This is a genomic window from Amycolatopsis sp. NPDC021455, from assembly GCF_040640995.1.
In the GTDB taxonomy this organism is placed as follows: domain Bacteria; phylum Actinomycetota; class Actinomycetes; order Mycobacteriales; family Pseudonocardiaceae; genus Amycolatopsis.
The window spans coordinates 229,928-342,929 of the sequence record NZ_JBFACT010000005.1; the positions used below are offsets into that span (position 1 = coordinate 229,928).

At 70.9% G+C, this 113,002-nt stretch carries 110 protein-coding genes and 1 tRNA gene (1 of these 111 only partly in view); 64 read left to right on the top strand and 47 right to left on the bottom strand.

The genetic code is table 11. The features are described 5' to 3' along the window. Nucleotides 1-156: 156 nt before the first annotated feature. The 5 genes from AB0G28_RS10465 to AB0G28_RS10485 all read right to left on the bottom strand — a co-directional run bounded on the left by AB0G28_RS10465 (nt 157) and on the right by AB0G28_RS10485 (nt 7,269). Nucleotides 157-744 carry a hypothetical protein gene (locus tag AB0G28_RS10465; RefSeq protein ID WP_361085889.1) on the bottom strand — a complete coding sequence of 196 codons (588 nt, stop codon included), beginning with the start codon at nt 742-744 and terminating at the stop codon, nt 157-159. A 1,743-nt stretch (nt 745-2,487) separates the two neighbouring features. After that, nucleotides 2,488-3,171: a hypothetical protein gene (locus AB0G28_RS10470; protein WP_361085892.1), complete on the bottom strand. Its 684-nt coding sequence runs from the start codon at nt 3,169-3,171 to the stop codon at nt 2,488-2,490. Continuing rightward, nucleotides 3,171-5,117 carry an ATP-binding protein gene (locus AB0G28_RS10475; protein WP_361085895.1) on the bottom strand — a complete coding sequence of 649 codons (1,947 nt, stop codon included), beginning with the start codon at nt 5,115-5,117 and terminating at the stop codon, nt 3,171-3,173. The genes AB0G28_RS10470 and AB0G28_RS10475 overlap by 1 nt, the downstream gene beginning before the upstream one ends. Nucleotides 5,118-5,277: 160 nt before the next feature. Then, nucleotides 5,278-6,756, bottom strand: coding sequence for a helix-turn-helix transcriptional regulator (locus tag AB0G28_RS10480; protein ID WP_361085898.1), 1,479 nt, complete (start codon nt 6,754-6,756; stop codon nt 5,278-5,280). 186 nt (nt 6,757-6,942) lie between these two features. Next, on the bottom strand, nt 6,943-7,269 hold the full coding sequence (locus AB0G28_RS10485) for a GntR family transcriptional regulator (protein WP_310976736.1): 327 nt from the start codon (nt 7,267-7,269) through the stop codon (nt 6,943-6,945). A gap of 119 nt (nt 7,270-7,388) precedes the next feature. Between AB0G28_RS10485 and AB0G28_RS10490 the strand changes: the two genes are divergently transcribed. The 11 genes from AB0G28_RS10490 (at nt 7,389) to AB0G28_RS10540 (ending at nt 16,430) form a co-directional block, all read left to right on the top strand. Continuing rightward, a complete protein-coding gene (locus AB0G28_RS10490; protein ID WP_361085901.1) occupies nt 7,389-7,682 on the top strand; it encodes a hypothetical protein in 294 nt (97 codons plus the stop codon). 161 nt (nt 7,683-7,843) lie between these two features. Next, on the top strand, nt 7,844-8,041 hold the full coding sequence (locus AB0G28_RS10495) for a hypothetical protein (RefSeq protein ID WP_361085904.1): 198 nt from the start codon (nt 7,844-7,846) through the stop codon (nt 8,039-8,041). Between the two features lies 1 nt (nt 8,042). Then, nucleotides 8,043-8,360, top strand: coding sequence for a hypothetical protein (locus AB0G28_RS10500; protein ID WP_361085907.1), 318 nt, complete (start codon nt 8,043-8,045; stop codon nt 8,358-8,360). Then, a complete protein-coding gene (locus tag AB0G28_RS10505) occupies nt 8,360-8,563 on the top strand; it encodes a hypothetical protein (RefSeq protein ID WP_361085910.1) in 204 nt (67 codons plus the stop codon). The genes AB0G28_RS10500 and AB0G28_RS10505 overlap by 1 nt, the downstream gene beginning before the upstream one ends. Further along, complete coding sequence (locus AB0G28_RS10510) at nt 8,563-9,468, top strand: hypothetical protein (RefSeq protein WP_361085913.1); 906 nt, start codon at nt 8,563-8,565, stop codon at nt 9,466-9,468. The genes AB0G28_RS10505 and AB0G28_RS10510 overlap by 1 nt, the downstream gene beginning before the upstream one ends. Nucleotides 9,469-9,533: 65 nt before the next feature. Beyond that, nucleotides 9,534-11,735 carry an FtsK/SpoIIIE domain-containing protein gene (locus AB0G28_RS10515; protein WP_361085916.1) on the top strand — a complete coding sequence of 734 codons (2,202 nt, stop codon included), beginning with the start codon at nt 9,534-9,536 and terminating at the stop codon, nt 11,733-11,735. Between the two features lie 235 nt (nt 11,736-11,970). Next, nucleotides 11,971-12,330 (top strand): hypothetical protein, encoded by a 360-nt coding sequence (locus AB0G28_RS10520; RefSeq protein ID WP_361085918.1) that lies wholly within the window; start codon nt 11,971-11,973, stop codon nt 12,328-12,330. Then, a complete protein-coding gene (locus AB0G28_RS10525; RefSeq protein WP_361085921.1) occupies nt 12,327-13,367 on the top strand; it encodes a DNA cytosine methyltransferase in 1,041 nt (346 codons plus the stop codon). The genes AB0G28_RS10520 and AB0G28_RS10525 overlap by 4 nt, the downstream gene beginning before the upstream one ends. Then, a complete protein-coding gene (locus tag AB0G28_RS10530; RefSeq protein WP_361085924.1) occupies nt 13,367-14,536 on the top strand; it encodes a DUF3631 domain-containing protein in 1,170 nt (389 codons plus the stop codon). Before AB0G28_RS10525 ends, AB0G28_RS10530 begins: the two co-directional genes overlap by 1 nt. Before the next feature lie 320 nt (nt 14,537-14,856). Further along, on the top strand, nt 14,857-15,045 hold the full coding sequence (locus tag AB0G28_RS10535; RefSeq protein ID WP_361085927.1) for a helix-turn-helix domain-containing protein: 189 nt from the start codon (nt 14,857-14,859) through the stop codon (nt 15,043-15,045). Further along, the gene (locus tag AB0G28_RS10540; protein WP_361085930.1) at nt 15,045-16,430 is read left to right on the top strand and encodes an integrase; all 1,386 of its coding nucleotides are present in this window, start codon (nt 15,045-15,047) and stop codon (nt 16,428-16,430) included. The genes AB0G28_RS10535 and AB0G28_RS10540 overlap by 1 nt, the downstream gene beginning before the upstream one ends. A 138-nt stretch (nt 16,431-16,568) precedes the next feature. Here the strand turns inward: AB0G28_RS10540 and AB0G28_RS10545 are convergent, their stop codons facing one another. Next, nucleotides 16,569-17,369: a hypothetical protein gene (locus AB0G28_RS10545; RefSeq protein WP_361085933.1), complete on the bottom strand. Its 801-nt coding sequence runs from the start codon at nt 17,367-17,369 to the stop codon at nt 16,569-16,571. 603 nt (nt 17,370-17,972) lie between these two features. Then, nucleotides 17,973-18,046: transfer RNA gene (locus AB0G28_RS10550), tRNA-Leu, on the bottom strand. Between the two features lie 182 nt (nt 18,047-18,228). Here AB0G28_RS10550 and AB0G28_RS10555 point away from each other — a divergent pair. The 10 genes from AB0G28_RS10555 (at nt 18,229) to AB0G28_RS10600 (ending at nt 27,818) form a co-directional block, all read left to right on the top strand. Next, complete coding sequence (locus AB0G28_RS10555) at nt 18,229-18,843, top strand: response regulator (RefSeq protein ID WP_020646628.1); 615 nt, start codon at nt 18,229-18,231, stop codon at nt 18,841-18,843. 413 nt (nt 18,844-19,256) lie between these two features. Next, complete coding sequence (locus tag AB0G28_RS10560; protein ID WP_361086279.1) at nt 19,257-20,438, top strand: branched-chain amino acid ABC transporter substrate-binding protein; 1,182 nt, start codon at nt 19,257-19,259, stop codon at nt 20,436-20,438. A gap of 94 nt (nt 20,439-20,532) precedes the next feature. Continuing rightward, entirely contained in the window at nt 20,533-21,543 is a 1,011-nt protein-coding gene (locus AB0G28_RS10565) for a branched-chain amino acid ABC transporter permease (RefSeq protein ID WP_361086283.1), read from the top strand. Further along, complete coding sequence (locus AB0G28_RS10570; RefSeq protein ID WP_361085937.1) at nt 21,540-22,685, top strand: branched-chain amino acid ABC transporter permease; 1,146 nt, start codon at nt 21,540-21,542, stop codon at nt 22,683-22,685. Before AB0G28_RS10565 ends, AB0G28_RS10570 begins: the two co-directional genes overlap by 4 nt. Continuing rightward, nucleotides 22,682-23,608, top strand: coding sequence for an ABC transporter ATP-binding protein (locus AB0G28_RS10575; protein ID WP_361085939.1), 927 nt, complete (start codon nt 22,682-22,684; stop codon nt 23,606-23,608). The genes AB0G28_RS10570 and AB0G28_RS10575 overlap by 4 nt, the downstream gene beginning before the upstream one ends. Next, on the top strand, nt 23,595-24,308 hold the full coding sequence (locus AB0G28_RS10580) for an ABC transporter ATP-binding protein (RefSeq protein WP_361085942.1): 714 nt from the start codon (nt 23,595-23,597) through the stop codon (nt 24,306-24,308). The genes AB0G28_RS10575 and AB0G28_RS10580 overlap by 14 nt, the downstream gene beginning before the upstream one ends. A gap of 105 nt (nt 24,309-24,413) precedes the next feature. Beyond that, nucleotides 24,414-24,944: a MauE/DoxX family redox-associated membrane protein gene (locus AB0G28_RS10585; RefSeq protein WP_361085945.1), complete on the top strand. Its 531-nt coding sequence runs from the start codon at nt 24,414-24,416 to the stop codon at nt 24,942-24,944. Nucleotides 24,945-24,955: 11 nt separating this feature from the next. Continuing rightward, nucleotides 24,956-25,519: a TlpA disulfide reductase family protein gene (locus tag AB0G28_RS10590; RefSeq protein ID WP_361085948.1), complete on the top strand. Its 564-nt coding sequence runs from the start codon at nt 24,956-24,958 to the stop codon at nt 25,517-25,519. A gap of 8 nt (nt 25,520-25,527) precedes the next feature. Next, on the top strand, nt 25,528-27,375 hold the full coding sequence (locus tag AB0G28_RS10595) for an ABC transporter ATP-binding protein (protein WP_361085951.1): 1,848 nt from the start codon (nt 25,528-25,530) through the stop codon (nt 27,373-27,375). Further along, nucleotides 27,372-27,818, top strand: coding sequence for a S26 family signal peptidase (locus AB0G28_RS10600; RefSeq protein WP_361085954.1), 447 nt, complete (start codon nt 27,372-27,374; stop codon nt 27,816-27,818). The genes AB0G28_RS10595 and AB0G28_RS10600 overlap by 4 nt, the downstream gene beginning before the upstream one ends. Here AB0G28_RS10600 and AB0G28_RS10605 read toward each other — a convergent pair. After that, complete coding sequence (locus tag AB0G28_RS10605; protein WP_361085957.1) at nt 27,797-28,045, bottom strand: hypothetical protein; 249 nt, start codon at nt 28,043-28,045, stop codon at nt 27,797-27,799. The genes AB0G28_RS10600 and AB0G28_RS10605 overlap by 22 nt on opposite strands. 183 nt (nt 28,046-28,228) lie before the next feature. Between AB0G28_RS10605 and AB0G28_RS10610 the strand changes: the two genes are divergently transcribed. After that, a complete protein-coding gene (locus tag AB0G28_RS10610; protein WP_361085960.1) occupies nt 28,229-29,023 on the top strand; it encodes an AfsR/SARP family transcriptional regulator in 795 nt (264 codons plus the stop codon). A gap of 95 nt (nt 29,024-29,118) precedes the next feature. Beyond that, nucleotides 29,119-29,880 (top strand): prolyl oligopeptidase family serine peptidase, encoded by a 762-nt coding sequence (locus AB0G28_RS10615; RefSeq protein ID WP_361085963.1) that lies wholly within the window; start codon nt 29,119-29,121, stop codon nt 29,878-29,880. Here AB0G28_RS10615 and AB0G28_RS10620 read toward each other — a convergent pair. Together AB0G28_RS10620 and AB0G28_RS10625 are read right to left on the bottom strand one after the other, a co-directional pair. Beyond that, nucleotides 29,846-30,817, bottom strand: a complete 972-nt coding sequence (locus tag AB0G28_RS10620) for a LysR family transcriptional regulator (RefSeq protein ID WP_361085966.1) — start codon at nt 30,815-30,817, stop codon at nt 29,846-29,848. The two genes, AB0G28_RS10615 and AB0G28_RS10620, sit on opposite strands and share 35 nt — an antisense overlap. Before the next feature lie 5 nt (nt 30,818-30,822). Next, nucleotides 30,823-31,263 (bottom strand): hotdog fold thioesterase, encoded by a 441-nt coding sequence (locus tag AB0G28_RS10625; protein ID WP_361085969.1) that lies wholly within the window; start codon nt 31,261-31,263, stop codon nt 30,823-30,825. A 62-nt stretch (nt 31,264-31,325) separates the two neighbouring features. Here AB0G28_RS10625 and polA point away from each other — a divergent pair, with 62 nt between their 5' ends. Together polA and AB0G28_RS10635 are read left to right on the top strand one after the other, a co-directional pair. Continuing rightward, nucleotides 31,326-34,067 carry a DNA polymerase I gene (polA, locus tag AB0G28_RS10630; protein ID WP_361085972.1) on the top strand — a complete coding sequence of 914 codons (2,742 nt, stop codon included), beginning with the start codon at nt 31,326-31,328 and terminating at the stop codon, nt 34,065-34,067. A gap of 218 nt (nt 34,068-34,285) precedes the next feature. Then, complete coding sequence (locus AB0G28_RS10635; RefSeq protein ID WP_361085975.1) at nt 34,286-35,887, top strand: serine protease; 1,602 nt, start codon at nt 34,286-34,288, stop codon at nt 35,885-35,887. 598 nt (nt 35,888-36,485) lie between these two features. Here AB0G28_RS10635 and AB0G28_RS10640 read toward each other — a convergent pair. Continuing rightward, complete coding sequence (locus AB0G28_RS10640) at nt 36,486-37,415, bottom strand: NADP-dependent oxidoreductase (RefSeq protein WP_361085979.1); 930 nt, start codon at nt 37,413-37,415, stop codon at nt 36,486-36,488. A gap of 91 nt (nt 37,416-37,506) precedes the next feature. Between AB0G28_RS10640 and AB0G28_RS10645 the strand changes: the two genes are divergently transcribed. After that, nucleotides 37,507-38,238 (top strand): helix-turn-helix transcriptional regulator, encoded by a 732-nt coding sequence (locus AB0G28_RS10645; protein WP_361085982.1) that lies wholly within the window; start codon nt 37,507-37,509, stop codon nt 38,236-38,238. Here AB0G28_RS10645 and AB0G28_RS10650 read toward each other — a convergent pair. The 6 genes from AB0G28_RS10650 to AB0G28_RS10675 form a co-directional block, all read right to left on the bottom strand. Further along, nucleotides 38,235-38,807: a TetR/AcrR family transcriptional regulator gene (locus AB0G28_RS10650; RefSeq protein WP_361085985.1), complete on the bottom strand. Its 573-nt coding sequence runs from the start codon at nt 38,805-38,807 to the stop codon at nt 38,235-38,237. The genes AB0G28_RS10645 and AB0G28_RS10650 overlap by 4 nt on opposite strands. Next, nucleotides 38,804-40,702: a YhgE/Pip domain-containing protein gene (locus AB0G28_RS10655; RefSeq protein ID WP_361085988.1), complete on the bottom strand. Its 1,899-nt coding sequence runs from the start codon at nt 40,700-40,702 to the stop codon at nt 38,804-38,806. Before AB0G28_RS10655 ends, AB0G28_RS10650 begins: the two co-directional genes overlap by 4 nt. Then, complete coding sequence (locus tag AB0G28_RS10660; protein WP_361085991.1) at nt 40,699-41,400, bottom strand: ABC transporter ATP-binding protein; 702 nt, start codon at nt 41,398-41,400, stop codon at nt 40,699-40,701. The genes AB0G28_RS10655 and AB0G28_RS10660 overlap by 4 nt, the downstream gene beginning before the upstream one ends. A 123-nt stretch (nt 41,401-41,523) precedes the next feature. Next, on the bottom strand, nt 41,524-42,444 hold the full coding sequence (locus tag AB0G28_RS10665) for a GNAT family N-acetyltransferase (protein ID WP_361085994.1): 921 nt from the start codon (nt 42,442-42,444) through the stop codon (nt 41,524-41,526). 24 nt (nt 42,445-42,468) lie between these two features. Beyond that, nucleotides 42,469-43,380 carry a GNAT family N-acetyltransferase gene (locus tag AB0G28_RS10670; protein ID WP_361085997.1) on the bottom strand — a complete coding sequence of 304 codons (912 nt, stop codon included), beginning with the start codon at nt 43,378-43,380 and terminating at the stop codon, nt 42,469-42,471. Further along, on the bottom strand, nt 43,377-44,228 hold the full coding sequence (locus tag AB0G28_RS10675; RefSeq protein ID WP_361086286.1) for a class I SAM-dependent methyltransferase: 852 nt from the start codon (nt 44,226-44,228) through the stop codon (nt 43,377-43,379). The genes AB0G28_RS10670 and AB0G28_RS10675 overlap by 4 nt, the downstream gene beginning before the upstream one ends. A gap of 331 nt (nt 44,229-44,559) precedes the next feature. On the opposite strand from AB0G28_RS10675, the gene rpsA reads away from it, so the two are divergent. Next, complete coding sequence (rpsA, locus tag AB0G28_RS10680; RefSeq protein WP_003098851.1) at nt 44,560-46,059, top strand: 30S ribosomal protein S1; 1,500 nt, start codon at nt 44,560-44,562, stop codon at nt 46,057-46,059. A 67-nt stretch (nt 46,060-46,126) separates the two neighbouring features. Here the strand turns inward: rpsA and AB0G28_RS10685 are convergent, their stop codons facing one another. After that, a complete protein-coding gene (locus tag AB0G28_RS10685; RefSeq protein WP_361086000.1) occupies nt 46,127-46,762 on the bottom strand; it encodes a TetR/AcrR family transcriptional regulator in 636 nt (211 codons plus the stop codon). A 138-nt stretch (nt 46,763-46,900) separates the two neighbouring features. Here AB0G28_RS10685 and AB0G28_RS10690 point away from each other — a divergent pair, with 138 nt between their 5' ends. After that, a complete protein-coding gene (locus AB0G28_RS10690) occupies nt 46,901-47,347 on the top strand; it encodes an OsmC family protein (RefSeq protein WP_361086003.1) in 447 nt (148 codons plus the stop codon). A 135-nt stretch (nt 47,348-47,482) separates the two neighbouring features. On the opposite strand, the gene AB0G28_RS10695 is transcribed toward AB0G28_RS10690, so the two are convergent. Then, nucleotides 47,483-47,731 (bottom strand): hypothetical protein, encoded by a 249-nt coding sequence (locus tag AB0G28_RS10695; RefSeq protein ID WP_361086006.1) that lies wholly within the window; start codon nt 47,729-47,731, stop codon nt 47,483-47,485. Between the two features lie 177 nt (nt 47,732-47,908). Here AB0G28_RS10695 and coaE point away from each other — a divergent pair, with 177 nt between their 5' ends. Then, nucleotides 47,909-49,093 carry a dephospho-CoA kinase gene (gene coaE / locus AB0G28_RS10700; RefSeq protein ID WP_361086009.1) on the top strand — a complete coding sequence of 395 codons (1,185 nt, stop codon included), beginning with the start codon at nt 47,909-47,911 and terminating at the stop codon, nt 49,091-49,093. On the opposite strand, the gene AB0G28_RS10705 is transcribed toward coaE, so the two are convergent. After that, nucleotides 49,090-50,598 carry a glycosyltransferase family 39 protein gene (locus AB0G28_RS10705; protein WP_361086012.1) on the bottom strand — a complete coding sequence of 503 codons (1,509 nt, stop codon included), beginning with the start codon at nt 50,596-50,598 and terminating at the stop codon, nt 49,090-49,092. The two genes, coaE and AB0G28_RS10705, sit on opposite strands and share 4 nt — an antisense overlap. A 161-nt stretch (nt 50,599-50,759) precedes the next feature. On the opposite strand from AB0G28_RS10705, the gene AB0G28_RS10710 reads away from it, so the two are divergent. From AB0G28_RS10710 to AB0G28_RS10725, 4 genes are all read left to right on the top strand, one after another. Then, nucleotides 50,760-51,629, top strand: coding sequence for a class II glutamine amidotransferase (locus AB0G28_RS10710; protein WP_361086015.1), 870 nt, complete (start codon nt 50,760-50,762; stop codon nt 51,627-51,629). A 79-nt stretch (nt 51,630-51,708) separates the two neighbouring features. Then, the gene (locus tag AB0G28_RS10715) at nt 51,709-52,464 is read left to right on the top strand and encodes an isocitrate lyase/phosphoenolpyruvate mutase family protein (RefSeq protein ID WP_361086018.1); all 756 of its coding nucleotides are present in this window, start codon (nt 51,709-51,711) and stop codon (nt 52,462-52,464) included. Continuing rightward, nucleotides 52,461-53,036, top strand: a complete 576-nt coding sequence (locus tag AB0G28_RS10720) for a maleylpyruvate isomerase family mycothiol-dependent enzyme (RefSeq protein ID WP_361086021.1) — start codon at nt 52,461-52,463, stop codon at nt 53,034-53,036. The genes AB0G28_RS10715 and AB0G28_RS10720 overlap by 4 nt, the downstream gene beginning before the upstream one ends. A gap of 37 nt (nt 53,037-53,073) precedes the next feature. Next, nucleotides 53,074-54,060 carry an RNA polymerase subunit sigma-70 gene (locus tag AB0G28_RS10725; protein ID WP_361086024.1) on the top strand — a complete coding sequence of 329 codons (987 nt, stop codon included), beginning with the start codon at nt 53,074-53,076 and terminating at the stop codon, nt 54,058-54,060. Here the strand turns inward: AB0G28_RS10725 and AB0G28_RS10730 are convergent. Continuing rightward, nucleotides 54,041-55,492, bottom strand: coding sequence for a hypothetical protein (locus AB0G28_RS10730; protein ID WP_361086026.1), 1,452 nt, complete (start codon nt 55,490-55,492; stop codon nt 54,041-54,043). The genes AB0G28_RS10725 and AB0G28_RS10730 overlap by 20 nt on opposite strands. A 238-nt stretch (nt 55,493-55,730) precedes the next feature. Here AB0G28_RS10730 and AB0G28_RS10735 point away from each other — a divergent pair, with 238 nt between their 5' ends. Both AB0G28_RS10735 and AB0G28_RS10740 read left to right on the top strand, forming a co-directional pair. Further along, on the top strand, nt 55,731-56,552 hold the full coding sequence (locus AB0G28_RS10735) for a hypothetical protein (protein ID WP_361086028.1): 822 nt from the start codon (nt 55,731-55,733) through the stop codon (nt 56,550-56,552). Nucleotides 56,553-56,708: 156 nt separating this feature from the next. Continuing rightward, complete coding sequence (locus AB0G28_RS10740) at nt 56,709-57,479, top strand: sugar phosphate isomerase/epimerase family protein (RefSeq protein ID WP_361086031.1); 771 nt, start codon at nt 56,709-56,711, stop codon at nt 57,477-57,479. 37 nt (nt 57,480-57,516) lie between these two features. Here the strand turns inward: AB0G28_RS10740 and AB0G28_RS10745 are convergent, their stop codons facing one another. Continuing rightward, nucleotides 57,517-58,188, bottom strand: coding sequence for a lytic polysaccharide monooxygenase (locus tag AB0G28_RS10745; protein WP_361086034.1), 672 nt, complete (start codon nt 58,186-58,188; stop codon nt 57,517-57,519). Between the two features lie 376 nt (nt 58,189-58,564). Here AB0G28_RS10745 and AB0G28_RS10750 point away from each other — a divergent pair, with 376 nt between their 5' ends. Together AB0G28_RS10750 and AB0G28_RS10755 are read left to right on the top strand one after the other, a co-directional pair. Then, entirely contained in the window at nt 58,565-58,879 is a 315-nt protein-coding gene (locus AB0G28_RS10750; RefSeq protein ID WP_361086037.1) for a hypothetical protein, read from the top strand. A gap of 233 nt (nt 58,880-59,112) precedes the next feature. Further along, nucleotides 59,113-59,301, top strand: a complete 189-nt coding sequence (locus tag AB0G28_RS10755; protein ID WP_361086040.1) for a hypothetical protein — start codon at nt 59,113-59,115, stop codon at nt 59,299-59,301. Between the two features lie 16 nt (nt 59,302-59,317). Here the strand turns inward: AB0G28_RS10755 and AB0G28_RS10760 are convergent, their stop codons facing one another. The 4 genes from AB0G28_RS10760 to AB0G28_RS10775 form a co-directional block, all read right to left on the bottom strand. Then, complete coding sequence (locus tag AB0G28_RS10760) at nt 59,318-60,109, bottom strand: MBL fold metallo-hydrolase (RefSeq protein WP_361086043.1); 792 nt, start codon at nt 60,107-60,109, stop codon at nt 59,318-59,320. A 65-nt stretch (nt 60,110-60,174) separates the two neighbouring features. Next, nucleotides 60,175-60,777 carry a DUF3618 domain-containing protein gene (locus AB0G28_RS10765; protein WP_361086045.1) on the bottom strand — a complete coding sequence of 201 codons (603 nt, stop codon included), beginning with the start codon at nt 60,775-60,777 and terminating at the stop codon, nt 60,175-60,177. Next, nucleotides 60,774-61,190 carry a phage holin family protein gene (locus tag AB0G28_RS10770; RefSeq protein ID WP_361086048.1) on the bottom strand — a complete coding sequence of 139 codons (417 nt, stop codon included), beginning with the start codon at nt 61,188-61,190 and terminating at the stop codon, nt 60,774-60,776. The genes AB0G28_RS10765 and AB0G28_RS10770 overlap by 4 nt, the downstream gene beginning before the upstream one ends. Beyond that, nucleotides 61,190-62,002, bottom strand: coding sequence for a hypothetical protein (locus tag AB0G28_RS10775; RefSeq protein WP_361086051.1), 813 nt, complete (start codon nt 62,000-62,002; stop codon nt 61,190-61,192). Before AB0G28_RS10775 ends, AB0G28_RS10770 begins: the two co-directional genes overlap by 1 nt. Nucleotides 62,003-62,158: 156 nt before the next feature. Here AB0G28_RS10775 and AB0G28_RS10780 point away from each other — a divergent pair, with 156 nt between their 5' ends. From AB0G28_RS10780 to AB0G28_RS10800, 5 genes are all read left to right on the top strand, one after another. Continuing rightward, entirely contained in the window at nt 62,159-62,533 is a 375-nt protein-coding gene (locus tag AB0G28_RS10780; RefSeq protein ID WP_361086054.1) for an STAS domain-containing protein, read from the top strand. A gap of 40 nt (nt 62,534-62,573) precedes the next feature. Then, on the top strand, nt 62,574-63,383 hold the full coding sequence (locus AB0G28_RS10785) for a nucleotidyltransferase family protein (RefSeq protein ID WP_361086057.1): 810 nt from the start codon (nt 62,574-62,576) through the stop codon (nt 63,381-63,383). Then, nucleotides 63,380-64,111: a metallophosphoesterase gene (locus tag AB0G28_RS10790; protein ID WP_361086059.1), complete on the top strand. Its 732-nt coding sequence runs from the start codon at nt 63,380-63,382 to the stop codon at nt 64,109-64,111. Before AB0G28_RS10785 ends, AB0G28_RS10790 begins: the two co-directional genes overlap by 4 nt. A 45-nt stretch (nt 64,112-64,156) precedes the next feature. After that, nucleotides 64,157-64,972, top strand: a complete 816-nt coding sequence (locus AB0G28_RS10795) for an alpha/beta hydrolase (RefSeq protein ID WP_361086061.1) — start codon at nt 64,157-64,159, stop codon at nt 64,970-64,972. Between the two features lie 70 nt (nt 64,973-65,042). Continuing rightward, the gene (locus AB0G28_RS10800; RefSeq protein ID WP_361086063.1) at nt 65,043-66,005 is read left to right on the top strand and encodes a zinc-binding dehydrogenase; all 963 of its coding nucleotides are present in this window, start codon (nt 65,043-65,045) and stop codon (nt 66,003-66,005) included. Between the two features lie 6 nt (nt 66,006-66,011). Here AB0G28_RS10800 and AB0G28_RS10805 read toward each other — a convergent pair whose 3' ends face one another. Continuing rightward, nucleotides 66,012-66,833 carry a hypothetical protein gene (locus AB0G28_RS10805; RefSeq protein WP_361086066.1) on the bottom strand — a complete coding sequence of 274 codons (822 nt, stop codon included), beginning with the start codon at nt 66,831-66,833 and terminating at the stop codon, nt 66,012-66,014. 168 nt (nt 66,834-67,001) lie between these two features. Here AB0G28_RS10805 and AB0G28_RS10810 point away from each other — a divergent pair, with 168 nt between their 5' ends. Together AB0G28_RS10810 and AB0G28_RS10815 are read left to right on the top strand one after the other, a co-directional pair. Then, entirely contained in the window at nt 67,002-67,754 is a 753-nt protein-coding gene (locus tag AB0G28_RS10810) for an SDR family oxidoreductase (RefSeq protein ID WP_361086069.1), read from the top strand. Beyond that, entirely contained in the window at nt 67,751-68,521 is a 771-nt protein-coding gene (locus AB0G28_RS10815; protein ID WP_361086072.1) for an SDR family oxidoreductase, read from the top strand. The genes AB0G28_RS10810 and AB0G28_RS10815 overlap by 4 nt, the downstream gene beginning before the upstream one ends. 3 nt (nt 68,522-68,524) lie before the next feature. Here AB0G28_RS10815 and AB0G28_RS10820 read toward each other — a convergent pair whose 3' ends face one another. Then, on the bottom strand, nt 68,525-69,040 hold the full coding sequence (locus tag AB0G28_RS10820; protein ID WP_361086075.1) for a dihydrofolate reductase family protein: 516 nt from the start codon (nt 69,038-69,040) through the stop codon (nt 68,525-68,527). A gap of 250 nt (nt 69,041-69,290) precedes the next feature. Here AB0G28_RS10820 and AB0G28_RS10825 point away from each other — a divergent pair, with 250 nt between their 5' ends. Then, complete coding sequence (locus tag AB0G28_RS10825) at nt 69,291-71,945, top strand: lectin (RefSeq protein WP_361086077.1); 2,655 nt, start codon at nt 69,291-69,293, stop codon at nt 71,943-71,945. A gap of 15 nt (nt 71,946-71,960) precedes the next feature. Here AB0G28_RS10825 and AB0G28_RS10830 read toward each other — a convergent pair whose 3' ends face one another. Next, entirely contained in the window at nt 71,961-72,764 is an 804-nt protein-coding gene (locus AB0G28_RS10830; RefSeq protein ID WP_361086080.1) for an enoyl-CoA hydratase-related protein, read from the bottom strand. Nucleotides 72,765-72,908: 144 nt separating this feature from the next. Here AB0G28_RS10830 and AB0G28_RS10835 point away from each other — a divergent pair, with 144 nt between their 5' ends. Then, complete coding sequence (locus AB0G28_RS10835) at nt 72,909-75,998, top strand: glycoside hydrolase family 2 TIM barrel-domain containing protein (protein ID WP_361086083.1); 3,090 nt, start codon at nt 72,909-72,911, stop codon at nt 75,996-75,998. Between the two features lie 45 nt (nt 75,999-76,043). Here the strand turns inward: AB0G28_RS10835 and AB0G28_RS10840 are convergent, their stop codons facing one another. Next, nucleotides 76,044-76,910: a hypothetical protein gene (locus AB0G28_RS10840; RefSeq protein WP_361086085.1), complete on the bottom strand. Its 867-nt coding sequence runs from the start codon at nt 76,908-76,910 to the stop codon at nt 76,044-76,046. A 343-nt stretch (nt 76,911-77,253) separates the two neighbouring features. Between AB0G28_RS10840 and AB0G28_RS10845 the strand changes: the two genes are divergently transcribed. Genes AB0G28_RS10845 through AB0G28_RS10855 form a run of 3 tightly spaced genes read left to right on the top strand, consistent with a single transcriptional unit; the run spans nt 77,254 to nt 80,527 of the window. After that, a complete protein-coding gene (locus AB0G28_RS10845) occupies nt 77,254-78,906 on the top strand; it encodes an AMP-binding protein (RefSeq protein WP_361086088.1) in 1,653 nt (550 codons plus the stop codon). Continuing rightward, complete coding sequence (locus AB0G28_RS10850) at nt 78,906-79,886, top strand: phosphotriesterase-related protein (protein WP_361086091.1); 981 nt, start codon at nt 78,906-78,908, stop codon at nt 79,884-79,886. Before AB0G28_RS10845 ends, AB0G28_RS10850 begins: the two co-directional genes overlap by 1 nt. 14 nt (nt 79,887-79,900) lie before the next feature. Next, the gene (locus AB0G28_RS10855) at nt 79,901-80,527 is read left to right on the top strand and encodes a TetR/AcrR family transcriptional regulator (protein WP_361086093.1); all 627 of its coding nucleotides are present in this window, start codon (nt 79,901-79,903) and stop codon (nt 80,525-80,527) included. Nucleotides 80,528-80,793: 266 nt separating this feature from the next. Here the strand turns inward: AB0G28_RS10855 and AB0G28_RS10860 are convergent, their stop codons facing one another. From AB0G28_RS10860 to fabG, 7 genes are all read right to left on the bottom strand, one after another. Then, nucleotides 80,794-81,681, bottom strand: a complete 888-nt coding sequence (locus tag AB0G28_RS10860; protein ID WP_361086096.1) for an alpha/beta hydrolase — start codon at nt 81,679-81,681, stop codon at nt 80,794-80,796. A 345-nt stretch (nt 81,682-82,026) separates the two neighbouring features. Continuing rightward, nucleotides 82,027-83,121 carry an acyl-CoA dehydrogenase family protein gene (locus AB0G28_RS10865; RefSeq protein ID WP_361086099.1) on the bottom strand — a complete coding sequence of 365 codons (1,095 nt, stop codon included), beginning with the start codon at nt 83,119-83,121 and terminating at the stop codon, nt 82,027-82,029. Next, the gene (locus AB0G28_RS10870) at nt 83,118-84,302 is read right to left on the bottom strand and encodes an acyl-CoA dehydrogenase family protein (RefSeq protein WP_361086101.1); all 1,185 of its coding nucleotides are present in this window, start codon (nt 84,300-84,302) and stop codon (nt 83,118-83,120) included. Before AB0G28_RS10870 ends, AB0G28_RS10865 begins: the two co-directional genes overlap by 4 nt. Beyond that, nucleotides 84,299-85,522, bottom strand: coding sequence for an acyl-CoA dehydrogenase family protein (locus AB0G28_RS10875; protein ID WP_361086104.1), 1,224 nt, complete (start codon nt 85,520-85,522; stop codon nt 84,299-84,301). The genes AB0G28_RS10870 and AB0G28_RS10875 overlap by 4 nt, the downstream gene beginning before the upstream one ends. Next, nucleotides 85,523-86,539 carry a phosphotransferase family protein gene (locus tag AB0G28_RS10880; protein WP_361086107.1) on the bottom strand — a complete coding sequence of 339 codons (1,017 nt, stop codon included), beginning with the start codon at nt 86,537-86,539 and terminating at the stop codon, nt 85,523-85,525. 110 nt (nt 86,540-86,649) lie between these two features. Beyond that, nucleotides 86,650-87,102, bottom strand: a complete 453-nt coding sequence (locus tag AB0G28_RS10885) for a MaoC family dehydratase (RefSeq protein WP_361086110.1) — start codon at nt 87,100-87,102, stop codon at nt 86,650-86,652. A 5-nt stretch (nt 87,103-87,107) separates the two neighbouring features. Then, nucleotides 87,108-87,869, bottom strand: coding sequence for a 3-oxoacyl-ACP reductase FabG (gene fabG, locus AB0G28_RS10890; RefSeq protein WP_361086113.1), 762 nt, complete (start codon nt 87,867-87,869; stop codon nt 87,108-87,110). A 347-nt stretch (nt 87,870-88,216) separates the two neighbouring features. Between fabG and AB0G28_RS10895 the strand changes: the two genes are divergently transcribed. Continuing rightward, the gene (locus AB0G28_RS10895; protein WP_361086115.1) at nt 88,217-88,663 is read left to right on the top strand and encodes a hypothetical protein; all 447 of its coding nucleotides are present in this window, start codon (nt 88,217-88,219) and stop codon (nt 88,661-88,663) included. Nucleotides 88,664-88,690: 27 nt separating this feature from the next. Here the strand turns inward: AB0G28_RS10895 and AB0G28_RS10900 are convergent, their stop codons facing one another. Next, complete coding sequence (locus AB0G28_RS10900) at nt 88,691-89,734, bottom strand: RICIN domain-containing protein (RefSeq protein ID WP_361086118.1); 1,044 nt, start codon at nt 89,732-89,734, stop codon at nt 88,691-88,693. A gap of 157 nt (nt 89,735-89,891) precedes the next feature. On the opposite strand from AB0G28_RS10900, the gene AB0G28_RS10905 reads away from it, so the two are divergent. Beyond that, a complete protein-coding gene (locus AB0G28_RS10905; RefSeq protein ID WP_361086121.1) occupies nt 89,892-91,829 on the top strand; it encodes a BTAD domain-containing putative transcriptional regulator in 1,938 nt (645 codons plus the stop codon). Between the two features lie 163 nt (nt 91,830-91,992). Here the strand turns inward: AB0G28_RS10905 and AB0G28_RS10910 are convergent, their stop codons facing one another. Then, complete coding sequence (locus AB0G28_RS10910) at nt 91,993-92,439, bottom strand: hypothetical protein (protein WP_361086124.1); 447 nt, start codon at nt 92,437-92,439, stop codon at nt 91,993-91,995. 75 nt (nt 92,440-92,514) lie between these two features. Continuing rightward, complete coding sequence (gene ligA, locus AB0G28_RS10915) at nt 92,515-94,506, bottom strand: NAD-dependent DNA ligase LigA (protein ID WP_361086127.1); 1,992 nt, start codon at nt 94,504-94,506, stop codon at nt 92,515-92,517. An 82-nt stretch (nt 94,507-94,588) separates the two neighbouring features. Here ligA and AB0G28_RS10920 point away from each other — a divergent pair, with 82 nt between their 5' ends. From AB0G28_RS10920 to AB0G28_RS10935, 4 genes are all read left to right on the top strand, one after another. Next, nucleotides 94,589-95,428 (top strand): LLM class F420-dependent oxidoreductase, encoded by an 840-nt coding sequence (locus AB0G28_RS10920; RefSeq protein WP_361086130.1) that lies wholly within the window; start codon nt 94,589-94,591, stop codon nt 95,426-95,428. 602 nt (nt 95,429-96,030) lie between these two features. Beyond that, nucleotides 96,031-96,522, top strand: a complete 492-nt coding sequence (locus AB0G28_RS10925; RefSeq protein ID WP_361086133.1) for a roadblock/LC7 domain-containing protein — start codon at nt 96,031-96,033, stop codon at nt 96,520-96,522. 45 nt (nt 96,523-96,567) lie between these two features. Further along, a complete protein-coding gene (locus AB0G28_RS10930) occupies nt 96,568-96,933 on the top strand; it encodes a hypothetical protein (protein WP_361086289.1) in 366 nt (121 codons plus the stop codon). Between the two features lie 20 nt (nt 96,934-96,953). Continuing rightward, nucleotides 96,954-97,622 (top strand): hypothetical protein, encoded by a 669-nt coding sequence (locus tag AB0G28_RS10935; protein ID WP_361086136.1) that lies wholly within the window; start codon nt 96,954-96,956, stop codon nt 97,620-97,622. Between the two features lie 6 nt (nt 97,623-97,628). Here AB0G28_RS10935 and AB0G28_RS10940 read toward each other — a convergent pair whose 3' ends face one another. Further along, the gene (locus tag AB0G28_RS10940; RefSeq protein ID WP_361086292.1) at nt 97,629-98,201 is read right to left on the bottom strand and encodes a helix-turn-helix domain-containing protein; all 573 of its coding nucleotides are present in this window, start codon (nt 98,199-98,201) and stop codon (nt 97,629-97,631) included. 81 nt (nt 98,202-98,282) lie between these two features. On the opposite strand from AB0G28_RS10940, the gene AB0G28_RS10945 reads away from it, so the two are divergent. Then, a complete protein-coding gene (locus AB0G28_RS10945) occupies nt 98,283-98,609 on the top strand; it encodes a rhodanese-like domain-containing protein (RefSeq protein WP_361086139.1) in 327 nt (108 codons plus the stop codon). Nucleotides 98,610-98,653: 44 nt separating this feature from the next. Here AB0G28_RS10945 and AB0G28_RS10950 read toward each other — a convergent pair whose 3' ends face one another. Next, nucleotides 98,654-99,796, bottom strand: a complete 1,143-nt coding sequence (locus AB0G28_RS10950; RefSeq protein WP_361086141.1) for an epoxide hydrolase family protein — start codon at nt 99,794-99,796, stop codon at nt 98,654-98,656. Between the two features lie 63 nt (nt 99,797-99,859). Here AB0G28_RS10950 and AB0G28_RS10955 point away from each other — a divergent pair, with 63 nt between their 5' ends. From AB0G28_RS10955 to AB0G28_RS10980, 6 genes are all read left to right on the top strand, one after another. Next, nucleotides 99,860-100,810 (top strand): YafY family protein, encoded by a 951-nt coding sequence (locus AB0G28_RS10955; RefSeq protein WP_361086143.1) that lies wholly within the window; start codon nt 99,860-99,862, stop codon nt 100,808-100,810. Between the two features lie 168 nt (nt 100,811-100,978). Beyond that, nucleotides 100,979-101,440, top strand: a complete 462-nt coding sequence (locus AB0G28_RS10960) for a DUF6292 family protein (protein ID WP_361086146.1) — start codon at nt 100,979-100,981, stop codon at nt 101,438-101,440. 172 nt (nt 101,441-101,612) lie between these two features. Continuing rightward, on the top strand, nt 101,613-103,157 hold the full coding sequence (locus AB0G28_RS10965) for an alpha-L-arabinofuranosidase B (protein ID WP_361086149.1): 1,545 nt from the start codon (nt 101,613-101,615) through the stop codon (nt 103,155-103,157). Between the two features lie 154 nt (nt 103,158-103,311). Beyond that, nucleotides 103,312-104,277 (top strand): arabinan endo-1,5-alpha-L-arabinosidase, encoded by a 966-nt coding sequence (locus AB0G28_RS10970; protein ID WP_361086152.1) that lies wholly within the window; start codon nt 103,312-103,314, stop codon nt 104,275-104,277. 30 nt (nt 104,278-104,307) lie between these two features. Beyond that, entirely contained in the window at nt 104,308-105,546 is a 1,239-nt protein-coding gene (locus AB0G28_RS10975; protein WP_361086154.1) for a GDSL-type esterase/lipase family protein, read from the top strand. A gap of 64 nt (nt 105,547-105,610) precedes the next feature. After that, nucleotides 105,611-106,297 carry a protein phosphatase 2C domain-containing protein gene (locus AB0G28_RS10980; protein WP_361086157.1) on the top strand — a complete coding sequence of 229 codons (687 nt, stop codon included), beginning with the start codon at nt 105,611-105,613 and terminating at the stop codon, nt 106,295-106,297. Nucleotides 106,298-106,490: 193 nt separating this feature from the next. Here the strand turns inward: AB0G28_RS10980 and AB0G28_RS10985 are convergent, their stop codons facing one another. The 4 genes from AB0G28_RS10985 to AB0G28_RS11000 all read right to left on the bottom strand — a co-directional run bounded on the left by AB0G28_RS10985 (nt 106,491) and on the right by AB0G28_RS11000 (nt 109,074). After that, nucleotides 106,491-107,018, bottom strand: coding sequence for a hypothetical protein (locus tag AB0G28_RS10985; RefSeq protein WP_361086160.1), 528 nt, complete (start codon nt 107,016-107,018; stop codon nt 106,491-106,493). Between the two features lie 9 nt (nt 107,019-107,027). Next, the gene (locus AB0G28_RS10990) at nt 107,028-107,597 is read right to left on the bottom strand and encodes a DedA family protein (protein ID WP_361086295.1); all 570 of its coding nucleotides are present in this window, start codon (nt 107,595-107,597) and stop codon (nt 107,028-107,030) included. Between the two features lie 125 nt (nt 107,598-107,722). Continuing rightward, nucleotides 107,723-108,118 (bottom strand): bacteriophage spanin2 family protein, encoded by a 396-nt coding sequence (locus AB0G28_RS10995; protein WP_361086163.1) that lies wholly within the window; start codon nt 108,116-108,118, stop codon nt 107,723-107,725. A 29-nt stretch (nt 108,119-108,147) separates the two neighbouring features. Continuing rightward, complete coding sequence (locus AB0G28_RS11000) at nt 108,148-109,074, bottom strand: TerC family protein (protein WP_361086165.1); 927 nt, start codon at nt 109,072-109,074, stop codon at nt 108,148-108,150. 201 nt (nt 109,075-109,275) lie between these two features. Here AB0G28_RS11000 and AB0G28_RS11005 point away from each other — a divergent pair, with 201 nt between their 5' ends. Continuing rightward, nucleotides 109,276-109,593: a winged helix-turn-helix domain-containing protein gene (locus AB0G28_RS11005; RefSeq protein WP_361086168.1), complete on the top strand. Its 318-nt coding sequence runs from the start codon at nt 109,276-109,278 to the stop codon at nt 109,591-109,593. Nucleotides 109,594-109,725: 132 nt separating this feature from the next. Here the strand turns inward: AB0G28_RS11005 and AB0G28_RS11010 are convergent, their stop codons facing one another. After that, nucleotides 109,726-112,353 (bottom strand): helix-turn-helix transcriptional regulator, encoded by a 2,628-nt coding sequence (locus AB0G28_RS11010; protein WP_361086170.1) that lies wholly within the window; start codon nt 112,351-112,353, stop codon nt 109,726-109,728. A gap of 451 nt (nt 112,354-112,804) precedes the next feature. On the opposite strand from AB0G28_RS11010, the gene AB0G28_RS11015 reads away from it, so the two are divergent. After that, nucleotides 112,805-113,002 carry the 5' portion of a LuxR C-terminal-related transcriptional regulator gene (locus tag AB0G28_RS11015; protein WP_361086173.1) on the top strand. The gene runs 2,409 nt beyond the window's last position, so only the first 198 of its 2,607 coding nucleotides appear in the window; it begins with the start codon at nt 112,805-112,807; its stop codon lies off the right edge, out of view.

Here is a 113,002-nt window from a genome sequence, read left to right on the forward strand (position 1 = left end):
CGGAAGGCCGGCGGGTGGTGGTCGCCAGCGGGGCGACCGACACGGAGTCGATGTTCGGGGCTCGCGGCCATCGAGGAGAGCTGGTGAGCCAGGGCGACGGCTTCACCGAGCTCGGCCTCGAGCAGCTGGCCTCAGCGGCCGGGATGAGGCGGTCGCCTACGCCACGTTGTGCGCCCGGTTGTGAAGACCTTCAACGAAACCCCTTGACGACAAGGCCGGAAGCCCAGCGCACACCGTCTCGGCCTCGCGTCGAACTCCGCGCTGATCATCGTGTCCGTGGCGATTCTTGCAGGCCGCGTCCGACAGCGGGGTCACGTCGGCCGACTCGGACGTGCCCAGCGGTGCCCACAGCTGCGGCCGGTCCACGATCGGCACCACCAGGACCTTGTCGGGCCCGTGGTCATCCCGGGCAACCTCGACGTAGCCCCCGGCCTCCGGCGCCGTCACGAAGGTGACCGTGTAGTCCGGCCGGTACAGCGTGAGGTAGTGCCGGATCGCTCCGTCCGGTGCGCGGTCGTGCCGCCGCCTGATCGCGGCCACGACCCGCTTGGTCGCGGGGGCCGGCTCGACGTGCACCTCAAGCGGCGACTCGATCGTCACCGGCGGGTACTCGGCCTCGCCGGGGCGCGGGTTCGCGCCGACGATGGCGTAGGCGCTCTTCATGACCATCGCGGTGACGTGCGCCTGTTGGTAGCCCGCGTCGAGGTCGTTGTACTGGGCGATGTGGTCGAGCGTCTGATCCACCTCGGGCTGGCCGCTGAGCCGGAAGCCTTGGAGATCGATGCGCTCTTCAGGGCGTCGACGACCAGGCGCGGCCAGTTGATGGCGACCTGACGTACCCGCTCGTCGAGCGTCGCTTGCAGCTCCGGGTGCATGTATGACAGCCGCTGGCGACCCTCGTAGTACTCCAGGAGTCGCCACAGCTCTGGCAGCCGTCGCTGGAAGGCCGGAAGGATCGACTTGTCACCGCAGGACGCGCTCGTCGCGACCTGGTCGCCACACTGGAATCGTGCTATGCAGCTACTTGAAGTAGTCGAGAAGAAGCAGGAAATGTTACGCGAGAGACATGGCCAAGCTCAAGGCTCGCTAACGAAGCAAGATCGCAAGATCGCCAATGAGGGACTGCGAAGGTCAGAGACGTCGATTACGGCTCTCGAGGCACGAATCCGCGCAGTGCGGCAGAGTGATGAAGCCGGCGAGCGTCAGAGTTTATTGAGAGGGTCAGTCGCGTGCGCGTACAACGCGAACAGAACCGTAAGGCGGTGGAGTTGGCTTACGGCCCAGTCGATGCGATGGACGAGGAAGTATTGCAAATCAATGGGAGAGGCAGAAAAGATTGTCAAGTCTCCTCCTTGTGACAGCCCCACGATGGACGAAATATCGTTGAATCTCCCACTGCGATCCTGGGGGGCTCTTAGTCGCTCACCGCACCGCCATCCGGCTGGGAACGTGCGTGCTTCTGTGCCAGCTCACGCCACCGGGTGATCGCCATCGCTGCTGTCGGGACGGCATCGATGCGCTTGCCGACGGCTTGGCGGTCGTGCTTATCGGGCCGCAGCCGGTCCGCGTCGCCGGCCGGATGACGTACCTCGACGGCGTCGTTGTCGACAGCACTGACTTGCGGACGAGCCGAGTCGACGGTCCAGCGACGGGGACCAGTTCCTTCTCCAGGGCCCCGATGCTCGCGCCGCTCGCGGGCAATTCGAACCTAGGGTCGTTCGCTGCCCTGGCCCCTTCTTCCTCTGCCACCACTTCACCGTCCCTGCTTCCGGTCATTGCTTTCACCCTGAAGCTCCGGCAACTGGGCTCACTGACCAACGAAGTCTTCCACTGCAGCCAGTTTCACTCGTTCGGACTAGCGCTCGTCGGCAGGGTCTTTCGCAACGTACGTCGTCTGGTAGGTCAACAAGGCCGCGGGCGGAAGCAGCCCTCCCGGGCTTCAGCGACCTTGCCGTCGTCGGGTTTCGTTCCACTCGGCCGAACCTCTCCGGCGGGTGTCCAGGTGACGATGGAAAGCTCGGGGGCCGCAGCGGGTAGCCGCGTTCTCTCAGGCGTGTGGCAACGCACCGGGATAAGTACGGTCAGCCCTCAGCCCGGGCGACTACCGGCTCCCGGGTCAGGGAACGGCCGGCGAACTACCGGCTCTCCGGGGCCTCGGATCCGCCAAAAAGTAGACCGCGAATAGACCGCGACTGGCCGCCAGTCACCGGTTTCAGCCGTACACAACCGGACATCCCGGACTGGATCGCCGCTTCAAGCAAGCCCGCCCAGAGACCTGTTTTCGCAGGTCAGAGGTGGTGCCCCCGGTGAGATTCGAACTCACACTGGACGGGTTTTGAACGGATCTTGAAAGCGCGGGCGGAGCTGCAAGAACCTTGCCCCAGAGCCGCACTGGGGTGCCTCAGGGGGGCGGAACCTCGGGTAGCTGCATCACGTTGTCGCCGGGGCATGGCGCGATCAGGTTGGTTGCTCGTGTCGGATGGTTGTTCAGTATCCGTAGGTCTCACGATAGTCGTCGCTCATCTGGTACACAGGAGGGCCAAACGATAATGCGTCATCTAGAACTGCTCTGGCCAAGCTGAGCATCTCTCGTGCCGAAGGTGCCTCAATCACGAGGAGTTCGGGACGAGAGGGATCGATGTTGAAGCCGCAATGGTGGTCAGCTACGAGTGGCGCCACGCGGTCGGCATGCCGTCGATCGGTCGCGACGTAGACGACCGGGTTGCTGGACCAGGCCATTTGACCGACATGTCCCCGGCAACTTGCCGCAGTGAGAAATCCGGCGGCGGTAAGTGCGGATACGATGCCGGCGACGCCTATTTCGAGTCCGTCTAGCGGATGGGGATCGTCTTCGTCGTTGATCTCGGTGGATACGAGGCTTGCCCTCCCTGCATCTAATAGGTGGTCGAGCCGCTCGGGGTCATTTTCCTCTATCGCAGCTGAAATCAAGTCATACTCTTCAACTGTCTGAGCGATCGAGTCAATAAAATTGACAAGTCGCTCGTCTTCGGTCAAAGCAACGGACGCCTCCTGGGGATTGATGTCGTAGATCAGCCACGTATCTCGGAAGTAGCCAATGCCTTCCTCTGTGACATCATCATCGGAGGGTATCCAGTAACGCGTCGCCGAAGGAAGGGCGGGGGTCAAATCGAGCGACGCCACCGGGATCATCAGCTGTCGCCTCCGATCGAGTCAAGGATTTCTTGAATTCTGCCAACTTTCTCGTCGTTGTTGAGGTACTCCCGGTAGGAGTCTCTCGCGTTCGTGAGTAGCTCATCATACTTCAGAACTCGTGCGTTGATGGCGGAAAACATTCTCTGGGACTCCATCTTCTCTTCGGCAGTTGCCCAGTCCTTCAGGTCTTTCCCGACAATGCATATGCATTCTACGGGCTCTTCGATGTTGTTGTCGCGGAGGTACTTCTTTAGTGCACGAGAGTATTTTTGTATCTGTGATATCAAGGACGGCGAGTCTGTGCGAACAGAATGCTTCTTAAGTTCAACGATGACGTGGGCGCCGGTTATCCGCTTGTAGCGAATGTCGATTCGGGTATTCCGCTCCTCTTCAGGAAGCTTGTCGATTATCTGTTTGAACGAATTGGCTACTCGCTCTTCCATAACTCGATCTGTCGCGCGTTCCCAAGATGGATCGAGTAGCCACAGGTGCTCGAATATGTGCTCCTGAAGCACCTTCTCCAATGCATCTTCCTGTACGTATTGGTCTAGCTTTTCGATGACCTTCAGGCGCTGCTTGACTATTCGATGATAAAGGACTGATTCGAGATCCTCGATTTCGTCAAAGACCTTTCCTATCACCTGTATCTCGTTGGCGTTCAGTCCATCTAGCGCGTCGAGGTTATCCTTATGGCGCATGACTTCGAATGCAAGCACGGCGTGTGCGAAAAGCTCTTCTCGTTCATTCTTATTGTCGACAGTTAACTGGTTAATTTTTCCGAAGAGTCTTTCCGCTTTCTTCTTTGAATCACGTCCGAGAGTTCCGAACCACTCCTTAATCTTTTCGTTTTCAAGTGCCGCCTTCGTTCCCTCTTTGTTGCGCAGGTCTGACCATTCGCTTCCGATCTTTCGAATCTCGGCACGCAGCCAGTCGATTACACCTCTGTATCGAGGGTCGTCTTCGATTATTCCTTGACGGCTACTAGTTGCAATGTCTTCTTCGTCATTATTGTCGAGGAAATCAGCGCGAACTTCGCCGAATAGGTATGACCTAAAAAAGCTCGACTCGCTGACTTCTTTCAGTAGATCTTCATGTGCGACTTTGCCTCGGACGACGAGTGTGATCTTCGCGAGATTGTCTTCCCCGTCTGGATCCTTCAGGCTTGTGGGACTGTCTGCTGCGGCAATCCATCCGGTTATCGGCCCCCAGGAAGTCTCGCCAGCAGGCAAGAGCTTTGCCGAGTCGAGGTTCTTGCAGCGTTGCTTAATCTCAAGGCTGTCATTATTGTGTCCGTATGCCCAGAGGAATTGGACCTTATGGAAGTAGTCACGGTCTTCGGCTCTGACCTCGATGCCGCCTACAAAAACCTGAAATTGGTGGCGACTTCCGATGATTGAGAATCGTCGAGCCAGCCTTTTTCGAAGACCTGACACTAGATTTGTAGTGCGTTTCTTCAGGCGATTGAGAACTATCCGAGTGCCGCTTTCTAGGTCGCGGGGGAAGTCCTTCAATGGCGTTGGGTAGTAAACGCCTCCTCCCGCATCCTCCCCGATCATCTTGCGGATATCGGCGAGATCCATTCGGAATGCGCTTCGGTTTCCGTATTTAATGGTGTAGACCTCAACTACCTCGGCTACGGAGAATAGTGAGAGCTTGCCGATTCCTTTTCGGCCCATTACTGGTCGACCAAACCTGGGCGTCAGAGCGCCACCGTCGTCGCGACGCCTGTAGCCTACTCGGAGGAACCGATCGTTGACTTCATCGGCGTCCATGCCAGCGCCATCATCGCTGATTACGATTTGTTCGCTAGTTTGATCTACGGTAATATCCACGCGTGTTGCGTCGGCATCATAAGAATTCGCTACAACTTCGGATAGAACGGCGGATACGTTGCTATAAAGATTGATTCCGAGGTGATTGAGGACGTTTAGGCTGAGCGTCATTCTGAAGGGATGGTCTGCGGGAAGAGGTTGGTCATTCACTGCTTCTCGTATCCTCCTCGGATCGGTTCATGTCATCTATCATCGTGCATGGTGACGTCATGTTATCGAGACCGGGTTTTGTGTTAGCCGCTGCGTCAGGGCATCAAGTGTCCCCGAGGCATCAAGTGTCCCCGAGGAGGTTCTTGCGGAATTTCCAAGCTTTGTCGAGGATGCAGGCTCCGGGTGATGCCATAGGTTCTTTCGTTAATAGTCTCGTGACGTTCTTCTCAGTGAACGGTACGCCGTCCGAGACCGAAGACGATTCGACTGCTGCGACCAGAGTGCCCTCGGCGTTCACGTCGACGGCATCGCCAAAAAGATCGTCAAAGACGTCATCGTCCATTACGACGACTGTCAGGATCGTGGCGGTGAGGGTAAGAGTGTCCAGCCCGATGCCGAGGCAGTATGCGGTAACGCGGCCCTTCTCTCGTGCAGCCTGCAAATCTCGGTAGAGCGACCAGTTTTCATAGTCGAGCGGCTCGCCCTGGCTGCCGTCGCGCTCCGGCTCGCCGAGGATCTCCTCGGAGTACTCCCGGACCATGCTGCGCCACAGGTCGAAGTCGTTCTCCTTGTCCCACGCCGCCACCGAAGACGGCTGAAACTCCCCAGCTGGGATGAGGCCATAGATGCCGGCGGCCGTTGCCACCTTGGCCGGGTCGCGCCAGTGCAGGAGGAACGTCGCCTTGCCGGTGTCGCGCTGGCGGCGGAGCGTAAGCGTCTCGATGGCGGGCATGACCGGTCGCCGCTCCAGGTCGAACGGGTCGCCGATCAGGCCGCGCAACGGAAGTTCGGCCCAGTCCGCGCGGGGAACCTTCCGGTTCGGGAACTGCGCGACAGCCAGCTCGTGCGCGATGGCCTCCGACAAGTCGAGCTTGTCGAAGTACGTCGCCAGGCCGAACGTCATCCGCTCGTTCGACGGCGACAGGTCGACGTCCAGGAGGCGATAGCTCGTGCGGTTCTCGAACAGTGCCGGCGGGTCCAGGTACTTGATCGCCGACGTGTACCGCTCGAAGCGTCGGCCGGGCGCGCGGAGCGGCAATGCCTTGTCCGCCTCGGGCTCGGTGCCGGTGACCGTGATCGGGACTCGGTGATCCGACCACTCAAGCTTGATGTCCTCCAGGCGCACCGGCGCCGGCGGCATCCACTCGCGCCGGGCGATCAGCGGAGCCTTTCCGATGCGCGCTTCCGGCCGGTAGAGCGACGCGGCCGCCTCGGCGAGTTCGCGCCGGCGGCTGTTCAGCTCGCGCCGCATCCGGCGCCACTCCTCCTGGCTCACCGCGACCGGGTCGACCTCGTTCACCAGCGCCGACGTCGAAGGGGGAGCGACGGGCTGAAGCAGCTCCTTGGACAGGCCGAGCCTCGAGGGCGAGATGCCGAGCTGGTTGGCGACTCGCAGCAGCGTGTCCAGATCCCGGACCTGCCGCTGACCAGTCTCGATCTTCGAGATATACGACTGGTCCATGTTGAGGATCTGAGCCAAGTCGGCCTGGTTGAGCCCGTTCGTCTTCCGATACTCCTTCAAGACCTCGGCAAGCAGCCCGGTGTTCAGTTCGAGCTCGGTTGTCGACCTCGGCGAGAGCCACGGCTGGTCTGCTTCCACTGGCGGCAAGTCCCTTCGTTTCGATCTTCTTCGGCTGCGATCGGGCTGACTGGATGGTGTTTGACCTGCGGTTATGCCTGGCTGTCATGCGGGAGCGTCGTTAGGACTGTCCGGCCTTGGACTGTGGTGGCGCTCACGGGCGAAGCTATTCCCATGATCACGGAACACGGGCCGAACGGCCGAACATCACGACCGCTTCTCAAGCTCCTCTACCCGGCGCCGGAGATCGGCAACCTCGGCTCGGAGCGCGGCGACGTCGTCGGCGGGGGCGCTCTCGTCCGGGAGGCTCCGGACGAACGTGCCTCGCCCGGCGGCGGACTCGAGTACGCCGGCGTGCTGAAGCTCTCGGATGGCGTTGTGGACGGTGAGTTCGGCGACGTTGTACGTCGCCGACAGCGCTTTGAGGGACGGGATCTTCTCCCCGAGCGCGAACTCGCCGGCCCGGATGCGTCGGACCAGGTCATCCCGGATCTGTGCGCCTAGCGGCTGTGCTCCCTGCTGATCGATAGGCATCTGGCCAGGGTACGCAGAAAACCAACATCACCCTAATGCGCCACACGTGCGAGCTTGACTTACCTAAGCGCTATAGGGTGCACTAAGGCGCAATAAGGTACTCGATCGGAAGGTTCCTCATGAAGTCCGCGAACATCACCAACCGCGTCGTCCGGACCGCCGCTGACAGTGTTTCCGCTGTTCAGGGGTACTGCCCGGATGACCTGGACGAGTCCGCCATTGACGCGCTGATCGCCGAAGTCGACCAGGAGTTGACCGGCGCGACGGCCGTGGCGGAGACCCGCACCCGGCACGCGTTCACCGACGCGCAGCACGCCCACCGCACTCGTCGGCGCGTCAGCCGCGCGGCGCTGCGGGTGCTGCCGTTCCGGCTCGACACGGCCGCGTCGGCGGAGAGCGGGGAGGCCGCATGACGGTCCGGCTCGGTATCCCCGTCGCATTTGGTCCCGACACGGCGGCTCATCCCGCCAAGAACGTGCACGCCGCGTCGGGTCTCCCGATCAACCACCACGCAGGTAGCTACTCGGAGAGGTCTCTCATGGTAGGCACCCTCACTCCTCGCGCAATCGAGCGTTTGGCGATCCGCCGATACACCGACCAGACCGGCCAGTCGTGGGCCAAGGCCCCGGCCGCCACGCGCCGGGCGTGGCTCGCCGAAACCGAGCCGGCCATCCGCGCTGAACACGGCGTCGCGCTGGACGCGGTGTGGGACGGCGGGGACTGGCAGGCACCCGGTCAGGTCGGCCTCTTCGACGTGCCGGAGGTGGCCTGAGATGTCCGCGCAGGTGCTGATGGTCCTCGGCGGTCTCGCGCTGGTCGGCGTGTTCGCCGTGTGGCGCTCCGGCCGCAAGTCCGCGATCCGCGCCCGGACGGGCGTTCGCGAGATCACTCGGATGACCGGCAACACGATCCGCCTGGTCCTGGCCACGGCGATCATCGCGTTCGTTCAGTGGTTCGTGATCGTGAAGATCCAGAACACCACCGCTACCTGGATCGCGCTGGTCGTCCCGGCGCTGCTGGCCGCCGCCACGATCGTGCGGCTGATGGCCATCACCGAAATCGTCCACACCACCCGTGGGGGTCGTCGCTGATGTTCGGCAAGAAGAAGACCGAGGACGAAGCCGCCTCCTGCGCGGTGGTCCACCTGATGCTCTCCAGCGTGAAGCCCAGCGTCCGGCAGGAAGTGCTCTCAACGCTGACCGACGACCAGCGCCGCCAGGTCCTCAACGCGGAACTCGAAGGCCGCGCGGACCAGTGGGAACGCAAGAACGGCACGGAATGGGGGGAGAGTTGATGAGCACGGAAACCCTGGCTCCGCAGGACGCGAAGCACCAGCCGCTCACGGGGGCAGACAAGCTCGCTCAGGACGCTGCCACCGCCGCGCAGGTCCGGCGGCTGGCCAACCACCCGGACGTGGTGGCGCTGCGGGTGGAGAAGGTCCGCACGCAGATCGACGCGGTGATCTGGCTCGGGATCTTCCTCGGCCTGGCGTTCACGATGGTCAACGTCCAGTCCTTCGCCGCCGCCGGGGCGGCCACCTGGTCCGCCGGGTGGCTGGCCGGATGGCTGCTGGACCCCATGGTGTCGCTCGTGCTCGTGGCGGTGCTGCGGGCGGAGCAGGTGACCGCCCGGTATCAGGTCGAGACCGGGGCGTGGGCGCACCGCACGAAGTGGTTCGCGTTCCTGGCCACCTACGTCATGAACACCTGGAAGTCCTGGACTCACTTGGACGTGGCCGGGGTGGTGCTGCACTCGGTGCCGCCGGTGCTGGTGTTCCTCGCGGCGGAGACCGCGCCGGTGCTGCGGGACAAGCTCACCGAAGCCGTCATGGCCGCCGCCGGCACCGCGTTCACGGGAGAGCAGCCCGCCACCGCTTCGGCCGCCGCGCCCGCTGCTCCATTGGAGGACAGCGCGGGGGAGACGCCCGCTCCGGTCGTCCGGCCGCGTCGCCGTCCGGCTCGCAAGCCGGCCGCGAAGCCGGCTCGGAAGCTGCGCGGGGACTACCTGGCCGACGCCCGCGCCGCGTGGGCTCCGGGTATCGAGATCACCCCGGCCTGGGTCCGGTCCGTGTGTCCGGAGATCTCGCGCGGAACCAGCAAGAACGTCGCTGACGACCTGATCGCCGAAACCGCCCGCCCGGCCGCCTTGCCGGTGCCTGCCGACCAGTCCGTGACCGTCGATGTGGAGGAGGCCGCCTGATGTCCGCCACCGCCGACCACACGCCTGAGTCCGTGAACGGACCCGACTCCGAAGGGCCTCTCTCCGTGAACAGCACCCCCGACCCGTCCACGAACACCCCGGCCGAGACGCCCGTGAACGCCGCCGTGAACACCGACCCGGCCGCCACCGACACCGCCACGATGCGGGCCGGGAACGTCGTCCCGATCCGCCCGGACACCGCCCGCACGCCGGAGGAGATCCCGGAGCAGGACCGGCCCGCCGCCGACGACACCGAGCCTGGCACGGTCGTCCGGCTGGTCGACCCGCCGGCGACCAAGGCGACGTGGTGGGAGACCGTCTCCGACGCCACCGCCCGCCCGCTGGTCGCCAAATGGCTCACCTCAGCGGAGGAGTTCAAGGCACGGGCACGGTTCCTGGTCCGCTACGCCGCCCACACCTTCGCCTTCCACGCCCTGCGGGTGCCGGTGTACATCCCGGCCGCGCTGCTGCGCGCCCCGGGCGCGCTGTGCCGGCTGACCGCCCGGGTCGGGCGGTGGGTGTTCGACGCGGAGTCCAAGCCGGTGCGCATGAACGCCCGCGACCGCAACGACGCGGACGTGTACATGAAGCTGCGCGAGGCCCGCAACGAGACCGTACGCCGCCGCTCCGCCCCGGTCATGGTCGCCGTCCTGGTACTGCTGGCCACCGCGTACCTGTGCCTGACGTTCGTGCCGCCGTTGTGGAACTGGACGGCCCTGGCGGCCACCCTCACCGCCGTGGGCTGGTGGGGCGCCCCGGCGGACAAGCCGGTCGCCAGCCGCGCCGTGGACTCGGTCAAGACGCCCAAGCTGACGTCGTCGATGATTGAGGACGCGCTCTGCTCTCTCGGCATCGGTGGTCTGAACCAGGCCTACGCCAAGGGCAAGCGGATCGAGTTCCCGAACCCGATCGCCCGCGACGGCGACGGCTGGCGCGCCGACGTCGACCTACCGTTGGGCGTGACGGCCGGGGACATCATCGCCAAGCGCGACGAGCTGTCCTCCGCGCTGCGTCGCCAGATCGGGTGCGTGTGGCCCGAGGGTGACGCGAAGGTCCACGAAGGACGGTTGGTGCTGTGGGTCGGGGACATCGACATGTCCAAGGCCAAGCAGAAGCCGTGGCCGCTGGCCAAGCCGGGCGCGACGGTCGACCTGTTCAAGGCCCAGCCGTTCGGCACCGACCAGCGCGGCCGCTGGGTGCCCATCACGCTGATGTTCGCCTCGATGGTGATCGGCGCGGTCCCGCGCATGGGCAAGACGGTCACGCTGCGGGAACTGCTGCTGATCGCCGCCCTGGACCCGCGCGCGGTGCTCTACGCCTACGACCTCAAAGGCACCGGCGACCTCTCACCCCTGAGCCAGTGCGCGCACGGCTACGGCGTCGGGGATGACCCCGAGGACATCGAACGCATGGTGGTGGAGATGCGGGAGCTGCGCGAGGAGATGCGCCGACGCACCAAGGTGATCCGCAACCTGCCGGAATCGGTCTGCCCGGACAACAAGGTCACCCCGGAACTGGCCGCGCGCAAGGACTTGCGGCTCGCGCCGATCGTGGTCGGAGTCGACGAGTGCCAGGTGTGGTTCGAGCACCCCGAGCACGGCGAGGAGCTGGAGGAGATCTGCACCGACCTGGTCAAGCGCGGACCGGCCTTGGGGATCACGCTGATCCTGGCCACGCAGCGCCCGGACGCGAAGTCGCTGCCCACCGGCATCTCCGCGAACGCCATCCTGCGGTTCTGCCTCAAGGTGATGGGGCAGCAGGCCAACGACATGGTTCTCGGCACCAGCCAGTACAAGTCCGGTGTCCGGGCCACGATGTTCGCCCGCTCCGACCGGGGCATCGGCTACCTCGCCGGCGAGGGAGACGACGCGCAGATCGTGCGCAGCGTCTACAAGGACGCCACCGACGCCAAGAAGATCGCCGCCGGTGCCCGCGCCCGTCGGGAAGCGCTGGGCAACATCACCGGCTACGCCGCCGGTGAGGCCGTCGACGTCGAGGCCGCGCGGCTGGACCCGCTGGCCGACACCATCGCGGTGTTCGCCCGGAGCGAGGACAAGCTGTGGTCCGACGCCATCGTGACCCGCTTGGCAGCGCTGCGGCCCGGCCAGTACCGGGGGTGGACCGCGCAGAACCTCGCCACCGCGCTCAAGCCCTACGGCGTCAAGCCCAAGCAGGTGTGGAGCACCGACCCCGACACCGGCAAGGCAGCCAACCGCAACGGCTACACCCGCGACGCCCTCACCACCGCCAAGAACAACCGAGCGTAACCAATCTCGGAGGCTAGGGGCGGTGCGCGTCCTAGACCGGACCGCCCCTAGACCTAGACCCCTCCTCTAGACGCCCGCAGCAGTCGTGACCAGCGCACTAGCGCCCTAGACCCCTCTCGCTCCGACCTGCGGAAACACCCGGAAAACCCAGGCTAGCGCCATCGCCACCCGGCCCTAGCCCTGGCTGAACACGCCCACACATCGTCACCCCATGTGACCGACGTGAGGACCCGCCTTGACCACGCACACCACCGCCGCCGGCCCGGCCACCCGGGTCACCATCCCCTTCACCGAGTACCGCGCACTCACCCTCGACGCCGCCGCCTGGCGGCTACTGACCACAAGCCCGCACGTCGCCGAACTCCTCGCCGAATGGATCGAGTGGGACCGCCGCCGCACCGCCCGCGAGACCTCGAACGCCGTCTCCGCCGCCGCTGACTGGCGCGCGGTGGCCGGTGGCCCGACCTACGCCGAACTCGAACGCCGCCGCGCCGTCGCCACCCGGCCCGCCCTCACGCCGCACCAGATCCGCGCACAGGCTGCCGCGTCCTGGGCGCGGGTCGATGCCTGGATCGCTACCCGGGAGGCGGCATGACCACAGTGGACGAAGCCGTGACGATAGGGTCGCTGTTCTCCGGCTACGGCGGGCTCTGCGAACTCGCCGCCACGCCGCTGCTCGGTGGCCAGGTGGTGTGGCACTGCGACGTCGACCCCGGCGCGGCCAAGGTGCTCGCCCACCACTGGCCGGACACCCCCAACCTCGGTGACATCACCAAGGCCGACTTCTCGACCGTGCCGCCCGTGCAGGTGCTCACCGGCGGGTTCCCCTGCACCGACGTGTCCGCCGCCGGACGGCAGGCCGGCATTCGGCCCGGCACCCGCTCCGGGCTGTGGTCGGTGATGCGCCACGCCACCGCCATGCTCCGCCCCGAACTCGTGCTCATCGAGAACGTGAGAGGACTTCTGCATGCCCCGGCCCATAGCGACGTGGAACCCTGCCCGTGGTGTCTGGGAAACGACCGTGGTGTCGCTGCTCTGCGGGCACTCGGAGCCGTACTTGGCGACCTGGCCGAGCTCGGGTACGACGCGGCATGGTGTGGCCTGCCCGCTTCCGCCGTGGGAGCTCCGCATGCCCGCTACCGCATCTTCATCGCTGCTGCCGACACCCGACGCCACCCACGGTCGCAAGACCACCCGGACCTCGGTGTTGCTGCCGGGAGTCGTCGAGCGGTTGTTGCCGACGCCGACGGTGTCCGACACCAACGGACCGGGCACGAGCCGCGACGGTGGCCTGGACCTGCGGACCGCAGTCACCCTGCTGCCCACGAGTGGGGCGAGTATGGACCCGCCATCCGCCAGTGGGAGCGCGTGACCGGACAGGCCGCGCCGGCGCCGACCGTTACCGGACGGCGCGGCAACGCCGTCCTCAACCCGGCCCTGCCGGAATGGATGATGGGCCTCCCATCGGGCCACATCACCGCCGTGCCCGGCCTGTCCCGCGCGGACATGCTCCGCCTCGCCGGCAACGGCGTGGTCCCCCGGCAAGCCACGGCCGCATTCGGCTACCTGCTGCCCCTGCTCGGTGTCACCACCTCCGCCCGCGACGTCCGGGCACAACGAGAGGCCGCCTGATGACCACGCACGACACCGCCACGTCCACACCGGACGGCGCCGTCCTGCTCGACTCGCTGCGCGCCGCGCTCACCCGGTACGTGGCCCTGCCCAACCCGGAGACCGCCGACGCCATCGCCCTGTGGATCGCCGCCACTCACGGGCAACCGGCGTGGGCGCACGCCCCGCGGCTGGTGATCCGCGCCCCGGAGAAGCGCTGCGGGAAGTCCCGGCTGCTCGACATCGTGGAAGCCACCTGCCACAACCCGTTCATCACGGTCAACAGCTCCCCGGCGGCTGTCTACCGGTCCATTTCGGAGGACCCGCCCACCCTGCTCGTCGACGAAGCGGACACCATCTTCGGGCCCAAGGCGGAGGGGAACGAGGACCTGCGCGGGCTGCTCAACGCCGGGCACCAGCGCAACCGGCCGGCCAAGCGCTACGACGCCTCGACCAACCGCGTCGAGTCGATCCCCACGTTCGCCATGGCCGCGCTCGCCGGGATCGGCGCGATGCCCGACACCATCGAGGACCGCGCCGTCATCGCCCGGATGCGCCGCCGCGCGCCCGGCGAAACCGTCGCCCCCTACCGGCACCGCCGCGACCGGCCCGCCCTGCGCGCCCTCGCCGACGACCTGCGCGCCTGGCTGCGCGCCGACCTTGCGGCCTTGGAAGCCGCCGAACCGGAGATGCCTGTGGAAGACCGCGCCGCCGACACCTGGGAACCGCTCGTCATCGTCGCCGACCACGCCGGCGGCGACTGGTCCACTCGCTCTCGTGCCGCTGTCGTCGCCCTCACCGCCGCCGCTGACGAGGACAACGACGGCTCCGAACGCGTCCGGCTGCTGACCGACTGCCACGCCGCGTTCGGCGCGTCACCGGAGCTGCCGACCGCCGAACTGCTTGCCCGGCTCAACGGAGACCCGGAGGCGCCGTGGTGCGGCTACGGGCCGACTGGGCTCACGCCCGCGAAGCTCGCGAAGATGCTGCGGGAGTATGGCATCCGCTCTGGCAACATCCGTCCCGACAACGGCCCGCAGGCCAAGGGCTACACCCGCGCCGACTTCACCGACTCGTGGGCGCGCTACTGCCCCGAGCTGCCGGCCGAACCGCCGCTGGCGGGCATCAGCCGGGACGGCAGTGACGCGACGGTCGCAACCGTCTCGTTGCGGCTCGCACGGCCCGCCTGACACCGGCCGGAGGGGTGGCCGTCCCAGCCGTCCCAAGCGTCCCTGCCCAGCTCAGCTCGGGGACGGCTACCCCACCTGGGACGGCTCCACCCGTCCCACGCGCCCGCCGGCTGTGACAGCTCGAATCCGCCCGCAACCCGTCCCCCGGGACGACTCCGGCCGTCCCACAAAAACAGCCGTCCCAGGCCTGACCTGCGACGGGACGGCTGGGACGGCTGGGACGGCAACCCCCTTCAACACCGACAACCGACCGAATCAGACCCGAGGAGAGCCCATGCGCATCACCGCCACCCGCACCGCGACCGAAGGGCTCACCACCGATGGCTACGCCACGCCAGCACCTCACCATCGCTGAACTTTGCGACGAACTCGCCGTAGCTCGCTCGACCTTCTACGAGTGGCGCGCCAAGAAGCGCGCGCCCCGCTGCATCAAGCTCCCGAACGGGGAGATCCGCATCCGCCGGGTCGATCTTGAGGCCTGGCTCGACAACTGCGAGGAGGCCGCCTGATGGACACCACCTACGACGTCAAGATCTGGAAGATCGAGACACGCGTGAGGAAGACGAAGACGAACTACCGCGTCGTGTGGTTCGTCGCCGGCGCGCGGTTCAGCGACCTCTTCGACACGTTCGCGCTCGCGGACAGCTTCCGCTCGGACCTGGTCGCTGCGTCGCGCCGTGGCGAGGCATTCGACCGCACGCAGGGTTTGCCGGTCTCCAAGCTTCGTCAGGAGAACGAAATGCCGTGGTTCGACTTCGCGTGCAAGTACGTCGACATGAAGTGGCCACGGGCAGCCGGGAAGTCGCGGGCGGGGAACGCTGACGCGCTCGCCAGCGTGACGCCGGCGTTGCTCGCGACCACCCGGGGAGCGCCGGACAGCAAGACGCTCCGCCGCGCGCTTACCGGGTGGGCGTTCAACACCAAACGGCGCGACGACGCGAAACCGCCGGAAGTGGAGCGGGCGTTGAAGTGGCTGGCTTCGAATACCGCGCCAGTATCCCGACTCAACGACAAGGCCGTTCTTCGGGAAGTGCTGGAGGTGATGTCGCTCAAGCTCGATGGCAAGCAGGCCGCCGCGAAGACCGTCAACCGCAAGCGCGCCGTTCTGTTCAACGCGCTGGAGTACGCCCACGAACTGAAGCTGTTGACCGCAAATCGACTTTCCGAGGTGAAATGGACTGCCCCGAAGAGCGTGCGGGCGATCGATAAGCGCGTGGTCATCAACCCGCAACAGGCGAAGAGTCTGCTGTCCGAAGTGGAGGCGCAGCGGATCGAGGGGCAGCCTCGCCGGTCGTCCGGGCCGATGCTGGTCGCGTTCTTCGCCGTCATGTACTACGCGGCACTTCGGCCAGAAGAGGCAGCCATGCTGCGCAAGTCGGATTTGCAGCTCCCCGAGGAGGGGTGGGGCGAGCTGTTGTTGTCGGAGACTGCGCCGATCACCGGCGCGGCCTGGACGGACAGCGGAGACCGTCGGGACCGCCGACAGCTCAAGCAACGGGGAAAGGGAGAAGTCCGCGCAGTGCCGTCGCCGCCGCCGTTGACGGCGATTCTGCACACGCACCTGACCACGCTCGGCACGGCGGCTGACGGGCGGCTGTTCCGGAACCTGACCGGGGGAGACCTCGCCGAGTCCACGATCGGCCGCGTGTGGGACAGGGCACGGAAAGGCGCGCTCTCAGCGGACGAGTACGCCTCGCCGTTGGCGAAGCGTCCCTACGACCTCCGCCACGCCTGTGTGTCCACCTGGCTGGCTGCTGGTGTGCCGTCCACGCAGTGTGCGGAGTGGGCCGGCCACTCCGTCGCGGTGCTGCACCAGATCTACGCCAAGGTGATCGCCGGCCTAGAGTCGGCCGCCCACGACCGCATCGAGAAGGCTCTCGGCTGGGAGAACTAACGTCCGAAGCAGGGGTGCGGGTAGGGAAGTCAGCTGATGGCCGGCCGGGTCTGCCAAGGCGAGAACGGTCCCTGATCAGGTTCTGCCTGTTCAGGGACCGGGTGATCGGTGGGGTCACTCTGTTGCCTTTGGTCCGGCTTACCCGAGCGAAACCCACTGATGCTTCGAATCATCATACCAATGTGAATCGTATCTACCGGGCTCTGCGGAGGTGTGGAAAGGTTGACCTTGATAATCGATAGCCTTCGATCCTGATCTATCTCCGAATGACCAGGAAACTTGAGCTGACCATCGACATTCACACTTCTCTGTCTTTGCGATAATGAGTAAGGGTTCCGTTTCCTTGTCGGTAACCTTGTACGGGAATTTCAGTTCAGTGGTCCGCCAATCGTCGTCGCCCCAAGTTCTCGGAATCGACGTTGATTGGATGATCTTTGGTGGGCTCTGGTCCAGGTCGACCACAACGAACCTGCCTGTCGTTTCACCACCGCAGTCTTTGCTGATCGAGGGTCCGGTGAGTGGAGGCTTTCTTTCGGTTACCGTGAACTTGATGCCGGTGATCGTCACGGTCTTGTCGGACTTCCCGCTAACGTTGACAAGGACCTTCGTCCAACCGAGTTCGGCAAGGTCGTTCGCGTGTGACCATGCCACGAGATCGCCACCTTCTGCCGGTGGTGGTGTTACCTTGTCGAGCGGCTTTGTGATTCCGAATGGCGTGCACGAAGTGATGTCCTGCTGGACGGCGACGTCGATAGGGTCATCGGGGAAGAACTTGTCCTTGATGTAGGCGGGGAGCGGTGTAAGCCAGGCGACCAGGAGCGCCGCTACTGCTGTGGCAAGCACTCCAACTAGCCATTTCCTCCCTCCGCTGGCCTGCTCTGGCGGGGAGGATTTGGTGGTCTTCTTTCCGTTCTTGCGCTGCTTCTGGTTATTTGTCACGGGGCCTCAAATCTTCGGGGCAAGTCTCTATCTTGGCCGGGTTGGTGTATGAGTCGTGCGTCGCAGGCGACCTGTGACAGGCTTGCTAGGCGTCGAAGGAACTTCACTCCAACGGCTTAGTGCTCTGTTATGAAGTTGGAGCAGAGGTCTCTGGTCGTCGACCGCTCTTAGGTCACCTTGTTCATGATCGTGTAATGATTCACCGGAGAACGGTGTTAGTCCGTTCGTTCTGGAGATGCTGACCTGGGTCGGGGTTGGCTGTGGTTGGCTCGCTGCACGCACGACGTCTGTATTCGTCCCTCGTTCGGCTGTAGCGGGATCTCGGGCAGGTCGCGGCCTCTGTCTCGCCGCGCATGCGTGAGCGGAGTAGCTGGCCGCTGGGTGCTGGCTGCACCCACCTGACGCCAGGACCATCGCCGAGGCAGTCCTGGACCCATCGGAGAGGCTGTTGGCGTGGAGAACTGACGACCGGTAGCTGGGGGGCGCATGGGGGGTGGAGGGCCGGAGACGGCCGGACAGCCCCGGACACCGTCGGACCGAACGAGATCAGCCCCTGACCGGATAACGCCTGGTCAGGGGCTGATTTCTGCTGGTGGGTCACAGTGCCCCCGGTGAGATTCGAACTCACACTGGACGGGTTTTGAATCCGTTGCCTCTGCCAGTTGGGCTACGGGGGCGCGACGTGGTGACTCTACGGGATCACCGGACCCCGCTCGCGGCCGGGGCTGGGGAGGCCGGTGTCGCGCTGGCCACTACGTGGCGAACGCCATCTCTTCGACTGGATCGTTCCCGGTAGGCTTCAAGCTCGCGGGAAAGCCGCGAAATCCGAACGTCCCGCCGAGTCTTCAGGAGGACCCCGGTGACCGATCAGGCTACCGAGGCCAACGGTGCCGCCACCGTGCCGCAGCGTCGGGTGCTCGTCGCGGAGGACGAGGCTCTTATCCGGCTGGACCTCGTCGAAATGCTGCGTGAAGAGGGCTATGAAGTCGTCGGTGAGGCCGGTGATGGGGAACAGGCCATCGCGCTGGCCACCGATCTCAAGCCCGATCTCGTGATCCTCGACGTCAAGATGCCCAAGCTGGACGGCATCGAGGCCGCTTCCAAGATCACCGGTGACCGGATCGCGCCCGTCGTCATCCTCACCGCCTTCAGCCAGCGGGATCTCGTCGAACGGGCGCGGGATGCCGGCACCATGGCCTACCTCGTCAAGCCCTTCGCCAAGCGTGACCTCGTGCCCGCCATCGAGCTCGCCGTCAGCCGGTTCTCCGAGCTGCAGGCGCTCGAGGCCGAGGTCGCCGGGCTCACCGACCGGCTCGAGACGCGGAAGGTCATCGACCGCGCCAAGGGGCTGCTCATGAGCCGGCAGGGGCTCACCGAGCCCGATGCCTTCCGGTGGATCCAGCGCACCGCCATGGACCGCCGGACCACCATGAAGGCCGTGGCCGAAGCCGTCGTGGAGAGCATCGGGAGCTGACTCCCACCACGAAAAGGGGGGCCATGCCCCCCTTTTCGTGACGCTCCGGGTGCCCGAATGGGCGTACTTGGTACCTTTGCGCACCTTCTCGGCGTGGTCGGCGTCATGATCAATGCCGGGTCCGTAGACTCTGCACACCTTGCACCAGACGTCAAGGGGCAGTCTGCGGGCTGTTGTACACCGAGAGTCACGACCCGCTGGTCTGCTTACGACAAGCGGGTGTAAATCATACGTTAATACTCGTGACGACCGTCACGATGTGGCTACAAGAGCACGTGTGACTCTGTGCAACGGCCCCGGAGGCGGCTACTTTCAGCGGCCAGTCAGGTCCCACGCCGGGACAGCCGTCCGACCGGGCGGCCAGGTGGCATTTGGAGGAACGAGTGCAGAAAGCACGACTTGCGAGGGTCATCGTGCTGGCCAGTGTCGGGGCCATCGCCCTCAGCGCGTGTTCGGCACGGACAGACAGTGGCTCGAACAGCAACAGCTCGAGCTCGCAGTCCCAGGCCGCGGCGCCGCAGGCCGCAGCCGACGCGGCCGACCCGGCCGGTGACGGCAAGGCCCAGTGTGCCCCTACCTCCATCGCGTACGCGGGCACGATCAACGGCGCCAACGCCGCGCTGGGTGTCAACATCCTGAACGGCGCGAAGCTCGCCGTGGACCAGCACAACAAGGCCAACCCGGGCTGCCAGGTCAAGCTGGAGCAGTTCGACACCGAGGGCACCCCGGACAAGGCGCCCGGCATCGTGACCCAGATCGTCAACACGCCGGCGATCATCGGTGTCGTCGGCCTGCCGTTCTCGGGTGAGTCGAAGGCCGCCGGCAACATCTTCAACGGTGCGGGCCTGGTCACGGTGACCCCGTCGGCCACCAACCCGACGCTCTCCCAGAACGGCTGGAAGACCTTCTTCCGCGGTCTGGGCAACGACAACACCCAGGGCCCGGCCGCCGCGAAGTTCATGACCGGCGACCTCAAGGCCAACAAGGTGTGCGTCATCAAGGACGACTCCGACTACGGCACCGGCCTCGCGGCTTCGACGATCCAGGCGCTCGGCGACAAGGGCACCTGCCAGGACAGCGTCAAGACCAAGCAGACCGACTTCTCGGCCGTGGTCAACAAGATCAAGAGCGAGAAGCCGGACGCCGTCTTCTACTCCGGGTACTACCAGGAAGCCGCGCCCTTCGCGCAGCAGCTGAACGACGCGGGTGTCACGGCCAAGTTCGTCGGCCCGGACGGCGTGAAGGACGACGAGTTCGTCAAGGGCGCCGGCGAGGCGGCCGCGAACGCGTACTTCACCTGCCCGTGTGTCCCGGCCGACCAGTTCACCAAGTTCACCGACGCCTACAAGGCCGCGGTCGGCAAGGACCCGGGCACCTACTCGCCCGAGGCCTACGACCTGGCGACGATCCTGCTCAAGGGCATCGACTCGGGCAAGAAGGACCGCGCCGGCATGCTCGACTTCGTCAAGAACTACGACGGCCAGGGCATCACGAAGCACTTCAAGTGGGACGACAAGGGCGAGCTCTCCAGCACGACCGTGTGGACCTACAAGGTCGAGGGCGGGAAGATCGTCCGCAACACCGAGATCAAGTAGCGCAACGCTTCCGTTCTGATTACCGGGGTGCACGTCCGGCGGCTCGATCCCGCCGGGCCTGCACCCCGGTCCCACATGGAGAACTAGTGTGTCATTGACTCATGAACTGAGCTCGCTCGTGCTGGCCCAGAGCGACAGCTGGATCAAGTTCGACGTGAGCGCGTTCCTGGACCAGTTCTGGAACAACACGTTCGACGGGCTCGCCTACGGCAGCATCTACGCGCTCGTGGCGCTGGGCTACACGCTCGTGTACGGCGTCCTGAAGCTCATCAACTTCGCCCACTCCGAAGTCTTCATCTACGGCGTCTACGCGACGTGGTTCACCTTCTACGGCCTCGGGTTCCGGCCCGGCAACACCCCCACGCTGTCGGTGGTGGAGCTGGTCGGCTTCCTGCTGCTCGCCCTGCTGGCGTCGATGGCGATTTCCGGCGGCACGGCGGTGGTCCTGGAACGCGTGGCCTACCGCCCGCTGAGAAAACGCGGCGCGCCCAAGCTGGTCTTCCTGATCACCGCGATCGGCGCGTCCTTCGTGCTGCAGCAGCTCATCTTCATCTGGCGCGGCGGCAACCCCGAGCTCGGCATCCGCCTGATGCGCAACGAAGAGGTCTTCGAGATCTTCGGCGGCAGCGTCACCAACGTCACGATCATCACGGTGATCGCCTCGATCGTGCTGATGCTCGGCGCCAACTACTTCGTCAACAAGACCAAGTTCGGGCGCGGCATCCGCGCGGTGGCGCAGGACCCCGACACGGCGACGCTGATGGGCGTGAACAAGGAACGCGTCATCATGCTGACCTTCCTCATCGGCGGTCTGCTCGCCGGTGCGGCGGCCCTGTTCTACATGATGAAGATCCCGCAGGGCGCGTGGTACCAGGGCGGCTTCCTCCTCGGCATCAAGGCGTTCACCGCGGCGGTGCTCGGCGGTATCGGCAACCTGCGCGGCGCGCTCCTCGGCGGCCTGCTGCTCGGCGTCGCCGAGAACTACGGCCAGGCGCTGTTCGGCGGCGGCTGGCGCGACATCGTCGCGTTCGTGCTGCTGGTGCTGGTCCTGATGATCCGTCCCACCGGCATCCTCGGTGAGTCGCTCGGAAAGGCCCGGGTATGACCACGACCACGACTCCTCCGGCGGCGACGGCCGCCAAGAAACGCTCGTTCGGCGAGCGGTGGAACAACCTCAGCCGCGTGCAGCAGTGGGGCGTCCTCATCCCGCTGGTGGTGCTCGTCTACCTGCTGCCCGTGCTGAACCCGCCGATCCTCACCACGCAGCCCGGGTACGACTTCCCGATCGCGATGTTCGAGGTGGCCCGCTACGCGCTGGTCGCCATCGGCCTCAACGTCGTGGTCGGCCAGGCGGGCCTGCTGGACCTCGGGTACGTCGGCTTCTTCGCCATCGGCGCGTACGTGATGGCGTTGTTCACGAGCCCGGACTCTTCGCTGTCGCACCTGCCGTTCCTCGTCGTGCTGCCGATCGCCATGGTCGTCACGATGGTCTTCGGCGTGATCCTCGGGACACCGACACTGCGGTTGCGCGGGGACTACCTGGCGATCGTGACGCTCGGGTTCGGCGAGATCGTCCGTCTCCTCGCGGACAACGTCGCCCCGCTGCGCGGCAACTCCGGCTTCAAGGAGGTCGGGCATCCGCCGGGCACGAACGCCGACGGCTCGCCGCTGTTCAACAACTCGAACGGCATCCCCTGGTACTGGCTGTGCGTCACGCTGATCATCGCCGTCCTGTTCCTGGTCGGAAACCTCGAGCGCAGCCGGGTCGGCCGCGCCTGGGTCGCGATCCGGGACGACGAGGACGCGGCGGAGATCATGGGCGTCCCGACGTTCAAGTTCAAGATCTGGGCGTTCATCAGCGGCGCGGCGATCGGCGGCCTCTCCGGCGCGCTCTACGCCGGCCAGCTCGGCTTCGTGAACAACCAGAAGTTCGACGTCGTGACGTCGATGCTGTTCCTGGCCGCGGTGATCCTCGGTGGCTCGGGCAACAAGGTCGGCGTCCTCCTGGGCGCGTGCGTGGTCGCCTACGTCCCGCTGCGGTTCCAGGCGATCGCCGAGTACAAGTACCTGATCTTCGGTCTGGCGCTGATCATCCTGATGATCTTCCGCCCGCAGGGCCTGCTCGGCGCCCGCCAGCGCCTGCTCGCCTACGGCAGGCAGGCGTACCAGCGGCTGCTGGGCCGGGGCGAGCAGATCAGCAGTGACGGTGCGCTGCAGACCGAACCGACCCCGGGGAGCAAGCCATGACCGACCCCCAGAACGGCGGCCCGGAAGTCGTCGCGGAGGGCGGCCTCGTCGCCGAGCTGCAGCACATGACGGCGGAGGAGCGGGCCGAGCACGACGCCGAGGTCGCCGAGGTCGTCGCGCCGGACCGCGAGATCGACGTCGAGGTCGGGCAGACGCTGCTCGAGGTCGACAACGTGACCATGCGCTTCGGCGGTCTCGTCGCGCTCGACCAGATCTCCTTCGACATCCGCCGCGGCGAGATCCTCGGCCTGATCGGGCCGAACGGCGCGGGCAAGACGACGTGCTTCAACGCGATGACGGGCGTCTACCGGCCGACGTCGGGCGAAGTCCGGCTCGAAGGCAACGCGCTGGGCAAGACGTCGCGCCACGGCATCACCCAGCTCGGCATCGCGCGGACGTTCCAGAACATCCGGCTCTTCAGCGAGATGACCGCGCTGGAGAACGTCGTCGTCGGCACCGACGCGCGGCACAAGACCAGCCTCGTCGGGGCGCTGCTGCGGCTGCCGCGGCACCACCGCGAAGAGAAGGCCGCCGTCGAGAAGGCGATGGCCCTGCTGGAGTTCGTCGGCATCGCCGACCGGGCGGCCGACCGGGCGAAGAACCTGCCCTACGGCTACCAGCGGCGCCTGGAGATCGCGCGGGCGCTGGCGACCGAGCCGAAGCTGCTCTGCCTGGACGAGCCCGCGGCGGGCTTCAACCCGGCGGAGAAGGAAGACCTCATGGGTCTGATCCGGACGATCCGCGACGACGGCTACACCGTCCTGCTCATCGAACACGACATGAAGCTCGTCATGGGCGTGACCGACCGGATCGTGGTGCTGGAGTTCGGCAAGAAGATCGCCGAAGGACTGCCGGCCGAGATCCGCGAGAACCCCGCGGTGATCGCGGCCTACCTGGGGGTGCCTGACGATGACGTTGCTTGAGTTGTCGGACGTGTCCGTCCACTACGGACGGATCCAGGCGGTCTCCGGGCTGTCCATCACGGTGAACGAGGGCGAGGTCGTCACGCTCATCGGTGCCAACGGCGCCGGCAAGTCGACGACCATGCGGGCCATCTCCGGGATCCGGCCGATCTCCTCCGGGAAGATCACCTTCGCCGGCGAGGACATCTCCAAGCTGCGTGGTGACCTGCGGGTGGTCCGCGGGATCTCGCAGGCGCCGGAAGGCCGGGGCATCTTCCCCGGCATGACGGTGATGGAGAACCTCGACATGGGCGCGTACGCGCGCAAGGACCGCAAGGACCTCAGCGCGGACCTGGAGCGGGTGTTCGAGCTGTTCCCGCGGCTGGCGGAGCGCAAGACCCAGATGGGCGGCACGATGTCCGGCGGCGAGCAGCAGATGCTCGCGATCGGGCGTGCCCTGATGGCGAAGCCGAAGCTGCTGCTGCTGGACGAGCCGTCGATGGGGCTCGCGCCGCAGTTCATCCAGCAGATCTTCCGGATCATCACGGAGATCAACAAGCAGGGCACCACGGTCCTGCTGGTGGAGCAGAACGCGCAGCAGGCGCTGTCCCGCGCCCACCGCGCGTACGTGCTCGAAACCGGCCGGATCACCAAGACCGGCACCGGCAAGGAGCTGCTCGCGGACAACAGCATCAAGGAGGCCTACCTGGGCGTCGGCTGACGTCCTGGAGTGCTTCGCACCGGCCCCGCGCGCTTCGGCGTGCGGGGCCGGTGCCTTGTGCGGCTCCTGTGCGGGACATGTGCGGCCGCCCGGCAGGCTGGGATCATGGTCACGGCGTCGATCCAGCTCATGTGCCGGTGGGTACCGGCGATCGTCTTCGCCGTGTCCGCGCTGAGCAAGGTCCGCGGCCGGGCCGCGTTCGCCGGCTTCGTCACCTCCCTGCGGCCGTTCGGTTTCGTCAGCGCCCGGCGGACGGTGTGGCTGGCCGGCGCGATCGCCTTCGCCGAGGGCACGGTGGCCGCCGCGCTCGCCGTGCTGCCGTGGGCCGGGTGCCTGCTGGCCGCCGCGCTCGCCGCGGTGTTCGCGGCAGGCTTGACCAGCCGGATCCGGCGCGGGATCCGGGCCGAGTGCGCGTGCTTCGGTGCGTCCTCGCAGCCGATCGGGTACGGGCACGTGGTGCGCAGCGCCTGTCTCGTGCTCCTCGCGCTGGCCGGGCTTCCGGGGGTGTGGGGACCCGTGGCTTCGCCGGACCCCGCCGCGGGGCTGCTCGCGCTCGCCTGCGGCTCGCTGGTCGCCGTCCTGGTGATCCGGCTCGACGACCTGCTCGACCTGTTCTTCGGCGATCTCCGGAACTGAAGGGGCGGAACATGTCTTCCTTGATCACAGCCGACATCGTGCTCGGCGCGCTCGGAGTGCTGAACCTCGTGCTGCTGCTCGGCGTCGTCCGGCGGCTGCGCGAGCACGCGAAAGCCATCGAAGCCGGTTCGAAGGGCGGGGGCTCGGCGCCGGAGGTCATGATCGCGCCGGGTGCTTCGCCGGGCGCCTTCACGACGTCGACCACCGACGGCGCGGTCCTGTCGGGCGACCAGCTCCCCGGTTCGGCGTTGATCGGCTTCTTCACGCCGCACTGCGGGGCTTGCACCGAACAGCTGCCGCGGTTCCTCGAACGCGCGGAGGCCGAGCCCGGCGGCCGGTCGGCCGTGCTCGCGGTCGTGATCGGCTTGGACACCGACGACGACACCCGCGCCATGGCGCGGGAGTTCGAGGCCGTCGCGAGCACCGTGATCGAGCCGCCTGGCGGCCCGGTCGCTTCGGCGTTCGGCGTCCGGGGCTTCCCCGCGGTCTGCGTCCTGGACGACGAGGGCCGGATCGCTTCCCGGGGTTTCGTGCTGGAGGAGCTGGCCGCACCGGTGGCCGGAGGCCGCGGTTGAGCGGTCGCGTGCCCCGGCGCGAGTGGTACCGCCACACGGCCGCGACCGCCCGGGACGCTGTCGCCCTCGCGGTGCGGGCAGCGCCCGGCGCGGTGGCCGGGGACGTCGCGCTGGTCGTCGTCGCCGGTGCGCTGCCGGTGCTCACGGCGTGGCTGACGAAAGTCGTGCTGGACGCGCTCGCCGCGGGCGGGACGGCACCGGCCGTCCTGCCCGCCGTCGCGCTGGCGGCCGTCGGCGTGGCCATGGTGCTGACCCAGCAGACGACTCGGTACGTCCGGTCCGCGCTCGGCCGGGCGGTGACGGAACTCGCGCAGCGGCGGCTCTACGACTCCCTCGGGCGGCTCCAGGGGCTGGCCCGGCTCGAAGATCCCCGGTTCCACGACCGGGTGCAGCTCGCCCAGTCGTTCGGGCGGTCGGCGCCCGGTGACGTCCTGAGCCGCGGCCTCGCCATCGGCCAGGCTTCGGTGACCCTGCTGGGTTTCCTCGGGACCCTGCTCACGATCGGCCCGGTCTTCGCGGTCGTCGTCGCGCTCGCCGCGGTGCCGGCGCTGGCGGTCGAGCTGACGATCGGCCGCCGCCGCGCCGACATGCTGGCCGCGACCGGCCACGGCCGCCGTCGCGAGCTGTTCTACGGGCAGCTGCTCACCGACCACCGCGCCGCCAAGGAGATCCGGCTGCTCGGCCTGGGCGCCCACTTCGGGGCCCGGATGCGGCGGGAAACCGCCGCGGTGCACCGGGAGGACCGCCGCGCGGACCGGCGCGAGCTGATCGCCCAGGCCCTGCTCGGCTCCGCGGGTGCCCTGATCGCCGGATTCGGTCTGGTCTGGGCCGTCCGCGGTGCCCGGACCGGAGAGCTGAGCGTCGGTGACGTCTCCGTGTTCGCCGCCGCGGTGGCCGGGACGCAGGCCATGGTCCTGTCCATCGTCCGCGACCTCGCGGCCGGCCACCAGGCGCTGCTGCTCTTCGGCCACTACGCGGCGGTCGTGCGGGCGGAGCCGGACCTGCCCGTGCCGGCGCGGCCGCGGCGGGCAGGCGAGCTACGCGACCGGATCGAGCTGCGGGACGTCTGGTTCCGCTACCGCGACGACGGGCCGTGGGTACTGCGCGGGGTGAACCTCACGATCCGCCGCGGCGAGACGGTCGCGCTGGTCGGGGTGAACGGCGCCGGCAAGAGCACGCTGGTGAAGCTGCTCTGCCGGTTCTACGACCCGGTGGCGGGCAGCATAACTTGGGACGGGGTCGACCTCCGCGAGCTGCGCGTCGACGACCTGCGCAGGCGGATCGGCGCGGTGTTCCAGGACTACATGACCTACGACCTGACCGCCCGGGAGAACATCGGCGTCGGCGATCTGACCGCGCTCGGCGACGACGAGCGGCTGCACCGCGCCGCCGGGCGGGCGCAGGCCCACGACCTGCTGACCGCGCTGCCCCGCGGCTACGACACCCCGCTCACGCGGACCTACTTCGAGGACGAGGACCGCGCCGCCGCGGACGCGGGGGTGCTGCTCTCCGGGGGACAGTGGCAGCGGATCGCCTTGGCCAGGGCCTTCCTCCGGGACCGCTGCGACCTGCTCGTGCTCGACGAACCCAGTTCGGGGCTGGACGCCGAAGCCGAGCACGAACTGCACACCCGGCTGCGGGCGTACCGGGACGGGCGGACCAGCGTCCTCATCGCGCACCGGCTGAGCGCGGTCCGCGACGCCGATCGCATCGCCGTGCTGGACGACGGTGAAGTCGCCGAAGAGGGCGCACACGCCGAACTGATGGCCGCTCCCGGGGGCCGCTACGGCCGGCTGTTCCGGCTGCAGTCGCGGGGTTACGGGGCGGGCGAGTCGGAATTGGCGAGCCGGCCGTGACCGGCTGGCTCTGGGCCGCCGCGGCCGTGGTGACCGGCGGGGTGATCCGGTGGCAGCTTCGCGGCCGCTGGTTCGTCGCCGTCGTGTCCGGCCTCAGCATGACGCCGGCGCTGCGGGACGGCCAGCGGGTCCTCTGCCGCCGGGCCGGGAAGATCCGCCGCGGTGTCGTCGTGGTCGTCGGACATCCCGGCCGCGACGGGCCCCGGGCGACGCGCACGGGCTACCTGATCAAGCGGGTCGCGGCGGTTCCCGGGGACCCGGTCCCCCGTGCCGGGCTGCCGGCCCTGGCGGACCGGCCGGAGGACCGGGTACCGGCGGGAATGCTCGTGCTGCTCGGCGACGCGAAGGGGAGTATCGATTCGGCCGAGCTCGGCTACTTCCCGGTCGAGCGGGTCATCGGTGTCGTGACGACCCGGTCGGTTCAGCAGCCGAATTGGGAATAGATGCAGGAATCGCAGGAGTAGCTGCAGTCGCAGTTGAAGTAACAGGTCCGGTAGAACTTCCGGTGATCGCTGCCGTACGAGTAACAGCCGCAGTACTGGAGGAAGTCCCCCTGGCACGGGCAAGCCGCTTCCGCGGTCACCCGGGGCACGACGAGTCCGAGGATCCGGTCACCGAGCGCGGCCACGCCTTGGACGGCGTGGTCGAGCCTGGGGCTCAGCTGGAGCATCCGCATGATCCTTTCGATCCGTGGAGCAGGCTGGTTTGCTGGTCGTGATCCATCGTCGCCGCCCGTCGCACAGCGGGTGCACACCCGCCGCACAGGCCGCGCGGCCGGAGGGAAGGACCTTTCCGCAGCACAGGATGACCATCAGGAGGACGGCCCGGACGGGCCGGAGGAGGGGAGCGGATCATGGCCATCGCGCACGGTGTGGCGACGGACCGGGAAATCGAGTTCCGGTTGCTCGGCCCGCTGGAAGTACGCGCCCGGGGACGGCGGCTCGCGGTCGGCGGGCCACGGCAGCGGGCCGTGCTGGCCGCTCTGCTGCTGCGGGCGGACCGGGTGGCGACGGTCGACTACCTGGCCCGCGCGGTCTGGGGCAGACCGCCCGCGTCCATGCGGGCGAACCTGCGGACCTACGTCGCGGCGCTGCGGCGCGTGCTCGGTGATCCCGGTGACGGGCGGCGCATCGTCACCCAGCCCGACGGCTACCGCCTGCTCGTGCGGCGCGACGAATGCGACGTCGCGCGGTTCGAGTACTGGCGGGTCTCGGGTGACCGGGCGGCGCGGACGGGGGACACCGAACGGGCGGCCCAGTGCTACGACCACGCCCTCTCGGTGTGGCGGGGTGGCCTGCTCGACGGGCTGCCCGCGGTGGGGCCGGCCCTGCGCGCCGAAGCCGATCGGTGGGAGGAACGGCGGCTCGCCGTCCTGGAGCGGAGTGTCGAGGTGCGGCTGTTGCTCGGGGCGCACGAGGACGTGTTCGACGTCCTGTACGGGGTGGTGGCCGAACACCCGTTGCGGGAACGGTTCTGGGGCCAGCTGATGCGGGGGCTGTATGCATCGGGACGCCGGGCGGAGGCGCTGGACACCTACCGCAGAGCACGCCGGTTCCTGGTATCCGAACTCGGGGTGGAGCCCGGGGAAGACCTCCAGGGCATCCAGCAGATGATCCTCGACGGCACGCTGATCGGCGACGCCTGCTGACAACCATCGGTTGTCGATCACGCCGAAACGGCTGTTGGACCCGCCCGGCTCTCCGGCGGTTTGCTTGAGGCAACCGGGAAACGAAGGAGAGCGAGATGGTCGAGGGTGTGGCAGCGGGGGTGCCGTTCGTGGCGGTGCCGCCGGCGGACCCGGACGCGCCGGCGGCGCTGGTGGCGGGCTGGCACCTGATGGACGTGCCGGCGAGCGAACGCGCGATGGCCGAGGCCGTCCCGATGGCGGGGCTGCAGGCGTGGCGCGTGTACTTCGGGCTGCCGCTGTCCGGGGCGCGGCTGCCCGAAGGCGGTCCCGAAGAGGTCTTCCGGCGGGCGAGCGAAGACGCCGTGCTGAACGTCTTCGAGCCGGTGACCGAGCAGGCGGCCGGCGAGTTCCCGGCCGCGCTGGCCGAGCTGCGCGACCGGCTGCCGGGCGCGAGCGGGCCGCTCGGGGTGTTCGGCGGCTCGGCCGGGGCACTCGTGGCCCTGGAGGTGCTGGCGCGCGGCGACGCCGAGATCGCGGCCGCCGCGGTGGCCAGCCCGGTCGTCCAGCTCGCGCCGATGATCGCCGCCAACGAACGGCGCTTCGGCGTGACGTACTCGTGGACCGAGCGCTCGCGCGCGGTCGCCGCGCGGTACGACTACGTGGACCGGGCGGCCGAGCTGAGCGCGCCGCTGCTGCTGGTCGCCGGGGCGGACGACGACGTCGCCGTGCGGGAGCCCGCGCGGGCGCTGTGCGACAAGCTGGGCGCCGAACTGGTGACGGTCGACGGGATGGCGCACGAGTTCCCGCCGGGGACGCCGGCCGCGGCTCGCGTCGACGCGGCGTTCACCGGGTGGTTCGCGCGGCGGCTGCGAGTGTGACGTCGTCGTCCGGCAGCCAGGCGTGGCCCGGATCGTAGGCGCACCAGTCCTCTTCGCGGCTGGTGCGCCCGGCCGCGGCCAGCAGCCGGCGCAGCGCCGGATGGGCCTTCCCGCGCCGCCAGACCAGCGACCACGGGAACAGCGGCGACGGCTCGAACGGCAGCACCTCGAGGTTGAGGTCCGGGGCCAGTTCCATGTCGGCGCCGGCCAGGGTGACGCGCCGCTTGCCGTACCGCGTCTGTTCCAGGGTGTGCCGCAGGTCGTAGCTGACGCCGGAGTCGTCGATCGGCACGCCGAACCGGGTGCACATCGCCTGCAGGTAGGACAGCCATTCGGCGGGACCGCGCAGGCCGGGCAGCCAGATCCCGTCGGCGCGCAGCTCGTCGAGCCGCAGCACGTCCTGCACCGCCATCGGGTGTTCCGGCGCGAGCAGCGCGACCAGCGGCTCGAGCCGGACCACCCGGTGCTCCAGCTCCTCGGGCAGCGGCCGCTCGCCGCCGGTGACCCGGCCGAAGGCGGCGTCGAGCTCGCCGGACAGCAGCGGCTCGACCGCGTTGGCGAACCCGCCGCCGGCGACCCGGTCGATCTCCAGCCCCGGCTCGCGCTCGGCGAGGCGGCGGAGCAGGAACATGGGCGAGAGCCGGTAGTCGAGGACGTCGAGCCGCAGCGGCCGGTCCTCGGCCCCCATCGCGGCGACCGCGGCGTCGGCCACCCGCACCAGCTCGCGCGCGTGCGGGAGGAACCGTTCGCCGTCGGCGGTCAGCTCGACCGAGCGGGGCGTGCGCAGGAACAACGACGTCCCGAGGGCGTCTTCGAGCTTCCGGATCCGCTTCGACAGCGCCTGCTGGGTGAGGAACAGCGCCTGGGCGGCCCGCCCGAAGTGCCGCTGCTCCGCCGTCACCACGAAGGCGCGGACCTGGGCGACGTCGAGGTCCACGGGGCTCAGGCGCCCGGCGGCCGGTCCCGGACGACGCAGGTGAGCCGGGCGGTGCAGGTGCGGCGGCCCTCGTCGTCGGTCAGCACGATCTCCGCGGTGATGGTGCCGCGGCCGACGTGCAGCGGCGTCGCGACGCCGGTGACGGTGCCCGACCGGACGGCCCGGTGGTGCGTGCAGGACAGCTCCAGCCCCATCGCCGCGCGGTCCGGGCCCGCGTTGAGCGCGGCGACCGTCGAGCCCAGCGCCTCGGCGAGCACGGCGTTGGCGCCGCCGTGCAGCAGGCCGTACGGCTGGAGGTTGCCCTCGACCGGGATCGTGCCGACCACGCGTTCGGCCGTCACTTCCAGCAGCTTCATCCCGACCTTGTCGTTCAGCTGCTGGTCCGCCGCCGCCGGGTCGATGCCCGACAGCCGCTCCACGTCGATGGGGGCGGCACTGTCCGTCACACAAAGCTCCTGTTCCTATGCGACACGTAAGAGTGTCGGACCCTCAGCCTAGACTCGGCCCCGTGAGCCCGAGTGAGAAGACGACCGTTGCCAACGCCACAGGAAACACCAGCCTCGCCGAGCGGCCGAAGCTGCTGCTGATCGACGGCCATTCGATGGCCTACCGCGCGTTCTTCGCGCTGCCCGCGGAGAACTTCAAGACGAAGACCGGGCAGGTGACGAACGCCGTCTTCGGCTTCACCTCGATGCTCATCAACCTGCTGCGCGACGAAGCGCCGACCCACCTGGCGGTGGCGTTCGACCTCTCGCGCAAGACGTTCCGCTCGGAGACCTACGCCGACTACAAGGCGAACCGCAGCACGACGCCGGACGAGTTCCGCGGCCAGGTGGACCTGGTCAAGGACGTCCTCCAGGTGCTCGGCATCCCGTCGCTGGTGAAGGAGAACTTCGAGGCCGACGACATCATCGCCACGCTCACGACGCAGGCGACGGCCGACGGCTTCGACGTCCTGATCTGTACCGGCGACCGCGACGCGCTGCAGCTGGTCACCGAGCAGGTCACCGTGCTGTACCCGAAGCGCGGCGTCTCGGAGATGACCCGGTTCACCCCGGACGCCGTCGAGGAGAAGTACGGGCTCACCCCGCGGCAGTACCCGGACTTCGCCGCGCTGCGCGGCGACCCGTCGGACAACCTGCCGAGCATCCCCGGCGTCGGCGAGAAGACGGCGGCCAAGTGGATCAAGCAGTTCGGCTCGCTCGACGACCTGATCGACCGCGTCGACGAGGTCAAGGGCAAGGTCGGCGACGCCCTGCGCGCGCACCTGTCCTCGGTCCAGCTCAACCGGCAGCTCACCGAGCTGATCCGGGACGTCGAGCTGGAGGTCGCCCCGGCCGGGCTGGAGCTGCGCCCGTGGGACCGCGAGGCGGTGCACGCGCTGTTCGACGAGCTCGAGTTCCGCGTGCTGCGGGACAGGCTGTTCGCGACGCTGCAGAGCGCCGAGCCGGAGGCCGACGAAGGCTTCGAGGTCTCGGGCGACGCGCTCGCGCCCGGCGCCCTGGGCGCGTGGCTCGCCGCGCACGCCGGCGCGGGCGCGCCGGTGGCGCTGTCCTTCCGCACGGTGGGCACGTCGGTCCGGTCCGACCTGCGCGCGGTCGCCTTCGCGACGGCTGACGGCGAAGGCGCGTACGTCGACGTCACGGCGATGGACCAGGCCGACGACGCCGCGCTCGCCGCGTGGTTCGCCGACCCGGAGATCCGCAAGACCGGCCACGACCTCAAGGTCCCGCTGCACGCCATCCGCGCCCGCGGCTGGGTCCTGTCCGGGCTCGCCATGGACACCGCGCTCGCGGCCTACCTCGTTCGGCCCGGGCAGCGCACCTTCGAGCTGGACGACCTCGCGCTGCGCTACCTGCACCGCGAGCTGCGCTCGGAGACCGACGGCGGCGACGGCCAGCTGTCGCTGCTCGACGGGGGCGCGGAAGGCCTGGAGCAGAAGGAAATCCAGGAAGAACTGGTCAAGGCCCGCGCCATCTTCGAGCTGGCCGGCGCGCTCGAGAAGGAGCTGGAGCAGATCGGCGGCGCGAAGCTGCTCGCCGAGCTGGAGCTGCCGCTGCTGGAGGTCATCACCGAGCTGGAGATCGCCGGCGTCGCCGTCGACCTCGAGCAGCTGACGACGCTGGAGGCGCACTACCTTTCGCGGGTCACGCAGGCGGCCGAAGAGGCGTACGCGGTGATCGGCAAGCAGATCAACCTCGGCTCGCCGAAGCAGCTGCAGGTCGTGCTGTTCGACGAGCTCGGCATGCCGAAGACCAAGCGCACCAAGACCGGCTACACCACCGACGCCGAGGCGCTGCAAGGGCTGTTCGAGAAGACCGAGCACCCGTTCCTGCAGCACATGCTGGAACACCGCGACGCGACGAAGCTGCGCACGACGGTCGAGGGGCTGATCAAGTCCGTCGCCGACGACGGGCGCATCCACACCACGCTGCTGCAGACCATCGCGGCCACCGGGCGGCTGTCGTCGACCGAGCCGAACCTGCAGAACATCCCGGTCCGCACCGAGGAAGGCCGCCGCATCCGCGACGCCTTCGTCGTCGGCGAGGGCTACACCGAGCTGATGACCGCGGACTACAGCCAGATCGAAATGCGGATCATGGCGCACCTCTCGCAGGACGAGGGCCTCATCGAGGCGTTCAACAGCGGCGAGGACCTGCACACGTTCGTGGCGTCGCGGGCGTTCTCGCTGCCGCCGGAGGAGATCACGCCGGAGCTGCGCTACCGCGTCAAGGCGATGTCGTACGGCCTCGCGTACGGGTTGTCGGCGTACGGGCTGTCGCAGCAGCTGCGGATCTCCACCGAAGAGGCCAAGTCCCAGATGGAGGCGTACTTCGCCCGCTTCGGCGGCATCAGCGACTACCTCCACTCGGTGGTCGGCGAAGCGGCGAAGTGCGGCTACACGGAGACGATCTTCGGCCGCCGCCGCTACCTGCCGGATCTCAACAGCGACAACCGCCAGCGCCGCGAGATGGCCGAGCGGATGGCGCTGAACGCCCCGATCCAGGGCAGCGCGGCGGACATCATCAAGGTCGCGATGCTGAACGTGCACCGCGAGCTGGTCAAGGCGAAGCTGAAGAGCCGGATCCTGCTGCAGGTTCACGACGAACTCGTCCTCGAGGTCGCCGAGGGCGAGCGGGACGAGCTGGAGAAGCTCGTGCGCCACGGCATGGGGTCGGCCTACGAGCTGGCCGTGCCGCTCGAGGTTTCGGTCGGCTACGGGCGGTCCTGGAACGACGCCGCGCACTGACCGCGTGCCGCTCCGGCGCCACGACCCGATCACCGGGTCGTGGCGCGGAACCGGCGTGACCGGCTCCGGATTTTCCGACGCGGCTGACCGAAATACTCGTTTGTGCGCAACGCCGTTCGGCGTTCCGACGAACGGAGGACTCCGTTCGGGTGAGCCATTACCGCTGGGTAGGGAGGTCGGCGCCCACACCCCGGCGATCACGGCGTAGGGTCCGCCGAATGGGGTTCGAGCGTGAGCGACGACGCTGGCGGGTCCGGCTGCACGACGAACTCGGCCGGGTGTGCGGCGCGGGCACGGTTCTCGACGAGTACCACGTGCTCACCAGCGCGCACGTCGTCGAGACCGCCGGGGGTCCGCGAGCCGCGCTGAGCGTCGACTTCGTCGGCCTGGCCGAGGCACTGCCCGGTACCGCGGCCGTGGTCGAGGGCTGCTGGGTGCCCTCCGACGGTGGTGGCCACGGCGATCTCGCCCTGCTGCGCCTGGAACGCCCCGAGTCCCGCGTGTTCCGCGCCCCGCTGCACCGCATACCGCTCGGCGAGCACCAGCTCGTCCGGGTCTTCGGCTTCCCGCCGGGTTCGGTCGGCCGCTGGACGCACGCCCGGCTCGGCGGCCCGGAGCAGACCGGCGGCGAGTGGGTCCGGCTCTTCCGCACGGCCGAGGCCGAGCCGCTCGGGCCGGGCTTCGGCGGCACGGCGGTGCTCGACGAGGCGACCGGCCACGTCGTCGGCATGGTCGTCGGCAAGGACACCGGGACGTGGATGGTGCCGGTGGAGACCATGCTCGGGCACCTGCCGCAGCTGAGCATCTGGACCTCCGGCAGCCCGGCCGTCGATGCGAGCTTCTCGCGCCCGGTGGGCGAGGCCGTCGACGTCTCCTTCGTGCAGCGCGTCGTCGACTGGTTCGCCAAGGCCGAGCCGGGCACGGTGTGGGTGGTCGACACCGGCGAGGCCGGTTCGCCGATCGCCGCGGCCCTGCGGTTCGGGATCGTCCTCGCCGACCGGGAACGGTCCCTCGGCGTGCCGGGCCTGCCGCCGGCGCTCGGCCCGATGCCGCCGGCGGGCAGCGTGGACCTGGCGGTCGACGCGACCGGCCGCACGGCGGACGCCGTCCGGCACCGCATCGCCGACCGGCTCACGACGGGTGTCGCGGGCCGCACGCTGGTCGTCGACGCGATCGACGACTCCGCCGAGCCGGACCGGCTCGTCGGCGAGGTGCTCGCCCCGCTTGCCGGGCGCGCGGCCGAGCTGGGCCTGCGCCTGCTGCTCGGCTTCCGGGAGGAGTCATCGCCCGGGGTGGCGGCCGTGCGCGCGAGCACGGTCGGCGCCCGCCCGGCCCCGGACGACCTCGCCGGCCGGCTGGAGGTGCTGACGCAGGCGGTGGAGGAGCTGGCGGAGATCGAGGCGTACCAGCTGCGCGTGGCGACCCGTTTCACGGGCGTGGCGATGCTGCCGGCCCGCGCCCAACGGCTGCGGAGCGCACTGAAGCAGCTCCGCTCGGCGGAGGTCGACGGCGACGCGGAGTGGGTCGAGCGCCACATCGACGGCCACGAGCACGCGGTGGCCCCGGCGGTGGAGGACGGCCGCCGCCAGCGAGCGGTCCTGGACGGCCTGGTGGCCCGCCGCGAGGAGCTGCGCGCCCGCTTGGCCGCCGACAACCAGCTCGCCCGCGAGCACGGCTTGGTGGGCGACCCGGACGTGGAGCAGGCATACGTCCCGGCGAAGCGGCTGCTGATCGACGGCCCCTGCGAGCTGACGGCGGCGGCCACAGCAGTCGACAGCTACGCGGCGGCGGTCCGGGCGCGGATCGAGGACCGCGGCTGAGGTGGTTTCGGGCGCCGGAATTGTCGGTGCCGGCTGATAGCGTAGAGAACGGGGGGCGCCCCCGCGGGCGGCGGCAAAGTGGTGCGCCGGACTCTGGAAACGCATGTTCGCTCGCCGAGTGAGTCGCCTGGCTCGGCCCGGTGACCGGTGGTCGCCGAGGGCTGCCGTGGTTGCGAGGGTCGCGAATGGGTCATTGGGGACCTCGGACGTCCCGAATGAGTCATTCGCGACATTGGCCGGCAGCCCACAGTCCCCGCTTCCGCCCCCGGACACCGCAGCAGCGACGACTTTGCCGGAACCCTGCCGGAGAGGTGGGGGCGGCGGGGATGGCTCCCTTTTCAGATGCCGAACCGGCGTGAACGGCACGCTGAGGCATGACCGGCGCCCGACACCCAGACCTCCCCGCAACCCCGATACGAAGCCGAAACACGGACGGTAGTGCCGGGTCAAGGCACGCTTTCCCGCCTTGACGCGGCACTACCGTCCGTCGTCACAATCGGGCTTCGGGGTGGCGGCCTACCGAGCCGGCGGTTTCCGGCGCCGAAAACTGTCGGTGCCCACTGATAGCGTGGAAAACGGGGGCGCCCCCGCGGCCCGCTCAGACGGTAAGCACGACCTTGCCCCGGAGGTGACCGCGCTCGATCAGCCGGTGCGCGTCGGCGATGCGGTCGAACGGGAACGTCTCCTGTACGTGGACCCGGAGCTTGCCCTGTTCCACCAGTTCGGCGAGGCCTCGCAAAGCAACCGGATCGGGCTCGACCGCGATGCCGCTGAAGCGCCGGCCGGCCGCCTCGAACTTCGCGATCAGGTCCGCGTCCTCCTCGGCGACCGCCGTCACGAGGTGACCGCCCGGCCGGAGCACTTCGAGCGAGCGCGCGGCGGGCTCACCCCCGAGCGTGTCGAGCACCAGATCGATGTCGCCGACGACCTCGGTGAAGTCGGCCGTCGTGTAGTCGACGACCTCGTCGGCGCCCAAGGCCGCGACGAACTCCCGCTTGCTCCCTCCGGCGGTCGTGATCACGTGCGCGCCCAGCGCTTTCGCGATCTGGATCGCGACGTGGCCCACTCCGCCGCCACCGCCGTGGATCAGCACACGGTCGCCCGAAGTCACGCCGCCGAGGTCGACGAGGCCCTGCCACGCCGTCAGCCCGACGGCCGGCAACGCCGACGCTTCGACGTGGGACAGCGACGCCGGTTTGTGCGCCAGGTGCAACGCCGGCGCGGCCACGAACTCGGCGTACCCGCCGGCCGCCCGCGGGAACAGCGGCAGCCCGAACACCTCGTCGCCGGGCCGGAACCGCCACGTCCGCGACGCCGATTCGACCACGCCGCTGATGTCCCAGCCGAGGACGAACGGCGGCTGGCCGAGCAACGGGAACTCGCCGGCGCGCAGCCGCGGTTCCAGGGGATTCAGCCCGATCGCCTGGACGCGGACGAGGACTTCGGTCGGCAGGGGACGCGGTTCGGGCGCTTCCACGATGGTGAGGACCTCCGGGCCCCCGAACGTGTGCTGGGTGATCATTCGCATGCCTCAACGATGGACGCCACAAGCCAGGCGTACCACCGGTGTCCCGCCAGAAAATTCCGACAACCCGCCAACCTGGCCTAAGGTGGACGCCGTGACCGAACCCGGCTGCGAGCCCCTGGCCCACGGCGAGGACATCGCCCCGCACTTCCACGACTTCGGTCAGCTCAGGTACGCCGCCTCCGGCGCACTGGTCACCACGACCCGGGCCGGCACCTGGGTCGCGCCGGCGAACCGCATCACCTGGGTGCCGCCGTTCCACGTCCACAGCAGCCGTTCGCACGGCGAGACCGAGGTCCGGCTGCTCCGGGTTCCGGCGGCCCTGACCGGGCAGCTGCCGGCCGAGCCCTCGGTGTTCGTGGCCGGCGCGCTGATGCGCGAGGCGTACCTGGCGACGAACACCGAACCTGCGGGCAGTCCCCGCGCCCGGCTGCTGCTGGAGGTCGTCATCACGGAGCTCCTCCGCGCCCCGCGGGAACCCCTGCGCCTCCCGGAGCCGGACGACCCGCGCCTCAAGGCCGTCACCGATCTGCTCCACGCCGATCCGGCGAGCCCGGCGACCCTGGCCGAGCTGGGCCGCCGGACCGGCTCGAGCGAACGAACCCTCAGCCGCCTGTTCGGCCGCGAACTGTCGATGAGCTTCCACCAGTGGCGCACGCTGCTGCGCGTTCAGCGGGCCCTGCTCGAACTCTGCGCGGGCACCTCGGTCACCGACACGGCGACGCGATTGGGCTGGGCGAACCCGAGCAGCTTCATCGACGCGTTCACGGATCTCGTCGGCCAGACACCCGGCCGGTACCGCGCCGCGACGCGGGCAGCCGGCTAGCGGCGCCCCAGGCCGCGGATCAGCACCATCACCGTGTCCCGGACCTCGGACCGCGTCCGCTGGGGCCCGAACACCTGCCAGTCCAGCGCCACCACCAGCATCGTGCCGAACAGCCCGGCCGCCGCCGTCGGGATCTGCACTCCCTCCGGCAGCCGGCCCGCCGCTTCCAGCCGGGACAGCTGCTGCTTGACGATCGAGATGATCTCCTCGCGCAGCAACGACAACGTGCCGTGCCACTGGCCCGGGGTCCGCCACAGCTCGCTGACCAGGATCTGCGAGAACCCCGGGTACTGCGCGATGAATTCCAGCGTCGTGTCGACCTGCGCCTCGATCACGTCCAGCGGGTCCGCGTCCGAAACCGCGGCGCGCAGCCGGAGCGCCAGCATGTCGACGCCGTAGCGCAGCAGCGCGTCGACCAGGCCGTCCTTCGACCCGAAGTTGTAGTACACCGTGCCCTTCGCGACGCCCGCCGCCGCGGCGATGTCGTCGACCGTCAGGCCCACCAGGCCGCGGCTCTTCGAGAGCTCCAGGGTGGCCTCGAAGAGCTTCTGCTTGGTCGCGCCGCTCACAGGCTCAGCTCGGGCTTGAGCGCGGACACCGTCCAAACGCGACGCTTGCGCGCGGCCAGCGTCGAGACCAGGATCCCGCCCGCGAGGTAGGCCAGCAGGACGCCGATGTCGCCGAGCAGCTGCCCCGTCGGGGCCCCGCTGTAGAACAGGTGGCGGAAGCCGTCGATCGCGTAGCCCATCGGCAGCACGATGTGCAGCGGGTACAGCGCGTCCGGGATCGTCTGCCACGGGAACGTGCCGCCCGCGCTGACCAGCTGCAGCACCAGCAGCACCAGCCCGAGGAACTTGCCGACCGCGCCGAAGAACGCGTTCAGCGCGTGCACCACCGAGGTGAACGTGAGCGACACCAGCACGGCGAACCCGATCGCCTCCAGCGGGTGGGCGATGTGGATGCCGACCAGCCACGTCACCGCGCCGAACAGGACGATCACCTGCGCGGCGCCGAGCAGCGCCGAGGACAGCCAGCCGCCGACGGCGACCCGGAACGGTGCCGCGCCCGCGGTCAGCGCGCGCGTCGAGAGCGGGCGCAGGATCAGGAACAGCACGAACGCGCCGATCCAGGTGGCGAGCGAGATGAAGAACGGGGCCAGGCCCGCGCCGTACGTCCCCGCCGACGCGTCGCCGCTGGCGTTCACCGCCACCGGGTCGGCGATGGTGTTGGCCGTCGCCGAACGGGTCGGGTCGTCCGGGTTCGGGATCTGCTTCAGCCCGGCCGCGAGCCCGTCACGCAGCTTCACCGCGCCGTCCGCGAGCTGGTTCGTGCCGTTCACGGCCGTCTTCTCGCCGTCGCTGAGCTGCGAAGCGCCGTCACGGAGCTGGTTCGCGCCGTCGGACGCCTGCGCGATGCCGTTCGCCAGCTGCGGGGACGCCGCGGCGAGCTTGGCCGCGCCGTCGGACACCTGGCGGGCGCCGTCGGCCAGCTTCGCGAGGTCGCCGTTGGCCTGCTGGATCTTGCCGTTGGCCTGGTCGACGGGGGAGCGCAGCTGGTCGGCCTTGGCGAGGATCGCCTGCACCTGGGCGTCCGGTACGCCCGCGTTGCGCAGGTCCGTCTCGAGCTGGCTGCGGTAGGAGTCGAGTTTGCCCTGGATGTCGGACGACGCCGTGGCGGCCAGCGAGGCCGCGTCGGCGACCTTCTGGTTGCCCGCGGCCACCTGCGAAGCGCCGTTGGCGAGCTGCTGCGTCTGCGAGGGCAGGTCCGCGGTCGCGCTCTTCAATGTGCCCAGACCGGTCGCCAGCGTCGACGAGCCGTCCGCGAGCTTGGCGGCGCCGTCGGCCAGCTGCTGCTGGCCCGACTTGAGCCGGGTGGCGCCGTCGGCGAGTTGTGCCGCGCCCGTCGAGGCCTCCTGGATCTTGCCGTAGATCGTGGAGAAGCCGACCAGGAACCGGTCCGCGGCCTCGCTGCCGACCTTTTCCGCGATCGTCTTGCGCACCTGCTCGGCGACCTGCTTGGCGATCGTGCCGGACAGGTAGTTGTTGGCGTCGTTGGTGGTCAGCGTGATCGTCGCCTGCTGCGGCTGGAAGTTGCCGACCGACAGCAGCGCGGCGGAGAAGCCGCTCGGGATGCCGATGGCGAAGGAGTACTTGCCGTTGCGGACGCCGTCGCGGGCGTCCTGCTCGGACACCTCGTGCCACTGGAAGGTGCCGGACTTGACCAGCTCGTCGGTCACCTCGCGGCCGACGTTGCGCTGCTGGCCGCTGGAGTCCTTCGCGCCGGTGTCGCTGGTGAAGACCGCGGCGGGCAGCTTGTCGAGCCGGCCGTACGGGTCGTAGTTCGCGTAGAGGTAGAAGGACGCGTAGAGCAGCGGCACCAGGACGAGCGCGACCAAGGCGAGCTTCGGCAGCGTGCCGGTGGAGAGGCGGCGCAGCTCGTTGCGCGCGATCCGGAAGGCGTTCATGCGGGGTCTCCGTCAGTGCTCGCGGTGAGCTCTTCGGTGGGTTCGGGTTCGGGGGAGGGCTCGGGGGCGTGGTGCCGCGGCTCGGGCTGCTCGGTGGCGCCGATGAGCGCGGGTGTGAAGGGCAGCGCGGACAGCGGGGTGGTCGCGGCCAGCACGACCACGGCGAAGCCGCGCTCGGCCTGCTCGCGCGCCAGCCCGGCCCAGCCGTCGACGTCGCTCGTGTGGCGGTCCGGGGTGTCGAGCACCAGCACGCGCACGCCCTTGCGCTCCGCGGCCAGCTCGGTGAGCAGCCGCGTGCGCAGCGCCGGGCCGAGGTTTTCGAAGCGCGTGCCGGCGAACGGCGCGGCGTCGTGCCCGGCGAGCCAGCGGGCGACGTCCTCCTTGCCGGCCGGGCGGTGGGCGAGCGCCAGCTCTTCGCCGACGACCACGCGCAGCGGCAGGGCCTCGTCGGGCTCGCTGACGCCGGGCGCGTCGACGACCGCGACGAGCTCGGGCAGGCCCGCATCGGCGCCCTCGGCGTGCACCGTGCCGGTGGTCGGCTTCAGCCGCCCGGCCAGCGCCAGCCCGAACGCCGTGACGCCGACGCCGGGTTCGCCGTGCACGATCGCCAGGTCGCCCTCGCCGACGGTCAGCGAGGTGGGCGGTAACAAGGTGCCGTGGTGCCCTTCGAGGGACACCCGATCGGCTCGGACCTGCACGGTTTCTCCCGCTTCGAGAACTTTTGAACTGACCGGTCAGTTCAAAAACTAGTCCCGGCGGAGGGGTGGCGGCAAGATCACCGGACGCACGTCACACTGGTGAGTGGCTCACCGGGTCGTGGGTCAGCGCAGTGCCGCCGCCGGGCGCACCTCCCAGGTCGTCCACAGTGGACGATAACCCTGCCGGTGCCAGAACACCGAGGACAGCGGGTTGGTCGGGTTGTAGTAGAGGTACGTCCGGGTCGCGCCGCCCCGGCCCAGCTCCCGGTGCACGTGCGCCATCAGCGCCCGGCCGAACCCGCCGCCGCGCTCGCCGCGGGCCGTCACGACGTTGTTCACGTACCCCCAGCGTCCGGCCGGGAGCAGCTCGCCCGCTTCGCTGCCCGGCAGCGCGTCCACCCACGCGCAGTGCGCGAGCGCGCGGATTTCGCCGTCCTCTTCGGCCAGCCAGACCGCCGGCTCGTCGTCGTCGAGAGCGTCCCGCAGCGACGGCGCCAGCAGCTCGGCCGTGTTGTCCCGGCGCGGCGCGGCGACGAGCCCGGTGTAGTCGAACGTCGTCACGGCCAGCTCCAGCGCCGCGCCGAAGTCGTCCGGCCCGGCCCGGCGGACGGCGACGCCCGGTTCGGGCCCGTCCGGGGGAGCGGTGCGCACGCCGACGGCCGAGAGCGGGACGAGCCCGTGGTCGAGGAAGGCGCGGATCGCCTCGGCGTCCCGGCTGGGCCAGACGACCACGCACGCCGAGTCGTCGCCGGTCTCCTCGCTCTCCAGGCGGCCCTTCAGGGCGCGCAGCAGGAGGTCCACCCCTTCGGTACCGGTGTCGCCGAAGTACGGGAACAGCTGCCAGGTGTCGGCGGCCGACCACAGCATCGGGACGTCGCCGGGCGCGAGCCGGTGCCGCTGCAGCACCCCGGTGACCTGCGTGCCGTCCGCGGTAGCCGCGTCGAGGCGCTCGCCCTCGGCCGGTGGCGGCGCGGGCGGCAGCAGCGCGTCGACCGCGGCGAAGCGCGCCCGGTGCGCCGCGAGCAGCGGCTCGGCGATGTCCATGGTTCCCCCCTGGAGAGCGTGCGGTCAGGACCAGGCGGGACGCCGGATCCACATGGTCCACAGTGGACGATAGCCCTGCCGGTGCCAGAACACCGGCGAGAGCGGGTTCGCCGGGTGGTAGAACAGGAACGTCCCGCGCACGTCCCGCCCGAGCAGGTCGTCGTGCGCCACCGCCATCAGCGCCCGGCCCACCCCGCCGCCGCGCGCCGCGGGCGCGACCGACAGCGTGTCGACGTACCCCCAGCGCCCCGGGAGCAGCCGCCCGTGGAGGCTGTCGCCCGGCGCCGGCGAGGCGAGCGCGCAGGAGGCCATGCCCGCCGGCACGCCGTCGTCCTCGGCGAGCCAGACCAGGCCGCTGAAGCGCAGGGACCGGACGACCTCCGCGCGCAGCAGCGGCCGGGCGCCCGGCCGCGGCACCGCGGTGCCGACCAGCGACGTGTAGCGCCACTCCGCCAGCCGCAGCTCGGTCAGCGCTTCGACGTCGCCCTCGCCGGCGCGGCGGACGGTCACCCGGGCGGGCCCCGGCCCCTCGGGCACCGTGGCGGCCCGCACCGCCAGGCACGTCATCGGCGCGAACCCGTGCGCCAGCAGCACCGCCGACGCCTCGGCGTCGCGGCTCGGCCAGGTCAGCGTGCAGCCCGAGTCCGGGCCGGGCCGCGTCCCGCGCAGCCGGTCGCGCCACGCGCCCAGGAGCGCGGCGAGGCCCGCCGCGCCGCTGTCGCCCGGCACCGCGGTCAGGTCCCAGATCTCCGACGGTCCCCACAGCGCCGGCCACGACCCCGTGGCGTGCTCGACGTGGGTCAGCAGCCCGCCCGCCTTCCGGCCGCCCGCCGTCGTCAGCAGCGGCTCGTTCACCGCCGGCGGCGCCGCGATCGGCGGGAGCAGCGGGTCGAGCGCCGCGAAGCGCGCGTTCTGCTGCGCCTCCAGGGAGTTCACGAGCGGTGGGTGCGGAAGATCGCGGTGCCGGGGAAGAGCCGGCCGCGCAGCGGGCTCCACTGGCCCCAGACCCTCATGTGCCCTTCGGGCCACTCCGGCTCGACCAGGTCGGTGAGGGTGAACCCGGCCGCGGCCAGCGCGCGGACGTAGTCCCCGAGGGTGCGGTGGTACTCGACGTAGGTGGCGGTGCCGTCGTCGTCGACCTCGACGTACGGCGTGCGGTCGAAGTACGGCTGGGTGACGGTGAGGCCCTGCGGGCCCGGGTCGTCGGGGAAGATCCACCGCATCGGGTGAGTCACCGAGAACACCCACGGCGCGCCGGGCCGCAGCACCCGGTGGACCTCGGCGAAGACGGCGTCCACCGACGCCACGAACGGGACCGCGCCGAAGGCCGAGCAGGCCGCGTCGAAGCTGCCGGAGGCGAGCGGCAGGTGCTCGGCGTTGGCCTGCACCAGCGGCACGGCGAGGCCGGTGCGCTCGTTGCCCGCCCGGGCGTGGCGGAGCATGCCCGCCGAGAGGTCGGTCGCCACCGCGTGCGCGCCCTCGCCCGCCAGCCAGCGCGAGCACGCGGCCTGCCCGCAGCCGACCTCCAGCACGCGCTTGCCGCGGACGTCGCCGAGCAGCCGCGCATCGGCCTCCCGCACGCCCTCCGGGCACCAGACGAAGTCGGCGTCGCCGAGGAACCCGCCGTGCTCGGCCTGGTAGTCGTCGGCGTCGGCGTCCCACCAGGCGAGGTTGGCCGCCGCGGCTTCGGCCCCGCCGACCTCGCGGTAGGCGACCGCCGTGGTGCCCAGCCGGTGCTCGGCGGCGTCGTGGCGCCCCGGCGCGGACGGCTCCTCCGGTGGCATGATGGTGTCTCCGGTCCCGGTGGCCTGCCCGGCGTTCATAAGGCTCGCTCCACCTGCGTCCTCGTGCCTGCGGTTTGCTTCCGCGAGGACCTTAGCGATCGAGGGGGACCCTGATTGTGCCGCCTAGCGACTGCCGCGTAGGATAAGTGTTAGCGCAGTGGGTTCGCGCTGCCTTCCGCTCAGCTTCTGGTTGGGACTCGGGTCGCGCACCGTATGCGGGGTCATGCCGCGGTCGTTCACTGGTGGACGTTTGCTCGCAGGGTCGTCGCATGCTCCCATCGCGCCGACAACTGCCAACCCTCGATTCCCATCCACCGGAGCAACCCGCCTAATGACCACCGACACCGCCACCGCCCCGACCGCCCCCACCGGGCCCCAGCAGGTCGCCATCAACGACATCGGGTCGGAGGAAGACTTCCTCGCGGCGATCGACAAGACGATCAAGTACTTCAACGATGGCGACATCGTCGAGGGCACGATCGTCAAGGTCGACCGCGACGAGGTCCTGCTCGACATCGGCTACAAGACCGAGGGTGTCATCCCCTCGCGTGAGCTCTCCATCAAGCACGATGTCGACCCGGCTGAGGTTGTCACCGTCGGCGATGAGGTCGAAGCCCTGGTTCTCCAGAAGGAGGACAAGGAAGGCCGTCTGATCCTGTCCAAGAAGCGCGCGCAGTACGAGCGCGCCTGGGGCACGATCGAGGAGCTCAAGGAGAAGGACGAGCCCGTCAAGGGCACCGTCATCGAGGTCGTCAAGGGTGGCCTCATCCTGGACATCGGCCTGCGCGGCTTCCTCCCCGCGTCGCTGGTCGAGATGCGCCGCGTGCGCGACCTGCAGCCGTACGTCGGCCGCGAGCTCGAGGCGAAGATCATCGAGCTGGACAAGAACCGCAACAACGTGGTCCTGTCCCGCCGCGCCTACCTCGAGCAGACCCAGTCCGAGGTGCGCAGCGAGTTCCTCAACGCGCTCGCCAAGGGCCAGGTCCGCAAGGGCGTCGTGTCGTCCATCGTCAACTTCGGTGCCTTCGTGGACCTGGGTGGCGTCGACGGCCTGGTGCACGTCTCCGAGCTGTCCTGGAAGCACATCGACCACCCGTCCGAGGTCGTCGAGGTCGGCCAGGAGGTCACGGTCGAGGTCCTGGACGTCGACATGGACCGCGAGCGCGTCTCGCTGTCGCTGAAGGCGACCCAGGAAGACCCGTGGCGCCAGTTCGCCCGCACCCACGCGATCGGCCAGATCGTGCCGGGCAAGGTCACCAAGCTCGTCCCGTTCGGTGCGTTCGTGCGCGTCGAGGAGGGCATCGAGGGCCTGGTGCACATCTCGGAGCTGGCCGAGCGCCACGTCGAGATCCCGGAGCAGGTCGTCCAGGTCAACGGCGACGTCATGGTCAAGGTCATCGACATCGACCTCGAGCGCCGTCGCATCTCGCTGTCGCTGAAGCAGGCGAACGAGGGTGTCACGCCGGACACCGAGTTCGACCCGACCCAGTACGGCATGGCCGCCGAGTACGACGCCGAGGGCAACTACATCTACCCCGAAGGCTTCGACCCGGACACCCAGGAGTGGCAGGAAGGCTTCGACAAGCAGCGTGAGGAGTGGGAGCGCCAGTACGCCGAGGCGCACACTCGTTACGAGGCCCACATGAAGCAGGTCCAGAAGGCCGTCGAGGCGGACGCCGAAGCGGCGGCCGACGCGGCGACCGGCATCGAGGGTGGCGCGGAAAGCTACACCTCGGGCTCGGCCCCGGCCGACTCCAAGAGCAGCGGTGGCACCCTCGCCTCCGACGAGCAGCTCGCGGCGCTCCGCGAGAAGCTCTCCGGTGGTGCGTGAGCCGTAGTGCTCTGAGCTAGACCACGAGACCCCCGGTCCACTTCGGACCGGGGGTCTCGTCTGTCCGTCAGCGGTTGCGCAGGCCGAGACCGGTCATCATCGCCGTCACCGCCTGGCGGTACATCTGCTCGTGCGCCTCTTCGGTCGGCGGGATGAACCAGTCGGGCAACGGCGTCCGCGAGGCCAGCATCAGCTCCGCGCTGACCAGGCCGTGCATAGCCGTCCACAGCTGGTAGGCCGTCGAGCGGGCGTCCGCACCCGGCGGGCACACCAGGCTGACCCGGGCGATGAACATGCTGAACGTCGTGCGCAGCACTGCCGACCGCAGGGCCGGGTCGGGGTCGAAGCCGGGGACCGGGCGTTCGAACATCAGCCCGTAGCGGGCCGGGCTCTCCCGGGCGAAGCGCCGGTATTCGAACGCCAGGTGCAGCAGGTCGCCGACACCGTCCGGGCTCGACGGCGGCAACCCTTCCAGCAGCTCCCGCAGCGAGTCGAAAGTACGTTCGTACAGGGCGTCGAGCAGGCCCGCGCGGCCGCCGAAGCGGGCGTAGACCGAGAGCGTGGACGCGCCGGCGGCCTCGGCCACACCGCGCACGGTCAGGCCGGTGACACCCCGGTCCAGCAGCACGGACAGCGCCGCGTCGAGGTGGCGCTCACGGCTGCCCTGTTCGGCCGGGCGCGTCGGCAAATGCCTGGTGGCCACGGCGCACCCCCTTTGCAGCAGCCGGGCGCAAGCGGCGTCCGGGTGACCCATCCGCAGCAGAAGATACGATATCCGCCCCGGTCTTGGGAATGCGCAGGATGTCCGGATGTGCTCCCGTCCCGGGGAGGACGGACACCGATGAACCTCCCCCAGCCCGGCACGGTCGTAGTCACGGCGACCGGCGGCGGCACCTACACACAGCAGGTCACGACGGCGACGCACACGCTGCTCGTCGACGAACCCGTCGCGGTCGGGGGCGCCGACGCCGGTCCGAACCCGTACGAGCTGCTGCTCGCGTCGCTGGGCACGTGCACGGCGATCACGCTGCGGATGTACGCCGACCGCAAGGGCATCCCGCTGACCGGGGCGACGATCCGGCTGCGGCACGACCGCATCCACGCGGAGGACTGCGAACGCTGCGAGACCGAGCGGGGCATGCTCAGCCGGATCACCCGCGAGATCGAGCTGGACGGCGACCTCGACGACGACCAGCGGGCCAAGCTCATGCTGATCGCCGACAAGTGCCCGGTGCACCGCACGCTGTCCTCGGAGATCGTGATCGAGACCCGCGAAACCGGCCGCTGAGCGGCGGTCAGGCAGCCGTCGCGCGCGAAGCGCCGACCTGGGAAGCGCCCCAATGTGGCGTTGGGTGCGTTGGGCGCACCGAACGCCACATTGGGGCGCTCGTGGCGAGACCCGCGAAACCGGCCGGTCAGGCGGTCAGGCGGCGCGCACGGTGACCACGGCCGGGCCGCTCGGGCGGACGGCCGGGACCCAGATGCGCTCGAGGGCGGCCGCGCGGGCCTTGCGGCGGAGACCCGCGAAGCTGTGCTTGGCCGGGACCAGCAGGGCGCTCAGCCAGGTGCGGTGGTAGTCCGCCAGCGCGTCGGCCACCGGGCGATGGACGACGCAGTGCACCAGCCCCGGCGTGCCGAGCCGGTGCCTTCCGGCGTGCTTGCTGTCCGCCATCGTTCCTCCGCGTGGGCGACCTCGTCGCGCGCACCGTACGCACTGGCGGCGGGGAAGGTGGGTAAGCAACACGGCGTGTCCGGATATCGGTTGAGTCACGCGTCACGATCGGCTTGCGGATCGCCCGGTTGTCTGCATCGCCGACGTCCGGACGGACGCGTGACTAGGGTGATCGGCATGTTGCGTGTGGGGCTGACGGGTGGGATCGGGGCAGGCAAGTCGACCGTGGCGAACCGGCTCGCCGAACACGGTGCGGTGCTGGTGGACTCCGACCGGATCGCGCGGGAGGTGGTCGAGCCCGGCACCGAGGGGCTGGCCCGGCTCGTCGAGGAGTTCGGCACGGAGATCCTCGCCGCGGACGGCTCGCTCGATCGGCCCGTGCTAGCCGCGAAGGCGTTCGCCGACGACGAATCGCGGCGCCGGCTCAACGCCATCGTGCACCCGCTGGTCGGTGCCCGCACCGGGGAGCTGATGGCCGCCGCGAAGCCGGACGCGATCGTCGTCCACGACATCCCGCTGCTGGTCGAGAACGGGCTCGCCACGGCCTACCACCTCGTCGTGGTCGTCGACGCGCCGGTCGAGGTGCGGGTGCGGCGGCTGGTTTCGGCGCGCGGGATGGCCGAGGAGGACGCGCGGGCGCGGATCCGGGCCCAGGCGAGCACCGAGCAGCGCCGCGCCGTCGCGGACGTCTGGCTGGACAACGGCGGTGCCGAAGACGCCGTGCTCGCCGAGGTCGACGCGCTGTGGGCGGACCGGCTGGTGCCGTTCGAGGCGAACGTCCGGCTGCGGCGGCCGCGGCCGCCGATGTCGCCCAGGATCGCCGCGTACGACCTCACCTGGCCGGCGCAGGCCGAGCGCGTCCTCGCCCGGGTCCGCGCCGCGGCGGGGGAGCTCGCCCGCCGCGCCGACCACATCGGGTCGACGGCCATTCCCGGCCTGCCCGCCAAGGACGTCCTCGACCTGCAGCTCACGGTGTCCACTTCGGACGACGCCGAAACGCTGCGGGAGTTGCTGTCCGACGCGGGCTTCCCCCGGCTGGAGGGCGACTGGTACGACGATCCCCAGGACGGCGGCGAGCCGTGGCCCAAGTGCCTGCACGTCGGCGCCGACCCGAAGCGGCCGGTGAACCTGCACGTCCGGTCCGTGGAGACGCCCGCGTGGCGGCTCGCGCTGCTCTTCCGCGACTTCCTGCGCGCGAACCCGGACGAGCGCGACGACTACCGCGACGTGAAGCTGCGGCTGGCCGAGGCGCACGCCGCCGACGGCACGGTCGAGGCCTACGCCGACGAGAAGCAGGACTGGGTGAACGCCGCGTTCGGCCGCGCGGAGAAGTGGGCGGCGGCCACCGGCTGGACGCCTTAGGCCTTCATGTCCTTCAGCCGCGGCCAGATCTCGGCCCAGCTCGCGGTCCGGCCGGTGAGCTGCCAGACCGGCATGTGCTCGCTCGCGTTGCGCACGCCGAGCCGGTTGCCGACCTCTCCGACGATGTGCGCGTCGCCGAAGTACTTCGCGAGCTTCGACGGGTCGTAGCCGACGAAGAGCACGGTGCCGGTGTCGTCGGCCGGACGGCCGAAGTACCAGAAACCCCGGCTGGGGCTGTACGCCTCGGGCAGCCCGCGCTCGGGCCCGTACCGGCCGAGAGCACCGGCCTGCCAGTAGCCGCCGGTGACGATCGCCGTCCCGGGCGGCGCTGTCCGGTGCAGGGCGGCGACGTCGTCGGCGAGGTCCGGCCAGCCGATCTCCTCGGCGGCGTAGGCGGGCCGCGGCAGGTCCGGGTGCTCGACGAGCCAAGGCGCCGGCCAGACCGGCAGCGTGAACGGCAGGCTGAACAGGGCGGACACGACGAAGACGGGCCAGGTCGGCACCCACCGCCACCACAGCGCCGGCTCACGAGCCTCCAGGTGCACGGCGGCGGCCGCCCACAGCACGCCGAACATCCCGGCCGCGTAGTAGTACCGCCCGTTCGCGACGAGGAAGACCGCGACGACGCCCAGCGCCGTCCAGCCGAGGAACCGGTAGGGCCGCAGCTGCTTGCTCCCGAGCAGCACGGCGACGCCGTAGAGCACGCCGAGCGCGCCGATCACCCAGCCGGCGCCGGCCAGCAGGTTCGGGACGAAACTCGCCCGGCCACCGGCCGCGTCGACCTCGGCGCCGACCGCGTCCCCCATCCCGAGCTGCGGCCAGCCGTTCGCGCGCTGCCACAGGAGCGTGGGCACCAGCGAGACGGCGGCGATCAGGGCACCGAGCCACAGCTTCGGACGGCGCAGCGGTTCGCGGGGGCCGAACACCAGCACGGCGAGCGCGGCCACCACCCAGAAGGCCGCGATGAGCAGCTTGTCGTTGAGCGCCACCGCTGTCACGACACCCAGCCAGACCAGCAGGTTGTCGTTGCGGGTGCGGACCCAGCGGACCAGCAGCCACAGCACGAGCGTCCACAGCGGCGGGTCGATCGTCGACGTGGCGAGGTAGTGGCCGCTGCCGACGAACTGCCCGCAGATCGCGTACGCGGCCGCCGCGCGGGCCTGCGCCTTGCGCCCGCCGCCGAGTTCCCGCGCGATCAAGGCGGTGACGACGACCCCGGCCGCGGTCGCGGCGATCGCCGGGAGCCGGAACACGGTGAGCGAGCCCGGCGCGAGGGTGTTCATCGCCCAGGCCAGTGCCGGTACCAGCGGTGGCTGGTCCGCGTAACCCCACGCCAGGTGCTTGCCCGCGGCCAGGAAGTACAGCTCGTCGCCGAAGTAGCCGTAGCGGCCAGCGGTGAGCAGCAGCGCTGTCGCCGTTCCCGCCGCCAGCAGCAGGACCGGGAGGCGGGCGAACGGCGCCAGCTCGGCTTTCGCCTGGTCGGGGGCCGTGGCTACGCCGTCCATCGTGCTCCTGTCCCTGCTCGGCGCCCGGTCTTCCCGCACCCTACGTGCCGAACGCCGGGGCCACCGTGTGGCAGGCGGCGGGGGCGACGGCGCTCACATCCGGTTCGGCACGCAGGGCGCGGGTATCCGGGAACTCTTCGACGGAAGCGGGAGGATGCGGGATGTGTCGTCTGTTCGGTTTGTCCGCTGCGCCACAACGGGTTCACGCCACCTTCTGGCTGCTCGAAGCCCCGGACAGCCTGGCCGCGCAGAGCCGGCGGGAACCCGACGGGACCGGTCTCGGGGTGTTCGACGCGGAGGGTGCGCCGCGGGTCTGGAAACAGCCGCTCGCCGCCTACGCGGACGAGAAGTTCGCTTACGAAGCCAAGCAGTGTGAGTCGGTGACCTTCCTCGCGCACATCCGCTACGCCTCGACCGGTGGTGTCGAACCCCGGAACACCCATCCGTTCACGCAGCGCGGCCGGCTCTTCGCCCACAACGGGGTGATCGGCGACCTGCCGGCGCTGGAAGCCCGGCTCGGCGGCTACCGGGACCTCGTCGAAGGCGACACCGACTCGGAGCGGTTCTTCGCCCTCGTCACCCGGGAGATCGACGAGCACGGCGGTGACGTCGGCGGCGGGATCACCGCCGCCGCCCGGTGGGCCGCCGAGCACCTGCCCGTCTACGCGCTCAACCTCGTCCTGACCACTCCCACCGAGCTGTGGGCCCTGCGGTACCCGGACACCCACGACCTGTGCTTCCTCGCGCGGGCGCCGGGCGGGCCGCACGGTGACCGCCACCTCGAACACGCCAGCGCGGCCGGCCGCATCCGGGCGCGCTCCGGGCCGCTCGCGCACCACCGCGCCGTCGTCGTCGCCAGTGAGCGGATGGACGAAGACCCCGGCTGGCAGGACCTGCAGCCCGGGCAGCTGCTGCACGTCGGGCCCGGCCAGGTCGTCACCCGCCGGACCGTCCTCGAACAGCCGCCGCGGCACCCGCTCACCCTCGACGACCTCGGCACGCACGCCGCCGCGTCGCAGCAGGGCGGGTGACCTCCGATTCCTTTCGGGGCCGCTCGATGTCCATGACTTCGGAACCGGCGTCACGCCGCCAACCGAAGGAGTGAGTCCCGTGTCCGACTTGAAAGCCCACGCCGACCTGCTGCGCGAACTCCACCACGGGAAGCCGCTCGTGCTGCCGAACGCCTGGGACGAGGCCAGCGCCGAACTCGTCGTCGAGGCCGGGTTCCCGGTCGTGGCGACCTCCAGCGCCGCCGTGGCCGACGTCCTGGGCCACCAGGACGGCGAAAAGGCGCCCTGGCGGGAAATGTTCGCCGCCGCCGCGCGGATCGCGGCCGCCGTGCCGGTTCCGGTCACCGTGGACGCCGAGGCCGGCTACGGCCTCCGGCCGGACGAACTGGTCGACCGGCTCCTCGAGGCCGGGGCCGCCGGCTGCAACCTCGAGGACACCGACCACCGGGCCGGGGGTCTCGTCGACGCCGCCGCGCAGGCCGATTGGCTGGCCCGGGTGCGCGCGGCCGCCGACGCGTCCGGCGTCCCGCTCGTCGTCAACGCGCGCATCGACGTGTTCCTGCCGGCCGGCGGGATTCCCGAAGAAGCCCGGCTGGCCGAGGCGATCCGTCGCGGACGGCTCTACCGGCAGGCCGGCGCCGACTGCGTCTACCCGATCGGAATGGCGAGCCGTGACGACCTCGCGCGGCTGATCGCGGGGCTGCCGGGGCCGGTCAACGGCAACACCGGCGCGGAACTGGACCTGGGCACCCTGGCGGCGCTGGGGGTCGCCAGGGTGTCCTACGGGCCCCGCTTCTACCGCGCGGGGCCGGCGCAGCTGCGCGGCGCGCTCGAAACCCTGCGCCGGACCGGATGACCGGGCGGCCCGTCGACGAGGGGGTCCTCGCCACGGCCCTGGACTACGCGGTGACGTCGGCGGCGGGGATCGGGCTCGCGGATCTCCGCCGCCCGTCGGCCTGCGCCGGCTGGACCGTGGCGGACGTGCTGGCCCACCTGACGGAGTCGCTCCGGTGCCTGGCCACGTCGCTGACCTCGGGCGTCGTGCCGGGCGTGGCCGCCCGGCCCGCCGGGCCGATCACCGCACGGACGCTGAGCCGAGGACTCGGCCGCGCGGCGGTCTCGTTCGCCGCCGCGGCCCGCGATCCGCGGGGGCGGCGCTCGGTCGCCGTCGACGGCCTGCCGCTGCCCTGTCACCGGCTGATCGTCGTGGGCGCGCTCGAGGCGGCCGTGCACGGCTGGGACATCGCCCGCGGGCCCCTCCCCGGCGACCTCGCCACCCGGCTGCTCGCCGCGCTGCCCCTGGTCGTCGACGACACGACCCGGCGCGGGGTGTTCGCCGACCCGGTCGCCCTGCCACCGGGCCGCCCGGCCGGGGAACGCCTGCTCGCGGCGCTCGGCCGCGAACCGATTCCTTTCGCCGCCCGGTGATGTCCAATGGACAGGACCCACGAACAGGGAGGGTGTCGTGTCTTCGGAGACGGTTTCGCGGACGGGAAGCGCAGGGTGGCGAGACGAGTTCGACGCGCTTCGCCCGGCCCTGATCGCGCACTGCTACCGGATGACCGGCTCGTACCACGACGCCGAGGACGTCGTCCAGGAGACCTATCTCAAGGCGGCGCGCGGGGTGGACGCCTTCGAAGGGCGCTCGTCGGTCAAGACCTGGCTCTACCGGATCGCGACCAACACCTGCCTCACCGAGCTGAACCACCGGAACCGGCGCGTGCTGCCCGCCGGGCTCGGCGCTCCGGCGCACGATCCCGACGCCCGCGTCCACGGCGAAGACTCGCTCGCGTGGCTCGAACCGCTGCCGGACGCCGTGCTCGGTGATCCGGGCGACGTCGTCGTGCTGCGCGAGTCGGTGCGGCTGGCGCTGATCGCGGCCCTGCAGTACCTGCCGGTGCGCCAGCGCGCGGCGTTCCTGCTCCGGGAGGTGCTGTCCTGGTCCGCCGCCGAGATCGCCGACGCCCTCGGCGTCAGCGTTCCCGCCGTCAAGAGCCTGCTGCAACGCGCCCGCGGCCGGCTCGACGAACTGGATCCGGACGGCCCGCCGCCGCGGCCGCCGGATCCCGGCGCCGAGCGGGCGCTGCTCGACCGGTACATCGCGGCCTTCGAGGCCGCGGACGCCGCCGCCATCCGCGCGGTCGTCCAGGACGACTTCAGCCTCGAAGCCGTGCCGCACGCCGTGTGGTTCAAGGGCGTACACGTGTGCCTGCCGTTCCTGGAGCGGTACGCCTTCCCGGCCGGCGGGACCGTCCGGCTGCTGCCCACGCGGGCCAACGGCCAGCCGGCGGCGGGCAGCTACCGGCTCGGCGCTTCGGGGATCCTGCGTGCCGAGAGCCTGTGGGTCTTCACGATGACCGGCGACCGCTTCTCCCGGGCCGTCAAGTTCCCCGGCCAAGGCCTCGTCACCGCCGCCGGCCTGCCCGCCCTGCTCAGGCCCGCATCAGGATGAAGTCGCCGTGCCCGCCGTAGCCGAGCACGTCTTCGGCGTACTGGGTGCCGTCGAAGGTGGTCAGCCACCAGCGGCCGCCGATCCGGACGAGCATCGGGTGCGGGATGTTGGTGCCGTACGGGGCGTTCAGCGTGCCCAGCTTGCGCAGCCGCAGGTCGTAGACGGGGTATTCGCGGGCGTTGCCGTCGCTGGCGAACAGGTACCACCGGCCGCCGACGCGCTGCAGGATGGTGCCTTCGGTCTGGGTGACCGACGTGTCGGCGCCCAGCAGCGTCAGGCCCTGGTCGTAGCCGGCGCCGGCCGGTGCCGCCGCCAGCGCGGGGTGGAACACGAACGACGGCTGCTGCGCCGGGCTTTCCACGAACGCGATGTGCCAGCGGCCGTCGATCTTCGTCAGCGCGGGGTCCCAGGAGCTGACGCTCGTCGGCAGCGGGAGCTGTTCGGTGGGCAGGACGTGCACGCCGGACAGCACGTCGGCGCGGGTGACGGCGTGGCGCACGTGCACGCCGGTGAAGGCGAAGTCGCCCCAGGAGCTCATGAGCAGGATGAACCGGTCGTGCTCCTCGTCGCGGACGATCTGGCCGGCGTGGTCGCCGAGCACGACGCCGTCGCGGGCGAAGAACAGCGTCGCCACCTGCTCCAGCTTCGTCGGATCGGCCAGGTCGAGCGTCCACACCGCCCAGTGCGCCTGCTGGAAGAAGCCGAGCCCGGCGTTGGTCATGGTCAGGTAGAGCTTGCCGTGGTGGACGTAGGGCCGTCCGTCGGCGTACTGCACGACGTGCGGATCCCGGACGCCGGCCTGGCCGAAGTAGCCGGCCTGGACCCGGCCGAGCCGCGCGGGCCCGCGGCCGCCGTAGGCGTAGGACAGCTCGCCCAGCACCGCGGGGTCGCGCAGGTCGATCCGCGCCCGGACCCCGTCGCGTTCGGTCAGCAGCGGCCGCCACCCGGCGCCCGTCTCGGCCAGGACCGTGACCGCGTTTTCGTTGACCACCACGGCGAAACCGAACGGCGCCGTCAGCTTCGCCGCCGTGGTCTTGACCACCGTGGTCCCCGCGGGCGTGGTGATCTCGATGCCGGCTTGCCCCGCGGCGTCGTCGTAGGTGCCGAGCACCGAGACGCCGTTCCCGGCCAGCCCCGCGACGACCCGGGTGCCCGGTGCGGCCACCTCGACGGTCACCGTCCCGTAGGGGGCTTTCGGCCGGTTTCCGGTCTCGACCAGGGCGCCGGGCCGGGCCCGGGTGTCGACCTGGACGAACTTCGGGGCGATCAGGGCGAACGGCCGGAACTGTTCGTCGATGGTGAACTTCAGGTCCAACGGGCTCGTGCCGGCCGCTTCGGCAGAGCCGCCGAACAGCCCCGCCGTCACCCCCGTCACCCCCAGCACGGTGAGCGCGCGCAGCACTTCGCGTCGGTCGAAGTCGGAATCGGTCACCTGGGAACCTCCGGCAGCTTCTACTGGCGACAACGTTGTCAACGGCCCGGGCAGGCGGCTCGCGGCTGAACCGCCGGAGCCGTCACCGTAGGGCCCGGCGAGAGCCGTCCGCAACGGTCGTCCGGGTGCCCGATATGACGCCGATGGGTGGTCCAGGTTCCGGACGGCCCTCCGGTGGGTAGCCCACAGGTGTGAGCTGAGCAGGCTCAGCCTGCTGCGACGAGTGAGAGGTGATCACATGAGCCAGGGCGACGCCCCGGTCGGGCGATCGGTGAAAACGGCGGCGGCCGGCGTTCGGGACCTCGCCGCGGAGGCCGCGCGGGTGGGGGCGGCCGCGGCCGCGCGGGCGGTCGAAATCACCGACCGGAAGCTGGCCGAAGGCAAGGACGAACTCGCGAAGGTCGGCCGGGCGGCGACCAAGGACCTCGACAAGAGCACGCGGTCCTCGCGCCGCGACGTGCTGGCGAACTCCACCGCGGCCCGCGACGAGATGCTGGCCAGGGCGGCGAAGATGCGCGACCCGGGCCGCAAGGCGGCGCAGGCGGTCGCGGCCGTCGTGGGATCGGCGGGGGAGTCGGGCCGCGCCCGCCGGAAGGTCGTGACGGCCGCGAAGCGGGATTTGGCCGTGGCGCTCCAGGAAGCGAAGCGCGTGGCCCGCGGCGAACGCACCAAGCGGGCCCGCTGGCCGTGGCTGGTGGCGCTGGGCGCGGTGGCCGCGGCGATCGTGGCGGTGGTTCAGGTCCGGCGGGAGAACCCGTTGGCGGAGACGGAAACCAGCGGGCGGCCGGACGAGAAGCCGGCGTCGCAGTCGAGCGGCAACACGGCCGCGCTGCCGACGGAGAAGCCCGCGGCCGCGAAGCCGGCGGAGACCGCGGCGAAGCCCGCCGCTGACAAACCCGCCGCGCCTCAGACCGCGAAGCCTGCGGCCGACAAGCCGGCTTCGCCGCAGACCGCGAAGCCCGCACAGCCGGCCGCGAAGCCGGCGACGACCCAGCCGGCCGGTAAGACCGAGGGTGCGAACGGTCGCGCGCCCGCCGGGCGGGGCCAGAACAAGGCGTAGCGCCTCGCGGCTCACCCGGCGACCGCCCGGCCCCAAGCGCGCCACATTGGGTGCGTTGGACGCAACCAACGCCACATTGGGGCGCTTGCCCCGGGGGCGGATGCCGGGAGAAAGCGCTTACACTCGGACGGTCGCCGGAACGAGCGGAGGTCGTCGATGGGGTGGCGGTTCGCGGTCAGCACGCTGGGCATGCCCGGTGTCCCGGTGCGGGAAGCCGCGCGCACCGCGCTCGCGCACGGCTGCGAAGGCTTGGAGCTGCGCGTACACCCGGACGAGGAAGTCCACTTGGGACTGTCCGGTCACGACGCCGATCGGGTGCGCTCCCTCCTGACCGGCGAGGGGCTGGCCGTCGCCGCCCTGGCCGGATACGCGAAGGTCGCCGCGCCCGGGGCCGACGAGCCCGTGGTCGGCGAGCTGAAGGCGCTGATCGAGCTGGCGCACCGGATGGGCGCGCCGGCGGTGCGCGTCTTCCCCGGCGGCGACGGGGACGCACGGCCCCGCATCGGCGCGGTCCTCGGCGACCTGCGCGACGCCGGCGTGCGGCTGCTGGTCGAGACGCACGACTCGCATCCCACCGGGGCCGCCGCCCTGGACCTGGTCGCCGGGTTCGGGGAACCGGACCTGGCCGCGGTGCTGTGGGATGCCGTCCACCCGTGGCGCGCCGGGGAGGCGCCGGCCGTCACCAAAGCGGTGCTCGGTCCCTACCTCGGCTACTTCCAGGTCAAGGACGCCGTGAGCCTCGACGATCCGACCCCGGTACCGCCGGGGGAGGGCGCCGTGCCGCTCGGCGAATGCGGCGAACTCCTGCGGTCGTGGTCGGGCTGGGTCTCCCTCGAATGGGAAAAGGCGTGGTACCCCGCCATCGCGCCGGTGGACACGCCTTTGCGCGCGGCGGCGGCCTGGTTCGGCCGGTACGCGCCGCGGTGACGGAGGCCGGGCGACGCGCGCCCGGCCTCCGGTGCGGCTAGCGTCCGGAGAAGTTGACGTCGCTGCAGAAGTAGTACGACTGGTCCAGGTGGCTCGCCTGCCAGATCGTGTAGACGACGTGCCGCCCCGTCCGGCTGCCCGCGTTCACCGCGACCTGGTACTGCCCGGCGGGGGCGTAGCGGCCCGTCTGGGCGACCAGTTCGAGGTTGCCCCAGCCCAGCGGCTGGGTGGCGGGGTCGAAGCCCTGCTTGGTGATGTACACCAGCAGGTAGTCCGCGCCGTGGTGGGCCTGGTCGGTGATCGTCAGGGTGAACCGGTTGTCCTTGTTCGCCATCTGCCACGCGCCGACGGTGTCGAGGGCGTTGTACCGGGGTGCCTGCGTCCGGCCGCCGCTGCACAGCGTGCCGTCGGGGATCGCGCCCTGGTGGTTGCCCTTGACCCCTTCGCGGTAGAGGCCGTTCCAGTTCCACATCGCGTTCGGGTCGGCCTGCCAGGCCTGCCAGCACATCGGGTCCTTGGTCGCCATGGTCGGGTTCTGGAAGTCGCTGCCCCAGCGGTTCCAGCAGCCGTAGTTGCGCGACGGCGGGTCGGTGGCCGAACCGTGCGCGTCGGCGACGCCGGTCAGCACGCCGCCCAGCAGCACGGCGGTCACCGCCGTCACCACCAGGGAGAGCAGGGTCTTGCGGGGGCGGATCCGTCGGGGAACCACGCTGTCCTCCTTCGTCGGGGCCGGATACGGGAGCGCTCCCAGGCGGACGACCATACGCGGCACCACCCGCCGCGGGCCACACCTCGATCGCCGGAAACCCTTGCGGTGGTTCGCATTCCGGCGCGCTGCCGGACTGAACGCCTCCTGAACGGCGGAAGGTCCGGTGTCCCGGGCCGCCCGATCGGTCCGGGCCCGGAAACGGGCCGTGAGCGAGTCGCGCCGCGGCTGCTCCACGCGGGCGTATCCGGAAAAACTATCACCGGGCTCGGAGTCCTCTGAGGACTTGAAGCGATCTGTGGTCGGTGCTATATAGGAAGAAGAGAAGCGCAGGACATGACCTGGTGACATCGCGAGACGATCCGGGGAGTGAACGACGATGCCGGACAAGATCGCCCGTTCGGCCGCGGCCGACGGGTTCGCCGAGCTGGTGCTGGCCGACCCCGCGTGGGTCCGGGCGGAGTTCGACGCGATCGTGACCGCGAACTTCGGCCCGCCCCCGCCCTTGCCGCCGGCACGGTTTCCTGCCCGCCGCCGGCCCGGGCTTCCCCGCCCGGCCGCGGTGCTCGGGCTGCCCCGGCGGCGCCCAGGCGTCCGGCTGCTCGCCGGAAAGTGCCCGCGCCGGGAGCGATCCCCTCCGGAAGCCCTGTCGCCACAGCGGATGGACAGTGGAGAAAGGGGAGTGATGCCATGACGGCACCCGGATTCCCCACGGCGCCCGCGTGCGCTGCCTGCACCGACCGCGGCCGGTAGGACCCCGCAGTCCCGGCCACCGCGCCTCCAGGCGCACTTCCGCGGCAGCCACGCCGGCCCACCGGGGCCGTCGAGTTTCTCGCGCGACCATGGGACAAACGGTTTCGACACGCTGGTTCCTCCGCGGGTCCCGGTGCCGCACCGGCACCGGGACCGGGCGGAGGCCCGAGGGGAGTGACCACGGTGCCCGACGAGTTCACCCCGGCTAACGACGTCGCCGACCAGGAGACGCCGGTCGCGCCCGGCCGCGACGACGTCCTCGAACCGGAGATCACCGGCGTGCCCGCCGACGCCGATCCGGCCGACTTCGCCGACCAGCACCGCGAGGCGCCCGTCCTCGGCGACGACGAACCCTGGCCCTGAGTTACCACGACAGATATTAGCCCCGCTGCAGCAGGTGCACCTCGCTCGGCGGCCGCCGCACCCGGACCTCCTCGAGGAAGTTCGACACCGGGGAGTGGAACAGGCCGTAGTCGTCGAAGTGCACCGGGACCGCGCGCCGGGGCTCGAGCAGGTTCAGCAGGTCCACCCCGCCGCGGTGGTCGAGGGTGACGAGGACACCGAACGCGCGTGTGCCGCCCAAGTGCACCACCGCGAGGTCCAGATCGGGGAAGTGGCCGCGGATGGCCCGCAGTTCGTCGTGCATCACGGTGTCGCCGCTCAGGTAGATCCGCAGCGGATCGGCTTCCGCCGCCGCGCGGTACTCCAGCACGCTGCCCATCACCGGGGGCAGCAGCCGCCGCATCGGGCCCGGGGCGTGCCGGGCGGGCACCGCTGTCACCGACAGGCGCGCGTCGCCGTCGGAGAAGGTTTCCGTGGTCCACGTCGGCAGCGGCAGCGGCGCGTGGAACCCCCGCCGCAGCAGGCGCTTCGCGGCGTGCTCGGTGGTGAGGACGGGGGTGTCGCGCGGGAGCTCGCGCGAGGCGATCCGGTCGAAGTGGTCGCCGTGCAGGTGGGACAGCACCACGGCGGTCAGCGGCGGCAGTTCCACGGGCTGCAGCGCGGGTTCGGTGCGCCGCCGCGAGAACAGGCCTTGACCGAAGTACGACCATTGGCCGCGGTGCAGGAAGTTGGGGTCGGTCAGCAGCGTGAACGGGCCCAGCCGGAGCACCGTGGTCGCGGTCCCGACGAACATCAGGGAGTCGCCGCTCGGGCGTTCGAACGCGGGCATCGGCGGTCCTTTCACCGGCTCGGGTTCCGGGGCACGGCCGGGTGACCGCGCCCCGGAGTGGCGGCTCAGCCCTGGGACCGCACGTTTTCCCGGGCTTCCTGGGCGCGCTCGGTGACGTCGCCGGTCGCCGACCGCGCTTCGTCCTTGACCGTGGTGGCGGCGTCGGCGGCTTCGGACTTCACCGAGTCCGCCGCCTGCCGCACGGGCTCGCGCAGGTTCTCCTTCAGCTCTTCGGCCGCGTGCTGGGCGGCCGGCGCCACGTGCTCGCGGGCGAGGCCGGTCGCCTGGCCGGCCAGCCGGCGCTCCGGATCGCTCGCGGGCAGCAGGGACGACACGAGCCAGCCGGCGCCGAAGGCGATCAGGCCGGCGGCCAGCGGATTCCCTTGCGTGCCACGGCGGATCGACGCCGGCGCGTCGCTGACGGCGCCGGCGAGCTTGTCCCCGGTGGCCGAGGCGGCGGAACCCACCTTGTCGCCCGTGGTCGACGCGGCGCCGGCGGCCGTGCCCATGACGCGGTCGCGCGCGTTGCCGAACGCCGTGCGCATCCGGCCGACGCGGCGTTCGACGATCCGGCCCGGGGTCACCTTTTCGGTGAGGGCGTTCACGTCCGTGCTGAGATTCCGTTGCGTGCCTTCGATTTCGCGGCGGATCCGCTCCGGTTCGGTCATGGTCGCTCGCCTTTCAGTGCGTCCGGGACCTGCTGCAGGGTCTCGACGGTGCGTTCGGGTTTCGGGGAGATCCGGTGGACTTCGCGCCGCCCGGTCGCGTAGAGGACGGCACCGGCGATCACCCACACCACCGCGACGATGAGTGCCGCCCAGCCCGCGTCCATCACGTTCGCCAAGCCCTGCCACAGGGCGAGGGAGAGGAACAGCACGACCATGTAGCCGGCGAACCCGGCGCCGCCGAGCATGCCCGCGCCCTTCGCGGCCTTGCCGGCCTCGGCCTTCACTTCGGCCTTCGCCAGCTCCACTTCCTGCCGCACCAGGGTGGAGAGGTCCTTCATCACGTTGGACATCAGCTCGCCGACCGAGGCGTCGGCGACGTCGACGGGCCGGTCGGGCCCGGGTCCCTGCGTCATCACGGCACCTGCCCCGGCGCGGAGAAGCGGGGGCTCGGCTGCGGAAGGTCTTCCGGGGGCTGGGGCGCGGTGTAGCCGCCGGGTGTCGTGGCCGGACGGCTGGGCTGCGGGAGTCCTTCCGTGGGCTGGGGGGCGGTGTACCCGGCGGGTGTCGCGCCCGGCTGCGGGAGTCCTTCCGCCGGCTGGGGCGGGGTGTACTCGCCGGGCGTCGCACCCGGCTGCGGGATCGGCGGGGTCGCGGCGGGGCCGGCGTGCGGCTGCGGGATGTTCGCCTGGCCGTTCGGCGAGCTTTCCTCCTTCTGCTCCGCGACGACACTCCGCGTGAGCCGCCCGACCAGGGCACCGGCGACGGCCGCGCCGGCGAGGAACGTGCCGGGACGGCGGCGGGCGAAGCGCCGTACCTCGTCGAGGAGGTCGCCGGGTTCCCGGTGCTCCAGCCAGTCGGCGACCGAGCGCGTCCGGTCGGACACCTGCCGGGCGATGTCGGCGGCGACGCCGGGGGAGTCGGTCTGCTCGGCCATCCGCTCGAGCTGGCCGGCCAGCTGGTGGAGGCTCGCGGCCGCCTTCCGCTGCCCGTCCTTGGCCTGCGCTCGCACCTGCTGACGGCCTTCGTCGAGCAGGTCGCGGGCTTCCCGCTGGGCGTGCGCCGCGACGTGTTTCGCTTGCTCCGTGGCGGTTTGCGCCACCTCACCACCCCGGTCGGCGGCCGTGGAGGCCACTTCGCGGGCTTCGTCCTTGGCGGTTTCCGGCATCGACTGCGAGCCGCTGCCCTGCTGTTGCGGCGGTGACTGACCGCCGGGTCCCTGTGTCATCTCGACCTCCTGGCCTGGTAGGGCGGCTGGCTACCCGGGGGTCCCGGGGATAAACCGGACACACGAAGCAACGGCTCAGGGCCCGAGTTGCCCGGCAAAACGATGACAAAACGATGCAAGCGTTCTAGGGTCGGACCTCGACGGAGGGAGGTCCCCGTGACCGACGACGGGACGCCCGCGCTGACGGTGCGGATCCGCACCCTGCCCGAAGCCGTCGTCGTCGCGGCGGCCGGCGACTTGGACCTCGGCACCGCGCCGGTGCTGCGCGCGCGGACGCGGGCGGCCCTCGACGGCGGCCCGGGCGCGCTCATCGTGGACCTGGGCGGGATCGCCTTCTGCGGCTCGGCGGGCCTGCAGGTCATCGCCGAGCTCGTCGCGGCCACCGCCGCCGCGGAGCTGCCGTTCGCGGTCGTCACCGACCGGCGGCCGGTCCTGCGCACCCTGCGGCTCAGCCGCCTCGACGCCACGCTCGCGCTGTACCCGACGCTGGCCGGCGCTCGCGCGTGGCTGCGGGAGCGGCCCGGCGAGTGAACGGCGTTAGGGACTCCCCGCGGGCGGGTAGTCCCCAGCCATGGAAGCGGAGGCGCTGCTGCAGAGCCTGACCCGCGTCGTGACCGCGCTGACCGGCACGGACATCCGGTTCGCCGTCGCCGGCGGCCTGGCCGTGTACGCCCGCGGCGGGCCGCCGTCGGACCACGACGTCGACCTGTTCCTCAAGCCCGGTGACGCGGACCGCGCGGCGGAGGTCCTCAGCGCCGCCGGGCTGCGGCGCGTGCACCCGCCCGAAGACTGGCTGACGAAGGTCTACGACGGGGACATCCTCGTCGACCTGATCCACCGGCCCAACCACCGGCCGGTGACCGACGAGCTGCTCGACCGGGCCGCGCTGATGCGGGTCGGGTCCACCGCGGCGCCGGTCGTCTCCGGCACCGACCTGCTGGTGGACAAGCTGCTCGTGCTGAGCGCGCACCGGTGCGACTTCGCGCCGCTGCTGCGGATCGCCCGCGACCTGCGCGAGCAGGTCGACTGGACCGAGGTCGCCGTGCAGGTGTCGGCGTCCCCGTACGCCCGGGTGTTCCTGAGCCTGCTCGGCGACCTGGCCGTCATCGACCCGAAGGAGGCACTCGTGCCCGAACCCCCGCAGTACCTCGTCGCCCGGCTCAGCCGGGCCCTGGCCGAAGACCCCCGCACCGCCGAGCTCGGCGTGCACGTGACCGTCCGCGGCGAGCACGTCCACCTGACCGGCGAAGTCACCTGTGCCGCGCGGAAGGCGGAGGTCGACGCCGTCGTCCACGAGTACCTGTCCGGAGAGCTGGTGCACAACGACGTCCGGGTCGCCGACGTCCGGGAACCGGCGAGCGCGGAGGAGATCGGCTCATGAGGATCGCCGCGGTCGGGGACGTGCACCTCGGCGAAGACTCCCGTGGCCTGCTCCGGCCGGCCCTGGAACACCTGGCGGGCACCGCGGACGTCCTGCTGCTGGCCGGCGACCTCACCCGGCACGGCACGGTCGACGAAGCCCGCGTGGTCGCCGACGAGCTCGCCGGGCTCGGCGTGCCGATCGCCGCCGTCCTCGGCAACCACGACCACCACAGCGACTCCGCCGAGGTGATCGCCAACCTGCTGCGGGAGACCGGCGTGGAGGTGCTGGAAGGCGAGGCGGCCCGGTTCGACCTGCCGGACGGCTCACTGGGCGTCGCGGGCGTCAAGGGCTTCGGCGGCGGGTTCGCCGGCAAGTGCGCCAGCCGCTTCGGCGAGCGGGAGATGAAGGACTTCGTCGAGCACACCATGGCCTCGGCGAATTCGTTGCGCAAAGCGTTGCAGAGTCTCGACACCGACGTAGTCGTGGCCTTGACGCATTACGCGCCGATTCCCGGGACGCTGCACGGGGAGCCGCCGGAGATCCACCCGTTCCTCGGCTCGTACCTGCTGTGCGAGCCGATCGACGAGGTGGGCGCCGACCTCGCGCTGCACGGCCACGCCCACTTCGGGTGCGAGCAGGGCGTGACACCCGGCGGGGTGCGGGTGCGGAACGTGGCCCAGCCGGTGATCCGGAAGGCTTACGCGCTGTACGAGCTGCACCCCGCCGAGCTGTCCGCACGCCGCTGACGTCTCGCGGAGACTGTTCCGGTGTCCGGCAGCCGGAGGTGACGCTTGACCAAGTCCGTGCTCGTGCGCGTGCTGCTCGTGGTCCTGGTGGTCGTGGTGCTCCTGCTGGCCGCGGTGTGGGCGGTCCAGCGGCGGCTGATCTACCTGCCGGACCCCACGCCGGTGCCCGCGGCGGCGAGCGTGCTGCCCGGCGCCGAGGACGTCCGCCTCCGCACCGCCGACGGGCTGGACCTGGGCGCCTGGTACGTCCGCCCGCAGGGCCGCGACCCGGCGGCGACGGTCCTGGTCGCGAGCGGCAACGGCGGCAACCGGGCCGGCCGGGCCCCGCTGGCCGCGAAGCTCGCGAAGGCGGGGCTGGCCGTGCTGCTGTTCGACTACCGGGGATACGGCGGTAATCCGGGAGACCCGAGCGAGGACGGCCTGGCCCTCGACGTCCGCGCGGCCCACCGCTTCCTGACCGAGGACCGGCGGATCCCACCGGGGCGCATCGTCTTCTACGGCGAGAGCCTCGGCTGCGCCGTCGTGACGGAACTGGCCCTCGAGCACCCGCCCGCCGGGCTGCTGCTGCGGTCCCCGTTCACCGACCTCGCGGCGGTGGGCGCGCAGATCTACCCGTACCTGCCGGTGCGGCTGCTGCTGCGCGACCGCTTCCCGGTGAAGGAACAGGCCGCACGCCTGCGCGTCCCGGCGGTGGTCGTCGTGGGCGGCCGGGACTCGATCGTGCCGCCGGCGCAGAGCCGCGAGGTGGCGGCCGCCGCGTCGGCGCGGCTGGTGGAGATCCCCGGCGCCGACCACAACGACCCGGTCCTGCTCGACGGCCCGGAGCTGGTCGAGGCGGTGCTGTCGCTGGTCCCGCGCTGAACCTGGTCCTGGCGGACCCAGGCACGGCCGGACCTGTCCCGTCGTTCGCGGCGGCCGCAGGATCGACGTCATGACGAACAGCATGAAGGCGGTCACCATCCCCGAGTTCGGCCCGGCCGAGGTCCTGCGGCTCGGCTCCGTGGCGGTCCCGGAGCCCGGGCCGGGCGAGGTCTCGATCGACGTCGCCTACGCCGGCGCCAACTTCGCCGAGGTCCTCTACCGGCAGGGCGTCGTGGACGTCCCGCTGCCCTTCGTCCCCGGCATCGAGGTCTCCGGGCGGATCCGGGCGCTCGGCGAAGGTGTCGACGGCCTGTCGGTCGGTCAGCCCGTCGCCGCGTTGACGATCGTGGCGAGCGGCGGCTACGCCGAGGTCGTCACGACCTCCGCCGGCCTCGTCGCGCCGCTCGGCGAAATCGGGCTGGACGTGGCGGCCGCGGTGCCGTCCAACAGCACCACGGCTTTCCTCGTCCTCGAACGCGTGGCCCGGCTGCAGCCCGGCGAACGCGTGCTGGTGCACGCCGCAGCCGGCGGGGTGGGCAGCCAGCTCGGGCAGGTCGCCCGTCTGCTCGGGGCCGGCCGGGTGGTCGGCACCGTCGGGAGCGAAGCCAAGATCGCCGCCGCGAAGGTGTTCGGCTACGACGAGGTCGTCCTGCGCGACCAGGTCGCCGGCACCGGCGAGTTCGACGTCGTCGTGGACATGGTCGGGGGAGCGGCGCGCCGCGCGAGTCTCGACCGGCTGGCGCCGATGGGCCGGCTGGTGGTGATGGGCAACGCCTCGGGCGCCGAGGACGCCGGCATCTCCGCCAACGAACTGTGGTTCACGAACAAGACCGTGTCGGGCTTCAACCTCGCCGCGTTTTCCGCCGTGGCACCGGAAACCGCCGGCCGGGCCCTGCGCCGCGCCGTCACCGCCGTCGCGGACGGCACCTTGCGCGTCGACGTCGAGTCCCTGCCGCTGGCGGACGCCGTGACGGCACACCGCCGCATCGAATCCGGCTCGACGACCGGCAAGCTGGTGCTCCGCGTGCGGTGAACCGCCTCAGGTGCCCATCTTCTTCATCAGCTCCGTGATGTCGGCGACCTGGTCGGCGGGCGGCACCGGGATGTCCACCGCCTTGCCCCAGTCGCGGTAGTCGGTCGTGGCCTTCATCGTGGGGTCGCCCTGCGGGTTCGGCGGGGACCCGGCCGTCAGGTCGACGGCGAACCGCACGGGCCGCCGTGCCGCGTCGAGCCACAGCTCGGCGGGCACCTTCGCGGTCATCGGCTTGTCCGCCTCGCCTTCCCCGGTCCGGTGCGCGAACTCCGGGAACAGCTCCGGCGCCTTCGCGACGTCGATTTCGAGGCGGTAGTGGTTCACCGGCAGGGCACCGAGCTGGGTGTGCTCCGCCGACACGATCCGGCCGGTCCGCTCGAGGACCATCAGGGCCCAGCCGACGTCGGGCAGCTTCTGGATGAGCGCCTCGCCCCCGGCCATCGCCCGGCTGACCGGGTCGGCGCTGTCGGGGTCGGCGCTCATCCACTGTTTGCCGGGGATGACTTCCTGGGGCATCCGGGTGTAGCTGCGCCCCTGGATCACGCGGTTCTCGAACCCCTGGATCACCATCGTGATGCTGCCCCGGCCGCCGTCGAGGGTGAGCGAGCCGGGAACGGTGGAGGTGGTCGTGCCGAGCACGGCGGTCATGGTGAAGGTGGCGGACGGCGTCTCGGCGACACCGGCCCGGGTGCCCGCGACGAGCTGGGCGACGTCGGCGGCCGGTGCGGTCAGCGTGGCGGGGGCCGGTGGCGGGGTTCCGGTGGGACCGGGGTCGCAGGCCGTGAGGGCCAGTGCCGCCGCGGCGATGATCAGGCCGGTCTTCCGCATGGAACCCCCTCGACGTCGTGCTCGGGGAAGCTATCGGGCGAAGGTCACGATCCGGGCGCTGCGGTGTGACGTGTGTCCGCCTTGAGACCCGGGCCGGATCGCGCATAATGGCCACTGACCGACTGCTTGGTATGTGCCGGGCACCACAGCCGAAGGAGACACCCTGCCGTGAACTCGTTCAAGGATCGCGTCGCGATCGTCACCGGGGCCAGCCGGGGCATCGGCCTCGGGATCGCGAAGACGCTCGTCGAGCGCGGTGCCCGGGTGTGCCTCACCGCGCGCAAGCCGGAGGCGCTCGAAGAGGCCGTCAACTCCCTCGGCGGCCCGGACGTCGCCATGTTCGTGGCCGGCAAGTCCGACGACACCGACCACCAGGACGAGACGGTCGCCAAGACGATCGAGACCTTCGGCCGGCTCGACTACCTGGTCAACAACACCGGCATCAACCCCGCCTACGGGCCCACCCTGGACATCGACCCCGCCGCCGCGGCGAAGATTCTCGGCGTCAACGTGCTCGCGCCGCTGGCCTGGACCAAGCGTGCCCGCGACGCGTGGATGGGGGAGCACGGCGGCGCCGTCGTCAACGTCTCCTCCGTCGCCGGGATCCGCGCTTCGCCGGGCATCGGCCTGTACGGCGTCAGCAAGGCCGCGCTGATCCGGCTGACCGTCGAGCTCGGCGCCGAGCTGGGCCCGAAGATCCGGGTCAACGCCGTCGCGCCGGCCGTGGTCAAGACGCAGTTCGCGACCGCGCTGTACGAGGGCCGCGAGGAGGAGGTCGCCTCGGCGTACCCGATGAAGCGGCTCGGCGTGCCGTCCGACATCGCGGGCGCGGTGGCGTTCCTGCTCTCGGATGACGCCGGCTGGATCACCGGCCAGACCGTGGTCCTCGACGGCGGCGTGACGCTCGGCGGTGGCCTGTGACCGGCGTCGTCGTCACCGGGGGCGGCGGGGGCATCGGTGCCGCGCTGGCCCGCCGCTTCGCCGCCGACGGCGCTCAGGTCGTCGTGGCCGACCTCGACGGCGACAAGGCCGCCGAAATCGCGAAGGAAGTCGGCGGGACGGCCTTCGCCGGCGACGTCGCCAGTGCCGAAGGCGTCGCGAAGCTCGTCGAGAGCGCTCGCGGCACCCTCGGCGAGATCGACGTCTTCTGCGCCAACGCGGGCATCGCGCCCTTCGGCGGCGCCGAAAGCGGCGAAGACGTGTGGGCGCGAACCTGGGACGTCAACGTCATGTCCCACGTCCGCGCGGCGAACCTGCTGCTGCCGGCGTGGCTCGAGCGCGGCAAGGGCCACTTCGTCGCGACGGTGTCCGCGGCCGGCCTGCTGACCAGCCTCGGCTCGGCGCCGTACTCGGTGACCAAGCACGGCGCGCTGGCGTTCGCCGAATGGCTGTCGGCGACCTACCGGCACCGCGGCATCACCGTGCAGGCGATCTGCCCGCAAGGTGTGCGCACGGCGATGCTGGAGAGCACCGGCACCGCGGGGCAGCTGCTGATGGGCGCGTCGGCGATCGAGCCGGAGCAGGTGGCGGACGCGCTGTTCACGGCGATCGAGGAGAAGCGGTTCCTGGTGCTGCCGCACCCCGAGGTCGCGGGCTACTACGCCGCGCGCGCCACCGACACCGACCGGTGGCTCGGCGGCATGAACAAGCTGCAGCGCAAGGTCGAGGAAGCCGTCGGCGAGCTGTGAACCCTAGCGGACCACGCGGTACCAGTCCGGGCGCAGCACTTCGAGCCTGATCGTCCGGCCTCCGGGGTGGTCGAACATCCGCACGCCGTCGCCGAGCAGCACCGGGACGGGCAGGGCGAGGATCTCGTCGAGCACGCCGGCGTCGAGGCACTGCCGGGCGACGCCGGCGCCGAGGACGTTGACGTACTTGTCGCCCGCGGCTTCCTTCGCGGCGGTCACGGCCTCTTCGAAGTCACTCACGAAGGTGACGTCGGGGGCCGCGGCCGCCGGACGGTGGGTGAGCACGAACTGCGGCCCTTCCCAGCCGCCGCCGAAGGCCTTGCCCTCGCCTTCGGTGCCGCGGTGGGGATCGTCCCCGCCGTAGGTCCGGCGGCCGACGAGCAGCGCGCCGATCCGCGGGATCAGCTCGTCGACCAGCGGGTCGGGGCCCAGGTACGGGGTCAGCCAGGACATGTCCCCGCCCGGGCCGGCGATGAACCCGTCGACCGAGCAGCTGAACGCGTAGAGCAGTTTCGCCATGGGTTGGTCTCCTCGAACTTCGGTGGACTTCGGTACTGACGGCGGCGGCCGGAAAACTCATCGGCTTCACCCGCCCATGTCCGGAACGCGACAGGATCACCACGGATCGTTGACAACGGTGTCAGTCCCCGAGGACCGTTCCGTCTCGCATCGGCTGTGTTTTCCGGGGCTCCGCCCCGGAGTCGGGGGCTTCGCCACCCGAACCCCCGAAAGAAGATCGACTTGTGCTCAATGGCGAAGGACAAGTGACATGGTCTTGCGTACTTTCACGCGGTTTTCGGCCGCCACCCTCCTGGCAACAGCCGGAATGATCCCGGTACCCGCCTCCGCGGCGCCGCTCGTCACCGACCCGGCGTCGCTGGTCAACCCGTTCATCGGCACCTCCAACGCCGCGGACGACTTCCCCGGCGCGGACGTCCCGTTCGGCATGCTCCAGTGGAGCCCCGACACGCCCAGCCGCCCCGACGGCGGCGGTTACGAGTACAAGGATTCCGCCATCACCGGCTTCAGCCTGACGCACCTGTCGGGCCCCGGCTGCGGCGCGGACGGCGATGTCCCGATCCTCCCGACCGTCGGCGCGGTCAGCACCGGCGCGAGCGTTTCCTTCAGCCACAGCAACGAATCCGCGAGTCCCGGGTACTACTCCGCAGGCCTCGGCAACGGCGTCAAGACCGAGCTGACCACCGCGCTGCGGTCGGGGATCGGGCGTTTCACCTTCCCCGCGACGGCGCAGGCCAACCTGCAGTTCAAGCTCAACGGCAGCCAGAACGGCACGACGAACCAGACGTGGACGGTGGTCAGCCCCACCGAGGTCTCCGGCTCGGTCACGTCCGGGCACTTCTGCGGCGCGGGGTTCACCTACACGCTCTACTTCGACGTCGTCTTCGACCGGCCGTTCAGCACCAGCGGAACCGCCGCCGCGCCCGCGGTGACCCCGAAGGCGGCACCGGGCAAGCTGCACGGCACCGCGACGGCCGAAGCGGCCCCGGCGGCCGGGCCGGGCAGTGCGTACGTCCGGTTCGACACGACGAGCAACCCGACCGTGCAGGCCAAAGTCGGCATCTCGTACGTCTCGGTGGCCAACGCCGTCGCGAACCGCGCGGCCGACATCCCGGCGTTCGACTTCGCCGCGACCAAGCAGGCCGCGCACGACAGCTGGAACTCCCTGCTCGGGCGGATCCAGGTCGCCGGCGGCACAGCGGCACAGCAGCGCGTCTTCTACACCGCGCTGTACCACTCGCTGTTGCACCCCAACGTCTTCTCCGACCGCAACGGCCAGTACATCGGCTTCGACAACCAGGTGCACACCGTCGCGAGTGGACACTCGGCGCACTACGCCAACTTCTCCGGCTGGGACATCTACCGCACCCAGGCGCAGCTTTCCGCGCTGGTCGCGCCCGCGGAGACGAGCGACATCGCGCAGTCGATGATCGCGGACTACGCCCAGGGCGGCACGCTGCCGAAGTGGTCGCAGAACAACGGCGAGACGTACGTGATGGTCGGTGATCCCGGCACGGCGATCCTCGCGAGCTACTACGCCTTCGGGGCACGGAACTTCGACACGGCGGCGGCGTTGCAGGCGATGCTGCGCGAAGCGAGCACGCTCAACAACGTCCGGCCCGGCCTCAACGCGACGAACGCCCCGGGTTACCTGCCCGCCAACGGCACGTACCAGTGCTGCAACTTCTACGGGCCGGTTTCGACGCAGCTGGAGTACGACACGGCGGACTTCGCGCTCTCGGCGTTCGCCGGGGCGCTGGGCGACACCACGAACCAGGCGTTCTACGCCGGCCGCGCGCAGAACTGGAAGAACACCTTCAACTCCGCGAGCGGGTTCATGCAGCCGCGGCAGGCCGACGGCTCGTGGACCGGCGGGTTCGACCCGGCGAGCGGGTCGAACTTCGTCGAGGGCACCTCGTGGCAGTACACCGGCATGGTGCCGTTCAACGTGGCGGGCCTCGCCGCGGCGCGCGGCGGCAACGCGTCGCTGATCAGCTACCTCGACAGCGTGCTGGCCGGGTTCCACGGCAGCGGCGGGAAGCAGGCCGACCTCGGCAACGAGCCCAGCCTCGAACTGCCGTGGGAGTACGACTACGTCGGGCAGCCGTCCAAGACGCAGAAGGTCGTCCGGCAGGTGCAGGACCAGATCTGGACGGACGCGCCGGGCGGGCTGGCCGGCAACGACGACCTCGGCGCGATGAGCGCGTGGTACGTCTTCTCGGCGCTGGGCTTCTACCCGATGACGCCGGGGACGGCGGACCTGGCGCTGGGCAGCCCGCTGTTCACGCAGGCGGTGGTGACGCTCCCGAGCGGCAACACCCTGACGGTGAACGCGCCCGCGGCGGCGGACAACGCGCCGTACGTCCAGAGCGCGACCTGGAACGGCTCGGCGTGGAACAACGCGTACGTGCCGGCGTCGGCTCTGGCGGCGGGCGGGACGCTTTCCTTCGCGCTGGGGACGTCGGCGAACACTGCGTGGGCGGCGTCGAACCCGCCGCCGTCGTACGACGGGACGCTGCCGCATCTGGGTCCGCTGACCTCGGGCGTCGCGGGCAAGTGCGCGGACGTGGCGCAGAGCGGCACGGCGAACGGGACGCACGTGCAGCTGTACACGTGCAACAACACCGGCGCGCAGAAGTGGTTCTCCGGCCCCGACGGCACGTTCCAGGCCCAGGGCGGCTGCCTGGACGTCAGCAACAGCGGCACGGCGAACGGCACGAAGGTGCAGCTGTGGCAGTGCAACGGCACCGGAGCGCAGAAGTGGCAGCCGGGCACGGCGGGCGCGCTGGTGAACCCGCAGTCGGGCCGGTGCCTGGACGACCCGAACAGCACCACGGCCGACGGCACCCAGCTGCAGATCTACGACTGCAACCAGAGCGCGGCCCAGAGCTGGACCCGCGGCTGACCCGGTCGGGGCAGGTCAGGGGGCCGGGTGGGCCGGGAAGCGCGGCGGGCGCCGCTCGTTCCAGCTCGCCAGGCCCTCGGCCAGCTCCGGACGGCCGAACGACTCGATCATCAGCGCCGTCGCCTCACGGGCCGCCTCCGGGAGCGGGAGTGCGGCTTCGCGGGCGAACTGCGCCTTCATCACCGCCATCGAGCGGGGTGCGCTGTAGGTCGCCAGCTCGGTCGCGTACGCGTGGGCGCGCGCTGTCAGCTCCTCCGCCGGGACCACTTCCTGGACCAGGCCGTAGCCGAGGGCCTGCTCCGCGGTGAACGTCCGGCCGGACAGCAGCAGGTCACGGGCCCGGCCCTGGCCGACCAGCTCCGGCAGCAGCTTCGCGACGCCGTACTCCGCGATGAGGCCGCGGCGGGCGAACGCGGTGGTGAACTTCGCGCCCGCGGCCGCGAAGCGGACGTCCGCCGTGCACGCGATCACGAAGCCCAGGCCGGCGCAGCCGCCGTTGACCGCCGCCACCACCGGGACGCCCACTGCCGCGGCTGCCAGCACGTCCCGCCAGTTCTCGTGCCCGCCGCCCGAGGCCGGGGGCGCGGCGGAGATGTCGTCGAGCAGGCCCAGGTCGGCGCCCGGGCAGAACGCCTTGCCCGCGCCGGTGACGACGACCGCGCGGACCGCCGGGTCCGCGTCCGCCTGCCGCAGCACCGAGCCGTAGCGCGCCTGCATCGGAACGTCCATCGCGTTGCTGCGGCCGGGCTTGTCGAACGTCAGCGTGGCGACGGGGCCGTCCGCCGCGTACCGCACACCATCCACAGTGGACTCGGTCAAGGCCGCCTCCTCGGGGTCGCCGACCATACTAAGCGGTCGCTTGGAGTACGGCCAGTTCGAAATTGTCGAACCCTTTGGTTACCCGGAAACCCTTGTGCAATAGTGCTTTCCGCCCGCGTCCCGTGCCGCCGGAAGGAACGCCCGATGCCGAACACTCCCCAACCGAGCAGACGGCTGGTCCTCGGCGGCGTCGGTGCCGCCGCGGTCACGGCGGCGGTCGCGCCGGTCGCCCGGGCCGGCTCGGTCACAGCGGCGACCCTCGCCCGGCCGGACCTCGCCGTCACCGGCCGCGAGACGGACCTCGGCACCGGCTGGCGGTTCGCCCTCGCGAACCCCGACGGCGTCACCGACCCGGACGGCCGCTTCGCCGACGCCGCGAACCCCGCCTTCGACGACTCGGCGTGGCAGGTCGTCGACGTCCCGCACGACTGGAGCATCGAACTCCCGCCGACGGAAAAGGGCGGCACCAGCAGCGGCTCCGGCTTCTTTCGCGGCGGCCTCGGCTGGTACCGCAAGACCTTCACGCTGCCGCCGTCGCTGCGGGGCAAGCGCCTTTCGGTCGAGTTCGACGGCGTCTATTCGGACGCCCACGTCTACTTCAACGGCGAGCTGCTCGGGAACCACCCCTACGCCTACACCGGGTTCGCCTTCGACCTGACCGGCAGGCCGCACACCGACGGGCGCCCGAACGTCCTCGCCGTGCGGGCGGTGAACCCGCTGCCCAGCAGCCGCTGGTACTCCGGCAGCGGGATCTACCGCCGCGTCCGGCTGGTGGTGACCGAGCCGGTGCACGCCGGCCGGCACGGCACGTTCGTCACCACCCCGGACATCGCGGCCGGTCGCGGCACGGTCCGGGTGGCGACGGACGTCGTCAACGACTCCGCCGCCGCGGTGACGGCCGAGGTGCGCACCACGGTCACCGACCCGGCGGGCCGGGCCGTGGCGAACGGCTCGGCGACCGTGGCCGTACCCGCCGGGCGGATGGCGACCGCCGTCACCACGCAGAACGTCGCCGCGCCCCAGCTGTGGTCGACCGGCACGCCCCGGCTGTACCGGGTGCGCACCGACGTCGTCGTGGCCGGGCGCGTGCTCGACACGACCACCGCGGACTTCGGCTTCCGGTACACCGGGTTCCACCCGGACCACGGGTTCTCGCTCAACGGCGTGCCGACGAAGCTGCGCGGGGTCAACCTGCACTCGACCCAGGGTGCGCTGGGCGCGGTGATCGACCCGGCCGCACTGGAGCACCAGATGCGGCTGATGCTCGCGATGGGCGTCAACGCGCTGCGGACGGCGCACAACCCGCCCGACCCGCAGCTGGTGACGGTCTGCGAGCGGCTGGGGATCGTGATGATGGTCGAGGCGTTCGACTGCTGGCGGACCGGCAAGCTCGAGTACGACTACCACCGCGACTTCGACGCGTGGAGCGCGCGCGACATCGCCGAAATGGTCCACGCCGCCAAGAACTCCCCGGCCGTCGTGCTGTGGTCGATCGGCAACGAGGTGCCCGACGCGTCGATGGCGGGCGGCCCCGAGATCGCGAAGGCGCTGATCGCCGTGGTCCGCGGGATCGACCCGACCCGGCCGGTCGTCATGGGCTCCGACCGCTACCGGAGCGTCCCCGCGCCGGGCTCGCCGCAGGACCTCATTCTCAAGCAGCTCGACGGCCTCGGCGTCAACTACAACACCGCCCAGTCGATCGACGGGCTGCACAAGCAGTACCCGGACAAGTTCTTCTTCGAGTCGGAGTCGTCGTCGGCGACCTCGACGCGCGGGGTGTACCAGGACCCGGACCTGCTCAACACGGGGGAGAATCACACGCCGGGCAAGCGGGCGACGTCGTCCTACGACAACAACCTCGCCTCGTGGACCTTCAGCGGCGAGTACTCGCTGAAGAAGGACCGGGACCGGAAGTTCTGCCAGGGCCAGTTCCTCTGGGCCGGGCAGGACTACCTCGGCGAGCCCACGCCGTACGACGTCTTCCCGGTCAAGACGTCCTTCTTCGGCGCGGTCGACAGCGCCGGCCTGCCCAAGGACGCCTTCCACCTGTTCCGCAGCCAGTGGACCACCGCGCCGATGGTGCACCTGACCCCGATGGACTGGACGGACCACCGGCCCGGCGAACCGGTCGCGGTCCGGGTGTACTCCACTGTGGACACCGTCGAGCTGGTGCTCAACGGGAAGTCGCTCGGAGTGAAGAAGTTCGACCGCAAGACCACTGTGGACGGACGGCCGTACCTGGAGACGAGCGAGCCCTCCGGCGACGACAAGAACGACCCCTCCGGCAGCTACACCAGCCCGAACGGCGGCCGCGGCAAGCTGCACCTGACCTGGACCGTGCCCTTCGAACCCGGCACGCTGACCGCGATCGCCCGCGCGGGCGGCCGCGAGGTGGCGCGCGACGAGCTGGTCACGGCCGGGCCGCCGCGCGCGATCAAGCTCAGCGTGGACGCGCCGGGCGGCGGCGTGGTGGCGGGGGCGATGACCTTCGTGACCGCGTCCGTCGTGGACGCCCGCGGGGTGGTCGTGCCCGGCGCCGAGCCGGTCCTGCGGTTCACCGTCCGCGGGCCGGGACGGGTCGCCGGAGTGGACAACGGCAGGCAGGAGCTCGCTCAGAGCTACCAGCAGCCGGCGATCCCGGCGTTCAAGGGCCAGGCGGTCGCGGTGATCGCGGCGTCCGGCGGCCGGGGCCCGATCACCGTGACGGCGAGCGCGCCGGGACTGGCCCCGGGCACGATCACCGTGCCGGGCTCGAACCTCGGTCAGCGCAACGGTCCCGGCGCACGGGCCGTCGAGACGGCGGTGGTCCCGGCCCCTTCGACGGCGGACGCGAGCTACTCCGGCGCCCCCGACACGTTGCCGTCGGCGATGCTGGACGGCAACCCGGCCACCGGCTGGTCGAACCTCTACGTCAAGCAGGCGACGGCGACCCTGCCCGCGGTGAGCCGGCCGCGCGCTCAGGACTGGGTGTCCCTCGCGTGGCCGTCATCCCAGCGATTCGGGGCCGTGACGGCGAACTTCGTGGTGGACGGGAAGCTGACGCTCCCGGCCGCGGTCGAGGTCGCCTACCGCACGACCCGGGGCTTCGAGCCGGTGCGGAACCTCCGGATCACGTGGGGGACCGGTGCGAACGACCCGACGACGTTCGCGTTCGACCCGGTGGTGACCACGGAAGTGCGGGTCACCATGACCGCGCGCGGGTTCCTGCGGATCAGCGCGCTGACCGCGCGCTGACGCGCGGGCCCGGCGAGGCGCACCCCTCGCCGGGCCCTTACGCGTTCACCGGGAGCAGGGAGCCAGCGCGTCGAGGCCCTGCGGCTTGGCCGCGTTGCGGCCGATGGCGGTGGCGATCCGGTTGATCGTCGCCACGCGCTTGTCCTCGAGCGGGCCGAGGATGGCGTTCTGGACGAAGTTCGGGCCACCCTGGCCGACGGTCGTTTGCAGGCGGTTGTTGGCTTCGTCGATCTGCGTGTTCAGCAGCTCGAGGTTGCGCTGGACCTCCGCCTGGGCCTGGGCGGGGATGGCCGGGAGCTTGCTCGCCACGTCGGGGCACGAGATCTTTCCGACCCCGGAGTTCCCGGTGTTCCCCTTGTTCCCGTTGTTGCCCGCGTTCCCGTTGTTGCCCTGGTTGCCGTTCTGGCCCGAGTTCCCCTTGCCGCCGTTGCCCTGGGCCGGCGCGGTCCCGCCGTTGCCCGCGCCCTGGCCACCGACCGAGCACGTGGCCAGGCTGTCGAGGCCCTGTGGCTTCTCGGCCCGGCGGCCGATCGCGATGGCGATGCGGTCGATCGTGGACTTCCGCTTGTCCGCCAGCGGCCCGAGGATCGCGTTCTGGACGAAGTTCGGGCCGCCCTGGCCGACCGTCGTGCGCAGCCGGTTGTTGGCCTCGTTGATCTGGGTGTTCAGCAGGTCGAGGTTGCGTGTCACCTCGGCCTGGGCCTGGGCGGGGATGGCCGGGAGCTTGCTCGCCACGTCGGGACAGCTGATCTGGCCGACGGCCGCCTGGTTGTTGGAAGCGGCGTTCGCCGCGTTGGGGTCACCGAAGGTCGTCGCGACCGCCAGTGCACCGCCTGCGATCGCGAGGGCGAGCGCGCCGGTCGCGATCTTCGTCCGCTTGGAGAGGCGGTGGCGTCCACCGGTAGCAGGCATGAATGACTCCGTTTTCGTGGATGAGTTAGCGTGAACATGTGGGTACTCCGCCGCCTTCGGGGGGTGCGGCGGGGTTTCGGATGGGGCGGTTCCTGTGGAATCGCCGACGCCATGGTGGCCTCTGGACCAGCGGTTTGTCCAGTGTGATCCGGAAAGAAAAGAAAATCTGAACCGTTTCGAACCGGGGTACGTGTATCCGGGTGAAGGGTGTTGTGTAGCCGCATTGTTCGGCGTGCCCGGAATTGTTTCGCGCAATTCCGGCGGGAAAGCCGGGCTTGACGTGCCCGGCGAAGCCTCCTAGCTTCGACATACCGACCGGTCGGTGTCCAAAGGAGGTCGCTGGATGAGCTGGTACGACGCGAAGCCCTGGCTCGCGAGCTACGACGAACGAGTGCGGGCCGCAGGACCGGCGAAGCCGACGACGCTGCCCGAGTCGTTCCGCCGCACCGCGGACCACGTCCCGGACCGGGCGGCGATCGCGTACTTCGACGCGCGGCTGAGCTACCGCGAGGTCGACGAGCTCTCCGACGGCGTCGCGCGGTACCTGGCGGCGCACGGCTTCGCCCGCGGCGACCGGCTCGCCCTGGTGCTGCAGAACATCCCCCAGTTCGTCATCGCCCTGCTGGGCGCGTGGAAGGCCGGCGGGATCGTGGTGCCGGTCAACCCGATGTACCGCGAACGCGAGCTCACCCACGTGCTCACCGACGCCGGCGTCAAGGCGATCGTCTGCTCGCAGCGGGGCTGGAACGCCTACATCGCCGGTACGGTGAAGGGCAGCCCGGTCGAGATCGCGCTCACCACCAGCGAGCTGGAGTTCCAGACGCGCGACGACGAACGCGTGCTGGGCAAGGTCGCCCGCGAGGAGACGCCGGGCGCCGTCGAACTCCTCGAAGCCGCGGCCACTCCGGGCCCGAAGCCCCCGGAGCCCGCCTTCGCCCTCGACGACACCGCGCTGATCAGCTACACCTCCGGCACGAGCGGCACGCCCAAGGGCGCCACCAACACCCACGGCAACGTCGGCACCAACGCCGCCGGGCTCGGCGCCTTCAGCGGCCTGCCCGCGGGTTCGACGCTGTTCGGGCTCGCGCCGCTGTTCCACATCACCGGCATGGTCTGCGAGGTCGGCTCGGCGATCGACATCGAGGGCACGCTGGCGCTCGCCTACCGGTTCGAACCCGGCGTCGTGCTCGACGCCTTCCTCGAACACAAGCCGTCATACACGGTCGGGCCGTCCACGGCCTACATGGCGCTGATGGCCCACCCGTCCTTCAGCCGCGAACACTTCGCGTCGTTCGCGCTGCTGTACTCCGGCGGCGCCGCGCTGCCGCCCGCCGTCGTCGAGGCGTTCCGCGCGAAGACCGGGCACTACATCCACAACGGCTACGGCCTCACCGAGACCACGGCCGGCTGCGTCGTCGTCCCCGGCACGCTGGAAGCCCCGATCGACCCGGCGTCCGGCACCATCTCGATCGGCCTGCCGATCCCCGACACGATCGTGCGGATCCTCGGCGAGAACGGCGAAGAACTGCCGCCCGGGCAGGCGGGCGAGATCGCCGTCGAGGGCCCGATGGTCGTCTCGGGCTACTGGAACCGCCCGGACGCCACCGCCGAAGCCCTGCCCGGCGGGCGGCTGCTCACCGGCGACATCGGGTTCATGGACGAACGCGGCTGGGTCTACGTCGTCGACCGCAAGAAGGACATGATCAACGCGTCCGGCTTCAAGGTCTGGCCGCGCGAAGTCGAGGACGTCCTGTACACGCACCCGGCGGTGCGCGAAGCCGCCGTCGTCGGGATCGCCGACGAATACCGCGGCGAGACGGTCAAGGCGTACGTCAGCCCCGCGCCGGGCGCGAACGCCGACCCCGCGGAGCTGGTGGCCTGGTGCAAGGAGCGGCTCGCCGCCTACAAGTACCCGCGCACCATCGAAGTCCTCGACGAGCTGCCGAAGACCACGAGCGGCAAGATCCTGCGCCGCGAGCTGCGAGCGAGGGGCTGATGGTCGAAACCGTTCGTGGCGCGATCGCGCCGGAAGCACTGGGCCGGGTGCTGATGCACGAACACCTCTTCGTGCTCAGCCCCGAGTTCGCCGCCAACTACCCGGAGCACGAAGGGTTCCGGGAAGACGCGCACGTCCCCGAAGCGATCCGGCGGCTGAAGGAGCTGAAGGCCGCCGGGATCGACACGATCGTCGATCCGACGGTGATCGGCCTCGGCCGCTACATCCCGCGCGTGCAGCGGGTGGCCGCCGAGGTCGACGTCAACATCGTCGTCGCCACCGGGCTCTACACCTACAACGACGTGCCGCACTACCTGCACTTCCGCGGGCCGGGCACGATGCTGCAGGGCGAGGATCCGCTCATCCGGATGTTCGTGGGGGACATCACCGACGGCATCGCCGGCACCGGCGTCAAGGCCGGGCTGCTCAAATGCGCGACCGACGAACCCGGTGTGACTCCCGGCGTCGAACGCGTGCTGCGCGCGGTGGCGAAGGCGCACGCCGAGACGGGTGCGCCGATCATGACCCACACGCACGCGGGCACGCGGCGCGGCCTGGAGCAGCAGGCGATTTTCGAGGACGAGGGCGTCGACCTGACCCGCGTGCTGATCGGGCACTCCGGCGACTCGACGGACCTGGGTTACCTGACCGAAGTGGCCGACCGCGGTTCGCTGCTGGGCATGGACCGGTTCGGCCTGGACCTGCTGCTGCCGTTCGAAGAGCGGGTGAACACGGTCGCGGCGCTGTGCGAACGCGGCTACGCGGGCAGCATGGTGCTCTCGCACGACGCGTCCTGCTACATCGACTGGCTGCCCGCCGAGCAGCTGCCGTCGCTCACGCCGAACTGGCACTACCTGCACATCACCCGGGACGTGCTGCCGGCGCTGCGGGAACGCGGGGTGTCCGAAACGGACATCACGACGATGCTGGTGGACAACCCGCGGCGGTTCCTGTCGAGCCGTTATCCTGGGGCGTCCTGAGAGGGGGTCCTGCGGTGACTCGAGCAAGCACCCGCAAGCCGGGCGAGGCCACCGGCGACGACCAGGCCGCCGTACCCCGGCGGCTGCTGGAGCACGCCACGAAGCTGTTCGCCAAGAAGGGCTTCGACCGCACGTCGGTCCAGGAGATCGTCGAGGCCGCTGGCGTCACCAAGGGCGCGATGTACCACTACTTCGGCTCGAAGGACGACCTGCTCTACGAGATCTACGCGCGCGTCCTGCGTGAGCAGACCCGGCAGCTGGAGAGCGTCGCCTCGTCGGCCGCGCCGCTGCGGGAACGCCTCGCGGCCGCCGCGTCCGACGTCGTCGTGTCCAGCATCGACAACCTCGACGACAACACGATCTTCCTGCAGTCGATGCACCAGCTGTCCCCGGACAAGCAGAAGGCGGTGCGCGCCGAGCGCCGCAAGTACCACGAGCGTTTCCGCGGCCTGGTCGAAGAGGGCCAGGCCTCGGGCGAGTTCCGCACGGACAAGCCGGCCGACGTCGTCGTGGACTTCTTCTTCGGCTCGGTGCACCACCTGGGCTCGTGGTACCGCCGCAGCGGCTCCCTGACGGCCCGCCAGATCGGCGACCACTACGCGGACCTGCTCCTGGACGCCCTCCGCCCGCCGGCGGGCTAGTGGCGCTGGAGGTGGTCGAAGTGTTCCGGCAGTCGATCGCCGGCATCACCAGTGACGCGCGGGACCGCCTCGCCGAGCTGTACGCCGAAGACGCCGTCGTCGAGCACCCGTCCGCCTGACCGCCCGAGCGGTCGGCTGGGCGCGGATCCGCGAGCACTTCGGCGTTCTCGCGGCTGGACCTCAAGATGACCGCGCGGAACGTCCGCGTGACCGTCCGGGGCGGCCTGGTCGTGCGTTCGCGGGACTACCAGGGGCGCTGAGCCGGGCTAGTGCCGCTGGAGGTGGTCGAGCAGCAGGGCGCTCACCTCGTCCGGCGCTTCCATCGCCATCCACTGGCTCGCGCCCTCGATGATCTGGAACCGGTACTCCGCGTCGATGTGGTGGACGGTCAGCTCGGCCGCGGCCTGGCCGAGGTAGGGGTCTTCGCGGCCCCAGAGGTAGAGCGTCGGCACGGTGATCGGGCCGGCCGGGATCTCGAAAGCGTCGTTCGTCGCGCCGCGGTACCAATTCAGCGTCGCGGTGAGTGCGCCCGGTTCGGAAAGGCGGGCGACGGCGCGTTCGACGAATGCGGCGGGAATGTGCCTGCTGTAAACGGCCCGTAATTGCGCGGCTTCGTCGCGTAAGAGGTATTTCTCGGCTTTGCCGACGGCGCGCCGGAAGAAGCGGATGTAGCCGAGGTCGTGGAACTGCCCGTCGTCCGTGGCGGCGGCGCACTGGAGCGCTGCCGGGTGCGGGGTGGAGAGCACGGTCAGTGAGCGCAGCCGTCCGGGGTGCGCGGCCGCGAGGGCCCAGGCGACCATGCCGCCCCAGTCGCGGGCGACCAGGTGGAACTTCTCCGCGCCCTGGCTGTCGGCGAAGGCGAGGGCGTCGCCGACCAGGAGGTCGAGGGAGTAGCGCTCGACACCGTCCGGACGCGCGCCGGCGGCGTACCCCCGCTGGTCGACGGCCAGCGCCCGGTAGCCGGCCTCGCCGAGGGCGTGGAGCTGCTCGGTCCAGGCGTCGGCGAACTCGGGCCAGCCGTGCAGCAGCAGCACGAGCTCGCCGGACGCGGGCCCGGCCGCGAGCGCGCTGTGGAGGTGATCACCGACGGTGATGGTCAATTCTTCCAGCGTGCCGGGCGACCCGGCGTCCGTCGGAGCGACGGCGGTTTCCATGGCGCACAGGCTAGATCCGGACGGCGGGTGGAACCAATGGGGAGAAGGGCACTTTTGCCTCCCTTTTGCCCTCGAAGTGGCCCGGCTCACAGAATTTTCGCTCGTCTGAGCGAAAATGCGAAAGAACTTGAAAAGTATTCATGAAATCACCGGGATCGGGTGCTCGGATGAGAGTACGCGAGCGTAGTCGGCCGCGCACGGACGGCGTCCAGTGGCGAGGCAGCGCCCGGTGTCCCGAAGCGCCCCAATGTGGCGTTGGTTGCGTCCAACGCACCGAACGCCACATTGGGTGCGCTGGACGCACCGAACGCCACATTGGGGCGCTCGGGCGTGGCGAGGCTGCGGTCAGGCGGGCAGGTTCACCAGGTCCGCCAGCCGGGCGCGGTGCTTGCCCGGCGTGCCCAGGGCGAGCTCGTCCGCCTTGGCGCGCTTCAGGTACAGGTGGGCCGGGTGCTCCCACGTCATCCCGATGCCGCCGTGCAGCTGGATGGCCTCCTCCGTCGCCTTCACCGCGATCGGCGCGTTGCGGGCCTGGGCCACCGCCACCGCGATCGGCACGTCGGTGCCCGTGGCCAGGGCGTCCGCCGCGTTGCGGGCCGCCGCGCGGGCGAGGACCAGGTCCGTGTACAGGTTCGCCAGGCGGTGCTTGAGCGACTGGAACCCGCCCACCGGGCGGCCGAACTGGTACCGGCCCTTCAGGTAGCGCACCGTCTCCGTGAGCGCCCACTCGGCGATCCCGGTCTGCTCCGACGCCAGGATGCCCGCCCCGGTCAGCAGGGCGTTCTCCAGCGCCGCGGCGGCCTCCGGGCCCGAGGCGACCAGCGTGGCCGGGGCGTTGTCCAGCGACACGTCGGCCACGCGGCGCGTCAGGTCGAACGACACCAGCTCCGAGACCGTCGCGGCCGACGCCTCGACCACGTACAGCGCGGGGCCGTCGGGGCCCGCGGCCGGGACGACCAGCAGGTCCGCCACCGACGCGTCGGCGACCGTGCCCACGCGCCCGCTCAACGTGCCCTCGGCCGAGGCCGTCACCGACGACGGGAAGCCCGCGCCCGGGGCCGTCGACAGCGGCACGGCCAGCGCGCCGATCGTCTGGCCGGCCGCGAGCCGGCCGACGAAGTCGCGGGCGCCCGCGTGGACCAGTGCCGTCGTCGCCAGCACGACGCTGCCGAGGAACGGCACCGGCGCCACACTGCGCCCCAGCTCCTCGGCCACCACGGCCACCTCGCGAGCCGACGCGCCGTGCCCGCCCAGCTCCTCCGGCACCGCCAGCCCGGCGACGCCGACCTCGTCGGCCAGCGTGCGCCACAGCTTCAGGTCGTACGGCTCCGCCGTCTCCACGCGCCCCAGCAGCGCCTCGGCCGAAGCCTTGTCGGTGAGCAGGTCCCGGACCGAAGCCCGCAGATCCTCTTCGACGTCGGAATAGAGCAGGTCGGTCATCGGGGGAGGTCCTTCCAGGCGACGTCCTTGTCGACGCGCGGCTCCGAGGGCAGCCCCAGCACGCGCTCGGCGATGATGTTGCGCAGGACCTCCGAGGTGCCGCCCTCGATGGAGTTGCCCTTCGCGCGCAGGTAGCGGTAGCCGGCCTCGCGGCCGGTGAAGTCGACGATCGCCGGGCGCCGGAACGTCCAGTCGTCGTAGGCCAGGCCCTCCTCGCCGAGCAGCTCGACCTCCAGGCCGGTGAGCGCCTGGTTGAGCTCGGAGAAGGCGACCTTCATGGCCGAGCCCTCCGGCCCGGGGGCGCCGACGGCGAGCTGCTGGCGCAGCCGGGTGCCGGCCAGCCGCAGCGTTTCCGCCTCGACCCACCGCTGGACGAGCCGGTCGCGCAGCTCCGGCGTGCGCAGCTCGGGCCGCTCGCGCCAGGTCTTCGCGACGATCCCGATCAGGCCGCCTTCGCGGGGCTGGACGTGCCCGCCGATCGCGACGCGCTCGTTCATCAACGTGGTCTGCGCGACCTTCCAGCCCTCGCCGACCGCGCCGAGGCGCTGGCTGTCCGGGATCCGGACGTCGGTCAGGAAGACCTCGTTGAACTCGGCCTCGCCGGTGATCTGGCGCAGCGGCCGCACCTCGACGCCGGGGGCGGTCATGTCGCACAGGAAGTACGTCATGCCCTGGTGCTTGGGCACGTCCGGGTCGGTGCGGGTGACCAGGATGGCCCACTGCGACTCGTGCGCCCCGGACGTCCACACCTTCTGGCCGGTGACGATCCAGTCGTCGCCGTCACGGACCGCCCGCGTGCCGAGCGCGGCCAGGTCGGAACCGGCGCCGGGCTCGGAGAACAGCTGGCACCACACCTCCTCGCCGGTCCACAGTGGACGCAGGAAGCGCTCGCGCTGCTCCGGCGTGCCGAAGGCGAGGATGGTCGGCGCGGCCATGCCGAGGCCGATGCCGATCCGGCGCGGGTTGTTGTCCGGCGCGCCCGCTTCGGTGAACACGGCGTCCACAACGGACTGCAGCGCGCGCGGGGCGTTCTGCCCGCCGAGGCCGGCGGGGAAGTGGATCCAGGCGAGGCCGGCGTCGAACCGGGCCCGGAGGAACTCCAGCTTGTCGGTCGACGCGGGGTCGTGCGAGGCCAGGAACTCGGTGGCCTGGCGGGTCAGGTCTTCGACGGTGACAGTCACTTCGCGCCCTCCGAGAGGTACTTCTTCAGTTCGCGCCGGGCCAGCGAGCGCTTGTGGACCTCGTCCGGCCCGTCGGCCAGGCGCAGCGTGCGGTTCCCGGCCCACATCGCGGCCAGCGGGAAGTCCTGGCTGACGCCGCCCGCGCCGTGCACCTGCACGGCCTTGTCGAGGATCCACTCGACCGCGGCGGGCGTCGAGATCTTGATCGCCTGGATCTCGGTGTGCGCGCCCTGGTTGCCGACGGTGTCCATCAGCCACGCGGTCTTGAGCACGAGCAGCCGCTGCTGTTCGATGCGCACGCGGGACTCGGCGATCCAGTCCTGCACCACGCCCTGCTGGGCGATCGGCTTGCCGAACGCCTCGCGCGAGATCGCGCGGCGGCACATGAGCTCCAGCGCCCGCTCGGCCATGCCGATGGCGCGCATGCAGTGGTGGATGCGGCCGGGGCCCAGCCGGGCCTGGGCGATCGCGAAGCCGTCACCCTCGCCGGCGATGAGGTTCTCGACCGGCACGCGGACGTCCTCGAACAGGACTTCGGCGTGGCCGCCGTGGTCGCTGTCGTCGTAGCCGAAGACGTGCATGCCGCGCTTGACCGTGACGCCCGGCGTGTCGCGGGGGACCAGGATCATGCTCTGCTGCTTGTGCGGCGGGCCGTCCGGGTCGGTCTTGCCCATCACGATGAAGATCTTGCACGCGGGGTTCATCGCGCCGGAGATGTACCACTTGCGGCCGTTGACGACGTACTCGTCGCCGTCTCGCCGGATGGCCGTCTCGATGTTGCGGGCGTCGGAGGAGGCGACGTCCGGCTCGGTCATCGCGAAGGCGGAGCGGATCTCGCCGTTGAGCAACGGTTCCAGCCACTGCTTCTGCTGCTGCTCGTTGCCGAACATGGCCAGCACTTCCATGTTCCCGGTGTCCGGCGCGGCGCAGTTCAGCGCGGTCGGCGCCAGTCGGATGCTGCGGCCGGTGATCTCGGCCAGCGGCGCGTACTGCAGGTTCGTCAGGCCCGCGCCGTGCTCGCCGGGGAGGAAGAAGTTCCACAGCCCGCGCTTGCGCGCCTCGGCCTTGAGCTCCTCGACGACCGGAGGGATGGCCCACGGGTCGTCGCGTTCGGCGAGCTGCCGCTCGAACACCGGCTCGGCGGGGTAGATGTGCGAGTCCATGAACTCGAGGAGCTTCCCGCGCAGCTCCTCGGTCTTCTCGTCGAACGCGAAGTCCATTTACTTCTCCTCTTTGAGAATCTCGTTGCCGTGCGCGACGAGCGGCGCGACCCCGGCGCCGACGCCTTCGAAGCCCGCCCCGACCGTCTGGCCCTTGGTGAAGCGGTAGTAGATGCCTTCCAGGATCACGGCCAGCTTGAAGAACGCGAAGCTGACGTACCAGTTCAGCTGCGAGACGTCCCGCCCGGAGCGCTCGGCGTAGCGGGCGACGACCTCGTCGGTGCCCGGGTAGCCCGGCGCCGAGCTGGCGTTGGACACGAACGGCAGCGACACCTTGTCGCGCTCGGCGTAGGCCACCAGCAGCGCGAGGTCGGTCAGCGGGTCGCCCAGCGTCGACATCTCCCAGTCGAGCACCGCCGAGATCTTGTCGCTGGAGTCGACCAGGACGTTGTCCAGGCGGTAGTCGCCGTGGATGATCGACGGCGTCCCGGACACCGGCACCGCCGCCGCGAGCCGGTCGTGCAGTTCCTCGATGCCCGGCAGGTCGCGGCTGCGGGAGGCGTCGAGCTGCTTCTTCCACCGCCGCAGCTGCCGGTCCAGGAAGCCTTCCGGGCGGCCGAAGTCACCCAGCCCGACGGCGGCCGGGTCCACCGAGTGCAGGTCGACGAGCGTGTCGACCAGCGCGTCGGCGATCGCCGCGGTGCGCTCCGGGCCGAGTTGGCCCAGCTGGTCCGCGGTCCGGTAGGGCGTGCCCTCGACGAAGCTCATCACGTAGAACTGCGCGCCGACGACGTCGGGGTCCTCGCACAGCAGCAGCGCTTCGGGCACCGGCACGGCGGTGTCGCGCAGGCCGGAGATCACCCGGAACTCGCGGCTCATGTCGTGCGCGGTCGGCAGCACGTGCCCGAGCGGCGGGCGGCGCACCACCCAGCGCGACCGGCCGTCGCCCACCACGTAGGTGAGGTTCGAGCGGCCGCCCTCCACGACGTCCGCGGTCAGCTCCCCGGCGACCAGCCCGGGCCGCTCCGCGTCCAGGTGGGCGCGCAGGCGGCCCAGGTCGAGTCCTGGCGGGTTCATCTCGCCTCCTCAAGCTTCGTCCAGGGGAGCATACCGACTAGTCGGTATGAGGTACAGAGACTGCCGGGAAGCGTCACTTTCACGTGAAAGCGACGCTTCCCGAGCGATGTTCACGCCAGGAACCGCGTCACCCACTCGGCGACGCAAGCGGGCTTCGCTTCGCCGTCGATTTCGACGGTCCACTTCGACACCGCCTGCTTGCCGCCCGGGATGTCGGTGATCTCCACCAGCTCGGCCCCGGCGCGCACCTTCGAGCCGACCTTCACCGGCTGCGGGAAGCGGACCTTGTTGAGGCCGTAGTTGATGCCCATCTTGATCCCGTTGACCCGGTAGATCTTCGGGCCGAACGCCGACAGCAGCGACAGCGTCAGGAAGCCGTGGGCGATGGTGCCGCCGAACGGGCCCGCGGTCGCCATCGGCTCGTCCACGTGGATCCACTGGTGGTCGTCGGTGGCGTCGGCGAACAGGTTGACCCGCTCCTGGGTGACCGTCAGCCACTCGCTGTACCCGAGGTGCTCGCCGGCCGCGGCCGCGAACGCGTCGAGATTCTCGAACTCCCGCATCGGCCTCAGTCCTTCGGTCCGCCGGCGACGTAGATGACCTGGCCGGAGACGAACCCGGCGCCCTCGCTCACGAGGTACGACGTCAGGTGCGCGATGTCGTCGGGCGTGCCGACGCGCTGCACCGGGATCTGCGACGCGGCCGCGGCCTTGAAGTCCTCGAAGCTCATGCCGAGCCGCTCGGCGGTCGCCGCGGTCATGTCGGTGGCGATGAAGCCCGGCGCGATCGCGTTGGCGGTGACGTTGAACTTGCCCAGCTCGATGGCGAGGGTCTTGGTGAAGCCCTGCATGCCGGCCTTGGCGGCGGAGTAGTTGACCTGGCCGCGGTTGCCCAGCGCCGAGGTGCTCGACAGGTTGACGATCCGGCCGTACTTCTCCTGGGTCATGTACTTCTGCACCGCGCGGGTCATCAGGAACGAGCCCTTGAGGTGCACGTCGAGCACGGAGTCCCACTCCTGCTCGGTCATCTTGAAGATCAGGTTGTCGCGGGTGATGCCGGCGTTGTTGACCAGCACGACCGGCGGCCCGAGCTCGTCGGCGACGCGGGTGACGGCCGCGTCGACCTGCTCGGCGTCACTGACGTCCAGCGCGACACCGACGGCCTTGCCGCCCCGGGCGACGATCGCCTCGGCGCCCTGCTTGACCCCGGCCTCGTCGAGGTCCAGCAGCCCGACGGCGAAGCCGTCCTCGGCCAGCCGCGCCGCGACGGCGGCACCGATGCCGCGGCCGGCACCGGTGACCACGGCGACACGGGAAGGGGAATCGGTCACGGGGGACCTCCTCGTCGTTGAGAAGCGGGCTCGTGCCCGCGAGCCTACTAAGCGGTTGGTCACAGACGATACGGGCAGCGGCCCGGATTTGGCTGCCAACGTACGCAGTTTTCCGGCGCCGCGCCCGGCGCGGGCCGTTTCCCGAGGCAGCCGGGGACGCCGGTGGCCAACGTCACACCCGGACGTGTCACCGCCGGCCGGGGCGGAGGACGGCGTTCGGCCGCTCCGCGACGACGTCTCGACGACGTTTCCACGACGGCCGGCTGCCAGCCTCTTCCCAGATCGGTGGCAGCCGCCGCCGGATCAGGGGATTCGTTGCCGGGCTCGGAAGCCCGGGGGAGGTACACGTGAAATTCTCCAGGACGATCGCATTCATCGCCGCAGTCACCGGGGTGCTGGTCATCCAGCCCGTGGCGCACGCCGGCGGGGCCCCGCACTACCTGGAACGGACGAGTGGCAACGGCTGTACCGTCGCCGGAGGTACCTACAAGTACGACCTCGTGGGGGAAGGCCGGTACGACGCGAGTATTTCCGGCGTGTTTGTCAAAGACAAGTGTGACGCCAAGAACCGCATCAAAGACGGTTACGGCGGCACCATGCGAGTGGTGTACCGGCAGTGGACCGGCAGTGCTTGGACGAGCCTGTACAGGGACTTCGCACTCGGCGCCGACGGCTCGTGGGACAGGGGTGACGGCGCGTACAGCTGGGGGGAATACGACGTGGCCGACGTCAGGTTCCAAGCCTGCAACAGGAACGAGTCCACCGGCTACGTCGGTACCTGCACCCCGATCTAGGGGGATCACCGCGGTAGCCGCGTTCGATCAGGCGTTCAGCTCGAAGCGGAAGCGCTGGGCCGCGGCGCCGCTGCAGGGCTGCTGGATGGCTTCCGCCCCCGGCGCCGTGTCGTCGTCGCCGATGCCGATGCAGAAATCGGTGCGTGCTCGCCGCAGGCGGTAGTCGTCGGTGGCGGTGGCGTCGAAGTGCTCGATCCGGAAGAGCTGCGCCTCGTCCTCGACCCGGCAGTCTTCCTCCGGCTCCAGCATGTCCTTGGCGGGGCTTTCGTTGCGGATCGTCAGGCAGCCCATTCCCTTGTCCACGGGGTGTTCCCATTTGATTTCGGTCACGTCGTCGCCGATGGGCTGCAGAAAGGTGCGGGGACCACCGGGTTCGGTGCAGGGGAGCTGGACGGCGACCTCCGACCGGTACCGGCCCGAACGTTCCCTTCCGGCGGTCAGGCACAGCGCCGGCGTGCGCGCGGGCCGGATCCGTACCCAGTTCCCCGCGGAAGAGAGCGCCAGCACCCTGGGGAACTGTTTCGCGGTGGGGGTTTCGGCCTTTCCCTGGTGTGCGGGTGGCGCATCGGTCGTCGTCAGCAGGACGACGGCCGTCGCCACCGCCGCCAGGACGATCGCCACGGCCAGGACGCCGGTCTTCCGTCCGGCGGCCGGCGCGGCACCGGGGGCCGAAGTGTCCGCCACGGCGTTCCCCGGGCTCGGGTGCTCCGTCACGGTGGCCTCGCGGACCAGGCGTTCGTAGGCGCCCATCCAGTCATCCAGCCGGTCCTGCCCGCCGCAGGCACGGACGAACGCCCCCAGCAGTTCCGGCCGCGGCAGCGTCTGCCGCCGGAGGAGGTCGGCGACGGTGCTGCGGGCCAGGACGTCGCCATGGGCCGTCGCCCTTTCCTCCATTTGCCGCAGCGTCAATCCCGATCGATTCTTCAGCTCGCGCATCGCCGCGATGAACTCGGCCGAATCACGCGCGGAAACGGGATCAACGCGATCGTCCTCCACGACCACAGGGATACCGGACCGAGGCCATGGGAAGCAACAGAGCCTGTCCGGCTGTCCGGACAATGTCGCCGCCATCCCCCTTGACCAGGCCGGACAGCGGAAAGCTGTCCGGGACACGCGACTCGTATTGCCGAACCCGCGAAGCCGGAGGAACGCTGCACACACCGATTCCCGGCGCCGGCGACGAGCCGCGAAGGGGACATCAAGGGGTTCGCGTGCTGGGGGAGAGGCCGTGGTGGAATTCGGGGTGCTGGGTCCGTTGGAGGTCCGCGACGGCGGCAGCGTCGTGCCGGTCGGTCCGCCGCGGATCCGTGCGGTGTGCGCGATCCTGCTGGTCAGGCCGGGCCACCTGGTCACCGTGGAGCAGTTCGTGGACGAACTGTGGCCGGGCCGGCCACCCGCCGGGGCGCGAGCGCTGGTGCGGGACTACGTTTCGCGGTTGCGTCGCGTTCTGCGGTCGGTCCGGAGCGGCGCCGACCGCTTGGTCACGCGCCGGCCAGGGTACCTGCTGAGGGTCGAAGACCAGGAGCTCGACCTGCACCGGTTCGAACGGGTCGTCGCCCAGGCACGGACGGCCACCCGGGGCGGGGAAGCCGATCGCGGCGCCCGGTTGTTCCGGCAGGCGCACCAGTTGTGGCGTGGGGAGCCGTTCGCGGACGTGCCCCGCACGGAAGCCATCGGTGCGGCCGCCGGCTGGCTGGCCGAACAACGGTGCAGCACCCTGGAGGAGCGGTTCGACGCCGCGCTGGCGGCCGGCCGCGAGACGGAGGCCGTGCGGGAACTGCCGGCGTTCGTCATGGCGAACCCGTTGCGGGAACGGCCCGCCGGCCAGCTCATGCTGGCGCTCTACCGGTGCGGCCGCCGAGCCGAGGCGCTGGACCACTACCAGCGGATCCACCGCGCTCTGGCCGACGAGCTGGGCGTCGCTCCCGGTACCGAGTTGCGGACCTTGCACCTGCGGATCCTCAACGGCGACCCGGCTCTGCGCACGCCGGCCGCCCCGCGCAGGGCGGCGACCGCCACGCCGCTCACGCCCCGGCAGCTCCCGCGCGACATCACCACGCTCGTCGGCCGGGACACCGAACTCACCGAACTGACCGACCGGTCCGGGCCGCTCGGGGCGGGCCGCGGCCACCCTCGGCGGAGCCCGGTGGTCGTCGTCCACGGGGCGCCCGGCGTGGGCAAGTCGGCACTGGCCGTGCGCGCGGCCCACCGGCTGGCGGCCGGATTTCCCGACGGGCAGCTGTACGTGAACCTGAACGGTGCCACCGCCGGGGTGGCACCGCTGCCGGCGGCCGAAGCACTGCACCGCATGCTGCGCGCACTGGGTGTCCCACCCGTGGAGATGCCGCCCGGTGTGGAGGAAGCCGCCGCCTTGTTCCGCACGACGGTCGCCGATCGGCGGTTGCTGGTCCTGTTGGACAACGCCGCCACCGCGGCGCAGGTCGGCCCGCTGCTGCCCGGGGGTTCCGGCGCCGCGGTCCTGGTCACGAGCCGGACCCGGCTGGTCACCCTCGACGGCACGACCCACCGGCAGGTCGGCCCGCTGCGCCCGGACGCGGCGAGCGCGATGCTCGACGCCTTGGTTTCCGGCGGTCGCACGGCCGCGGATCCCGGCGCGGCCCGGGCGCTGGCCGCGCTCTGTGGCCATCTGCCACTCGGCCTGCGGGTCGCGGCGGCCCGGCTCAACGCACGACCCAGCCGGCCGGTGCGGTGCCTGCTCGCCCGGCTCTCGGACGAACGGCTCCGGCTGGCCGAGCTCGCCGTGGGCGGCTTCGGCCTGCTTGGCAGCTTCCTCGTGAGCTACACCGCGCTGAGCGGCAGCGACGACTCCACCGACCGGCTGGCGGCGCGCGCACTGTGCCTGTTCGGTCTGTTGCCGGTGGCCGGCATCGACAGCGACCTCGCCGCGCGGGTGCTGGGTATCCGCGGCTCCGATACGGACCGCGTCGTGGAACGCCTGCTGGACGCGAACCTGCTCGAGGAGACCGCGCCCGGGCGCTTCGCCATGCCTGACCTGGTCAGGTTGTTCGCTCGTGAACTCGGGCGGGAAACGGTGGCACCGGACGAACAGCAGGCGGTGCTCACCCGCGTGCTCGATCACGGCTCTCCGCCACCGCAGCCCAGCGGCCGGGAGGCCCCGGCACGAACACCGGGAGGGAACGGATGACCAGGGCGGGAGGCGCCGCGCGCCGGCGCTCGGACACCGGCGATTCGGTGACCGGCTGGCAGTGGCCGACAACGCGTCCGAGGCAGGCCGTCGCGGTCCCTCGACCCGCGGGCCCTGCTGATCCGGACCGCGCAACGCGGCGGCCAACGTCACACCGTGTGCGTCACCGCTCGCACGGCCCGAAGTACCGGCATTCGATCAGGGCCCGCGGGTCGAGGGACCGCGCGCGGGGCTCGAGCGTGTCCAGCAGCGGGGCGACCTCGTCGAGGTCCACGGCACCGCCCGCGGTCAAGGGGAAGAACCGCTCCCGGGTGTCGTGCTCGGCGCAGCCGCTGCCCCGGAGGTTGCCCGCCGGGACGACGGCGAAGACCTCGTCGCCGTCGTCGTCGAACGTGAAGTAACTCCGCAGCCGCACCGGGGTGGTGCCGGCGACGTCGTTGATGTGCCGGCCGCCGTAAGTGGCGGGGTAGTGCCACCCGGCGTGCACGTCGTCGGCGAACCACGTCTCACCGGGATCGCCGGTGCCATCGAGGTGCCAGCCCCGCGCGGTGAGGAACTCGTGCACGCGGCGCTGGCGGCCGAGCACCAGGTCGGTCGGCGGCGTGGTCATCTGCATCCCCTTCGGACGTGGCGGTTACCCACGTCCAGTGTGGTCTGCTGTTCCGCGCCACGAACGGGTGACCGGCTAGACGAGGCCGGCCGCGATCAGCTGCTGCCAGATCTCTCCCTGGTCGACGACCTCGACGCCGTGCTTCTCGGCCTTGGTCAGCTTGCTCGCGCCGACGTCGGCGCCGGTGATGAGCAGGTCGGTGCTCGCCGAGACCGACGTCGCCGTGGTCGCGCCCGCCTTTTCGCAGAGCCGCTGGAAGGTCGGGCGGGGTACCTTCTCGCCGGAACGCGGGTCGCTGATCGACCCGGTGACCACCACCGTCTTGCCCGCCAGCGGCGCCCCGGCCGCGACGACCGGCGGCAGGTCTTCCTCGCGCACGTCGAGGGAGACGCCGGCCTCGCGCAGGCGCTCGAGTTCCGGTCGCAGCCTCGTGAGGTGCTCGATCAGCGAGGCGGCGACCTTCGGCCCGATGTCCTCCACCGCCACGAGTCCCTCCACGCCCGCGGCCGCGACGTCTTCCAGGGAGCCGAACCCGGCCCGGCAGAGGCGGGCGGCGGTGCCTTCGGACGCCATCGGGATCGCCAGCCCGATCAGGGCGCGGCGCAGGCCGACCGAGCGGCTCGCGTCGATCGACTCGATCATGCGTGTGGCCGAAACCTCGCCGATGCGGTCGAACTCCAGCAGTTTTTCCTTGGTCAGCCGGTAGAAGTCCGACGGGTGCTCGAGAATCCCCGCCTCGGCCAGCCGCTCGATCCACACCCCGCCGATGGCGTCGATGTCGGCCGCCGCCCGCGACGCCCAGTGGATCAGCCGCCGCACGGTCTGGGCAGGGCAGGAAACGTTGGTGCAGAACAGTTCCCGGCTGTTGCCCTGCTCGGTCAGCGGCTGCCCGCACGACGGGCACGCGTCCGGCGGGACGATTTCCCGCTCGGTGCCGGTGCGTTTCGAGGCGTCCAGCACGCCGGCGACGAAGGGGATCACGTCGCCGGCGCGGCGCACCAGGACGGTGTCGCCGATCTTGATGCCGCGAGCTTTGATCACTTCCTGGTTGGCCAGGGTCGCGCGGGTGACCGTCGTGCCGCCCACGAACACCGGTTCCAGCCGGGCGACCGGGGCGATCTTGCCGGTCTTGCCGACGTCCCAGACGACGTCGGCCAGCACGGTGGTCTTCTCCTCGGCGGCGAACTTGAACGCCAGCGCGCCGCGGGGCGAGCTCGACCTCGTCCCGGCGGCGGCGTAGGCGTCGCGGTCGGCCAGCCGCAGCACCGCGCCGTCGAGGTCGTAGTCCAGGTCGTTGCGCTGCCGCTCGATCTCGCCGATCACCTCCTGCGCCGACTCCGCGTCGGCGCAGCGCCGCATGTCGGCCGCGGTGAAGCCGAGCGTGTGCAGGGCGCTGCCGAGGTCGGTCTCCGCGCTGTCGGGGTCGGTGAGCAGGTCGAAGGCGAAGAACCGCAGCCGCCGCTCGGCGACGGTGGCGGGGTCCTTGGCCCGCAGCGTGCCCGCCGCCGCGTTGCGCGGGTTGATCAGCGGCTTGTCCGGGTGCGCGGTGTTGTAGGCGGCGAACGTGGACCGCAGCATGACCGCCTCGCCGCGGACCTCGACGCGGCCCGGCGCGTCGACGCGCTCGGGGATCCCGTCGGTCAGCGCCCGCACGAGCGGCGTGACGTCGTCGCCGGTCGTGCCGTCCCCGCGGGTGACCGCCCTGGCCAGGCGGCCGTCTTCGTACACGACGGCCAGCGAGAGGCCGTCGAGCTTCGGCATGACCACCACCGGCTGGCCGGGGAAGCGATCGAAGAACGCCACGACCTGCTCCGGCGTGTTCGCCTTCTCCAGCGACAGCATCGGCCGCGAGTGCCGGACCGGCGCGTGCAGCACCGCGGGCGCGCCGACCTGGTCCAGGGGGTTCGGGTCGGGCGTCAGCTCCGGGTGCGCCGCGATCAGGCCCCGCAGCTCGTCCTCGATCGCGTCGTACTCCGCGTCGGCCACCAGCGGCGAACCGCGGTAGTAGGCGTCGCGCAGCGCCACGATGCGGTCGGCGAGTTCCGGGATGCGTTCCTGAGCGTTCACACCGGGGACGTTACCGGGCACCACCGACAAAACCGCTCGAAGGCCGCCGGTCTGGAGGAACTCCAGGCTTACGATGAAGATCATGCGATTCGCCATCAAGACCTCGCCCCAGAACACCGAATGGGCGGACATGCTCGCCGTGTGGCAGGCCGCCGACGAAATCGAGCTGTTCGAATCGGGCTGGACCTTCGACCACTTCTACCCGATCTTCTCCGATTCGACCGGCCCCTGCCTGGAAGGCTGGGTGACGCTGACCGCGCTGGCGCAGGCGACCAAGCGGCTCCGGCTGGGCACGCTGGTCAGCGGGATCCACTACCGCCACCCCGCCTTGCTGGCGAACATGGCCGCGACGCTCGACATCGTCTCCGGCGGACGGCTGGAGATCGGCGTCGGCGCGGGCTGGAACGAAGAGGAGTCCGGCGCGTACGGCATCGAGCTGGGCTCGATCAAGGAGCGCAGCGACCGCTTCGAGGAAGCCTGCGAAGTCCTCGTCGGGCTGCTGACGCAGGAGACCACGACGTTCCAGGGCGAGCACTACCAGCTCACTGACGCCCGGTGCGAGCCGAAGGGCGTCCAGAAGCCGCACCCGCCGATCTGCATCGGCGGCAGCGGCGAGAAGCGCACGCTGCGCACGGCCGCGAAGTACGCCCAGCACTGGAACTTCGTCGGCGGCCCGCCCGAGGAGTTCGCCCGCAAGCGTGACGTGCTGCACCGCCACTGCGCGGACGTCGGCCGCGACCCGGCCGAGATCACGCTGTCCTCGCACGTCCGGCTCGGCCCGGACCTCGACTACGCGCAGGTGGCCGCCGACGTGGAGGCGCTCGGCGAAGCCGGGCTGGACCTGGCGATCGTCTACCTGCCGCCGCCGCACACCCCGGCCGTGCTCGAGCCGCTGGCGAAGGTGCTGGAACCGTTGCGCTGAACCGGGTGCCCCATCCGCGCCGCTGGTGCGGGCAGGCGCGGATGGGGACACCGGCCGGGCCGAGCCGAACGACCCGGCCGGAAGCGACTCGGCTCGAAGCGACCCGGCCGGGAAGCGACCCGGGCAGGCGGCACGGTCCGGTGAAGTGGACGAGCCGTCGGCGCGGGGACGGAGGTGACCTCGTGACCGCCCCTGGGGATCGCCCACCGCGGCAGCTCGGTGTCACCCCCTCAGTGGATCTTCCCGAACGGACCCGACCGCCCGGTCACCGAGCGTGGTGCGACCGACCGGGCGAAGGCTGTCCGGGCGGTTCGTCGCGCAGAGTACGCGCGTTCGGTTCGCCCCGGCCCCTCCGCGACGGCCCGTCCGGCCGGCGAGGGGGCCACTCGCGCGCCGCCGGGATCCGGTCCCGGCGGCGTCGTGGCACTTCACGCGGAATGCCGATATCTTGCCACGATCCGGATCGGCGCTCGTGTGATCAATGAACGAAGTTAATTTCTCTCCGTTTCGAAAAACAGACCGTTTCACCCGATCGGGTAATGCTGGCGCGGGTTGTGGCGAATCGATTGGCGCGCAGTGATGCCGACGGTAGGGTTCGTCCGGTGGAGAGCGGCCCGATTGGCCGATTGCTCTTTGTTGAGCGCTCTTTTGTCTCGCGTTCAGCGATTTCGAGGTGGACCGAAACTTCGAGGCGGGAAGAAAATTCCGAGGCGGGAAGAAACACAGTGGACTTCGAAGCGCTGGCCGGCGAGCTGCGCAATCTCCGGGAAGGTGTCGTCGGGGTGACCGGCACGGTGCTGGCCGCGGTCGACGGGATACCGATCATCGCCGACGCGTCCGACGACATCGATCCGGCGAAGATCTCCGCGCTCGCCGCGGCCGACCTCGGGATCGCGCGCCAGGCGGCCGAAATGACCGGGAAAGGCGCGTTGAGCCAGACCGTGGTGTTCGGCACCGAAGGCTACATGGCCGTCTATGCCATCGGGCGCCTGGCGTTGATGGTCGTGCTCGGGGACAAAGGACTGAACATCGGGCGCCTGTTGTTCGAATCCCGGCCTGTCATCGAACGGATCGGCGCGATCCTGGCCGCTTAGCGATCCGGCCGCCTCGACCATTCACGGAAAGGATGCAGCATGATGATGAACATCGACACAGCACTCAAGGAAGCCATGTCGATCACCGGTGCCGTCGGGGTCGCGCTGGTCGACTACGACAGCGGCATGTCGCTCGGCACCAGCGGGGGCGGTGACTGGCTCGACCTGGAGGTCGCCGCGGCGGGCAACACCGAGGTCGTCCGGTCGAAAATGCGGGTCATGGCTTCGCTGGCGCTCAACGACACCATCGAGGACATGCTGATCACGCTGCACCGCCAGTACCACCTGATCCGGCTGATGAACTCGTCGCGGAATTCGCTGTTCCTCTACCTGGTGCTGGACCGCGACCGGGCGAACCTGGCGCTGGCCCGGCACTACCTGAAACGCATCGAAGCGGACCTGCAGGTGTAACCCCGGGGGAGGAGGAGCCGATGACCGGAGGTGGCTCGCGAGCCGCACTCGTCATCGGTTCGGCGCTGATGCACGACCTCGGTTCACTCTTCCCGGTGACGATGACCCTCGCCGGTGAGGACCTGGCGTTCACGTTCGTGTCGTCGTGTCCGTCACCCGACGCGGTCGAGCAGTGGGTGCAGCTGCGCTCGGGCACCGTCGTGGCCGGCCGCGTCGTGCGGTTCTTCGTCGACGCGGACGGGCGGCGGATCCGCGTCGAGCTCGCCGGGGCGCCGGTCCGGGCCCTGGTAGTGCTGGCCGACGAGGTGACCGCGGAGGCGGTGAACGCGCCGTGGCTCGGCCGCTGGCAGGACCAGATGCCCTGCACCGTGCGGGTCGCGATGGACGAGCTCGCGCGGATGCTTTCGCGGTGCCGTTACCGCGCCGGCGGCGCCGAGCCGCTGATCGACCTGGAGCTCGCCTACCGGCCGGACCGCGACCACGAGGTGCGGCTCGCCGGCGCGCATCCCCGCGTGCGGCCGTTCATCGCGCCGGTCCGCCCGGTGCTCGCGCTGCGCTGGCGGTCGGCGACGCCGGAGCAGCGCAAGGCGTTCCTCGACGAGCTTCCGGAGGGCGCCCCGGCCCGCGGGTGGCTCCGCCGCCGGCGCACCGCGCGGGTCATGGGGCTGGAGGTGGACGTACCGGCCTGAAGGCGCTCAGGAAAAGGCCTGCCGGCAGAGGCGGGCGACGCCCGCGCGGACGCGTTGTTCGCCGAGGCCGGGCAGGATCGCCGCGACGTGCTCGGCGGCCAGCGGGGCGAGCAGGGCGTGCGCGGTGTGCTCGGGGTCGGGCGTGCCGGCGAGCAGGATCGCCAGGTGCCGGTGCCAGAACCGGTAGGCGCCGATCCGGTACCGGGCCCCCGGGGCCGCGGTCTCCGACATCCGCACCACGGGCAGGTGCTCGACCAGGTAGTCGAGGTAGGCGTCGGCGAAGGCGGCGAGGCGTTCGGCGGGCGGCGCGCCGGGACCCAGCGGTGGCGGCCCGTGCAGGATCCCTTCCTGCAGCACGCGTTCCCGGGCGTCCAGCAACGCGGCGGCCAGTCCCGCTTTGTCGCCGAAGCGGCGGAAGAGCGTGCCCTTGCCGACGCCCGCGGCCGCCGCCACCTGGTCCATGGACACCGCGTCGACGCCGTGTTCGGCGAAGAGCCCGGCGGCCGCGTCCAGGATGGCCGCCCGGTTGCGGGCGGCGTCCGCGCGCTCCTTGGGCGGGGGCGTGCGAAGCAGGTCCAACGGCGTTGCAGAACCGGACTGCGGTCCGCTATCTTCGGGAAGCACAGCCGGACTATAGTCCGATTATCCCGAGGGAGCGACATGACCGCACTCATCACCCGTGACGAGCTCAAGGCCGCGCTGGACGAGGGCACCGCGACGGTGGTCGACGCGCTGGGCGGCGAGTACTACGCCAGGCAGCACCTGCCCGGCGCCGTCGCCCTGGTCCCGGCCGACGTCGACGCGCGGGCGGCCGCCGTGCTGCCCGACCGGGCGGCCCCGGTCGTCACCTACTGCTCCAACCCCGCGTGCCCCAACAGCGGGCAGGTGGCCGACCGGCTGACCGCCCTGGGCTACGCCGACGTCCGCAAGTACCGCGAGGGCATCGAGGACTGGGTGGCGGCGGGCCTGCCCACCGAGACGGCCTGACGTCGCGGGGGACGTTCCTCGCGGCAGGAACGTCCCCTCTGGCGTCAGCGCAGCTTGCCGAAGAACGCGCGGACGTCGTCAACGAGCAGGTCCGGGGCCTCCATGGCGGCGAAGTGGCCGCCGCGGCCGAACTCCGACCAGTGCACGATCGTGTGCTCCCGCTCGAGCGGGCCGCGGATCGACACGTCCAGCGGGAACACCGCGACGCCGGTCGGCACCGGCGACCGCTCGCTCGCGCCCCAAGCCCCGGCGTGCGCGGTCTCGTAGTAGCAGTTGGCCGAAGAGCCGGCGGTGCCGGTCAGCCAGTACAGCATCACGTTGGTGAGCAGCAGGTCCCGGTCCACCGCGTCCTCCGGCAGCTCGGCCGCCGGGTCGGTCCACTCCTTGAACTTCTCGACGATCCAGGCCAGCTGGCCGGCGGGGGAGTCGTGCAACCCGTGCGCCAGGGTCTGCGGCCGGGTGGTCTGCATCGCCACGTAACCGGCTTGCTCGGTCCTCAGGTACTCGAAGTGCTTCAGCCGGGCCTTCTCGGCTTCGGTCAGTTCGCCGTCGGGGGCGGTGAACGCGGCGAGCCCGTTCGCGTGCACGCCGACGACCTTGTCCGGGTTGAGCCGGCCGAGCCCCGGGCCGACGACGGCACCCGTGTCGCCGCCCTGTGCGCCGTAGCGGTCGTACCCGAGCCGGCTCATCAGCTCGGCGTACGCCCGGGTGATCCGGCCGGTGTCCCAGCCCGCTTCGCGGGTCGGCCCGGAGAAACCGGTGCCCGGGTTCGACGGGATCACGAGGTGGAAGGCGTCCGCCGGGTCGGCGCCGTGCGCCCGGGGGTCGGTCAGCGGGCCGATGACGTCCAGGAACTCCACGACCGAGCCGGGCCAGCCGTGGATCAGGATCAGCGGAAGAGCGTTCGGCTCGGGGGAGCGCACGTGGAGGAAGTGGAGGTCCTGCCCGTCGATCTCGGTGGTGAACTGCGGGAAGGAGTTCAGGACACGCTCGTGGGCACGCCAGTCGTAGCCGTCGCGCCAGTACTCGGCCAGTCCCTTGAGGTAGCTCGCCGGCACGCCGCGGCTCCAGCCGGCGCCGGGCAGGTCCGCCGTCCACCGGGTCCGGGCGAGCCGGTCGCGCAGGTCGTCCAGGTCCGCCTGCGGGACGTCGATGGTGAAGGGCCGGATCTCGCTGTCGTTCGTCATGTCCCCGACTCTAGGAACCGGTTAGGTCAACTTCGGTCCTAACCGCGTGACAGACTTGGCGGCATGTGGGAAACCTCCGCGCGGCTGCTGCGCCTGCTCTCGCTCCTGCAGACCCGGCGCGACTGGTCCGGCGCCGAGCTGGCCGAGCGGCTGGAGATCACCCCGCGCACGGTGCGCCGGGACATCGACCGGTTGCGCGCCCTCGGCTACCCGGTGCTGGCCACCGCGGGCACCGCCGGCTACCGGCTGGGGGCCGGCGCGGACCTGCCGCCGCTGCTGCTCGACGACGACGAGGCCGTCGCGGTGGCGATGGGGCTGCGCACCGCGGCGGGCGGCTCGATCACCGGCATCGAGGAGACGTCGGTGCGGGCGCTCGCCAAGCTCGAACAGGTGCTGCCGTCCCGGCTGCGCCACCGCGTCAACGCCCTGCAGTCGGTCACGGTGCCGATGGCCCACGCCGGCCCGACGGCCGACCCGGACACCCTCACCGCCATCGCCGCCGCCTGCCGCGACTCGCTGCGGCTGCGGTTCGACTACCGGGCCCACGACGGAACCGAAAGCCTCCGCACGACCGAGCCGCACCGCCTGGTCCACACGGGACGGCGTTGGTACCTCATCGGCTGGGACGCCGGCCGCGAGGACTGGCGCACCTACCGCGTGGACCGGCTCCGGCCCCGCACGCCCACCGGTCCGCGGTTCACCCCGCGCACCCCGCCGGACGTCGACCTCGGCGGCTACACGTCGCGGGCGATCTCCACTTCGGCCTACCGCTACCAGGCTCGGTTCACCCTGCACGTCAGTGCCGAGACGGCCGCGGAACGCATCGCACCGACCACCGGGGCGCTGGAGCCGGTCGACGAGCGCAGCTGCACCTTGCGCACGGGCTCCGATTCGCTGGACGAACTGCTCGTTTACGTGGCGGGCATGGGGTTCGACTTCGAGGTGCACGAGCCGCCGGAGCTGGTCGAGCACGTGCGGGTGCTGGCGGCGCGGCTGGGCAGGGCGGCCGGCTGAGGTCGCCGTCCACAGAGGACGCCGAATCTTTCCGTCCGGCAAGCAAGTGACGAAAGTCCCGTCCGCCGGGGTCCATCGACGCCATGCGCCGACGGCGGCGGGACCGTAGCGTCGGAGCCCGAGGAGACCGGTCCGCGGTGGCCCGCGGCCGGCCCGAGGCGATGGAGGGTGATTCCCCTGCTGACCGGGATCGACCGTGACCACGACGCGCGGAGCGGGCTGTCCGGCTACCTGGCCGTGGTGAGTGCCGCGCTGGGGGTGGGCGGCGAGTCCTGCACCGCCGACCTCGACGTCCCCGCGTCGGCCTACGTCGCCCTCGATCTGCGGCTGCCCCGCCACCCCGGCCGGGACCTGGCGCTGCTGTGGGACGAACGCCACGGCTGGGCGCTGGCCATGGAAACCCATTCCGGCGAGGACCTGCTGGTGCTCGCCTACCTCGGCGACGACCTCGTGCCCTCCCCGGCCCGCGTCCGCGGTTTCGTGGCCGCGATCCGCGACGCCGGCGGCCCGTCCGCCCCGCCGGTCCCGCCCGATCTGCGCGGCGACCGCGAGGAGCTGCTGGAGCGCCTGCTGCGTTATCGCCGTGGCCGCTGGGGGACGACGGTCCCGTTCCTGACCAGGATCGGCTGACCGCCCGGTTCGGTCGATGGCGCCGAAGTGAAGGTGTCGAACGCTTTCCGGCTTCATCGGACCCCGCGATCGGCCGTTGCGCTTCGTCTTTCCGGGAGCTATGTTAGCGCTCACAATCGCTCCGCTTGTGCCGTCCGAGTCCACGTTTCCCTCAACGCAGCGGGAGAGATCAATGGCACGACACTCGAGGTTTCCCCTTTCGCACGCCTTCCTCGCGGCCGGGCTGCTCGCCGCCGGCCTCCTGACCGGCACCGGCACCTCGCAGGCGGCCACGCAGGGGCCGTGCGACATCTACGCCTCCGGCGGCACGCCGTGCGTGGCCGCGCACAGCACCACGAGGGCGTTGTACGGTGCCTACACCGGCCCGCTCTACCAGGTCCGGCGCGCCTCGGACAACGCCACCCGTGACATCGCCCCGCTGACCGCCGGCGGCGTCGCCGACGCGGCGGCGCAGGATTCCTTCTGTGCCGGGACGACTTGCCTCATCACGGTCATCTACGACCAGTCCGGCCGCAACAACCGCCTCACGCAGGCACCTCCCGGGGGCTTCAACGGCCCGGCCGCGGGCGGGTACGACAACCTCGCCAACGCCACCGCGGCGCCCATCACCGTCGGCGGCCACAAGGCTTACGGCGTCTACGTGGCCCCGGGCACGGGCTACCGCAACAACAACACCAACGGCGTCGCGACCGGCGACCAGCCCGAAGGCATGTACGCGATCTTCGACGGCACCCACTACAACGGTGGCTGCTGCTTCGACTACGGCAACGCCGAGCGCAACAGCCGCGACAACGGCAACGGCACCATGGAGGCCATCTACTTCGGCAACAGCAAATCCTGGGGCTACGGCGCCGGAAACGGCCCGTGGATCATGGCCGACCTGGAGAACGGCCTGTTCTCCGGGGTCAACCAGCACTACAACGCCAACGACCCGAGCATCAGCCACCGCTTCCTGACCGCCATCGTCAAGGGCGGCCCGAACCACTGGGCCATCCGCGGCGGCAACGCCCAGTCCGGCGGCGTGTCGACGTTCTACGACGGCGTGCGCCCCAACGTTTCGGGTTACAACCCGATGAAGAAGGAAGGCGCCATCATCCTCGGCATCGGCGGCGACAACAGCGTCGGCGCCCGCGGCACCTTCTACGAAGGCGTGATGACGTCGGGTTATCCGTCGGACGCCACGGAGAACGCGGTGCAGGCCAACATCACCGCGGCCGGCTACGCCACCGGTTCGGCCGGGACCGGCCTGACGCCGGGCACGTCCGTCTCGCTGCGGGCCACGACCGCCTGCTGCACCGACCGCTACATCCACCACACGGGATCCACAGTGGACACAGCGGTCGTCACCAGTGCCAGTTCCGCCACCGAGAAGGGCAACGCGTCCTGGACCGTGCGGGCCGGGCTGGCCGACAGCTCGTGCGTCTCGTTCGAGTCCAAGAACACCGCGGGGCAGTACCTCCGGCACCAGAACTACCAGCTCCACCTGCAGAGCAGTGACGGAAGCACGCTCTTCAAGCAGGACGCGACGTTCTGCCCGGAGGCCGGCCGCAGCGGGCAGGGCACCTCGCTCCGGTCGCTGAACTTCCCCGACCGGTACGTCCGCCACTACAACAACATCGTCTACATCGCGGCCAACGGCGGATCGAACGCCTTCGACAGCACCAACGCCTACAACGACGACGTGAGCTGGGCCGTCGGCTCCCCGTGGGCTTCCTGATCCGGGCTTCCGCGCGCCTCGCCCGCCGGCCGGGCGAGGCGCGCGAAAGCGCTTTCCGGTGACGTCTTGCCAGCGTGGGGAACGCCGCGCTACCCTCGCCTGGGAACGCTCCCAGTCGAGGGTGCCGTCTTCCCGGGTCGCCAACGGAGGCACCATGCCGGCCGCTCGAGCACTGCTCTCCACCGTTTTCCTGCTGGCCGCGGTTTCCGCCGCCGTGCCGGCGGCGTCCGCCGCGGCCGCGTACCCGAACCCCGGCCGCGTCACCGGGGACGTCGGCGTGCACGACCCGAGCGTGGTGAAACGCCCGGACGGCGGCTACCTGGTCGCCGCCACCGGGGACAACCTCGTGCTCAAGACCTCCACCGACCGCACCGCGTTCCGCGACGCGGGCTCGGTCTTCCCCGGCGGCGCGCCGTGGACGACCACCTACACCGGTGGCAGCCCCCACCTCTGGGCGCCGGACATCTCCCACCACAACGGCCGGTACTACCTGTACTACGCGGCCTCCACCTTCGGCTCCAACCGGTCGGCGATCTTCCTGGCCACCAGCCCTTCCGGCGGCTCCGGCACCTGGACCCACCGCGGCCTGGTCGTCGAGTCCCGCGCCGGCGACGACTTCAACGCCATCGACCCGAACCTGGTCGTCGACGAGGCGGGCCGGTGGTGGCTGGACTTCGGCTCGTTCTGGTCGGGCATCAAGCTGATCCGGCTGGATCCGGCGACGGGACTGCGCTCGGGCACCGGTATGACCGCCATCGCCGGGCGCGGGGGCGGGGCGATCGAGGCCCCCTTCGTCGTCGAGCGCGGCGGCTACTACTACCAGTACGTGTCGTTCGACCTGTGCTGCCGCGGCGCGTCGAGCACCTACCGGGTGATGGTGGGCCGGTCCACGAGCGTCACCGGTCCCTACACCGACCGCGCCGGCGTTCCGCTGACTTCGGGCGGGGGCACCGAGATCCTGGCCGGGCACGGCAGCGTGCACGGCCCCGGCCACGCGGCCGTGCTTGCCGACGCCGACGGTGATCTGCTCTTCTACCACTACTACGCCGACAACGGCACGTCGCTTCTGGGCATCAACCACCTGAGCTACGACCCGGCCGGCTGGCCGGGCGTCACCTGAAACCACGCCGTGTGCGGAAAGGACGGCCGGATGCGTCTCCGCCGAACCGCTGTTGTCTTCGCCGTCGCCGCGTCGCTGCTCAGCCCGGCGATCGCGGACGCCGCCCCGGCCGACGAGGCCTGGGCACACTCGGTCACCTTGACGGAGTCCGCCCTCGAAGGGGTGCACGGCACCGCGCCTGACGTCACGGTCCGCAACGTCCTCACCGTGACGGCGAGCGGGACCGGGCTGCGGGTCCGGCTGAGCAACCCGTTCGGCGCCACCGCGCTGACCGTGCGGTCGGTATGGGCCGGGCTGCAGCCTTCGACGGATTCGCCGGCGCTGGTGCCGGGGTCGAACCGCCGGGCCACGTTCGGGTTCCGGCGCGCGGTGACGATCCCGCCGGGCGGCAGCGTGTGGACCGACCCGCTGCCGCTGTCCGTGCGGCGCGGCGACCACGTCGCGGTCAGCGTCTACGCCCCCGGTTCCCCGATCGACGACCACACGTTCCCGCCACCGGAGACCGGCACGCCGGGATCGTTCCTCTCGACCGGCCCGGGCGATGCCGGGGCGAACGAGTCGGGTGCCGCCTACGGCGCGTTTTCCCGTGGCGTGCTGTGGTGGGTGGACGCGATCAGCGCCGGCTCCGCCGCCCGCGGCACCATCGTCGCCCTCGGCGACTCGATCACCGACGGCTACAACGCGTTCGGCGGCGGCCCGCGCTGGACCGACGTGCTCGCCGCGCGCATCGCGACCCGCCCGCCGGGGCGGCGGTTGTCGGTGGCCAACGCCGGGATCAGCGGCAACACCGTCAGCGTCCAGCCGAACCCGTACGACCCGACCGGCCAGTGCTGCGGCCCGCCGGCGCCGCTGCGGCTCGACCGCGACGTCCTTTCCCTGCCGGGCGTGCGGTACGTCCTGCTCCTCGAGGGGACGAACGACATCGGTGGCGGCGACAACGCGCCTCCGGCGCCGGCCGCCCAGGTCATCGACGCCATGAAGACCATCGCCGGGCGGGTGCACGCGTCCGGGCGCGAGATCGTCGGCGCGACCATCCTGCCGATGTGCAACGCCGCCGGCAGCGCGAAGGAACAGACCCGGCTCGCGGTCAACGCGTGGATCCGCACGTCCGGCACGTTCGACGCGGTGCTCGACTTCGAGTCCGTGCTCCGCGACCCGGCCGACCCGACGGTGATCCGCGCGGACTGGCGCACCGACTGCTACCACCCCAACGCCGAAGGGGACCGGCTGCTCGGCGAGTCGATCGACCTGCGGGTGTTCGGGCTCTGAGCCTGGGAGCCGGCATCATGCGGGCACGAGCGAGTTCGCGTTGCGCGCGGCCGGGGGAAGCGTCGTGGGCCGGCGCTACGCGGACAACTTCGACGTGGTGCACCTGCGTGAGGAGCCGTTGCTGGCCGTCGTCGCCGACGGCATGGGCGACGGCGAAGGCAGCCGCACGGCCGGCCGGACCGGAGTCGCCGTCTTCGTGGAGCAGCTGTCGGCGGCCGGAGTTGCCGTCGACGCTGCGACGCTGCGGGCGGCCGTCGCGCGGGCGCAGGCGGAGGTCGGTGCGGCCGGGCGGCGGATCGGCGGGCTGACCGGGTGCACGCTGACCGCGCTGGCGGCGGCCGGCTCCGCCCTGTGGATCGCCCACCTCGGCGACTCCCGTGCCTACCGGCTGCGGGACGGGCTACTGGAGCTGCTGACCACCGACCACACGATGGCGTGGCTCGGCGCCGTCAACGGCTGGTACGCGTTCGACTCGCCCGAAGCGCGGGCCGCGCGCTACCAGCTGACCCGCTACCTCGGGCATCCCGCGCACCCCGAACCGGACGTGCTCAACATCGCGCCACGCCCCGGCGACGTCCTGCTGCTGTGCAGTGACGGTGTCGCGGAACAGGTTCCCTACCAGCGCATCCGGGACGTGCTGGCCTCGTCCGGGGCGCCGGCCGAGCAGGTCGGCAGGCTCCTGGCCGACGCCGACGCGGCGGGCGGCCAGGACAACGCGAGCGCGGTGGTGGTCCGGGTCGTCCCGGCCTGACCGAGCGACCGCCCGGGATCACCCGAACGCGGGACAAGGCGGGGACTTCCGGCTCTGGCCTCCCGCGGCCGGCCGCAGCACACTGGAGCCAAGTCACGGAGACGACGGGCTACGGCCCCAGGCGCCGCTGGCCCAGGTTCGCGGCCCGGTTCAAACCAGAGCCCCGCCGCGGACCGCCGGCCGCCCCGGTGGCTCAGTGGGCGATCAGCTTCACCGCCACCACCGCGAGGGCGATCGCCACTTCCACGACGAAGAGCAGCAGCTTGACCGGCCACCGGACGGCGGCGCGCCGCGTGGCGGACAGGGCCAGCGCGGCGATGGTGAGCACCAGCGACAGGGCGGCGATCCACAGCGCCGTATTCAGCGGGAGCCAGCCGAGCGCCGCGGCGCCGACGCTCAGCACGGGCAGCAGGGCGGTTTCCAGGACGTGGCCCGCCGCCGCGAGGATGTGGCGGAGGTCGTGCCCACGCGGGAAGCTGCCGTGCGCGATGCGGTGCGCGCTGATGTCCGCGAACCCGCCGGCCAGGCAGAGCGCGACCATCGCGGCCGCGATGTCGGCGACGGCTTCGGTCGCGGACGTGCTGCCGGCGTAGTCCAGCAGGAGCACCACGGTCGACAGGCCCACCAGCGTCGCGTAGACGCGTTCCCGCAGGGCGGCCACCACGGGTGGCCGTTCCGCGGGGGCGGAACCGGCCGGAGCCTGCGTCCGGGCTTCGTTCATGCGAGGACTTTAGCCGTCCGCCTTGACTCGCCGGGCGACGAACAGTCCTAACGCGACGATGAGAGCCGCGAAAACGACGTACTGGAAGAACGCCGCGTAACGCTCCACCACGGCCCAGTTGGCGCCGAGCAGGTAGCCCGCGACGACGAACCCGGTGTTCCAGATCAGGCTGCCCGCCGCGGTGTAGAGCAGGAATCGCCCGAACGGCATGCGCTCGACCCCGGCCGGTACCGAAACGAGGCTGCGGAAGACCGGGACCATGCGGCCGAGGAAGACGGCTTTGCCGCCGTGGCGGGCGAACCAGGCCGCGGTCCGGTCGAAGTCCGACGTCCGGACGAGCGGGATGCGGCCGGCCAGCCGGCGCGTGCGGTCGTGGCCGAGGAGCGCGCCGAGCAGGTAGACGATCGCGGCGCCGGCGACCGAACCCAGCGTGGTCCAGAACAACGCGGCGCCGAGGCCGAACGTGCCCCGGCCGGCGGCGAACCCGGCCAGGGGGAGCACCAGCTCGCTGGGCAGGGGCGGGAAGAGGTTGTCGAGCCCGACGACGAGGGCCGCGCCGGGACCGCCGAGGGACTCCATCAGCCCGACGGCCCAGCCGGCCACGCCGGTGAGCTCTCCGGTGGTGGCCGCGGCGTCCTGAACGACTCGTTCCTGTCGTCCGGCGACAGGAACGAGTCGTTCAAGGCGTCCGGCGCCCCGCACGGTCAGCTCGTGCACGCCTTGGTGAGCGCGGACACCTGCTCGGTCCGCTTCTGCAGCCAGGCGGCCGGCGCGTTGACGAGGTCGTCGACGGTCGTCTCGCGCAGGGAGGTGGCCAGGGTGTCGAGCGCACCGCCGACCGTGGTGTTCGCCGCGCGGGAGGCCAGTTCGGACAGTTCGCCGGCGGCCGCGTGGGCGCGGTCGGCCGCGGCCTTCGGGTCGGTGAGGTCCGGGGTGGACGCGGTGATCCGCACGGCGTCGGCGCAGACCGCGGCGGCGGAGGCGGCGTTGCCGACCTGGCCGGCGGTTTCGGAGGCCTGCTGGGCGACGCCGCAGCCGGTGAGGGCCAGCAGGAGGCCGCCGCCGAGGACGGCCGCCGCGAGTCGGTTCTTCGAACGCATGGTGAGCGAACCCTTTCCGTGGAGGGGGGTCAGGCGTCGGAGCGCGCGGTGGCGCGCGTCCGGATCAGGCTGGCGGTGACGGCGGTCCCGAGGATCACGCCGACCACGGCCAGCGAGAGCGCGGTCGGGATCTTGTAGAGGTCGAGCAGCAGCATCTTCACGCCCACCCAGACCAGCACCAGGGCGAGGCCGAGCTTGAGGTAGACGAACCGGTGCATGACGTCGGCGAGCAGGAAGTACATCGCCCGCAGGCCGAGCACGGCGAAGGCGTTCGACGTGAACACCAGGAACGGTTCCTGGGTGACGGCGAAGATCGCCGGGATCGAGTCGACCGCGAAGACGACGTCGGTGACCTCGATCAGCACCAGGACGGTGAGCAGCGGCGTGGCCACCCAGCGGCCGCCTTGGCGCACCAGGAACTTCTTGCCGTGGTAGCGGTCGGTGGACGGGACGATCCGGCGGAACACCCGCAGGAACACGTTCTGCTCGTAGTCGACGGTCTCGTCCCGGTGCAGCGCCATCCGCGCGCCGGTGATGACGAGGAAAGCGCCGAAGACGTAGAGGATCCACGCGAAGCTCGCGATCAGGGCCGAGCCCGCCGCGATGAACACCGCCCGGAACACCAGTGCGCCGATGACGCCGTAGAACAGGATGCGGTGCTGGTGCTCGCGGGGGACGGCGAAGTACCCGAAGATGATCGCGAACACGAAGACGTTGTCGACGGCCAGGGACTTCTCGATGACGTAGCCGGCGAAGTACTGGCCCGCGAACTCCGCGCCCCAGGTCCACCAGACGACGGCGCCGAAGGCGAGTCCCAGCGCCACCCAGACACCGGACCACGCGAGCGCTTCCCGCACGCCGACGACGTGCGCCCGGCGATGGGCGGCCAGGTCGACGGCGAGCATGGCCAGGATCACGCCGAGCACGGCGGCCCAGGCCCAGAACGGAACGGTCACGGCACACTCCTCCGGTTCGGTGACGAACCGGAGGTCTCCCCGGTCACCCGAAGGTGACGCCGGCACCGGGCTGCGCTCGGGCAGCCGGACTGACGATGCCGGACCGGGCGGGTACTCCCCTCCGTGACTCCAGAATGACGAACTGGACTTCGTCTGTCAAGTTTGGCCGGACGCGGTGCCGGGTGTGGCACTGTGTCCGGTATGGCTTCGTGGACGTTCCTCAGCAACCACGCGCACGTCCTGCTGTGCGTGGCCGCGGACCCGGACCGGACGTTGCACGACATCGCCGAGCACGTGGGGATCACCGAACGCGGGGTGCAGCTCATCCTCGCGGACCTGATCGCGGAGGGCTACCTCGAGCGCGAGCGGGTCGGCAGGCGCAACCACTACAAGATCCACCCGGAAGGCCGGCTGCGCCACCCCCTGGAGGCCCACCACCGGGTGGCCGACCTGGTCGAGGCGCTCGGCCTCGACACCGGCGAACGCCTGACGCCGGACCGGCTCCAGCCCGGCGAATAGGTCGCGCTTCGCAGGTCGTCCGACGTCCGGAACGAGCGCCCCAATGTGGCGTTGGTTGCGTTGGACGCACCGAACGCCACATTGGGTGCGTTGGACGCACCCAATGCCACATTGGGGCGTATCGCGGCCCGCTCAGCCGTCGGGGTACTGGCCGTCGAGGATCGCGGTCGCCAGTTCCACGCGCGACCGGTAGCCGGTGCGCTGGAAAAGCCGGGAAAGCCGGCCTTCCACGCTCTTCTCGCCGGTCTGCAGGAGGGCGGCGATCTGCTTGTTGCCCAGCCCTTCGGCCACGAGCACCGCGAGCAGGCGCTCGTTCTCGGCGAGCGTCGCCTGGCGGCCCGGGACGTGCACGCCGTGCTGCCGCATCAGCGTGCGCGACCAGGACCGGCTCATCCAGGCGTCCATCTCGCCGAAAATGGCGTAGGACTCCGAAAGCAGCGACGGCTCGGCCAGGCCGTACCGCACGAACCGTTCGAAGGCGACCGCCTGCTCCAGCGGCTGGTCCCGCAGGCGCAGCAGTTTCATCGCCGCCTCGGCCGCGGCGGCGTCGGAGTGCACGAGCGCGTGCAGGGTCAGGCGGTTGAGCTCGGCCCGCTCGGTGCCCATCCGCGCGGCCACGGTCTCCAGCTTCCGCAGGTACTCCGGCAGCGGCCCGGGCCGCTGCGTGCGGACGGCCAGATCGGCCAGGGCGATCCACAGCAGGTCGGTCTGCGCCACCACGCCGTTCTCCTCGGCTTGGCCCACCGCCGCCCGCAGGATCGACTGTGCCCGTTCGTATTCGCCATGTACGCGCTCGTAGAGCGCCTCCGGGATCGCCAGCAGGTGCGGCATCGCGGGCCCGCGCTCGCGGGCGGTCGCGAGCAGCTCCCGCGCCCGCGAGAGCCGGCCCCGGCACAGCTGGATGCTCGAGGCCAGCTGGAACATGACGGTCTGGCCGGGATCGCAGCCGCCCGGCGCGCTGGCGGCGATGTGCTTGCGGGCCAGCTCCATGGCCTCGTCGAACTTCCCGGCACCGACCGCCTGGATCATCCGGCCAGGCATGCTCAGCCGGACCGGCACCTGCCGCGCGGCGGCCAGCACCTGCTCCGCCTGCCGCAGCTCGCTCAGCGCCACGAGCGCGCCGGCGTGCCAGGCCGGCTCCTCGAGCGGCCGTTCCCCGGCCTCGATCCGCCGCGGCAGCTCGGCGACGTCGCGGTCGAACTCCGTGCGGTCGCCCAGCCACAGCCGCACGACGGAACCGAGCGAGCGGACGGACCGGGCGATCCCGGCGGCCGCGGGGTCCTCGCGGATCTGCCGCAGGAGCTCGTCCGCCTCGCGCCACCGGCCGAGCAGGGACAGCGCGAACGCGCGCACGGCCCGGTCTTCGAGCGGCGTGTCCGGAGTGGACGCGCCGCCGCGGGCGATCTTGGTCAGTTCGTCCCGGCGGCCGGACTCCGCCAGCGCGGTCAGGTGGACGAAACGGACGGCCGTCAGCTCGCCGTCGGGGATTTCCGCGGCGGGCGAGCGCAACACCGTCTCGACGGACTCCAGTGCCCGTACGGGGTCGTCGTTCGCGAGGCAGGTCCGCGCGTGGAGCAGCAGGATCTCGGTGCGCGCGGCCCCGTCCGCGGTGAGCTCGGCCGCCGCCCGCAGCCACGGCAGCACCCGTTCGCCGCCCCGCCGGGACGCGGCGAGCAGCTCCCGGGCCGCCCGGGCGGGGCCGACCAGCCGTCCCGCCCAGACGAGCTGGTCGGGCAGGTAGCCGGGCAGGGCGCAGTGCGCCTCGCCGGACCACAGGGCCTGGACGGCGATCTGGGCGAGCCTGCGCCGTTCGTACGGCCCCAGCGCCCAGGTCAGCGCGATCCCGGTGAGGGGCTGCCGGAACGTCCAGCCGTCCCGGGTGTGCCGCAGCAGCCCGGACTGCGTCAGCAGGTCCAGCTCGTGGCGGGCCTGGGCCTCGGACGTGCCGAGCGCCCGGGCGACCAGCCGCGCGGCGGCCGGGCCGAGCTTGCGGAGCACGGCGATCGCCTTGGCCGTCGCCCAGGCCGTCGCGCCCCGGCGGCGGATCGCCGCCAGCAGCTCGTGATCCTCGGTCAGCCGCGGCGGCACCGGCGAAGGGGTGACGTAGGCGTGCCGGTCCACGACCCGCAGCAGGTCGCGGTCCTGGCCGATCCGCAGGGCCGCTTCGACGGCGGCGGGCCAGCCCCGGCTGATCCGCCACAGCCGGTCGACGAGCTCGTCCTCCGGCACCGCGCCGAGCAGCGCCGTGACGAAGGCCGGCAGCTCGGCGCGCGGCAGCGGGCGCAGGTTGACGTGGCGGAGCAGGCCGTCCCGGTACAGCCGCGCGGCGCTCGCGAGGAACGCCGCGCGGGTCGCGGCGGGCAGCGGCAGGGCCACGGTGCACACGCACGCGGACTTCGCCGTGGCCAGCCGGCGGACCAGCGCGTCCAGCGAGCCGACGCCGTCGGGCGGCATCAGGTGGGCGCCCTTGAGGAGGAGCAGCGTGCCGGCGCCGGCGCGCAGCACCGCGGCGGGCGGGATCCGGTCCAGCAGGGCCGCCCCGGCGGCGGAACCGGCGAACGAGAGGTCGACCGTGCGCACGTGGGCGAAGCCCGGCGGCGGTTCGGCCGACAGGCGGCAGAGGCGGGCTTCGGCCGCGGTGAGGTCGGCGCCCACCGGTCCGCTGAGGACGGTCAGCACCGGGCGGCCGGGCGACCGGAGCGCCTCGACGACGTCGAGGGCGGCGCGCTCGGACGGCGGGACGAATCGGTCTGGCTGCACGCTTCTCGCTCTGCTCGTTCCGGGCTCGTCGTCCCGGACGGGGTGGGTCAGATTAGCCAAAGCCCCGCGGCGCGCGCCAATGCCCCCGGAAGCGGGTTTTCCCTTGCCTGGCAACGGAATCCGGCGGATTTCGGGGCCCGCGGGTGCCCGAAGATCACTCGTTCGGGTGACGCTCGGCGCGTGGCCGGCCGCTCTTCTGTCCCCGTTTTCGATTGTTTCACCGGTGGCTTGCTCACAACTACTGCCGGTTCGGGAAAGCGTGGCCGGTCTCACTTCCGTGTCGGAACGGCCACCTCCTCGGGGAGATAGTCGTGGGCGAGACGCACATATGCGTGACCGGCAATTTGAGCCAGTACCCCCGAATGGGGTAAATCTCCCCCGGCTGTGCGCCAAGTGGCGTAATGGACGTGGCACACTCTCGTCACCCGAGAGGACGGGAAGGAGGCGGCCGGTGATCCGGGACTGCGATGCCTTGCCTGGCCGGAGCGACGAGGTCGCCGCGATCGAAAAGGTCGCCGGCAGGCCCGTGCTCGTGGTGGTCCGGGGAGCGGCCGGGGCGGGCAAGACGGCGGTGCTCGGCGCCGTGCGGCAGAAGTGGCTCGACCGCGGAATGAAAATTCTTCACGTCTCTTTTTCGCTCGGTGCCGCG

Coding starts and splice junctions, on each gene's coding strand:
- AB0G28_RS10840 (WP_361086085.1), bottom strand. CDS start 76,910: ATGCCTGCTACCGGTGGACGCCACCGCCTCTCCAAGCGGACGAAGATC.
- coaE (WP_361086009.1), top strand. CDS start 47,909: ATGTTGCGTGTGGGGCTGACGGGTGGGATCGGGGCAGGCAAGTCGACC.
- AB0G28_RS10930 (WP_361086289.1), top strand. CDS start 96,568: ATGAACATCGACACAGCACTCAAGGAAGCCATGTCGATCACCGGTGCC.
- AB0G28_RS10470 (WP_361085892.1), bottom strand. CDS start 3,171: ATGATCCCGGTGGCGTCGCTCGATTTGACCCCCGCCCTTCCTTCGGCG.
- AB0G28_RS10790 (WP_361086059.1), top strand. CDS start 63,380: ATGAGGATCGCCGCGGTCGGGGACGTGCACCTCGGCGAAGACTCCCGT.
- AB0G28_RS10770 (WP_361086048.1), bottom strand. CDS start 61,190: ATGACGCAGGGACCCGGGCCCGACCGGCCCGTCGACGTCGCCGACGCC.
- AB0G28_RS10485 (WP_310976736.1), bottom strand. CDS start 7,269: ATGCCTATCGATCAGCAGGGAGCACAGCCGCTAGGCGCACAGATCCGG.
- AB0G28_RS10970 (WP_361086152.1), top strand. CDS start 103,312: ATGCCGGCCGCTCGAGCACTGCTCTCCACCGTTTTCCTGCTGGCCGCG.
- AB0G28_RS10505 (WP_361085910.1), top strand. CDS start 8,360: ATGTTCGGCAAGAAGAAGACCGAGGACGAAGCCGCCTCCTGCGCGGTG.
- AB0G28_RS10955 (WP_361086143.1), top strand. CDS start 99,860: ATGTGGGAAACCTCCGCGCGGCTGCTGCGCCTGCTCTCGCTCCTGCAG.
- AB0G28_RS10835 (WP_361086083.1), top strand. CDS start 72,909: ATGCCGAACACTCCCCAACCGAGCAGACGGCTGGTCCTCGGCGGCGTC.
- AB0G28_RS10675 (WP_361086286.1), bottom strand. CDS start 44,228: ATGCCACCGGAGGAGCCGTCCGCGCCGGGGCGCCACGACGCCGCCGAG.
- AB0G28_RS10695 (WP_361086006.1), bottom strand. CDS start 47,731: ATGGCGGACAGCAAGCACGCCGGAAGGCACCGGCTCGGCACGCCGGGG.
- AB0G28_RS10880 (WP_361086107.1), bottom strand. CDS start 86,539: ATGAACCCGCCAGGACTCGACCTGGGCCGCCTGCGCGCCCACCTGGAC.
- AB0G28_RS10540 (WP_361085930.1), top strand. CDS start 15,045: ATGGACACCACCTACGACGTCAAGATCTGGAAGATCGAGACACGCGTG.
- AB0G28_RS10535 (WP_361085927.1), top strand. CDS start 14,857: ATGGCTACGCCACGCCAGCACCTCACCATCGCTGAACTTTGCGACGAA.
- AB0G28_RS10985 (WP_361086160.1), bottom strand. CDS start 107,018: ATGAACGAAGCCCGGACGCAGGCTCCGGCCGGTTCCGCCCCCGCGGAA.
- AB0G28_RS10910 (WP_361086124.1), bottom strand. CDS start 92,439: ATGACCACGCCGCCGACCGACCTGGTGCTCGGCCGCCAGCGCCGCGTG.
- AB0G28_RS10995 (WP_361086163.1), bottom strand. CDS start 108,118: ATGCGTTCGAAGAACCGACTCGCGGCGGCCGTCCTCGGCGGCGGCCTC.
- AB0G28_RS10990 (WP_361086295.1), bottom strand. CDS start 107,597: ATGGAGTCCCTCGGCGGTCCCGGCGCGGCCCTCGTCGTCGGGCTCGAC.
- AB0G28_RS10860 (WP_361086096.1), bottom strand. CDS start 81,681: ATGGAAACCGCCGTCGCTCCGACGGACGCCGGGTCGCCCGGCACGCTG.
- AB0G28_RS10575 (WP_361085939.1), top strand. CDS start 22,682: ATGACCGACCCCCAGAACGGCGGCCCGGAAGTCGTCGCGGAGGGCGGC.
- AB0G28_RS10525 (WP_361085921.1), top strand. CDS start 12,327: ATGACCACAGTGGACGAAGCCGTGACGATAGGGTCGCTGTTCTCCGGC.
- AB0G28_RS10850 (WP_361086091.1), top strand. CDS start 78,906: ATGGTCGAAACCGTTCGTGGCGCGATCGCGCCGGAAGCACTGGGCCGG.
- AB0G28_RS10800 (WP_361086063.1), top strand. CDS start 65,043: ATGACGAACAGCATGAAGGCGGTCACCATCCCCGAGTTCGGCCCGGCC.
- AB0G28_RS10975 (WP_361086154.1), top strand. CDS start 104,308: ATGCGTCTCCGCCGAACCGCTGTTGTCTTCGCCGTCGCCGCGTCGCTG.
- AB0G28_RS10845 (WP_361086088.1), top strand. CDS start 77,254: ATGAGCTGGTACGACGCGAAGCCCTGGCTCGCGAGCTACGACGAACGA.
- AB0G28_RS10820 (WP_361086075.1), bottom strand. CDS start 69,040: ATGGCGAAACTGCTCTACGCGTTCAGCTGCTCGGTCGACGGGTTCATC.
- AB0G28_RS10640 (WP_361085979.1), bottom strand. CDS start 37,415: ATGCGAATGATCACCCAGCACACGTTCGGGGGCCCGGAGGTCCTCACC.
- AB0G28_RS10805 (WP_361086066.1), bottom strand. CDS start 66,833: ATGCGGAAGACCGGCCTGATCATCGCCGCGGCGGCACTGGCCCTCACG.
- AB0G28_RS10615 (WP_361085963.1), top strand. CDS start 29,119: ATGGTCGAGGGTGTGGCAGCGGGGGTGCCGTTCGTGGCGGTGCCGCCG.
- AB0G28_RS10690 (WP_361086003.1), top strand. CDS start 46,901: ATGAACCTCCCCCAGCCCGGCACGGTCGTAGTCACGGCGACCGGCGGC.
- AB0G28_RS10590 (WP_361085948.1), top strand. CDS start 24,956: ATGTCTTCCTTGATCACAGCCGACATCGTGCTCGGCGCGCTCGGAGTG.
- AB0G28_RS10655 (WP_361085988.1), bottom strand. CDS start 40,702: ATGAACGCCTTCCGGATCGCGCGCAACGAGCTGCGCCGCCTCTCCACC.
- AB0G28_RS10610 (WP_361085960.1), top strand. CDS start 28,229: ATGGCCATCGCGCACGGTGTGGCGACGGACCGGGAAATCGAGTTCCGG.
- AB0G28_RS10710 (WP_361086015.1), top strand. CDS start 50,760: ATGTGTCGTCTGTTCGGTTTGTCCGCTGCGCCACAACGGGTTCACGCC.
- AB0G28_RS10945 (WP_361086139.1), top strand. CDS start 98,283: ATGACCGCACTCATCACCCGTGACGAGCTCAAGGCCGCGCTGGACGAG.
- AB0G28_RS10580 (WP_361085942.1), top strand. CDS start 23,595: ATGACGTTGCTTGAGTTGTCGGACGTGTCCGTCCACTACGGACGGATC.
- AB0G28_RS10740 (WP_361086031.1), top strand. CDS start 56,709: ATGGGGTGGCGGTTCGCGGTCAGCACGCTGGGCATGCCCGGTGTCCCG.
- AB0G28_RS10950 (WP_361086141.1), bottom strand. CDS start 99,796: ATGACGAACGACAGCGAGATCCGGCCCTTCACCATCGACGTCCCGCAG.
- AB0G28_RS10510 (WP_361085913.1), top strand. CDS start 8,563: ATGAGCACGGAAACCCTGGCTCCGCAGGACGCGAAGCACCAGCCGCTC.
- AB0G28_RS10765 (WP_361086045.1), bottom strand. CDS start 60,777: ATGACCGAACCGGAGCGGATCCGCCGCGAAATCGAAGGCACGCAACGG.
- AB0G28_RS10570 (WP_361085937.1), top strand. CDS start 21,540: ATGACCACGACCACGACTCCTCCGGCGGCGACGGCCGCCAAGAAACGC.
- AB0G28_RS10935 (WP_361086136.1), top strand. CDS start 96,954: ATGACCGGAGGTGGCTCGCGAGCCGCACTCGTCATCGGTTCGGCGCTG.
- AB0G28_RS10785 (WP_361086057.1), top strand. CDS start 62,574: ATGGAAGCGGAGGCGCTGCTGCAGAGCCTGACCCGCGTCGTGACCGCG.
- AB0G28_RS10720 (WP_361086021.1), top strand. CDS start 52,461: ATGACCGGGCGGCCCGTCGACGAGGGGGTCCTCGCCACGGCCCTGGAC.
- AB0G28_RS10735 (WP_361086028.1), top strand. CDS start 55,731: ATGAGCCAGGGCGACGCCCCGGTCGGGCGATCGGTGAAAACGGCGGCG.
- AB0G28_RS10775 (WP_361086051.1), bottom strand. CDS start 62,002: ATGACACAGGGACCCGGCGGTCAGTCACCGCCGCAACAGCAGGGCAGC.
- AB0G28_RS10750 (WP_361086037.1), top strand. CDS start 58,565: ATGCCGGACAAGATCGCCCGTTCGGCCGCGGCCGACGGGTTCGCCGAG.
- AB0G28_RS10920 (WP_361086130.1), top strand. CDS start 94,589: ATGCGATTCGCCATCAAGACCTCGCCCCAGAACACCGAATGGGCGGAC.
- rpsA (WP_003098851.1), top strand. CDS start 44,560: ATGACCACCGACACCGCCACCGCCCCGACCGCCCCCACCGGGCCCCAG.
- AB0G28_RS10875 (WP_361086104.1), bottom strand. CDS start 85,522: ATGGACTTCGCGTTCGACGAGAAGACCGAGGAGCTGCGCGGGAAGCTC.
- AB0G28_RS10885 (WP_361086110.1), bottom strand. CDS start 87,102: ATGCGGGAGTTCGAGAATCTCGACGCGTTCGCGGCCGCGGCCGGCGAG.
- AB0G28_RS10530 (WP_361085924.1), top strand. CDS start 13,367: ATGACCACGCACGACACCGCCACGTCCACACCGGACGGCGCCGTCCTG.
- AB0G28_RS10825 (WP_361086077.1), top strand. CDS start 69,291: ATGGTCTTGCGTACTTTCACGCGGTTTTCGGCCGCCACCCTCCTGGCA.
- AB0G28_RS10585 (WP_361085945.1), top strand. CDS start 24,414: ATGGTCACGGCGTCGATCCAGCTCATGTGCCGGTGGGTACCGGCGATC.
- AB0G28_RS10705 (WP_361086012.1), bottom strand. CDS start 50,598: ATGGACGGCGTAGCCACGGCCCCCGACCAGGCGAAAGCCGAGCTGGCG.
- AB0G28_RS10665 (WP_361085994.1), bottom strand. CDS start 42,444: ATGGACATCGCCGAGCCGCTGCTCGCGGCGCACCGGGCGCGCTTCGCC.
- AB0G28_RS10605 (WP_361085957.1), bottom strand. CDS start 28,045: ATGCTCCAGCTGAGCCCCAGGCTCGACCACGCCGTCCAAGGCGTGGCC.
- AB0G28_RS10865 (WP_361086099.1), bottom strand. CDS start 83,121: ATGACCGACCTGCTCTATTCCGACGTCGAAGAGGATCTGCGGGCTTCG.
- AB0G28_RS10500 (WP_361085907.1), top strand. CDS start 8,043: ATGTCCGCGCAGGTGCTGATGGTCCTCGGCGGTCTCGCGCTGGTCGGC.
- AB0G28_RS10760 (WP_361086043.1), bottom strand. CDS start 60,109: ATGCCCGCGTTCGAACGCCCGAGCGGCGACTCCCTGATGTTCGTCGGG.
- AB0G28_RS10475 (WP_361085895.1), bottom strand. CDS start 5,117: ATGACGCTCAGCCTAAACGTCCTCAATCACCTCGGAATCAATCTTTAT.
- AB0G28_RS11005 (WP_361086168.1), top strand. CDS start 109,276: ATGGCTTCGTGGACGTTCCTCAGCAACCACGCGCACGTCCTGCTGTGC.
- AB0G28_RS10900 (WP_361086118.1), bottom strand. CDS start 89,734: ATGGCGGCGACATTGTCCGGACAGCCGGACAGGCTCTGTTGCTTCCCA.
- AB0G28_RS10965 (WP_361086149.1), top strand. CDS start 101,613: ATGGCACGACACTCGAGGTTTCCCCTTTCGCACGCCTTCCTCGCGGCC.
- AB0G28_RS10635 (WP_361085975.1), top strand. CDS start 34,286: ATGGGGTTCGAGCGTGAGCGACGACGCTGGCGGGTCCGGCTGCACGAC.
- AB0G28_RS10490 (WP_361085901.1), top strand. CDS start 7,389: ATGAAGTCCGCGAACATCACCAACCGCGTCGTCCGGACCGCCGCTGAC.